This is a genomic window from Rathayibacter sp. CAU 1779, from assembly GCF_054551755.1.
Map to the genome: position 1 here is coordinate 515,248 of NZ_JBTOLK010000001.1, position 113,923 is coordinate 629,170.

Consider the following 113,923-nt stretch of genomic DNA (forward strand, 5'->3'; position numbering starts at 1 on the left):
ACTCTGTTGAGTGCCCGCGAACGAAGCGCGAGGACGTTCGGCACTTGCATCCGCTCGCCGTTCAGCTCGACCGTGCCGCCGACGACGGATCCAGCCGGCTGCAGCCCGCACACGGCGAGTCCCGTCATCGTCTTGCCGGATCCGGACTCTCCCGCCAGCCCCGTCACGTGCCCGGCCGGTACCTCGAGGTCGATCCCGCGGAGGATGGGCGTCTTCGCCTGCTTCGTCGCGATGGTCAGCGTCAGGCCGCGGATCGACAGGCCACGGGTCGACAGGTTCCCGGTCGACACGTCGCGTGCGGCATCCGTCCCGCTCACATCGACACCTCCGAGACCGCCTCAGCCGTGCGAGGATCCAGTGCGTCGCGCAGCGCATCGCCCACGAAGTTGAACGCCACGACCACGGTGAAGATGGCGAGGCCGGGGAACGCCGCCAGCCACCAGCTGCTGAACTGCTGCACGCCGTCGGCGACCATCGCACCCCATTCCGGCGTGGGCGGAACGGCCCCGAGGCCGAGGAACGACAGACCGGAGAGCAGGAGGATGGCGTTTCCGAAGTCGAGCGTGGCAAGCACGAAGACGGGCGCGGCGACATTCGGAAGCACGTCCCGCGAGAGGGACCGGAACGAACCGGCGCCGAGCAGCCGCCCGGCGACGACGTACTCCTGACGCCGTGCGGAGAGCACGAGCGACCGCATCACGCGCGCGTAGTTGGGCCACGAGACCACGAGCAGCGCGACGACGGCATTGAGCAGGCTGGGGCCGAGGGACGCCGCCACGATCATCGCCAGGATGATCGTCGGAAACGCGAACACGAGGTCGGCGATACGCATGATGACCTCGTCGACGACGCGTCCAAAGTACCCGGCGATGGCGCCCAGCACGGATCCGATGATCATCGACGAGACGACGAGGACCAGCGACAGCGGCAGCGAGACGCGAGCACCGTACAGCGTGCGGGAGAGCACGTCGCGACCGAGGACATCCGTTCCGAACCAATGCGCCGCGTTCGGCGGTGCGAGCCGCTGGAAGTCCTGTGCGAGCGGATCGTACGGCGCGATAAGCGGTGCGAAGATCGCGATCAGGAGCCAGAGGGCGATGACGGCGACGCCGACGATCGCCATGGGCCGCCGCCACTGCGGCGCCAGCAGCGGACGCCGCCGGCGCTTCCACGGAGGCGTCCGCATGATCCTGCGGCCCTCGGATCCGCCGTCCAGGACGCGCCCGTCCATCTCCGGCCCATCGGACGTCTGCCCAGCAGAGGCCTGCCAAGCGGATGCCTGTGCTCCGGCACTCATTGCACCCTCACTCTCGGGTCGATGAAGCCGTAGACCACATCGATGATGAAGTTGATCGCGATGTAGACGACGCCGACCACGATGCCCACGCCCATCACCGCTGGGAGGTCGAGCGTGGTCGCCGCCTTGTACGCGTACTGGCCGAGGCCGCCCCATCCGAAGACCTGCTCCGTGAGCACGGTGCCGGAGAGCAGCGACCCGAACGCGAGGCCGACGATCGTGAGGATCGGAAGCAGCGAGCCCCTCAGGATGTAGCGGAACACCACAGTGTGCGCCGCAAGGCCCTTCGCCCGCGCGGCCTTGACGTAGTCCTGGGACAGCACGTCGAGCACACCGGAGCGGGTGAAGCGCACGAGCAGTCCGACCGTGTACAGCGTGAGCACCAGTCCGGGCAGCACCAGGTGCGACAGTGCGTCCCCGAACGTGTCCCATTGGCCGGAGAGAAGGGCATCGACGGTGTACATGCCGGTGACGGTCGGAGGCGGGGTGGTCGCCGGGTCGAGTCGCCCCGTGCCAGGCGCCCAGCCCAGCTGGTAGAAGAACACGAAGAAGAGGGCCAGTGCCAGCCAGAAGGTCGGGATCGAGATCCCGATCAGGCTGAACACCCGGATGACCTGGTCGGAGAAGCGGTTGTGACGCAGCCCGGCGATGAGCCCGAGGCCGATGCCGATCACGATCGAGAAGACGATGACGAAGAGCGCGAGCTCGGCTGTGGCGGGAAAGGCCACGGCCAGGTCCTGGGTGACGGGGTTGTGGGTCTGAGTGGAGGTGCCGAGGTTTCCCTGAAGCACATGACCGAGGTAGATGAAGTACTGCACTACCACCGGCTTGTTCAGCCCCTGCGCCTCGCGGAACGCGGCGACAATCTTCGGATCCCCCGCCGCCCGCTCGCCGAGCGCCGCCTGCACCGGGTCGGCCGGCACCAGGTTGGTGAGCACGAACGTGACGATCGTCACCCCGATCACCAGCAGCAGGCTGATGCCGAAGCGGATCCCGATGTAGCGGAGCAGCGGATGCGGCAGGCGCCTGCCGACGCGGGGTGCGACGACCGACGCCTGCTCGACGTCGCTACTTGATGGCAGCGAGGTCAACGTTCCATACGGAGTTCAGCTTCAGCGAGGAGATGCTGGTCGACGTGGCCACGTACTGTCCTGGCTGCACCAGTGCCACGAAGGGCCCCGTCGCGTTCTCCGCCCTCTGCCAGTCACCGTACGCGGCGGCACGCTCGTCTCCGGTTGCCGCGATGGCCTTCTGCTGCGCGTCCGTCACGGCCTGATCGGCTCCGGTCTTCCAGCCGGCACGGAGGCCAAGGTCCTCACCCGGGTTGAAAACGAGGTAGTCGGACGGATCCGGGAAGTCCGGACCCCAATACATGATCCCGGACTGGAGCTTGCCTCCGCGATAGGCGTCGAGGAACGTCGAGATCGGCGACGGCGCCAGCGTGAGCTTCACCCCGATCGCAGCCAGCTGGGACTGGATCGCCTGTGCCAAGGTGTCCATCTGCAGGCCGTTGACGGTGATGTCGTTCGGATACGAGAACTTCACGTCCTGCCCGGCATAGCCACTCTTGGCCAGAGCCGCCTTCGCTGCTGCCGCATCGTAGGTGTCCGCGGCGTCCGGCTTGATCGCGCCGAGGAACTGCACGGGCACCATGCCTCCCGGCTGCTCCGAGCCAGAGCCCGCGATCGACAGGATCTTGTCGTAGTCGATGCCCTTGCGCATCGCGGTCAGGAAGTCCGCTTTGTCGGTCACGCCGCCCGAGTATGCGGAGTCCTGGTTGAACCACAGGTAGATGAGGTTCGGAGACACTGCCTTGATGATGTTGGTCTTGGCTGCGTCGAGACCCTCCACCTGGTCGGCCCCAAGGTCAAGGGCGACCTGGGACGATCCCGCCTGGATGTTGATCTTCTGCGTGGGCCCGGCGACGTTCTCGAGCACCACCTTGCTGTACGCGGGTTTGGTTCCCGTGTAGTGCGGATTGAGCGCGAACACCACCTTCGTGTTCACCCCGTACGACTGCAGCATGTACGGGCCGGATCCGGCCGAGGTCTTGTTGAGGAAGGACTCAGCCGAGTCCGATTTCGCGGTGGAACCGCCGTGCTTCTTCAGCAGTTTCGAGTTCACGATTCCGAGCGACGGGTTGGGCAGGATGAACGGCAGTGCCGGATTCGGATCCTTGCTGGTGAGCACGACCGTCTTGTCGTCCTTCTTGGTGACGGTCACTCCGTCGAGCAGGAACGACGGATTGCCGGCGATGCCCTGTACCCGTTTGAGCGAGAACACGACGTCGTCGACCGTCACCGGCGTTCCATCGGAGAAGGTGTGCTTTCCGTTCATCGTGAGCGTGAGGGTCTTCTGATCCGACGACTCCTTGTACGACATGAGGTCGGGCACCGGCTTCGTCACGTCGCTGCCGTTGAACGTCAGCACAGTGTCGTAGATGGCATGGTCGATGATCGATCCGGTGAGCTCGAAGGCGCGCGCGGGGTCGGAGGTCTTCAGATCGAACGAGTTGTCGACAACGAGGCTCTTGCCGCTAGAGCCTCCCGATCCGCCCCCGCTCGAGCATCCGGCCAGAATGACAGCTGCGGAAGCGCCGATGACGACGGCCGCTGCGAGGCGGCGGTGAGAGCGGATCATGTGTGTCTTCTCTCTTCGGGTTGGAGCTGCGGCGTCGGTCGGGCTGAGCACGATTGCCGCGCGCGGATTCCCCAACCGTAGAGGCGAACGGTTTCGCCGACGTTTCGGCTCGCCCGATTGGGCACTGGTTCGTTACAACGTGAGAGCCGGAGGGCCGGAGAACCGGCCGGATTCAAAGGCAGCATCCGTCTCCTCCAGCACGCGGAGGATGTTGCCCCCGGCGAGCATGGCCAGTTCCCCGCTGCTCCAACCGCGCCGGGCGAGCTCCTCGAGCAAGGCCGGATATCCATCGACGCCTTCGAGGCCGGGCGGGAAGACGTCCGTGCCGTCGAAGTCGCTGCCGAGTCCGATGTGGCGGACGCCGGCGACATCACGTGCGTGCTCCACGTGGTCGGCGACATCGGCGATCGTCACGCTCGGCATCCGTTTGCTGCGGTCGGACTCGTGCCATCGCGCGAAGTCCTCTCGCAGGAACTGCGGCACGAACGAGATCATGGCCACTCCGCCGTTGTCCGCGAGACGGGCCAGCACGTCGTCCGGAACGTTGCGGGGGTGGTCCGCGAGCGCCCGCACCGAGCTATGGCTGAAGACCACGGGAGCGGATGCCACGTCCAGCGCCGCGTGCATCGTCGCGGGCGCCACGTGCGAAAGGTCCACCAGCATGCCGATGCGATTCAGCTCCTTGATGTACGCCCTGCCGCGCTCGCTCAGGCCGCCATGCCGGGGTTCGTCGGTGGCGGAGTCCGCCCATCCGGACGTGCGGATGTGGGTCAGGGTGAGATAGCGCACGCCGAGCGCCGCGTACATGCGCAGCACGGCGGGTGAATCGTTCAGCTGGTGGCCGCCTTCCGCACCGAGCATGCACGCGATGCGTCCTCGGGATCGCGCGTGGGCGACATCCGCTGCGGATCTCGCGAGCTCGAAGTCGTCCGGATACCGGGCGACGAGCCGGTGCACCCAGTCGATCTGCTCCAGCGTGGCCTGCACAGCGGCGGCGCCGGAATCGTCGTCTTCGACCCACACCGACCAGAACTGGCCGCCGACACCGCCCCGACGCAGACGAGGGATGTCGGTGTCGGTGGGCAGAACGCGGTCGAGGCCCTCGACCGAGTACTCACGGTTCAGCCGGTTCTCATACGCCCAGTCGTTGTGGCCGTCGATCACCGGACACAGCTCGAGCGCTTCGGCTACCACGGAGGCCGGATCACGAGGAGTCATGCGTCGAACTTAGGGCCCATCGCTGTGCGAGCGTGTCCATGGCTGGTTGAACGTGCGGCCACGGCCGCCGGTCCCGGCGCGTCGCGCAGCGACGTGACGGCCGTGCACGCTGGGGAGCGAAGCAGCAGCGCATCGCTACGCGTCGGCTCAGATGCCCGGCGGCGTCTCCGTCAGAGCTTCGGTGACCACGGGTACGGATCGCCCGCTCTGCTTCACCCAGTCGCGGATCCCGATGAGCACCAGCACGAAGAAGATGCCGTACACGATCCCGGAGAAATACAACCCGGAGCTCACCGCGAGCGGCACACCGACGACGTCGACCGCGATCCAGACGAACCAGAACTCCACCAAGCGGCGTCCCTGGGCCACCATGGCGATGACCGTGCCGACGAAGATCCAGGCGTCGCAGGCCACGAGCCACCACGGTGCTCCCGGATAGAACGACAGGTCGGTCGCCTTGAGCAGCAGCGTGACGAGCGCCGTGCCGACCAGCATCGACGCGATGAGGACGGCCCGTGTGCGCCACGAGGCCCAGCGCACGTGCACCTCGCCCTGCTGCTGCTTGTTGCGGCCCCACATCGCCCAGCCCCAGCTGGCGACCACGATGATGATGACCTGGCGTCCCGCGTTGCCGAGCAGGTGCACGTTGATGCTTGCGATGAGCAGGAACACGGATCCGAGGATCTGCACCGGCCACGCCCAGACCCACCGCTTGAGTGCCAGCACCACCGTGGCGAGCGCCAGGATGTTGCCGATGAAGTCCGACCAGTAGACCGGCAGCCCGAAGAGGCTGAACTGGGTGTTCAGCCAGTCGAAGGCGGCGAGCCCGCTTGAAACCTGCGCGTGCATACGAAGGAACATTCTTGCCCATGCCCACCGCGACTGTTGACGGACCTCCGCGCGGATGCGCCCACCCGAGCCTGTCCTCGGATGCACCCACCCGGGTCCCCGCGCAGATACACCACAACGTTCCTGCCGGCCCATGCTGGACAGGAACGTTTGGGTGCATCCGATGGGAGTCGGGTCGGAACGTCAGTCCGGGTCGTCGAATGCTGCCGTCGGCACCATGACCGCTCGCCCCAGCGTGTGGAAGTGCAGGTTGAAGCCGAGCACGGCAGGCGTCGACTCGGGATCGAGGTCGAGCCGATCGACGTCCACCGCGTGCACGACGATGTAGTAGCGATGACGCCCTGTGCCATCCGGCGGCTCCGCACCCGTGAATCCCACCTCGCGGTACTCGTTCTTCAGCTGCACCGCCCCCGCGGGTACGGAGCCGCCCCCGCTGCCCGCGCCACGCTCGAATGACGTCACCGACGGCGGAATGTTGTACACGGCCCAGTGCCAGAAGCCGGAGCCGGTGGGGGCATCCGGATCGTGGATCGTCACTGCGAAGCTCTTCGTCTCCTCGGGGAAGCCGCTCCACGACAGCTGCGGTGATGTGTCGCCTTTGCTCGCGCGGTGAAGCGCGGCGATGGGATGTCCGTCCGCGACATCCTCGCTCGTCACGGTGAACTGCGGAACGGCTCCGAACCGCTCGTACGGGTCTTCGGCCACGATGCCTCCTGCGCCTTCGTAGGTACCGAAACCCTACGCCGACGCGCACAGACGGATGCGGCGAAAAGACTCGGGGCCGGTCACCATCGCCGGCCGCCGCCTCTTCAGCGGGTGCCGGCCGCAGCCGGCTCCTTGGTGACCGCACGGCGAATGCGCGCCGGGATCGAGCCGATCGCCCATCCGGTCACGCGGAGCATCGCCTCGAGCACGATCGCGCCCGACATCTTGGAGTCGCCGCGCTCGCGCTCCGGGAACGTGATCGGCACCTCTCGGATGCGCAGCTTCGCCACCTGCGCGTGCCAGAGCATGTCGATCTGGAAGCAGTAGCCCTGGCTGAGCACGGCGTCGAGGTCGATGCGCTGCAGCGCTTCGGCCGTGAAGGCCCGGTATCCGCCCGTCATGTCGCGCACCGGCACGCCCAGAGCGAAGCGTGCGTACGCACTGCCGCAGCGCGAGATCGCCTTGCGGTAGAACGGCCAGCCGATGACACCGCCGCCCGGCACCCACCGGGATCCCACGATGACGTCGGCCTTGCTCAGCGCGGCGAGCATCGCGGGGAGGTCTTCAGGACGGTGCGAGCCGTCGGCATCCATCTCGACGATGACGTCGTGACCGCGCCCGAGCGCCCACCTCATCCCTTCCCGGTACGCGGCGCCGAGCCCTTCTTTGCCTGCGCGATGCAGCACGTTGACGGCGGGATCCGCGGCGGCCAGGCCATCCGCGACATCCCCGGTTCCGTCAGGAGAGGAGTCGTCGACGATCAGCACGGATGCCCCCGGCACCGCGCTCCTCAGCCGGCCGACGATCCACGCGATGTTCTGCGCTTCGTTGTAGGTCGGGATGATGACGATTGCGTTCACGACCCTGTTCCTCTCGTAAAAAGGTAAACGACATCACGGTGCAAGGTGAACGTCTGGGTGACTTCGAATCCCTGAGCGCGCAGATCTGCGACGCGATCGCGCATACCCGTCGACGTGACAGCGCCCTCTCTGTCCGGCCCGCGGTACTCGATGAGCCAGACGCGTCCGTTCCCCGCGGAGAGCCGACCGGCCACCTCCGGAATGGTGTACGCCTTGTCCCACAGTGAGTCCCTGTCCACGTAGGGAATCTCGAGCGTGACGTCGACGACGTTCGCGAACTGCGCCGGATACAGGTGCATCGCCAGCCGCGGATTCCGCGACGGCCGCGTCGTCTCGTCGAACGCGATGTCGTCTCCCGGCTGCGAGTTCTGCTGGATGACGGCGGCCACCTCCGCCCAGTCGCTCCCGCCGTTCTTCGCGTACGGGCCGCGCTGCGCGAGGTATCCGGGGTAGGCGAGGACCGCCAGGAGCGCGACGGCGACAGCGATGGCGGCGGAGGATGCGCGCCACGTGTGCGGGCGCAGGGAGCCGGTGCGAGCATCCGCTCTCCCTCTGGCAGTCCATCGCGCCGTGACCCACTTCGCCGCGCCCTCGAGGGCGACCGCCAACAGGATGGCCAGCGCCGGCGTGGTGAAGGACATGTAGCGCACGGTGTATGCGGGCACGAACGAGTTCACGGCGAGCAGCGCGGCGGGCGGAAGCACGAAGCACGCCACGGCGAAGACGATCAGCACGCTGCGCGCGCCGGGCAGCATCCGGGCGGAAGACCCGCGGCGGCGACGCCACACGACGATCCCGGTGACGAGCAGCCCCAGCAGGACAGCCCACGCCACGATCGCGATCGCCCAGTCGTTGTCGAACCACTGGTTCACCGTGAAGGTGAGGAACGTCACGCCCGGATGCTTGCCGAGGAACGCGAGCTGGCCGTGCTCCTTGAGCGCGAATCCGATCACCGGCAGCGCGAGGATCGCACCGCCGATCGTGGCAGCGATCCAACGCACCCACACCGCTCGGTCGAGCGCGATCTCAGCGGATGCCGTCTGCCGCGGCTTCAGGACGGCCCGCGCGATCGCACTCCACCTTCCCCGCGTGACCCAGAGCAGCACCGCGGCGAAGGGCAGGGCGATCAGCGAGAGGTACAGGAAAAGGTAGATGCAGGCCGCGTACGCGACGCCGAACGCCACCCACGGCAGGATGCGCGTCGTGCGCTTGGTCACCAGCCGCAAGAACAGCACGGTCAACCAGACCGCGCAGGCCGTGCCGATCGCGTACGAGCGCACCTCGGTCGCCATATAGGTGGTGCGCGGCAGGATCGCGAAGATCACGGCGGACGTGGCGGCGAGCCGGAGGCCGCCGTACCGCTCGACCAGCACGACGATGCCGGCCGTAGCGAGGCCGACGGCGATCACGCTCGGCAGCCGGGTGGAGAGCTGGCCGGCTCCGAAGAAGTCGATCCACACGTGCAACATCGCGTAGTACGTGCCGTGCACGGCATCCACCCGGCCGAGTTCGGCCAGCAGGGACGTCCACGGCCGCTCTGCCGACATGATGCTGGCCGCCTCATCGCCCCAGAACGACGGGATCCACGATCCGATCCACGAGACCACGAACGCGAGGATGCCGAGCAGAGTGGCCACGACGGCGACGCGATGGCGACGGAGTCCCCGTGTCCCGGGATGCCGACGGCCCGGGACGCGCAGCGGTGCGGTCATCGCGGAAGAGTCCGCTGCCCGACTCAGACCACCGGCTGACTCGCCACGGGTTCCGGGCGCATGCGCACCCGCGACCGTTGCGTTGTAACGCCCCGATCGCCCGGCCCCCGCTCGTGCTGTCGTCACCGCCGCTCCCCGCGTCATCCATCGCGCCGACGCCGAGTGCGCGGCCACAGATCTAGGTCATCGCGGCGGCCTGGGCGTTCGCCTTCCCCCGGTCAGCAATGGAGTGAACTTCTTCTCAGAAGGGTGCTCTCTGTACGTTACCTCAGGGTGAAGACGAGTAGACAAGACCGGTATCTTTGGGCACCGACCGAGCCCCTGGCGTGGCGAGGACGCCCGCAATGAGCAGCCACCGGTGGATCGTCGGCTAGGCCTCGGCCGCCACCTCGGGAACCGGGCCGCCCGTCGCAAAGTGACCCCACGCGGCCACGACCAGCACGATCAGGGCGGAGACGAGCAGTCCGAGCGCCGGCTCGAGATGCACCGCCGCTGCGCCGACCACGGCGCCGAGGCCGATCAGCACGACGGCTCCTGCGCGGCGCGCCCACGGCTGCGACTTGCCGGCTCCGAAGACGGAGTCGGCTGCGAGACCAGCAAGCGTCGAGGTCACGACGACGGTCGTGACATCCTTCACGGCGATGTGCCTGGCGGTCGCGGCCTGCGCACCCATGGCGAGGCCGAGCATCCCGGTCACGGTCCACTGCAACGCCTGCTCCGGATGCCGCCCCGCGGCGAACAGCACCACCGCGGCCGCGAGCAGCACGACGCCGACCCCGGTGAACACCGTCGTCGAGAGTCGCGTCCAGCCCGCGTCGACGCGGCGCAGCATCCGCCCGCCGATCGCGGCGCCCGCCATGAAGCAGACGAGCGCGATGACCGGACCGATGATGGGAAGGTTGTCGGCGCCCAGCAGGGCCATGCCGAGGATGACGACGTTGCCCGTCATGTTGCCGGTGAACACGCGATCGAGACCGAGGTAGCCGACCGCATCCACCACACCGGTCGAGAACGTGAGCGCCAGCATCAATCCGAGGTGCGTGCGCTCGTGCAGTCCCCACTGTTTCGTCATCTGGTGCTCCCGTCGTCCGATCGATCTCACCACAGCGCAGCGCGGCGCCCGAACGTACGTGCTCTCGGCGCCGGCCGTCCGTCGCCGCGTACGGGTGGCGCCTCCTCGCGCTGACCCGCCGTGGGAGCGCTCTCAGGGCCGGTCGCGGACCCGGCAGAATAGAGGGGTGAGCATCCCCCTCTCCGGAACGTCCATCGACCTCGAACACGGCGACTACCGCGCCTCGATCGCCTCCGTCGGCGCATCGCTGCGCACGCTGACCCACGCCGACCGCGACCTCGTCGTGCCGTTCGGCGCAGACGAGGTGCGCCCCGCCTACCGTGGGGCGACCCTTGCTCCGTGGCCCAACCGCATCGTCGATGGCCGCTACACGTTCGCCGGCGTCGAGCAGCAGGTGCCCCTCACCGAGCCGCACCTGGCGAACGCGCTGCACGGGCTCGTGGTGTGGCAGGACTTCGATGTGCGCGACCGCGGCGACGACTTCGTGGAGCTGGCCACGACCGTCCAAGCGCAGCAGGGCTACTCCCACCGCATCGACCTCACCGTCGTCTTCCGCCTCAGCGACGACGGCCTGTTCTCGTCGGTGACCGCGAGGAACACCGGAGCGGATGCCGCTCCCTTCGGCACCGGCCCGCACCCGTACCTCGTTGCGGGGTCCGGCCATGTCGACGACTGGACGATGCTGCTGCCGGCATCCGAGATCCTCACGGTCACGCCGGACCGCCTCTCGCCCGTCGCACTGGCGGATGTCGCGACCGCCGTCGTCGGATCCGCGCGGCCGGGAGCATACGACTTCCGCACCCCCCGCGCGGTCGGCGATCTGTTCATCGACCACGCGTTCACCGCGCTGTCGCGGGATGCGGATGGTGTGGCATCCGTCGAGCTGATCGCGCCAGACGGGCACGGCGTCGCCATGCGCTGGGACACCGCATGTCCCTGGGTGCAGGTGCACACCGCCGACCAGGACAACCCGGCGACCAGCCGTCTCGGCATGGCCGTCGAACCCATGACGTGCCCGCCGGACGCCTTCAACTCCGGCACCGACCTCATCGTGCTCCAGCCCGATGAGTCGACGACCGCGGGATGGACCATCACCGCGCTCTGATCCGGGCAGAGCGCGGCACGACGAACGCGTTGCCGGACGACGCCGGCGATCCGTCACGCGTCGAGCTTCAGCACGCTCGTCACCATGAGCACGAGCGCGTCGAGGAATCGAGCGCGGTCGAGTTCCAGGGGCGCCGCACCCGTGGCATCCGTCATCGTCCAGTAGTGGCTCACGGCCGACACCATGACGGATGCCGTGGCCTCGACATCCGCGCGCGTCGCCGTCGACCGCGCCTTCAGCCAGGCGGCGAGTGCGGCTGTCACCCCGTCCACCTCGTACCGGCGAACCTCGGCGGCGAGGTCCGGGAACTCGCGCAGGTCGCGGAGCATGATCCGGCTGAGGTCGCGATCGTGGTCGAGGCGGGCGAGGCCGGCTTCTGCGATGGCACGAAGCTGGGTGCTCGGCGAGACATCGGTGCCGCCCTGCGCGGCGGCGAGAGCGTCGGCGACATCGTTGCGTCCGTCGAGCACGCGGCGCACGCCCTGCTCGAGCAGGTCGCGCTTGGACGCGACGTGACGATAGAGACCCCCTGATCCGGGGCGAAGTCCTGCCGCCGCCTCGATCTGGGCGACCGATGTCGCCGCGTATCCCTGCTCGCCGAAAAGCCGCATGGCCGCGTCGAGCACGCGGGACTTCGCCGTCGAGACGGCCGGGCCGGCCGGGCTGACTGCGCTGGCCGGGCTGGCGGGGCCGGCCGGAACGTGCGGACTGCCGGGTGCCGTGTCCACGTGCTCTTCCACCGTCATCCCACGATCCTCCCTTGCCTGCGCGGTCGGGGCGGCCGACGCAACGACGACCTAACGGGATGGCACGATCGCCCCTTGCGTTCTCATCTTATCCGATCTAAAAAGTAAGTACTTACTTTTGCTCCGTCGAGAGGGAACCATCATGCGCGTACTCATCGCGGGGGCCACCGGCGTCGCCGGCATCCCGCTCGTCACACAGCTCATCGCTGCAGGCCACGAGGTCGTCGGCATCGTGCGCAGTCAGGCCGGCATCGACACGCTCCGTGCGCTGGGAGCCTCGGCCGTCACGGCCGACGTGCTCGACCGCGACGCGCTGCTGCTCGCCACCGAGCAGGTCGAGGCGAACGCCGTGATCAGCGACCTCACCGCCCTCCGCAAGGCGCCGCTGCACCACTCCGACATGCGCGGCACGGACGTGCTGCGCACCGCAGGCACCGCGAATCTGCTGGATGTCTCCCGCCGGGTCGGCGCCACGCGCTTCCTCACCCAGTCCATGGTCTTCGGGTACGGCTACCGCGACCTCGGGCCCGCGCCCCTCACCGAGGATGCGCCCTTCGGGGTCCCGCAGCACGACGCGTTCGACGAGCACCTCCTCGCCATGGCATCCAATGAGCGCCAGGCGTTCTCGGCCCACGGCATCGACGGGATCGCCGTGCGCTACGGCCTGCTCTACGGAGCGGATCTCGCCACCATCGTGACCATGCTGCGTCACCGCACGATGCCGAGCGCCCGCACCGGCGGTCAGCTGGCCTGGGTGCACCACTCGGATGCGGCATCCGCCACCATCGCGGCGCTGGAGCGTGGAACGGACGGCGAGGCGTACAACGTCGTCGACGACACCAGCGTGACGTTCCGCGAGGTGCTCGACGAGATCGCGGCGGCGACGGGAGCTCCCCGTCCGTTCGTTCTCCCGGCCTGGGTGCTGCGGATGATGGCACCCTATGGCGCCGCCATGATGGACGGCGTCAGCATGCGGGTGTCCAACGAGAAGGCGCGACGCGAGCTCGGCTGGGCACCGGTGTATCCGTCGATCCGCGAGGGCGTTGCGGCGAGTGCCGCACAGTCGGCATCGCCTGCGCGGCGGTGACTGCGGCCGACGCGGCCGGCGATTCGGAGAGCACGAGCGATTTCGTCACCATGACTCCGCGCTGAGTGCGGCGTGGAGTGTCAGGCGGTCCGCCGAGCTGCACGCTTCGCCGACTTGCGCTCGATATGCAGATAGCGGATGCGTCTCGTCCACGCGCTCGAGCGTTCCGACGACAGCGCGAACAGCACCAGGATGTCCAGCGGCAGCCCCAACAGGTTGGCTCGCAGGCTCACCTGGGGTCCGCCGTTGAAGAAGTCGACGGCCGCAGCGATCACCGCGACCGCGCTGAGCGTCATGGACAGGATGCGCGCCCAGTTGCTGCCCCGGAAGATCAGCGTGATGAGCGCGAATTGCACGAGCAGTCCCGCAATGGTGACCGCCAGCGCGAACACCGCCACGAAGGCGACCACGCCGTTCAGCAGATCCTGCTGCACCCCCTCCACATCGATCGCGAGCGAACGCACGTAATCCGTCCAGTGGGTGGCGGTGATCACGACGAACACCACGCCGGCCACCGCGCGCAGCGCCAGCAGGGCAGCGCCGAGGGCGATCGAGACGGGACGCTTGTCGGCTGCCGCCTCCACGACATCCGTCTCGTTCCGGAACTCGGCGCGCGGACGGATGCCACGCAGATCCACCACGGGCAGGTCACCGTCCGTGATGATCGAGTCGCCGCCGCCGTTGCGAGCGTGGTAGCCCGTGGAGAAGTCGCGGATCACGCTCGGCCGCGCTCCGGCATCCGCCTGCTCGATGGACCGCACGACGTGGTCGCGCTCGATGTCGGTGTTCGCGTCGATCTTGTGCGTGATCTGGAGGGTGAACAGCGAGAAGCCGACGCGTCTGTCGAACGTGGCGGCGCCGAGCCACTCGGCCGGCTCGCCGCCGGGAAGCCGCCAGTTCTCCGGACACTTCCAGAAGCGCACGTGGTGCCGTTTCGCGGGGTTGCCGAGCACCTCCTGCTGGTAGGCGAGATCCTGCTGCCGCCCGAAGAGCAACAGGGGGCTCACCGGCGCCTCGTCGTAGCTGCGACGCAACAGCGTCGCGGTCACGATGCGCCAGCTCGTGCGCGCCGTCACGGGATCCGCACGCGTCCAGCCCGCCTCGGCCATCGCCGTCTCGAGCTGCGCCTGACTGCCTAGCACGGCGAGGTTGATCGGGTCGCCGAGGAGCCCGTCGCTCGTTCGCGCGCGGCCGATGAAGTAGTTCGGCACGTAGATGCGCGTCAGGATGCTGTGCAAGCGCGGCAGCACCAGGTACGCGAGCAGTGCCCAGAACAGCACGAAGAAGAGGATCAACCACCATCCCCAGCTGAAGCTCTCCACGGCCAACAGCCATGCCAGCCAGATGGCCGCGAGCGCCGCCACGAGGAAGTAGAGGTAGTCGATCGCGCTCGCCAGGCGCCAGCGGATGTTCCGTGCCGGCCTCTTGCGCGGCTCGCGCACGGCGGTGTCCCCCCGCGCCGCACCCCCGACCGACATGGGCCCATGCTATGGCCGCACGCCGTGAGCCTCACGTCAACCGCCGATAGAGCTGAGGCCCGGCCGCCGGTTCCGGCGCGGCGCACAGCGACGTGACGGCCGTGCGCGCTGGGGAGCGAAACTCATCGCGGGTTGCGCCTATCCAAACCCATCGCGGGTTGAGCCTGTCGAAACCCGTCCGCTGCGTGTGTCGGCGCAGAAACCGACGGGCTGGTTTCGACGAGCTCAACCAGCGGAAAGGACAAACCAACCGACGGAAAGGCCCGGTGTACTCCGGCCAGCGGGTCGATCCGCTTCCCTCCGACGGCCGATCCGAGACCGGATCCCTGGGAGACTCCAGACCAAACGGAATTCGGCCCTTTCGTCAGGAGTCGAAGGAAAGCGATCTCTACGAACCCGTGAGGGCGTCCGATGTCCCCCAGTCGGGTGGCGACCCGATTGTCCCGATGTGACATCCCAGACGGGGAGCGGGAAGAAGCCTCTTACTGACCTGTCTGTAAGTTACCCAACCGTTATCGGATTGTGGCCCTGAAGTGTGTCGGCGACGTAGGAAACAGTGCATGATCACCTATGCCGCATTCGGAAGTTGAACGCGGCAATCCCCGGAGGAGTCCGAGTCTCATCAAAGGAGAGAGACGTGAAGAAATCGTCAATGATTTCCCTCGCCGTTCTCGCCAGCGCGTCAGCACTTCTGCTGGCGGGCTGTTCGAGTGGAAGCGGCGGTAACAGCACTGACAACGCCAGCAAGACGCGCGCATGCGTGATTCTTCCCGACGCAGTGTCGTCGCCCCGTTGGGAGAACGGTGACCGCCCTGCACTGCAGAAGGCGATCACGGACGCCGGCTTCACCGCCGACATTCAGAACGCGCAGGGTGACACCAGCAAGTACGCCACCATCGCCGACCAGCAGCTCAACAAGGGCTGCGGTGTGATGCTTCTCGTCGACTACAACGGCGCGGGCGTCACGGTCGCCAAGAAGGCGAAGGCGCAGGGCATCCCGGTCATCGCCTACGACCGTCCGATCAAGGGCGCCGACTATTACGTGTCGTTCGACAACACGAAGGTCGGCGAGCTCGAGGGTCAGTCGATCGTCGACGGGCTGAAGGCCGAGGGCAAGGACCCGGCGACGGCCATCGTCGTCTACATGGGCGGCGACCCGACCGACGGCAACGCGAAGATGTTCCACGATGGCGCGGCGAAAGTCATGTCCGCTGCCGGCATCAAGCCGGCCGCCGAGCCGCCGGGGATCTGGGACGCTGACAAGTCGGCCACCAACTTCGAGCAGGCTCTCACCTCGCTCGGTGGCAAGGTCGACGCTGTCTGGGTCGCCAACGACACCAACGCGTCCGGCGTCATCTCGGTTCTGGACAAGAACGGTCTGAAGGTCCCGGTCTCCGGACAGGACGCCTCCACCGCCGGCCTCCAGAACGTGCTGCTCGGCAAGCAGACCGCAACGGTCTACAAGCCGTACCAGGACGAGGCGAAGGCCGCATCCGACCTGGCGATCACCCTGCTGAAGGGTAAGAAGCCCACCGGAATCACGCAGAAGGTGGACGGCGTGCCGTTCATCGCCGAGACGCCGCAGCTCATCACCGCCAAGGATGTCCAGAAGGTCATCGACGACGGAAACGCCAAGGCAAGCGACATCTGCACCGCCGCAGTGCAGGCTGCCTGCACGCAGTACGGCGTGAAGTAGCCGCATCGCTGATCCGAAGGGGCTTCGTGCTCGGACCGTCGGTCCGCCGCGGAGCCCCTTTGGGGTGTCGTCCGGCCGATCCGCCCTCATGCGGATGTCACGGGTGGACGACACCCCGCAGTCATGTCCCGCAGCGCTACGCCCCCGTGGCATGCGGACGAGAACCCTGACGTGAATCCGAACGAAAGGAACCCGACACATGGATGAGCCCCTCATCTCGTTGACGGGAGTCAAGAAGAGCTTCGGCCCGGTCGACGTGCTCCGCGGCGTCGACCTCAAGGCCTATCCAGGCAAGGTCACCGCACTGGTCGGCGACAACGGCGCGGGCAAGTCCACCCTCATCAAGGGCCTCGCCGGCGTGCAGCCTTACGACGACGGTGTCGTGACCTTCGACGGCGAACAGGTCAACCTGCACAACCCGCGCGAGGCGGCCGGGCTCGGTATCGAGGTCGTGTACCAGGACCTGGCGCTGGCGGACAACCTCGACATCGTGCAGAACATGTTCCTCGGCCGCGAAGAGACCCGCTGGGGCACTTTCGACGAAGGCCAGATGGAGCTGGAGACGAGCCGCGCGCTGCAGCAGCTGTCCGTGCGCACAGTGAAGTCGGTGCGGCAGAAGGTGTCGTCGCTCTCCGGAGGACAGCGGCAGTCCGTCGCAATCGCCCGATCCGTGATCAACAAGTCGCGGCTGGTCATCCTCGATGAGCCCACCGCCGCTCTCGGCGTCGCTCAGACCGAGCAGGTACTCAACCTGGTCTCCCGTCTGGCGGAGCAGAACGTGGCGATCATCATCATCAGCCACAACCTGGCCGACGTGTTCAAGGTCGCCGACTACATCAGCGTGCTCTACCTCGGTCGCATGGTGGCATCGGTGAAGACCAGCGAGACGACGTACGACGACGTCGTCGGCTACATCACCGGCAGCAAGACCTACACGGGAGAACCCGCATGAGCACCGACGCACGCGAAGCACAGACGACGGAGGCGCTGCCCGACCCGATGGTCGGCGACATCATCGGCAGCGGCGTCGAGGGCGGGATAGGCGATCAGGTCCGCGCCTACTTCCAGCGCCTGCGCGGCGGCGAGATGGGCGCGCTTCCCGCCATCGGCGGGCTCATCGTGCTCGCCATCCTGTTCTCGTTCCTCAGCCAGTACTTCCTCACGGAGCGCAACTTCGCCAACCTGCTGACGCAGTCCGCGACCCTGGTCATGCTGGGCATGGCGCTGGTGTTCGTCATCCTGCTCGGCGAGATCGACCTGTCGGCCGGCGTGACCGGCGGTGTCGCGATGTGCGCGTTCATCGTGCTCGTCGACGTGGCCAAGTGGAACACGTGGGTGGCGCTGGGCGTCGGATTCGTGATCGGCCTGGCAACGGGCGCGTTCATCGGATTCTTCGTGGCGCGGGTGGGCATCCCGTCATTCGTGGTGACCCTTGGTCTCTTCCTCGGATTCCAGGGCCTCGAGCTGATCATCATCGGCAACGGCGGACTGTACAACGTGCAGGACCCCGCGATCCTCGCCATCATGAACAACAACCTGCCCATCTGGGGCGGCTGGGTCATGCTCGCGGTGATGGTGCTCATCTCGATCGGCACCTCGTTCTGGGATCGCTCCCGGCGGAGCAGGGCAGGCGTGCCGAACCGTGCCGTCGTCCTCGTCTGGATCAAGGTGATCGTCATCGCCATCATCGGCGGCGTGGTGGTCGGCCTGCTCAGCCAGAACCGAGGCACCGGGTTCATCAAGGTGGAAGGCGTGCCGATCGTCGTGCCGATCACGCTGGCCATCCTCTGGATCGGTACGTTCGTGCTGGATCGCACCAAGTTCGGCCGCTACCTCTACGCGGTGGGCGGCAACGCGGAGGCGGCTCGGCGCGCCGGCGTCAAGGTGATCACGATCCGCTGGGTCGCGTTCGTGATCTGCTCGTTCCTGGCGGTCGTGTCCCAGTTGTTCAGCATCTCGAAGGTGGGATCCGTCGACCCTTCAGCCGGTGTCGCCATCGTGCTGAGCGGTGTCGCTGCGGCCGTCGTCGGCGGCGTCAGCCTGTTCGGCGGACGCGGCCGCCTCATGCACGCGGCCATCGGCGCCGTCGTGATCGCCATCATCACCAACGGCCTCGGCCTGCTCAACCTGCCGGCGGGCGTCAACTACGCCGTCACGGGCGGGGTGCTGATCCTGGCGGCGACCGTGGATGCCGTGTCTCGCGTTCGCGCGGGCGGGAGCCTCATCCGCAACTGACGCGGAGCATCCGCATCCATGGTGGGGCCAGACGAGCGATCGTCCGGCCCCACCGTCGTGTGGAACAGCATCGGCACGGAGGACAGCGGAATTCCGGGGCCCGCGGAGGCCGACGAGTAGGATTCGGAATGGTGGCGCCGCGTATCGCGCGGTGTCCAACCGGCCGGTGCGGGGGCATCCGGGACCGGCAGTTGACGAGGGGGAAGTCACATGAGCACAGCTGCACCCGCGAAACGACCAGGGGTCGTCACCGCGGCATACGTCATCTGGTTGATCGGCGCGATCGTCTCGCTCATCGGGTCGATCTTCGCGCTCATCGTCGGCATCATCGCGATCAGCGCCGGAGCGGCACTGGGCGGAGTGGCAGGGGCGGCGGCGGGATTCGTCGTGCTGATCTTCGCCATCTTCGTGTTCATCATCGCCATCATCGAGCTGGTCATCGTGAACCGCATGAGGGACGGCCGCAACTGGGCGCGCATCGTGCTGACCGTGCTGGGCATCCTGTCGCTCATCGGATCGATCGCGCCGTGGTTCTCCGGCGGCTGGAACTCGACCTCCACGTGGTCCGTGGTGCAGATCGTCGTGCTCATCATCGCGATCGTGCTGATGTACCTGCCCACCGCCAACGTCTACTTCGCGGCAGGCGGCATCGCCGCCCCCGGACCGGACCTCGCCGCCGGTGCGAACGCCTACTCGAACGCGGGTTCCCCCGCACCGTCGGCATATTCGGCACCCGCTGCCCCGCCCACCACCGCGATGCCTTCGGCGCCGGCAGCCCCGCAGGCTCCGGTCGCTCCTCCGGCTCCCGCCGTACCGCCCGCGCCGGCGGCTCCGCCTGCCGCGGCTCCCGCCGAGCCCGCAGCACCGTCCGTGCCGCCCGCACCACCCGCTCCCCCTGCGCCTGGCGAGCAGCAGGGTGACAGGCGTCCGCCGCTGACCTGAGACCTTGACGCACGGATGCCGGGACGTCCGGGCTCCTGACCACCTGAACGCCGGCATCCGCTCGCCCTTTGGTGCTGACTCGCCCCTCCGCCTCGCGACAGAGGGGCGAGTCAGTGCCACGGGGACGAGTCGGCGTCGCAGAGCGGGTCGGTGAACACAGTCGCGGCCGCGGAGGAACCGGCCTCGAACGACGGCCGACCCGCACGAGAGTGCGCCGCCCTAGGCTGAGGGAATGTCGTTCCGCGCCCTCTACGTCGACCAGCAGCTCGAGAACGGCGCCATCACGGCGCACTCCGCCAAGCTCCTGTCGCTCGACGACGACGTGCTCGAGCCGGATGCCGTCACCGTCGACATCGACTACTCCGGTCTGAACTACAAGGACGGCCTCGCCCTCGCCGGACGTCCGGGCGTGCTGAGGCGCACACCCCTCATCCCGGGGATCGACCTCGTGGGACGCGTCCGCTCCTCGACCGATGCCCGGTTCCGGCCCGGTGACCGCGTCGTGCTCAACGGCGACGGGATCGGGGAGTCCCGCAACGGCGGTCTCGCCGAGCTGGCCGTCGTGCGCTGCCAGGGACTGGTCCACGTTCCGGATGCCGTCAGCCAGCTGCACGCCGCCGCCATCGGCACAGCAGGATTCACGGCCATGCTCGCCGTGCTCGCGCTGGAGCGCGGCGGTGTGACACCGGAATCCGGCGACGTGCTGGTGACCGGAGCGGCGGGCGGCGTCGGATCCGTCGCCATCGCGGTGCTCGCACGACTCGGATACTCCGTCACGGCGTCCACGGGCCGCGGGGAGACGGAGGCGGACTACCTGCGCGAGCTCGGGGCATCCGCCATCCTCAACCGTGCGGACTTCGCCGAGCCGGGACGCCCGTTGCAGAAGGCCCGCTTCGCCGGCGCTGTCGACACCGTCGGAAGCGTCACGCTCGCCAACGTGCTCGCGCAGACCTCGTACGGCGGTGTGGTCGCGGCCTGCGGACTCGCGGGGGGCGCCGACCTTCCGACCACGGTGATGCCGTTCATCCTGCGCGGAGTGACGCTGGCGGGCATCAACTCCGTCGAGGCGCCGCGCGCGTTGCGTGAGGAGGCGTGGTCGCGGCTGGCGAGCGACCTCGACGCACACCTGCTCGACGCCATGACCGAGACGATCGGACTGGCGGATGCGATCGGTGCGGCAGAGCGCATCCTGGCCGGGCAGATCCGCGGTCGCACCGTGGTCGACGTGCGTCGCTGACCGAGTTCCCGATGTCGCTGCGCGCCCGCTGGCCGAGTTCCCGAGTCGCTGCGCGGCCGCTGACCGTGTTCCCGATGTCGCTGCGCGCCCGCTGATCTGTCCCTGCCGCCCGCTGGCCTGTCGCCGCGTGTCCACTGGCCGCCGTCACGTCGAGCGGCACGTGTGTTCCTGCGGCATCTCCGGCCGACACGCTGCGGATGACCCGGGGCGCGCCGACGCGGTGGCGCCGGTTCCGCTGGAGCGCACACCCCCGGTCCTAGGCTGGCGGCATGATCGTGATCGCGACGCTGGTCGTCGCCCTGGCTGCCGTGCTCCACGTGCTGATCTTCGCGATGGAGAGCGTGTTCTGGGCGAGGCCGAGCGTGTGGAAACGGTTCGCGGTGCCCGACCAGGCGACCGCCGACGCGACAAGGCCGATGGCGTACAACCAGGGCTTCTACAACCTGTTCCTCGCGATCGGCGCGCTGGTGGGCATCATCGCGTACGGCGTCGGACAGCACGTCGTTGGACTGACGCTCGTGTTCTTCACGCTGACGTGCATGGTGCTGGCCGCCGTCGTGCTGGTGACCACGGGCGCGCGGTACATCCGCGCGGCGATCATCCAGGGCATCCTGCCTCTCGCCGGCATCGTGCTCATCTTCCTGAGCGATCCGATCACGACCTGACGCGGCCCATCGACCCAACGCCGTTCCACCACGGCCCCCACGGCCCCCATGGTCGGTCCCGCCCGCTCCCCATCACGTCCCCCACCACCGCCGTGGTCGTGCTGCCCGATCCGCGCCGGCTTTTCACCCTCGCGCCAGAATTCCTGGCGCATTAGCCGAAAGCCGGCGCGACCGTGGACCGCGACCGTGGAAAGCGATCGCGGGCTGGGCCGGGGCGGTGGTACGCGCGACCCTCAGCGGAACGGGCGCGTCGTCGCTCCGCGCACCTGGCGTGAGACGTGCTCGGGGCGGATGCCACGCCCGACGACCCGCGCGGCGACCCGTTGCACGATGGGCATCACCGCCGACAGCACGATGCGCTGCGGCTCCTGGATCGGATTCGGCAGCAGCGTCGCTCCCGTCCCGTTGATCACCTGGTGCGCCATGAGCTGCACGGCCTGCATGGCGCGAACGGGCGGCATCCGCCGGCGTTGCACCCACTCGCCCGCGGCATCCAGAGCGGATGCCCGTGCCCCGGCTGCCGAGCCGGCCCCGCGCAGCAGCGGCGCCAGTCTGTTCGCGGAGGCCACGGCATCCTGAATGGCGAAGTTCACACCCACTCCGAACGCCGGCGACATGGCGTGCGCCGCGTCGCCGATGCACAACAGGCCAGGGCGCGACCACGTGTCCAGTCGGTTGATCTGAACCGACAGCAGCTTGAGCTTCTTGAACGACGTCAGCTCGCCGATCACCGGCTCGAGGAACTCAGCGGTCTCCGTGACAGCCGAGCGCACGGCATCCAGGCCCTGTTTGCGCAGATCCTCGAAGCTCCCCTTCGGGATGATGAGGCCCACCTGGTAGTAGTCCTCACGAGGAATCGTGATGATGAGGCGGTGCTGGTCAAGGTATCCGAGCGTGTCCGGCGGGCGGGTCTCTGGATACGGCAGGCGGAACCACACCACATCGATGGGCGCACCGAAATCCGTCGCCGGAAGACCGGATGCCGCGCGCACCACCGAATCCCGCCCATCCGCCGCGACCGTGATCGCCGCCCGCACCTCGACGGGTCCGTCGGGTCCCGTCGCGCGCACCCCGACCACCCGACCGCTGCCTGGCACCCCGTCCCGATCGCCCTCGGTGACCAGCTCGGTCGCCTCGGTGTTCAGGTGCAGCCGGAATCCGGGATACGCAGCCGCGTGCTCCGCCAGGAAGTCGAGGAAGTCCCATTGCGGCATGAGGACGAGGAAGTCGTTCCTACCGCCCAGCGTGTCGAAGTCGATGGGAGTCAGGCGCGTGCCGTCGACGACCGCGTCGAACGACGACACGGTGGTGTGCGGAAGCGTGAGGAACGCGTCGCGCAGCCCCAGCTCGTCCAGCACCTGGATGGTCGACGGGTGGATCGTGTCGCCCCTGAAGTCCCGCAGGAAGTCGCCGTGCTTCTCGAGCACCGCAACGTTCACGCCCGCGCGAGCCAGCAGCATCCCGAGCATGATGCCCGCGGGGCCACCACCGACAACACAGCAGTCCGCCTCGACGATTCGCGGCTGAGCGTCGTGTCTCTTGACTCGCGGCGCGCGCCCACGACGGCCGCGGGCAGCGCCCGATCCCCCATCGCGCGGCTCCGGCATCGTCAGCCGATCACCTTGTCGATGGGAGCGTCGGAGCCGGGACGGATGTCGCGCAGCGCCTCGACCAGCTTCGATGCGTGCTGCGTCGAGACGATGACCCGGGAGAAGCCGTCGGCGACGATGCGGCGCCCGTTCGCTGCGAGATCGCCATCTGCGCCGTCGCCGGGGGCTGCGGCAGCGGCATCCGCTGCGCGTTCGCCCTTGGATCCCGCCTTGGATCCGGCCTTCGTCTTGCCCGACTTGCCCTTCTTCGTCGCGCTGGAAGCGCGATCCGTCTGTGCGGCATCCGTCTGCACGGCATCCGTCTCGTCGGGGTCCGGCTGCTCGATGTCGATGACGACGGCCGAGCGCTGCTTGCCCTTGAGCACCAGGAAGTCCATGCCGCCATGGAACTTCCACGTGCCGACCGCGAGCGTCAGCGGAATGCTGTTGCCGGGCGCGCGGACCCCGCGGATCCAGATCCACGGGTCGGCGGTGATGGCCACCGAGCGGATGCTCTCCCGCGGCACCACGAGGTCGTCGCGTCGCAGCGACAGCATCTTCTCCGCACGGGTGAGGCGGATCTCGAGACGATCGCGGTACACGTGGAAGTCGGCCATAGGCCTAGTCTGCCGGGTCGGCTTCACCCGGTCAGGCATGCGGCCGCACGGGCGCGAGACGTTACAGAACTGAGGCCTCGAGGTGCGGCGTGTCGCACGGGGAGATGAGGCCGACTCGCCGGGGCGCCACTCGACGCCGGCACCGTCGGCACCGCGAGCGGGACGCTCGACACCCGTCCTCACGATTCAGGACAGGTGTCGACTCGGACACACATCGGACTCGGTCGGGTGCACGTCCTGAACCGTGGCGTGGACGACGGTACGGCGCGCCGCAACGCGAAGAGATCTGCGACTTCTCCCTTATTCCACCGAGCCTCCATCGCGTATCGTGTACCCGTGCAAGCCCAACGTCGGACGCCTGGGTCGCAGACTTCACTACGTGAAGCCAATCGCGGCCGCATCGTCGACGCCGTCAAGATGTACGGCGGGCTGAGCCAGATCGAGCTCGCGGGACTCACCGGACTCTCGCCCGCGACCGTCTCCAACATCGTCAAGGAGCTCACCGGCGCCGGTGTGCTCAACACCGCGCCGGGTACGCGAAGCGGACGCCGCGCGCAGCACGTGACTCTCGCCCACGCGCTCGGGCTCGTCGCCGGTGTGCACGTCTCGACGCGCCATCTGCGGATCGCCATCTCCGACGTCGCCTACACGGTGGTCGCCGACACGCACATGCCGCTCGCCAAGGATCACCGCGCCGACAACGAGCTCGACCGCATCATGCTGCTGCTGGCCGACATGCTCGAGTCCGCCGGCGCGGGCATGCTCGACCTGCTGGCCGTCGGCGTGGCGCTTCCCGCCCCGATCGACAAGCGCACCGGGCGGATCGCGCGGCGCGGCATCCTTCGGGGATGGGACGGTGTCGAGGTCGCCGACGTGCTGCAGCAGCGGCTGCAGCGCCCGGTGTTCGTGGACACGGATGCCAACGCCGCCGCCCTGGGCGAGCTGCGACTGGGCGCGGCCCGTGGCAAGGATGACGCGATCTTCGTCGACGCCGGCGACCGGATCGGCGCCGGCCTCGTGCTGGGCGGACGCGTCTACGCCGGACACGCCGGCATGGCAGGCGAGCTCGGGCACACGGTGATCCAGGAGGACGGCCCGCTGTGCGAGTGCGGCAACCGCGGCTGCGTGCAGGCGATCGCCGGCGGCGACGCCCTGATCGAACGGCTGCAGTCCGGGCACAGGGGCATCAAGCTGCAGGACCTGATCGTGCGCGCGATGTCCGGGGAGTCCGAGGCCATCCGCGCCATCGCCGATGCCGGAACCGCGATAGGCGTGGCCACAGCGAACCTGTGCAACCTGCTCGATCCGGAGCGGATCGTCGTCGGCGGGGACCTCGGGCGTGCCGGCGAGCTGCTGCTCGGTCCGATGCGCCGCGAGGTGGAACGCGCGGTGCTCGCAGGAACGCAGTTCGCCCCCGAGATCGTGCAGAGCCAGCTCGGTGTGAATGCGGCGCCGATGGGCGCTGTTGCGATGGCCGTCGACCGCGTCTCGATCAAGCCCGACGAATCCGGGCAGACGGAGGAAGCCGCGGAATGAAGGCGATCCGAGCGGGTGCCCTGCTCGCCGCCGTCGCCTGCGTGCTGGCCCTCGTCGGGTGTGCGAACGCGGTGGCGCCCGGTGACACGTCGCATCCGGCAGTCGATCCGCAGCACGCCACCATCGGGCTCCTGCTGCCGGACTCCACCAACACCCGGTACGAGTCGGCCGACCGCCCGGCGTTCGAGGCGCGCATCCACACGAAATGCCCTGGCTGCACTGTCGCGTACCAGAATGCGTCGGCCGACGCCGCGCGGCAGCAGCAGCAGGCGGAGTCCATGCTCGCACAGGGCGTCGCCGTGCTGGTGCTGGATGCCGTGGACGGACAGGCTGCGGCATCCATCGTCAACGAGGCGGCAGCCAAGGGCGTGCCGGTCATCGCGTACGACCGCATCATCAACAGCCCCGATCTGTCGTTCTTCGTCTCGGCGGACAACGATCAGGTGGGCGTTCTCCAAGCGCAGTCCCTCGTCGCGAGGCTGCACGAGCTCGGCGTGCCGGAGGGGGGCGGCATCCTCATGGTCAACGGATCGCCCACCGACAACAACGCCGTCCTGTACAAGAAGGCTGCGCTCTCGGTGCTGGACAAGTCGGGCTACACGGTGCTCGCGAAGTACGACACTCCCGACTGGGCCGGATCCGAGGCGCAGACCTGGGTCGCGGGCCAGATCACACAGTTCGGCACCCGGATCGCCGGCGTGTACGCCGCGAACGACGGGCTGGCGGAAGGCGCGATTGCTGCGCTTCAGGCGGCGGGGATGAACCCGGTGCCCCCGACGACAGGGCAGGATGCGGAGGTGGCCGCCGTGCAGCGCATCCTCGCGGGAACCCAGTACATGACCGTGTACAAGCCGATCCGGCGTCAGGCGACGATCGCCGCGGATGCTGCGCTCACCCTCGTGAACGGTGGCACGCCGACCGGAACGGGCACCACGAAGGTCGGAGGCAAGACCGTGCCGAGCGTGACCCTGACGCCGGTTGCGGTGACCGTGCAGAACGTGAAGAAGGTGGTCATCGACAGCGGCTTCCACACGGTCGCCCAGATCTGCACGCCCGCATACGCCTCGTACTGCAAGGAGCACGGCATCACATGACGGGCTTCGAGACGGGAATCGGCGAGGGCGGAACGGCGGATGCCGGGCTGAGCCCCATCGTCAGCATGCGCGGCATCTCCAAGTCGTTCGGGCACATCCAGGCCCTGCGGAACGTGGATCTCGACCTCTACCGCGGCGAAGTCGTCGCGCTCGTCGGCGACAACGGTGCCGGCAAGTCGACGCTGGTGAAGATCCTCGCCGGCGTGCATCCGGCCGACGCGGGATCCATCTCCTACGGCGGCAGGACGGTCTCGATCCCGTCGCCGGCGGCGTCGCGCGAGCTCGGCATCGCGACCGTGTTCCAGGACCTCGCGCTCTGCGACAACCTCGACGTCGTCGCGAACCTGTTCCTGGGTCGCGAGCTCGGTCGTGGGCCGCTCGACGAGGAGGCGATGGAGCAGCGCTCGTGGGAGCTGCTGCGGCAGCTCTCCGCGCGCATCCCGTCCGTGCGGATGCCCGTCGCCACGCTCTCCGGCGGCCAGCGGCAGACCGTCGCCATCGCCCGCTCGCTGATCGGCGAACCGGATGTCGTCATCCTCGACGAGCCGACGGCCGCGCTCGGCGTCGCCCAGACGGCTGAGGTGCTCAACCTCATCGAGCTGCTTCGGGATCGCGGCCACTGCGTCGTGCTGATCAGCCACAACATGGCCGACGTGCAGGCGGTGGCCGACCGGGTGATCGTGCTCCGGCTCGGCCGGGTCAACGGCCGGTTCCGGGCCCCGAACCTGAGCTACGAGAACATCATCGCGTCCATCACCGGCGTGCTGAACCTCGAGGAGGGCACCCCGGAGGACGACCCGAGGGAACGAGGCGGCGAGCGGAACGGATACTGGCCGGGAGCATCCGGTGCGGACGATGGGCTTCCGCCGGGAGGCCGCCGATGACCGCCGACCGCGAACGTGCGGCGCGGAATGCTGCGAACGGAGCCGCGAAGAGCGGCGTGCTCCCCTCGTCGCGGCTCGACACCGGCGGCGTGCGCACGCTGCGCGACGTGTCGGCCGGATTCGTCTCCCGGCTGCGCGACGGTGAGCTCGGATCCGCTCCGATCGCTGTCGGCCTCATCGTGATCGCCGTGCTCTTCCAGTCGCTGAATCCGCGGTTCCTCGCACCGGGCAACCTGGTCAACCTCACCCTGCAGGCGGCGCCACTTGGCGTCATCGCGCTCGGCACCGTCGTCGTGCTGCTCGTGGCGCAGATCGACCTGTCGGTGGGATCCGTGAGCGGGCTGGCAAGTGCCGTGGTCGGCGTCTGCGCCATGCGACTGCAGTGGCCGATGCTCGTCGGCGTCGTCGCGGCGATCGCAGCGGGCGCCGTCATCGGCGTGTTCTACGGATTCCTGCAGACGCGTTTCGGCGTGCCCAGCTTCCTCATCACGCTCGCCGGGCTGCTGGCGTTCCTCGGCGTGCAGCTGGCGCTGCTGGGACCGACCGGATCCATCAACATCCCGTTCTCCGATCCGCTCGTGCAGTTCGCCAACACCTGGTTCCTGCCACCGTGGGCCGCGTATGTGATCGCCGGGCTCGCGGCACTCGCGGTACTGGGAACGGGGCTGGCTCGCAGGCGGCGTCGGATGCGTGCGCAACTTCCGGCGGAGCATCCGTCGGTCCCGATCGTTCGCGCGGTGGCGCTGGCCGTCGGTCTCGGCATCGCCGTGTGGTACCTCTCGCTCGACCGCGGGACCGCCGTCATGCCCGTGCTGTTCCTGTTGCTCGTCGTGTTCATGTCGTACCTGCTGCGCCGCACCAGGTGGGGTCGCTCGGTGTTCGCTGTCGGAGGCAACGTGGATGCCGCGCGCCGGGCGGGTCTCCCCGTCACCCGCACCCTGGTCACCGCGTTCGTCATCTGCTCGTCGTTCGCGGCGCTCGGCGGCGTACTGGCAGCCGCGCGGCTGGGTTCGGCGACCACGCTCACCGGATCCGCCGACACCAACCTCAACGCCATCGCCGCCGCGATCATCGGCGGAACGAGCCTGTTCGGCGGTCGCGGCAGCGCATGGTCGGCCGTGCTCGGCGTGCTCGTCATCTCGGCCATCTCGAGCGGCCTGACGCTGCTCAACCTCGACGCGTCGGTGCGGTACATGATCACCGGCGCCGTCCTCCTGCTCGCTGTGATCGTGGATTCACTTTCCAGACGGTCCCGCGCGAGCCACGGGCGCGCTTAGCCCCGTAATTCCGCGGCGCACGGATCCACGCGCGCTCACTTCTGCGCACGTCCGCGCGCTCATCCGCGCGCTTGAATTCAACACCTGAACGCAATTGTGTTACGGTTTCGTCCGTTGTCCGAAAGGACGCAGCCGAGCGGCCATGGGCCGCTTTCCACGGGACGAAGGCGTCGTCACGCACCACCCGCAGGGCTCTCACCCTGGCCGAACGGATGCCTCGCCCCGCACAGCGAGAGGATCATCCGTGGCGAACGCCCCCATTCTGGAAATGCGCGACATCACCAAGCGCTTCCCCGGCGTGGTCGCACTCTCCGACGTGACGATGACCGTGGCGCGTGGCGAGATCCACGCGATCTGCGGAGAGAACGGCGCAGGCAAGTCCACCCTCATGAAGGTGCTGTCCGGCGTCTATCCGTACGGCACGTACGAGGGCGACATCATCTTCGAGGGCGACGAGATGCGCTTCTCGAACACCAAGCAGAGCGAGACCGCCGGCATCGCGATCATCCACCAGGAGCTCGCCCTCATCCCCGAGCTCTCGATCACCGAGAACATCTTCCTCGGCAACGAGCCGGCCAAGGGCGGCGTCATCGACTGGGTGTACGCGCAGAACCGCGTGCGCGACCTGCTCGAGCGCGTGGGTCTGCCAGACGACCCCGACACGCCGATCAAAGCACTGGGCGTCGGCAAGCAGCAGCTCGTGGAGATCGCGAAGGCGCTCAACAAAGAGGTGAAGCTGCTCATCCTCGACGAGCCGACCGCCGCCCTCAACGAGTCGGAATCGCAGCACCTGCTCGACCTGATCGTCGATCTGCGCGAGAAGGGCGTGACGTCGATCATGATCTCGCACAAGCTGAACGAGATCGAGCGCGTCGCCGACTCCATCACCATCATCCGCGACGGCAAGACGATCGAGACGCTGGACGTCTCGGCCGGCGGCGTTGACGAAGACCGGATCATCCGGGGCATGGTCGGTCGATCGCTGGAGAACCGCTTCCCGGAGCGCACGCCGAGCATCGGCGAGACGTTCTTCGAGGTGCGGGGCTGGACGGTGCAGCATCCGACGGATCCCGACCGGCTTGTGTGCAAGGACGAGAACTTCTTCGTGCGCCGCGGCGAGATCGTAGGCTTCGCCGGCCTCATGGGTGCAGGGCGCACCGAGCTCGCGATGAGCATCTTCGGCCGCAGCTACGGCACCTACCTCTCCGGTGAGATCGTCAAGGACGGTCGCGAGATCAAGGTGAACACCGTCCACCAGGCCATCGAGCAGGGCATCGGCTACGTGAGCGAAGACCGCAAGGTGCTCGGCCTCAACCTCCTGGACAGCATCAAGCGCGCAACGGTCTCCGCCCGGCTGTCGAAGATCTCCAGCCGCTTCGGGGTGGTGGACGACATCCAGGAGTACGAGGTCGCCGACGAGTATCGCAAGACGCTGCGGACCAAGGCCCCCTCGGTCGACGAGAACGTCGGGCAGCTCTCCGGCGGCAACCAGCAGAAGGTCGTGCTGGCGAAGTGGATGTTCGCAGACCCCGACCTGCTCATCCTCGATGAGCCCACCCGCGGCATCGACGTCGGTGCCAAGTACGAGATCTACGGCATCATCAACGCCCTCGCCGCACAGGGCAAGGGCATCGTGCTCATCTCGTCCGAGCTGCCCGAGCTGCTCGGGATGTCCGATCGCATCTACACGATCTTCGAGGGGCAGATCACCAACGTGCTGCCCGCCGAGAAGGCGAACCCCGAATCCCTCATGGTCTCCATGACCTCCACCCGAAAGACCGGTTCCGCGGAATGAGCAAATTCACGCAGTCCATGCGCACCCTGACGGGGGGCCGTGGCATCAGCCAGTACAGCATGATCATCGCGCTCGTCGTGATCATCATCTTCTTCGAGATCTTCACCGGCGGCCTCACGCTCGACCCCACGAACGTGATCAACGTCGTTCAGCAGTACTCGTACATCCTGATCCTCGCCATCGGCATGGTCATGGTGATCATCGCCGGCCACATCGACCTGTCGGTCGGTTCGGTCGCCGCGTTCGTGGGCATCATCGTCGCCCAGTCCATGGCCGTGTGGCACTTCCCGGCGTGGCTCGCGATGATCTTGGGACTCGTCACCGGCGCCGTCGTCGGCGCCTGGCAGGGCTTCTGGGTGGCATACATGCGAGTGCCGGCGTTCATCGTCACGCTCGCGGGCCAGCTCATCTTCCGCGGTGCGAACCAGCTCATCGGCAGCTCGACGGCCGTGCCGACGCCCGACTCGTACAACTGGATCGGTGCCGGCTTCCTGCCCGACTTCGGTCCTGACTTCGGCTACAGCAACCCGACTCTGCTGATCGGTCTCATCGTCGTGGTCGCCCTGATCTGGCTCGAAGTCGCCGCCCGACGCCGCCGCATGAAGATGCACGCCAAGCAGCAGCCGCTCTGGGCCAGCATCGTCAAGCTCGTCGTCGTCTGCGGCATCACCATCTACGTGACGTTCCTGTTCGCCGGCGGCCGCGCGGGAACCAGCTTCCCGGTCGCGGGCATCATCGCGGGCATCCTGATCATCGCCTACAGCTTCGTCACCGCCCGCACCGTGTTCGGCCGCCGCATCTATGCAGTGGGCGGCAATGCCAACGCGGCAGTGCTCTCCGGCGTCAACTCCAAGCGGATCAACTTCTTCGTGATGATGAACATGTCGATCCTGGCGGCCGTGGCCGGCATGGTCTTCGTGGGCAACGCGAACGCATCCGGTCCGTCGGACGGCACCGGATGGGAGCTGGATGCCATCGCCGCGGTCTTCGTCGGCGGCGCGGCCATCTTCGGTGGCGTCGGTACCGTCGCCGGATCCATCATCGGTGCGCTGGTGATGGCCTTCCTCTCCAACGGCCTGTCGCTGCTGGGCATCGACACGAACTGGGTGGCGATCATCCGCGGTCTCGTGCTGCTCGCCGCCGTCGCCTTCGATGTCTACAACAAGACGCAGGGCAAGCCGTCGTTCACCGGCTTCCTCCTCGGCGGGTTGCGCCGCGGCAAGAAGTCGACGGTCACCGAAGAGGCTCTCGAGGCTCAGCCGCAGTCCATCGACCAGCCCGTCGGCGATCAGGTCACCAAGACCCCTGTGTCCTGACCCTCGGGGCACCCCGGACGGGCGCGTTCCTCGCGACGCGCCCACACACCAAGAAGAAAGAACAGCTCATGCGCAAAAAGATCCTCATCGGCGCCGCTGCCGTCACGATCGCGGCCCTGGCTCTGACCGGCTGCTCGCAGCGCGGAAACGGCTCGTCGACCGACGACGCCATCAAAAAGGGCGACACCGTCGGCGTCGCCCTGCCTGCAAAGACGTCGCAGAACTGGGTGCTCGCGAAGCAGGCCTTCGTCGACGCCCTCGACAAGGCGGGCTTCAAGGCCGACGTGCAGTACGCATCCGCCACCAACACGGTGCCGGACCAGCAGAACGAGATCCAGTCCATGGTCACCAAGGGCGACAAGGTGATCATCGTTGCTGCTCAGGACGGCAGCCAGCTCGGCACCCAGGTGGCTCAGGCCAAGAAGAACGGTGCCACCGTCATCGCGTGGGACCGCAACCTGCTGAACACGAAGAATGTCGACTACTACGTGGCGTTCAACAACTACAAGGTCGGACAGCTCCAGGCCCAGGCACTGCTCGACGGCATGAAGAAGAAGAAGAAGGCCAGCGGCCCGTACAACATCGAGCTGTTCGCCGGTGCGTCCACGGACGCCAACGCCACGGTCTTCTTCAACGGTGCGATGAGCGTGCTCCAGCCGAAGATCGACAGCGGTGACCTCGTCGTGTCGTCCGGCCAGACCACCTTCAAGCAGGTGAACACGGATGGCTGGCTCGCGCAGAACGCGCAGACCCGCATGACCAACATCATCACCAGCACGTACGCCGGTGGCAAGGCGCTTGACGGCGTGCTGTCACCCAACGACACGCTCGGCCGCGCCATCCTCACCGCGACCAAGCAGGCCGGCCTGCCGAACCCGATCGTCACCGGTCAGGACTCGGAGACCGCGTCGATCCCGCTCATCATGAACGGCACGCAGTACTCGACCATCTACAAGAACACCGACGAGGAGGCCCAGGCCGCCGTCAAGCTCGTCAGCGAGCTCGCCGCGGGCAAGAAGCCGACCGGTGTGGACTACAGCGACAAGACGAACGCCGGCAACGGTTCCAAGACCGTTCCCTACGTCGCGCTGACGCCGATCCTGGTCACCAAGGACAACGCCGTCAAGGCGTACTCCAACAACCCGACCCTCGAGAAGCTGGCCAAGGACAACCAGCAGTAGTCTCGACCGTCACGAAGGGGCCGTCCGCGAAAGCGGGCGGCCCCTCTGCGTCTGTGGGTGCGTGCCCGCCGCCCGCCGAGCGCCGCCCGGCGCCCCGGCGCAAGGGCGGATGGGATGCGCGCGCTATGCGTGCTTCCGTGCGCGGCGGATCCGGACGAGGACGATGGATGCAGCGCCCGCCAGAACGAGTGCCGCAGCCCAGAGCACGACGGGCGCCTGATCGGATCCCGTGGCCGCGAGCTCGCCGCCATCGGAGACCGCCGATGCCGGGTCGGCGGCCGTCTGCGTGGCCGACGCCGCGTCCGAGGAGCCCGTGGTGGATGCGCCGGTTGCCGGCGGATCGCTGGGTGCGGATCCCCCAGACGACGCGGGCACGACGTCGATGGCCGCGTCGGTCTGCGTCATCGGAATGGCGAACAGAGAGGGACCGCCGTACGAGTAGTACACATGGTGAACGCCGAGCGGGCTCGGTCCGGAGTCCCCGAGCTGAGCCATCGTGGCCGTGGCCAGACCGCTGACCGTGATCGTATCGCCGGGCTGAGGATCATCCAATTGGCATCCGATGCCCTTCGTCGACGCGGTGACCTGACATGACGAGGCGCCGGTGAACGAGGTGAGCGCGAAACTCAGGGAGCTTGCCGTGGAGTACGGGTCGGTCTCCGCGATGAAGCTGACGTACGAGGGGAGATAGTCGCTCGGCGTACCGGGCGCGATCACGAATGTCGCCGTCACCGACACGGTGTCTCCGATGGAGGCGGTGGGTGCCGACACTGTGACATTCGCCGTCACCGGATGCTCGATCACCGTCATGTCCAGGCTTCCGGCGAGAGCCTGCGTCCCGTCGCTCATGGTCTGCGAGAACGTGAGGTGCTGCAGGCCCGTCGCCCTGGCCATCCCCGTCTCGTGCACCGAGATGACGGCGGTATCGCCGGCCGCCGCCGTCGCCCAGGAGCACGACCCGCTCGTTCCGTCGGATGAGACAGAGCAGCTGTCGAGGTTGTCCGTCGTCGAGGTGATGGCGAGGGACAGTGCGCTCGGATCGGCGCCGGCATCGGGTGAAACCGAGAACGACACAGCGGTGGGAAGGTCCTCCGTGTCGTCGTCGAACGGAATTTGGTACGTGATTTGCGCATCGGTTTGGTCTCCGACGAAAACGAGAGACGGCGATGTGCTGTAGGCGTCGGCGGCAGAGGCTCGCGCGGGAGCGGTGCCGAGAGCCGTTGCGGCGGCGATTGTGCTGAGAGAGACCGCGCAGAGCGCGAGAACTCGGTAACGAGACAACGGTGTCCAGTCTGTGTGGGGGCGAGTGGTAGCGAAACCCTAGACCCTGGTATGGATCCGCTCCAATTCCGCCATGAAAGCGCCATCATGCGGCGTGCTATCCGGTCTCGATCGCCCCGGCGCGCCGGGCGCCCCGGCGCCTCGTGTCGTCCGGCTCCCGACGCCCAGCCCCCGCTCCCCGCTCCGCGCCGCAAGACTACGAATTCTGGACGCGACTATGCGCCACGGTCGTAGTCACGTCCAGAATTCGTAGTCTTGCGGGCGATGCGGGGCGGGTGCGCGGCGGCAGCCGCGACACGTGACGACCCGCGCGACACGCGGTGACTAGGCGGGGCGAGCGGATGCCGCGGCGCGCGCGGCCGCGGGGAGGGCATCCAGAACCCGGTTCACTGCCGAGTCGTCGTGCGCCGCCGTGACGAACCACGCCTCGAACACGCTCGGTGGCAGCGAGACGCCCTGCTCGAGCATGGCGTGGAAGAAGGCCCCGTAGCGGAAGGCATCCTGCGCCTGCACGCCGGCGTAGTCGAGCGCGGGCGTCTCGCGGAACTGGATGCTGAAGAGGTTGCCGGCTCGCGAGATGAAATGCGGAACGCCGGATTCGGTCAGCGCGTCATCGACGGCATCCGAGATCACCGCAGCCGTGTGGTCGAGCGCGGCATAGACATCCGCATCGGCCAGTCGAAGCGTGGCAAGGCCGGCCGCGACCGCGACGGGGTTTCCGGACAGCGTGCCCGCCTGGTACACCGGCCCGACCGGTGCGAGCTGCTCCATGAGCTCGCGGCGGCCACCGAGCGCGGCCAGCGGCATGCCGCCGCCGATGACCTTGCCGTACGTGACCAGGTCGGGCAGGTAAGTGGGCGAGACGAGGTGGCGGGATCCGTCGTCCTCCTCGCGGATGGCGAAGGCGTCGAGCGCCCAGAACCCTGCAGGCAAGACGCGGAATCCGGTGAGCACCTCGTCGAGGATGAGCAGCGCGCCGTTGTCATGCGCCGTCTCGGCGAGGAACGCGTTGAAGCCCGGCCACGGCGGGACGACGCCCATGTTGGCCGGCGCCGCCTCGGTGATAATCGCCGCGATGTTCTCGCCGTGCTCGGCGAACACTGCACGCACGGCGTCTCGATCGTTGTAGGGGATGACGATCGTCTGGCCCGCGATGGCGGCGGGCACCCCGGCCGAGGCGGGCAGCGCGAGCGTGGCGAGGCCGCTGCCGGCATCCGCCAGAAGTCCGTCGGAGTGGCCGTGGTACAGACCGGAGAACTTGACGACGAGGTCCCGTCCGGTGGCGCCGCGTGCCAACCGGATGGCCGTCATCGTGGCCTCGGTGCCCGTGGAGACCAGGCGCAGTTCGTCGATCAGTCGGGTTGCGACAAGCGACGCGCCAGGCAGGTGGTGTGCTCCGGGCGTCACGGCGAGACGGTCGACGACAAGCTCGGCCAGCTCGGTCTCGGCAGGGGTCGATGCGCCGAAGCTCAGGCCGCGGGAGGCGGCATCCTGCACGGCGGCGACGACCTCCGGATGCGCGTGCCCCAGAATCGCCGGACCCCACGACGCCACGAGGTCGACGTATTCACGACCCTCGACGTCTGTGACATATGGCCCGCGCGCCGACACCAGAAAGCGCGGTGTCCCGCCGACAGAACGGAACGCCCGCACCGGCGAGTTCACGCCGCCGGGGATGACCCGTCGCGCGCGGTCGAAGGCCGCGTCGTTCGTCGAGCCGATCGTGGTCACTTCAGCCACCCCGCGACTTCGGTCGCCCAGTAGGTGAGCACGGCGTCTGCGCCGGCTCGACGGATGCTCGTCAACGTCTCGAGCACAGCCCGATCTCGGTCGATCCAGCCGTTCGCGGCGGCAGCCTCGATCATCGAGTACTCGCCGCTCACCTGATATGCCCAGACCGGAATATCACTGATCTCCGCTACGTCGCTCAGCACGTCGAGATACGACATCGCCGGCTTCACCATGAGGATGTCTGCGTCCTCTTCGAGGTCGAGCCGCGCCTCGCGCAGACCTTCGCGCCTGTTCGCCGGGTCCTGCTGGTAGCTGCGGCGGTCGCCCTGCAGCTGCGAGTCGACGGCCTCGCGGAACGGGCCGTAGAAACCGGACGCATACTTCGCGGCGTATGCAAGTACGGCGGTGTCGGTGAATCCTTCGTCGTCGAGCGCATCGCGCACCGCGGCGACCTGGCCGTCCATCATGCCGCTGAGGCCGAGGATCGCGGATCCCGCCTCGGTCTGGGCGAGCGCCATGTCGCGGTAGCGCACGAGGGTGGCGTCGTTGTCGACGCGGCCGGCGGCATCCAGGACTCCGCAGTGGCCGTGATCCGTGAACTCGTCGAGGCAGAGATCGGTCTGCACCACCAGCGCGTCTCCCGCCTCGGCGACGGCGACTCGGGTGGCGACATTGAGGATGCCGTCGGGATCCGTCGCACCGCTGCCGACGGCGTCCCGCACCTCGGGAACGCCGAACAGCATGACACCACCGATACCGGCCTCTGCCGCCTCGTTCACGGCCGCCTTCAGGCTGTCGATCGTGTGCTGCACGACGCCCGGCATGGATGCGATCGGCTGCGGCTCGCGGATGCCCTCACGCACGAACACCGGCAGGATCAGCTCCGCCGGATGCAGGCGGGTCTCCGCCGTGAGTCGTCGCATCGCGGGGGTGGTGCGGAGGCGGCGGGGGCGAACAGTCGGGTGGAGGGCGTCGTTCACGGCTCCAGCGTAATCGGCACGCCCTGAGGGATCCCCGCGTGCGCAGGGTGCGAGGGCGACGTGGTGCTCGCGATGTGGGTCCCGGCGCAGCAGGCCATCTTGGCTGGACGCTGCACAGGGGCGTTCCCTGAGTACATGTCCGCTGGGGATGCCAGAGTTAGAGGATGGGCATTCTGAAGGCGTGGGGCGACGAGAGCATGCGCACCTCCGACGTGCCCGAACCCGCTTATCTACTTGGCGCCGTCATCGCCGGCGCCCACATGCGCGACCTTCACACGAGGGGCCCGAAGCTGCATTGGCACAACCTCGACGCGCGCCAGCGGCGTAAGGTCGTCGCCGCCGTCGCGGACTTCAACGCCTGCCATATCGTCGTTGTCGGCACGCAGTTGGATCCAAGACGACAGGAGCGCGCCAGAGCGCTGTGCCTAGAAAGGATCGCGTGGGAACTGGGCGACTACGACGTCAGCAACCTCGTCCTGGAAGCCCGGACCGAGTCCCTGAACCGACGCGACAGGCAACTCGTCGATGCGCTCCGTGGCCGTAAAGCATTGCCTCCTGGACTTCGCATCGACCACGAGCTTCCAAGTCAGGAGCCGATGCTGTGGATCGCGGACCAGGTCCTCGGCGCGGTGGGCGAGTCGTTGACCGGTCGGTCACAGTGGTACGAGGCACTCAAGCATGCCGTGACGATCATCAACATCGACCTGTAGAAGCGCGAAAGCCGGGTCCCGTCAATAGCGGGAGTCCCGGCTTTTACTTTCCGATCTCCCAGCGGGAGCGGACGCCAAAAGTCTAACTGTGAGGGTCACACTCCCGCTCCCACGTCCCAGGATTCCGCGCACAGCGCGCCGGTGAGCGGATCCGTCTGCGGGCATGAGGTTGCATCGGATCTGCTCGTTGAGACGCCCCGGTGAGTGTCAGCGATTGGCTCCGTCAAAGGTCATTGTCTGGGTGTGTTCGGTTCCGTTTTCGTACCAGACGAACTCCGCTTCGGTGAGTAGTTCACTTGGGCGCGACTTGACGTCTCGCGAGTTCTTCTCGTACGCCAATTGCCAGTCGTCGGCGCTCAGGGCGTTGCAGTAGATGAGCGACATATGGAAGATCCATTGGTCCAGGGGTAGTTCGCCTATGCGTTGGAAGTCCGTCGCATCCAACGACGAGCTGAGTCGTGCGTACGCGTCGACAAGGGGCGCGGACCTGTGAAGCCGGGCGATAAGAATCTGGAACGGCGTCGGGAACCCATCAACCGCGTCGACCTGCAACTCGAGCGGTTCTTGCTGCGTTGCCCATGTCGCAAGCGCGTCCCTCAGCTCTTGGACTCGTGTCGGTTCGTAGAAACCACGTAGCGTCACGTGTCCAGTGCGTGGGTGGGAGATCGATTCGGGCAGCACCGCTTTCAACGCCGCTTGCTCGGCGTCATAGAACTCAGCCACTGGTCCGGTCGGCCTCAGCACGAGATACTGCTGGCCATCGAGAGATGCCAGCAACCCCGGGTCGGTCATGAATGCTCGCACCAACTGGACCTCCCACTTCTCGGTTGGTCGACCTTACCGGGCGCGCAGAGGCCAGACGCGCGATGTTACGACGTCACACCCGCACGCGACGCGAGGCCCCCGCCCGTCATCCGCGCGGCTGCAGCTCCGCGATCGCGGCCCAGTCGTCATCGGCGCGTCCCTCGCGGATCGCCTGATCGAAGATGTTTCCGAGCAGCTCCCCCGTCGGCAGCGGGATCCCGGCCTCGGCCGCAGCATCGAGTGCGAGCCGGACGTCCTTGCGGCCCAGCACGACAGAGAACCCCGCGGGCTGGTAGCGGCGCTCGGCGATCATGGTTCCGTAGCCGGAGTACACCGGCCCGGGGAACAGGGTGGCGGCCATCAGCTGCACGAAGACACCGGGATCGACATCCGCTTCCTCGCCAAGGCTCACGGCCTCGCCGAGCGCCTGGATGGCACACGCGATCAGGTAGTTGCCGAGGATCTTCGTCGTGTTCGCCTGGGCGGGGTCGGATCCCATGCGCCACGTGCGAGCGCCGATGACGTCGAAGTACTGCTGCATCCGGTCGAGATCCGCGTCGCTCCCGGCCGCCACGACGTTGAGGTTGCCAGCCTCGGCGACGGCGACACGGCCGAACACCGGAGCCGCGACGTAGCCGACAGCATGGTCGGCATGCTGCTGAGCCGCTCGACGCGCCAGCGCCGGACTCACCGTGGAGAGATTGGCGTGAACTCCGCCCGCCGGCAGGTGGCTCACCGCGCCCGAGGTCAGGAACACGTCGTCGAACGCGGCGTCGTCCGCGAGCACCGAGAGCACGACGGGTGATGCGAGCGCGTCCGCGAGATCGGCTGCGGGCCTGGCGCCGGCCGCGGCGAGCTCGTCGACCGGGCCTGGCGAGCGATTCCACACCGTGACCTCGTGGCCTGTGCGCACGAGAGTGCGTGCGATCGCACGCCCCATGCCGCCCAATCCGATGACCGCCACCTGACCCATGCCGCCTCCAAGAACCATCCGAGTAGGTTCAGTTGTAGCACCGACCCTGACAGTTCTGAACCGTCTATGCTGGTTCGGGTTGCGTCCCGCCTCGACAGGGCGCCCGCTCCCGAAAGGATCCCCAGGTGACGGCATCCGCTCCGTTCCGGCTCGACAACGAGGTTCTCGCATTCCGTTTCACGGCGACCGTGAGCGATCGCGCGAGCGCCGCGCCGCGCGAACGGCTCACGGATCCTGACCGACTCGCGCTGTGGCTGCGCCTCAACGGGTTCGACGTCGCCGCGGTCTCCCGGGCCGAGTTCGGGGCATCCCTCGCCCTCCGCGAGACGATCTACCGCGTCGGTGCGGCCAGGGCGGCGTCAAGGACCGCGGATGCTGTGGACATCGCGGCTCTCAATCGCGCGGCCGCACTCGGGCGGGGATCCCGCTCGCTCAACGACGGCGCGGACGGTGCATCGTGGAACCTCAGCGCCGGTCGCGAGGTGCGCGATGCGCTCGGGATCCTGTCGGACGACGCCATCCGCATCCTGAGCTCGTCGCAGCCCGGCAGGATCAAGGCGTGCGAGGGCCCCGGATGCCAGGGCCTCTTCCTCGACACGAGTCACGGCGGCAACCGCCGCTGGTGCTCCATGAACACGTGTGGCAACAAGATCAAGAAGGCCCGACTCGCCGATCGCTGAGCGGCCGCGACCTGCGCCCCCATTACCGGGCCTTCGCACCCACGACGCGCGCGTCACTACGATCGAGACCGTGGAAATCAGCGGATCGTGAGCGACGGGACTCCCGCACAACCGGCATCCGGTCCGCAACACCCCCGCACCGGCCTCGCGGTCGCCAGCCTCAGCCTGGGCACGGCGCTCAACCCTCTGAACTCGTCGATGATCGCGGTCGCGCTCGTCGACCTGCAGAAGACCTTCGTGCTCGGCATCGCCGAGGCGACGTGGGTGATCACGGCGTTCTATCTGGCATCCGCTGCCGGGCAGCCGCTCATGGGCCGCCTCGGCGACCGGTTCGGTCCGCGACGGCTGTTCATGTTCGGAATGGGCGTCGTGATCGTCGTCGCGGTGCTCACACCGTTCGCACCGTCGTTCGCGTGGGTGTGCGTCGGACGCGTGGGACTCGCGATCGGCACGGCGACGGCGTTCCCGTCCGCCGTCGCGATGGTGCGGCCGTTGAGCAAGGCGGGCGGGGTGTCGACGCCGCGGCTGCTGGGGCGCATCCAGATCGCCAACACCGCAGGTGCCGCCGTCGGTCCGGTGGTCGGCGGCCTGCTGGTGAGCACGCTCGGATGGCCGGCGATCTTCGCGATCAACCTGCCGCTGGCGGTACTCGCCATGATCGGGGTCGGCCTGTTCGCCCCCAAGGATGCCGCGCGTCGCGCCGAGCGGGTGCGCACGCTCGTGGTGCAGTCCGACATCCCCGGTATCGCTCTGTTCATCGGCACGCTCGTCGCTCTGCTGATCTTCGTGCTCAGGCTGGAGTCGACACCCGTGTGGTGGTTGCTCGCGGCCGCGGTGGTTGCCGGCGGGCTGTTCGTGTGGCGCGAGCTGGCGGCATCCGTCCCGTTCATCGACTTGCGACTGCTGGCCGCCAACCGGTCGCTGATGATGGTGTACCTGTGCTTCGCGGTCTTCAATCTCGTGTACTACACGGCGTTCTTCGGCCTGCCGCAGCTGCTGCAGGAGCACGGCGGATACAACGCAGGGGTCACCGGCCTGCTGATGTTCCCGCTGGCCGCGGTGACGATCGGTCTCACGCCGCTCGGTGCCCGCCTGATCGAGCGCCGTGGGCTGCGCTTCACGCTGATCGTCGGCGGACTCGGGCTCATCGTCGGGGCCGCGCTCCTCACGGTCGCAGCGGTGACCGTGAACCCGATCGCGATCCTGCTCATCACGGCCGCGATGGGTGCGCCGTACTGCATCGTGAGCATCGCCATGAGCCAGGCGCTCTACGCCTCAGCACGGCCGCAGGATGCCGGCGTCGCGGCGGGGATCTTCCAGACCTCCCGCTATGTGGGCGCGATCGCCGCGACCACGGTGCTCGGCGTCGTGTTCACGTCCGGGTCCGGCCCGGATGCCCCTACGCAGTGGATCGTGGTGATCGGCATCGCGACCGGGCTGGCGATCGTGCATGCGCTGCTGCTGGGGTCGTGGCATCCGCGCGAGTACGTGGAGCGGGACACGGCGGGCAACCCGACGGTGCGGTGAGGCGGCGCCGTGGTCCGGCGAGCCGGCTCAGCGTCGAGTGACGGCGTCCGCGAACCAGGACGTGATCGTCGCGGGGTGCGTGATGGCCGTACCGACGACGACCGTGTCCGCCCCGGCATCCAGTGCAGCACGTGCTTGCTGCGGAGTGTGGATGCGACCCTCCGCGAACAGTGGAGCGCTTGTCGCGGCGGAGACCAGTGAGATCAGCTCCAGGTCCGGGCCGTCCGTCGCCGGCCGCTCCCCGGTGTAACCGGCGAGGGTGGTTCCGAGGATGTCGGCACCCGCCTCCTGCGCCGCGATCGCGTCGTCGAGACTTCCGCAGTCGGCCATCACGACCGCGCCCGCCTCGTCGTGCAGCGCTCGCACGACGTCGACGAGGGTGCGTCCGTCGGGTCGCGCACGCCGCGTGCCGTCGATCGCCACGATGTCGGCACCCGCACGAGCGACGGCCAGCGCATCGTCGAGCGTCGGCGTGATGAACACGTCGGCGCCCGACACCTTCACGAGGCCGATCAACGGCAGGCCAACGCGTTCGTGGATCAGGCGGATGTCGGCCAACCCCTGTGCCCGGATCCCGGCAGCGCCCCCGCGCTCCGCCGACAGGGCCATGCCGAGCATCGCCTCCGGGCTCCGCAGCGGCTCCCCCGGATAGGCCTGACACGAGACCACGAGCCGTCCGCGGAGGCGTTCGATGAGCGCGGATCCGTGCGCTGGATGCTCCTGTGCGCCGACCGGACCGTCCGAAGTGCCGACGGCCGTCTCGTTCGTCTCCCCGTTCGGCCCCCCGCTCACCGAACCGCCTCCACGAGCGCGACGTGCGCCGCGCCGATGAGCGCGGCATCCGCTCCGAGCTCAGCCGGCACGATGGGCGTCTCGGCGAGCGCGGGCATCGCCGCCAGCCGAACGGCGTCCGACATCGGCCGCCACCAGGCGTCTCCCGCGTGCTGCATTCCACCGCCGATCACGACCACGTGAGGGTCGACGGTGTCGACCAGCCCTCCGATCACCGTTCCGAGCGCTCCTCCCGCTTCGGCGAGCGCGGCGGCCGCGAGTTCGTCCGTCGCCGCGCGGTCGGCGATCTCTTTCGCCGAGACCACCGCCGGATCCCCTCCGAGCCGACGGTACAGCGCGTGCACACCGGGTCCTGAGGCGAGCGGTTCGAGATGTCCGTCGCGTCCGCAGCTGCACGTCAGGCCGACGGCTGCTGCCGACGGCACGTGCCCGAGGTGGCCGGCCGCGCCGTGGGCGCCGAGGAGCGGCATCCCGCCGACCACCACCGCGCCGCCGATGCCCGTTCCCACCGCGACGACGAGGACCGTGCCCTTGCCGCGTCCTGCGCCGGCGACGGCTTCGCCGACCGCGTGGGCGTGGGCGTCGTTGCGCACCGACACCGGCACGTCGAACGCTTCGCGGAAGGCGCCGGAGACATCCGCGCCGGTCCAGTCTGTGAGGATGCCCGTCGCCGCCGAGACCCGTCCGTCGGCGCCCACCACTCCCGCCGTCCCGACGCCGACGGCGACCGGCTCACGACCGCGCGCCACGTGTCGCCCGATCCTGATCGCCTCGGCGAGGATGCGCTCCGCTCCCTCCGCTGCCGGGGTCGGCGTTTCGACGCGCTCGAGGATGTCGCCGGACGCGGTGACGATCCCGGCAGCGATCTTCGTGCCCCCGATGTCGACCGCGAGCGCGATCCGATCCTCTCCGCCGCCCGGCGATCGGGACGCTGCCTGAACAGACGCTGCCACGCCCGAGGCGACCCAACCGGACGCCGCCGGTGTCACGAGCCGACCGCGGCGGGCAGCAGCCCGGCGTTCGCGAGATAACTGCGGATGGTCTCGACCTCGGTGTCGTCGAGCGGAACCTGCGGATCGGCGGTGCGCGCGCAGTCGATCACGCCGAGGAGCTGCATACCGGCCTTGAAGGCCCCGATGGCCGAGGAGTTGCCGCTCATCGGCCTGGCACGCGTACCGACCTCCACGAACTCGAAGAGCCGGAACAGGCGTTCCTGCTCGGTGCGGGCCGCCTCCCAGTCGCCGTCGCGGGCAGCCCGGTAGATGCGCACGTATCCTGCGGGATCCACGTTGCCGAGGCCGGGGACCACGCCGTCGGCGCCCATCCAGAGCGCGGTGTCGACGAGGAGCTCGCTGCCGGTCAGCACGCTGAAATCGCGGTAGCGGTCGTCGCCCGCGACCGCGAGCACGAGGGCTCGAAAGTTCGAGTCATCGCCCGACGAATCCTTGAGACCCGCGATCACGCCGTCGGCGGCGAGACCGAGAACGAGGTCCTTCGGCAGCTTGGTGTGCACGCACACTGGGATGTCGTACGCCCACAAGGGTGTCGTCGTCGCCTCGTGGATGAGCCGGAAGTGCCTGTCGATCTCGACCGGATGCGTCCGCGTGTAGAACGGCGCCGTGGCGACGACGGCATCCGCTCCCAGCTCGTCCGCGACGCGAACGTGTTCGAGCACACGCGGGGTCGTCGTGTCGATGACCCCGGCCATGACGGGCACCCGGCCGGCCACGTGCTTGACGGCGGTCTGCAGCACAGTGCGACGCTGCGCATCCGTGAGGTACACCACTTCGGAACTCGACCCGAGCACGAACAGGCCGTCGACGCCGGCATCGATCAGGTGGTCGAGCAGCCGTCGGTACGACGCGACGTCGACCTCGCCGGAGGCGGTCAGCGGTGTGCAGACCGGGGGGATGACGCCGGTGAGTTTGGACATGGTTTCTCCTGTGTGGTGCAGCGGTGTTGACGTGGTGGATGCGACGAGATCACGCGTGCAGGAGGCTCGGCGCGGCGCCGAGCAGCTTCTGCGTGTACGGATGCGTCGGATGGTCGAAGATCTGCTCGGCGTCTCCGCGCTCGACGATGACCCCGTCGTGCATGACGCAGATCGTGTCCGAGACGTGCCGAACGGTCTGGATGTCGTGCGAGATGAAGACCATGCCGAGCCCGAGCTCGCGTTTGAGAGTGCCGAGCAGGTTGAGGATCTGCGCACGCACGGAGACGTCGAGCGCGCTGGTCGGTTCATCGGCGACCATGACCTGCGGATCGAGCGCGAGCGCACGCGCGATCGCGACGCGTTGCCGCTGTCCGCCCGAGATCTGCGCCGGTACGACTCCCGCGGCGCTCGACGGCAGTCCGACGACGTCGAGCAGCTCGTACGCTCGCACCTCGCGACTGCGCCGGTTGCCGATGCCGTGCACCTGCATCGGGTCGAGCAGGGCGTTCAGCACGGTCATCCGCGGGTTCAGCGCCGTCGCCGGGTCCTGGAAGACGACGCTGACGGAGCGGCCGAACGCGGTGCGCGACGCTCGCGAGTTCACCGGCTTGCCTCGGAACAGCACCTGTCCGGACGTCGGAGGTTGCAGGCCGACGATCACCTTGGCGAGCGTTGACTTGCCGCATCCGGACTCGCCCACGATGCCGACCGTGCGGCCGACTGCGATGTCGAGGTCGACCCCGCGCACGGCATCCACGGTTCCGCGCTTGAAGATCGTGCCGCCGGTGCGGGTCTTGTACGTGACGTGCACGTCACGCAGTTCGACGATCGGTGCGTTCATCGCCTTCCTCCGTTCGCCGGCGCGGTGCGCGCCTCGTCCTCTTCTTGCTCCGCGACGAGAGCCGCCTGCGGCGTCGGGATCACCCGCGCCGCGAACAGGTGCTCCTCGGAACCGGGGATGGCCGCGAGCTCCGGCCGGATGTTCGGGTCGGCGTTGGGGTCCAGCGAGCGCGGTGCGAAGCGATCGCCGGACGGGAAGTCGCCTGGCGAAGGCACGGTTCCCGGGATCTGGTGCAGGATGTCCGCCTGGTCCTCGATGGACAGCACCGCGCCGAGCAGGCCGCGCGTGTACTCGTGCCGGGGATCCAGCAGCAGGCTGCGCGTCGGCGCCGTCTCCACGACCTGTCCCGCGTACATCACCGTGACCCGGTGGGCGAGGGATGCCACCAGCGCAAGATCGTGGCTCACGAATACCATCGCGAATCCGAGGTCTTCACGCAGCCGGTCCAGCAGCTCCACCACCTGCTTCTGCACGGTGACATCCAGTGCGGTCGTCGGCTCGTCGGCGACGATCAGCTTCGGATCCCTGGTCAGCGCCATCGCGATCAGAACGCGCTGCCGCTGCCCACCCGAGAGCTCGTGCGGATAGCTGCTCAGCGTGCGCTGCGGATCCAGCCCCACCATGGTGAGCAGCTCCTCGGCGGTGCGGGTCCCTCCGCGCTTCGTCAGCTGCTTCAGCTGCGCGCGGATCTTCATCGACGGGTTCAGCGAGCTGAGCGCATCCTGGTAGATCATCGACATCTCGTGGCCCCGCAGGGCATTGCGCTGCTTGGGTGAGAGCGTCAGCAGGTCGACCCCGTTGAACAGAATCTGCCCGTCCACCTTTGCCGACCGTGGCAGCAGACCCATGATCGCCAGGCTCGTGATCGACTTTCCGCAGCCGGACTCGCCGACGAGCGCCATCGTCTCCCCCGGTCGCACGGTGAAGCTCACGTCGTCGACGATCGGGATGTCGCCGTACCGTTCCGGGAAGCGGATGCTGAGGTTCCGCACCTCGAGCAGCGGCGCCTCCTTCGCTGTGTAGGTCTTGCGCGGGGCGCGGGCCAGCTCGACTTCGCGCAGCTGTTCGAGGTGCTCGTCGAGCGTCAGCGCCCGGACCGGCTCTTCGCCGGAGGCCGCGCCGGTGGTCACTGCGGCACCTGCGTCGGCGTGCTCCGTCTTCTCGGCGTCGCCCGCGATCGCGAGCTCCGCCTCCTTGATGAGTTGTGCCGTGCGCTGCGGCGTGATGACGGGTGCGTCCTTGCGCTTCTTGACGCGGCGCAGCGCGGGGTTGGCCATGGCATCCGTCACGCGCTCCGCGATGATGTTCAGGCAGATCACGGTGAGCAGGATGAACAGACCGGGGAACACGGTGGCCCACCAGCCGCCGGTGAACATCATCGCCCGGCCGTCCTGGATCACGTTGCCCCAGCTGGGCGTCGGCGGGCGGATGCCGGCGCCCACGAACGACAGGCTCGCCTCGAACACGATCGAGTCGGCAACGAGCAGCGTCGCGAACACCAGCACGGGGGCCGCGCAGTTGACGATCACGTGCTTGGTGACGATCCACCAGGTTCGGGCGCCGATCACCTTCTCGAACGCGACGTAGTCCTCGCTGTACTGCTCGAGGACGTTGGCCCGCACCACCCTGGCGACCATCGGCATGTAGACGAATCCGATGGCGAGGATGAGCGACGGGATGCTGCCCCCGAAGATCGTGACGAACAGGGCGGCGAGCGCGATGCCCGGGAACGCCATGATCACGTCGAGGATCCGCATGACGAGCCCGCCGCCCCACTTCGGCAGGGTCGCAGCCGCCGCGCCGACGATGGCACCCGCGACGAGCGCGATCGCGGCGGCACCGAGGCCGATCGAGAGGGAGATCCGTCCGCCGTACAGAATGCGGGAGAAGATGTCCCGCCCCTGCAGGTCCTGTCCGAACCAGTGCTGCAGGCTGGGCGCGGCGGATGCCGTCCCGTGCTGCAGCTGCTCGGTCGCCAGCGGATCCTGCGCGATGAGCGGAGCCAGGATGCAGGCCAGCGCGAGCAGCACGATGAAGCCGAGGGAGATCCATCCGGACAGGCTCATGCCGCGCAGTCGCAGCCCCGGCCGGCTCAGCCGCTCGGTGGTCTTCTTGCGGAGAATCATGCTGCGGCGCTCCTCAGTCGTGGGTTGACGGCGAGGTAGAGGATGTCGACCACCATGTTCACGACGACGAATCCGATGGCGATCACGATGACGACGCCCTGCACGACGAACGGATCGGAGTTGATGACGGAGTTGATCATCGTCTGGCCCATGCCGGGCAGGGCGAACGTGGTCTCGATGATCACCGCACCGCCGATCAGGTAGCCGATCTGCAGGCCGAGCACCGTCAGCGGGTTGATGAGCGCGTTGCGCAGCACGTTCCGTCCCACGACGACGATGCGCGGAAGCCCGTTGCCCATCGCGGTGCGCACGTAGTCCCTGTCCAGCTCCTCGACCATGGAGGTGCGCACGATACGAGCCAGGGCGCCTGCGATCGGCAGGGCGAGCGAGATCATCGGCAGCACCATGTAGAAGAGGAACTGGCCGAAGTCCTGCTGCGGGTTCACGTATCCGCTCGGCGGGAAGATCTTGAGGTCCACCGAGAACCACTGCACGAGCAGCAGCGCGACCCAGAACGACGGTGCGGCGACGAACGCGAGCGTCACGACGCGGATCGCCTTGTCCGGCCATCTGTCGCGGAACAACGCGCCCGTGATGCCCAGCAGAAGAGCGAGCACCACGGCCACGACGATGCCGAGCCCGGTCAGCTGCAGGGTCAGCGGCAGTGCCGTTGCGATGATCTGCGTGACCGGCTGGTGGTTGAGCAGGCTGTAGCCGAGGTTGCCGCGGAAGACGTCGCCGACGAAGTAGACGTACTGCACGATCAGCGGCTGATCGAGCCCGTTGTCGTGCCGGAACTGCTCGATCTGCTGCGGCGTCGGATTGCCGCCCTGCCCGGCCAGCGCCGCGATCGCCGGATCTGCCCCGGAGAAGCGCATGACGATGAAGACGAACAGGATGACGCCCAGCAGCAGCGGTATCAGCAGCAGGATGCGCTGGATGATGAGGCGAGTGAAGAGGGCCACGAGGATCAGGCGACCAGCTTGGCCTCGCGCAGGTCGATTCCGGGGATCGGCAGCGCTGGCACGCCGGTCACCTTCTTCGGATACCACGCGGTCAACATGTCGACGAAGACCACCGGATACAGCACCGCGTTCTTCGCGATCGTGTCGAGGTTCGCCTGGATCTGCGCGTTGCGCTTGGTCTGGTCAGCCTCCTTGGCCGCCTTGTTCATGGCGGCGAAGAGCGCGGTCGCCTCTGGCGACGAGTCCCACTTGGTGTACTTCATCCAGAGGCCGCCCTTCGTGTAGTTGTAGCGCATCAGCAGATCCGGATCCGTGCCGAACTGTTCCGGGTTCGACGAGGCGATCACCACCTGGTACGAGGCGTCCTGGTCCATCTTCGTGAACAGTGCCGCTGTGGCTTGCGGCTCCTGCGTCACGGTGAAGCCGAGCGCTTCCCAGCCCTCCTGGATGACGTTCAGCGAGTTGACAACGTAGGACGTGTTCGTGGCGAGGATGTTGATCTTCAGGCCGGAGTCGACGCCGGCATCCTTGAGCAGCTGCTTGGCCTTGGACAGGTTGTGCTTGTACACCGTGCTGGCCGGCTTGAACCCGGACTGCTCGGGCAGGAAGCTCTGCGGCTGGTCGCCGTATCCGTTCAGGCCGACCTTGATCAGCTTCTGCACGTCGATCGCGTAGAACAGCGCCTGGCGAACGCGCACGTCGTCGAACGGCTTCTGGCCGGTGTTGAACATCATGAAGATGTTGTCCATGCCCTTGGCCTCGCCCACCTTCATGCCTGCTCCGCTGATCGATGACACGTTGTTCGTCGGCACGTTGTCGGTGACGATGGCGGCCCCGCTGAGCACCTTGGCAATCAGGGCGTTCGGATCCGTGATGGAGAACCAGTTCATGGTCGAGAAGTTCGGCTTGAGCGAGCCGTTGTAGTCGGTGAACGCGGCGAACTGGGTGTTCGTGCCGAGGTTGTTCTGCGTCACCTTGTACGGGCCGGATCCGATGATCTGGCCGGTTCCCGTCGCCACGGCCGTCCAGTCCGTGTAGGCGTGCTTCGGCATGATCTTCGCAAGCTCCAGACGCTGCACCCCGAGTGGGAACGGGTAGTTCAGCTTGAGCTCGACTGTCGAGTCGTCCACCTTGTCGACGGATGCCAGCCATCCCGCGAAGAACTCGTTCATCAGCGTGCTGGGATCGAGCACGCGCTCGAAGCTGAAGACCACGTCGTCGGCCGTGACGTCGGTTCCGTCGTGGAACTTGGCGCCCTTGCGCAGCGAGAACTTCCAGGTCGTGGCGCCGGTGTCCGACGGCAGCGCGGTGCCCAGCGCGGGGCTCGCCTTGCCCGTGACGAGGTCGGTCGTGACAAGACCCTCGTAGATGTGTCTGTTGGCAGCCATCGTGAAAGCGGATGCCGTCTGCGACGGATCCCATGACTGATTGTTGCCGTAGCCGACGACGGCGGTGATGTCGCCACTCGGTCCTGAGTACGCGGCACCGGATGCCGTCTTGGTCGCCCCGGATCCGGCCGTGGAGGCAGGTCCGGTGCAGGCGGCGAGGGTCGTGCCGATGGTCGCCGCCGCGGCGACGGCCCCCGACCAGCGCAACAGGGTTCGTCGGCTGAATTCGGGTGATTCGGGCGTTCCGAAGGGGTTCGACATGGTGTCTCTCCTTGCTCGACATTGAACATCGGCGCGACGGGGTCGTGACGCCGGAGCACTCTGGGTGATGTGAACTGCTGATCGAACTATAGATAGGACATCGGTTGTTGGACAACCGATGTCGTGTTACGTTAGTGCCCACGATCCGATACGTCAACGACGCCGAGGGTCCTGATCCACGATCGATCTTGAGCTGTGACGTATCGGAGGGAGGGCGCCGCCATGGCGAAACCGGTGTCACTCGCGCGAACGAGCCTCGTGACAGAGGTGCAGGACGCCATCAAGGACCTCATCTACGAGCGCAAGCTCAAGCCGGGCGATCCGCTTCCGACCGAGCACGAGCTCGCCGAAGACCTCGGTGTCAGCCGCAACTCGCTGCGCGAGGCTCTCAAGGTGCTCGAGGCGACCGGTGTCGTCGTGATCCGCCGCGGATACGGCATGGCCGTCGGCGAGATGAGCCTGCGTTCGCTCATCTCCGAACTGGTCTTCCATGCCCGCCTCTCCGCCCAGGAAGGGACCAAGGAGCTGCGCGACCTGATGGATCTGCGCGCAGCCCTGGAGACGTCGCTCATCGTGCGGGCGTGCACGGCGATGCGTCCAGCCGACCTGGAGAACATCAACCGCGCGGTCGAGGCCATGGAGGCCGCGGCGGCCGATGGCCAGTTCTCGCCGGAGGACGATCGCGTCTTCCACGACCAGCTCTACCGTCCTCTCGACAACCCGTTCATCTCGCAGCTGCTCGCCGCGTTCTGGGATGTCTTCAACCTGCTCCAGGATCACCTCCCGACCAGTGCGGAGACGCCCGCCGAGATCGCCCTGCACCACCGGCAGATCTACGACGCGCTCGTCGCAGGCGACGCCACGCGCGCGGTCGCCGCGCTCGAGCGGCACTTCGACGGGATCGAGCGGCGCCTCGACGCGGAGCCCGCTGCACCGGCGAAGAGGCCTGCGGCAGCATCCGCCTGACCCCCGACGGTGCGCTGATCCTGTGCCGGCGCAAACGCCGTGGTCCGGCGAAACCAGACGTACGCGCCGACGCTAGCGCCCACACGTCTAGCCCCGGCGCGTACGTCTAGTCTCGCCGGGTTCAGCCCGCGGGGGGCGTTGGCTAGGCTCGGCCGCGGTTGCGGCGCCGGATCGGGCGCGGTGCGCGTCCGCCGACGAACGAGCGCCCCGGATCCACGAGGAAGCCGCCCTGGCGAAGCGCCTGCCTGCCGACGAGCATCCGGAAGCCCATCTGGTCGCGATTGGTGAGCGTCGTCTCCGCCTTCACCGTGCGTCCGTGCAGCTCGAGTTCGAGCAGCACGACGTAGCGACGCTGGGTGTGGCCCGACGAGCTGCGCACCATCCGTCTGTCGTGCACGGGGCACTCGACGACGACCGCGTCGCGGTTCGAGTCCTGCCACGGCCGCACGCGAAAACGCACGCGCGCACCGCCGTCGAGCTCTTCGATGTCGAAGGCGTGCAACGCGGAACTGCGGGCGCCGGTGTCGATCTTGGCCTTCACCCATGGCACGCCGATGCGCGGAAGAGTGACCCATTCGCGCCAGCCGACGACGGTGCTTGAATGGACTGATCCCGTCGAACCCCCCGCATTCGTCGGGCGTGCACGGTGAGTCGCCGCACGCGCCGTCGATTCACCCGCTTGTCCCATTCCCCCCATCTTTCCAGGAGCCCACGTTGAAGTTGGCGATTCTCTCGCGCGCACCGCAGTCGTACTCCACCCAGCGTCTCCGCAACGCCGCGGCGGATCGCGGTCACCGGGTGAAGGTGCTGGACACGCTGCGGTTCTCGATCGACCTCTCCGGGGAGGAGCCCGATCTCCAGTACCGCGGCAAGCTCCTGTCGGATTACGACGCGATCCTTCCGCGCATCGGCAACTCGATCACGTACTTCGGCACGGCCGTTGTTCGCCAGTTCGAGCAGATGGACGTGTACACCCCCAACACGGCCAACGGCATCACGAACTCGCGCGACAAGCTGCGTGCGAACCAGATCCTGTCCCGCCACAACATCGGCATGCCGGCGACCGCGTTCGTGCACAGCCGAGCGGATGTGCGCACGGCGATCGAATCCGTCGGCGGTGCGCCGGTGGTGATCAAACTCCTGGAGGGCACCCAGGGGATCGGCGTCATCCTGGCGCCCGAGGCGAAGATCGCGGAGGCGATCATCGAGACACTGCACTCGACGAAGCAGAACGTGCTGGTGCAGTCGTTCATCTCGGAGAGTAGGGGACGCGACATCCGCGCGCTCGTGGTCGGCGACCGCGTCGTGGCCGCGATGCGCCGCGTGGCGAGCGGCGACGAGTTCCGGTCGAACGTGCACCGTGGCGGATCCGTCGAGCGCGTGACCCTCGAGCCTGCGTACGAACAGGCGGCGGTGCGTTCCGCCCAGATCATGGGCCTGCGCGTCGCAGGCGTGGACATGCTGGAGGGCAACGAGGGTCCACTGGTCATGGAGGTCAACTCATCGCCCGGGCTGCAGGGCATCGAGGCCGCGACCGGCCTTGACGTCGCCGGCGCGATCGTGGACCACATCGACAACCAGGTGGCCTTCCCCGAGATCGACGTGCGCCAGCGGCTCAGCGTCTCGACGGGATACGGCGTCGCAGAACTCGCGGTCGGCGTCGGAGCGGATCTCATCGGCACGAGGCTCCGTGACTCCGGACTGGACGAACGGGACATCACGGTGCTGACACTGCACCGCGGCGCGACGGTCATCCCCAATCCGCGCGGCAACACCGAGCTGGAGGCCGGCGACCGGCTGCTGTGCTTCGGCCGGCTCGAGGAGATGCGGTCGATGATCCCCGCGCGGCGGCTGCGTCGCGCGAAGGTCCGCAAGCTGCCGAAGGACGCGTTCTCCACCGAGGCGTGACGGCGGCGCTGTCCGCTCCGTATTCCCTATTGCCGATTGCCTATTGCCTATTCCGTAGTCTGTGGTCCGCGGTCCGTGGTCCGCGCGATCCGTGTTCCGTATTCAGGACATATGACGACTCGAGCGCATATAGGGCCCCACTCTCCCGGTGTCCTGAATACGGAACGGAGTCGTGTCCTGAATACGGGAACGGAACCGGCTCGCCGCGCTGACGTAGCCCTGGTAGAGGCCCGCCGCGCCGTCGGCGACGACGGCCGGAGAGGGCTTCTGCAGTCATGGTTTCGCTCCGTCCAACCCGTATGCGATGAGCAGGACGGTCGCCAGAAAGCCGCAGAGGTAGTTCGCGACCAGAAACCAGCGCCATCCATGGTGTGCGCGCACCGAGTCGGCATCGGAGATCGTCACGTACGGAACGCTGAATCCGATGTACGGCACCACCAGCGTCGAGGCGAGCGGACCAGGCCACGCGGTGAACAGCATCAGGATGCCGGCCGCTGCCCAGCACCCGATGGCGAAGCGCACCGTCCATGCCGCTCCCATGACCGTCGCGACGGACGCGATCCCGGCAGCGCGGTCCGGTTCGATGTCCTGCACCGCGCCGAACGCGTGCGACGCCACGCCCCAGAGGAAGAAGGCGAGAAGGAGCACCGCGAGCTGCGGGGTGATCACCGCGCCCGCCAGCACGAGCCCGTAGACCGCGGGCGAGACGAAATGGATGCTCGAGGTGACCGAGTCGAGGAACGGCACCTCCTTGAAGCGCAGCCCGGGAACCGAGTACGCGGCGACGGCGAACAGGCTGACCGCGAGCACGATCCACGACGAAGGATCGCCGAGCGCCACCAGCGCCGCGACGAACGGCAGGCACAGAGCGATGGACACGATGAGCGTTGTGCCGTGCAGTCGCCGATCGAGGAGTGCTCCTTCGACGCCGCCCTTGCGCGGATTGGCGGCATCCGATTCGAAGTCGAAGACGTCGTTGATGCCATACATCGCCAGGTTGTACGGCACCAGGAAGAAGACCGTTCCCACGAAGAACGCCACGTCGACGGCGCCTGCGGCGAGGAGGTAGGCGGCAGCGAAGGGATATGCGGTATTGATCCAACTCACCGGGCGGGATGCCACGAACAGGCGGTGCGCCACGCCACGCGGAGACATCACGATCGTCATCGGCCCCGTCCTTCCTCGCTCATCGGTGCGACAGGTTCAGGAGTCTGCTCGGCGCAAGCTGCACCACTCGCCGACGGCTCGCCGATCGGCGGCCGCGCTCGGCGCGCCCCACCGACGAGCGACCACAGCGACGGAACCAACAGGATCGCCGCCAGGGGATAGGCGACGTCCTCGACCGGTGCCAATCCGAGACGAATACCCGAGAGGAATCCGTCGTCGTACCGAATGACGTCCGCGGCGATCAGCAGCGAATCGAACACGGCGGTCAACAGGACGACGGCGACCGACGAGAGCAGGGTCGGCGCCCACCACCGGCGAAGAGCCTCACGGCGCCCCCGGCGGTGCAGCACCACGGCCGTTGCGGCGACGACCGCCGCGGCGACCAAGAAGCCGAGGGCGAGGAGCGGGTAGGCGTCCGATCGGAGCATCCCGGGTCCGGTCAGAACCATTCTGAAGAGTTCCGCACCACCGACGCCGGACGTGCTCATCGCTCCGGTCCTTCCGGCGAGCGGAGCGTGTCGAGCAGCCGACGTGCGCCGAACAGCAGGACGGCGACGAGGTACACCAGAAAGGCGAGGAACACAGGCTCCTCGACCGGAAGCTGCGGAGCCAGCTGCACACCTGTGGTGAAGGGCGAGTCTCCGCGAAGGAAGATGCCGGCGGCGATTCCCGCGGCATCCCACAGCAGGAGGAAGACCATCGCCGTCGCGGTGACCACCGCAGCGCGGACGGGGGCACGCCAGAAGAACAGTCGCCAGCGCGCGTCGAGCAGGCACAGGCATCCGGATGCCCCGAGCAACGCCGCGAGATAGACGAACCTCATTCGCGCACCATCTCCCCGGCGGGCACCGGCTCGGGCGACGGGGACGCGGTCCGGTCGCCACGCAATCGCTTGAGCACGAGCTCAGCGCTGATCAGGCACATTGGCAGGCCGATGCCGGGAACAGTCGATCCGCCGGCGTAATACAAGCCTGCGACCCGCTTCGAAGCGTTCCCGGCACGGAGGAATGCACTCTGGCGAAGCGTGTGCGCCGGTCCGAGGGCCGTTCCCTTCCAGGCGTGCAGATCGAGTTCGAAGTCGCCCGGCCCGAGCGTACGGCGCACGACGATGCGGTCGGCGAGATCGGGGATGCCGGCCCACGTCGCGATCTGCGCGATCGCGGCATCAGCCGCGGCCTCCACCGTCGGCGATCCGGTGCCGTCGACGCCGCCGATCCCGATCGACGGATCGGCAGGTACCGGAATCAGCACGAACAGGTTGTCGTGACCCTCTGGCGCGACTGACGCGTCGCTCGCGCTCGGCCGGCAGACGTAGATCGACGCGGGGTCGGGCACGTGCGTCGGCTCCTGGAAGATCGCGCGGAAGTTCGCTTGCCACTCCCGGGTGAAGAACAGGGTGTGGTGCGCGAGCCGGGGCAAGCTCCCCCTCACTCCGGCCATGAGAAGCACCGCGCCGGGGCCTGCGACCCGACGCTCCCACCATGACTCGGGGTAGGTCTGCAGATGTTCCGGCAGCAGCGACGTCTCGGTGTGATGGAGGTCGGCGGCGCTCACGACCACATCGGCGTGCACGACGCGATCCGCTCCGTCACGGCGGTAGAGCACGCCTCTCGCAACCGCGCGCTGTCTGCGCCCGGTCACTCCGTCCTCGCGAGTCAGGATTCGGGTGACTCTGGCGTCGCGGATGATCGCGACGCCGGCGGACTCGGCCAGGCGCTCCAGTCCGTCGATGATCGACCGGAAACCGCCACGCGGATAGAGCACACCGGCATCCAGGTCGAGGTGACTCATCAGGTGGTACAGCGCCGGTGTCATGGCGGGCGATGAGCCAAGAAACACCGCGGGATACTCCAGCAGCTGCCGAAGACGGGGATCGCTGAACGAGCGCGCCGCGTGCTCGTCGAGGGATCGCAGCACCATCCGTGTGAGGCGGGGCGCCCGAGCGAGCAGGTCCGAGGAGAGAAGCGAGCGCTTCGACTCGAATGAGGTGTAGAGAAAGCGGTGGAGCGCGAGGTCGTAGGCATCCGCCGCCGAGTCGAGGTAGGCATCCAGTGCCGGTCCGCTGCCCCTCTCGATCCGCTCGAACAGCTCACGGACTCGCTCTCTCCCCTTCGGCACGTCGACCGGCTCGGGCTGCCCCTCGTAGTAGACGCGGTATCCGGGATCGAGGTCCACGAGATCGAGCTCGGAGCGCACGTCGGTTCCGAGCATCCGGTAGAAGTGCTCGAAGACCTCTGGAATCAGATACCAGGAGGGACCGGTGTCGAAGCGGAATCCGCCGCTCGACCACGTTCCGACACGACCGCCGAGAGTCGGGGATGCCTCGAGCAGCGTCACCGAGTCGCCCTCGCGCGCCAGCAACGCCGCTGTTGCGAGCCCCGCTATGCCGCCACCGATGACGATCGTGCGTCTGGCTGTTCCGTGCTCGTCGAGGTCCCCTGGCCGCCCTCGCCTGACATTCATCGTGCGATCCTCGGTGCCGGACGCCATGGCACGGGAGGGCGGCCGTTGCGACTGCTGATCGTGCGGAGCAGAATGACGAGCTTCTGCACATCGGGCACTCGCACGCGAGTGCGCATCAACTCGTCCGCGGGCGTGCGGTCGATGCGACGGCCCAGCGCGGCGAATAGGTCGTGTGCGACGCCGACAGCGGTGCGGCATCCTGCAGGAAGGTCAGGGATGACCAGGGCGGCAGCCCTCAGATCATCGTCGATCTCCGCGATGAGCTCGTGCTTGAGCTCCTCGGTGATCCCGCCGTCCGCCGTATCACCGAAGTACTCGCGGCCGCGATCCCCGATGTCACTGCCCAGATCGCGCAGGAAGTTCACCTTCTGAAATGCGGCACCGAGGCGTCGAGCCCCGTCGGTCAGTCGCTCGCAAGTGGCTGGATCCGGTCGTTCCCCTGTCGGCGTCGCGGCGAGGAACACCCGCAGGCACATCAGGCCGACGACCTCCGCGGAGCCGTAAACGTACTCGCCGAGCTCTGCGCTCGTGTAGTGCGTGCTCCCGAGATCCGATCGCATCGAGGCGAAGAACGGGGCGGTCAGATCGCGCCCGATGCCCGCTTTCGTCGCGGTGTGCGCAAACGCGTGCACGACGAGATTCGGGCTGAAGCCGCACCTCATCGCGTGTTCGGTCTCCGCTTCCAACTCGTCGAGGGCCGCACGTTGTGCCTCCTGCAGAAGCCCGGCCTGTTCCGCTGCCCCGTCGACGAGCTCATCCGCGACGCGCACCAGTGCGTAGACGGATGTCACCCCCGTTCGGTACTCCGGTGCGAGGAGTCGCACCGCTGCGCCGAAGGAGGTCGAGTATCGGCGGATGACCGTCGCCGCGCTTTCCTCGGCGGTACGGGTGTACAGCTCGAGGTCGGTCGTCGTGCGACCGTCGTGGTGGGGGCTCTTCTCGCCGGCAACGGCGCCCGCGGCGCCCTCCGGCGCGTCAGACCATCCCGCCCTGCGGACCGACACCGTCACGAGTGGCGCTCCGTCGCACGTCGCACGCACTCCTCGAGCACCGAGCGCAGTCGGTCGGGAACGATCGATTCGAACGCGAGCCGCAGGGCGGCATCCCGATTCCTCACGATCAGCCGCTCGGCCAGGTCGCGAGGCTGCGCATCGACCGGGTAGCGGACATCACTCACGCCCTCGGACATCGCCGTCAGGACGGTGACCTTTCCGTTGCGCCGGTCGCTTGCCACGCTCTTGCCGAGCACACGTTCATCGCCGAACGTGCCGAGCACGTCGTCGCGGAGCTGGAATGCCACGCCGACCGCCCTTCCGAACTCCCCGAGGAGGGACACCAGCTCGTCGCTCGCACCCGCGAGCAACGCCCCGGCCCGGAGCGGATCGCCGAACGAGTAGTGCGCGGTCTTGTCCTCCGTCATTGCAAGAACGTTCGCCAGGCTGGGTGTCGTGATCGAGCAGGAGAGCGCGATGTCGCTCTGCTCCCCCGCCGCCGTGCGGAAGATGGCGTCATCGAGCACGTCCTGGACCCGCCCTCGCAGCGGGTCTGGGAGCGCGGCACCGTCGATCAGCGTGTGCGCGCCGTGGATGAGCAGGTCCCCGGCGAGGATCGCGGATGCCTCGCCCCATCCTCGTGCCCGATCGGCGTCGACGCCGCGACGTTCCGCATCCGCGGCGAGCGCGCCGATAAGGTTGGCGCGACCGCGGCGCATCATGTCGCCGTCCAGCACGTCATCGTGCAGCAGGAACGCGGTGTGCAGCAGCTCGAAAGCCGCTGCGACGTCGACCGCCGCCGCCGGGAGAACACGCGTGCCCTCGTGAAGCGCAGTGTACGTCTCGACGACGAGTGCCGGCCGCAGCTTCTTTCCGCCGCGAGCGCTCTGTCTCATGGCGTTCCAGAGCTCGATGTAACGGCTGCCGAGCTGTGTGGCCCTGGCTTCCTGCTCGTCGAAGTATCGCTCGAGGCGATCCTCGACCTCGCCGACCGTCGCCGGCGAGCCGGTGGCGAGTGGAGTCAGTACGCTCATTTCGTCAGCCCGTCCTCACCCCTAATAGCTAGTCTGTCTAGATACTAGTAAGGCTAGCGAAATTCAGCAAGGCTCTCCACGATGAATGCTCAGGATCCCCCGGCCACTGGCGACGATGGAGGACGCCCGGATCCGTTCATCGACCCGCGGACCCTGGATCCAGAACGCGCCGTCGTCGACACTTCGGACCTCGCCGACGACGAGGTCGATCAGATCGTGCGGGTGCTCGCCGCGCTCCGTCGCTGGCGCGAGTCCGAGGAGGCGTCGCTCGACGAGTCCAGACGGACGATGCAACTCGGGCCGACCGACATGCGGGCCATGCGCTACCTGGTGGTTCTGAAGGGTCGAGGAGAACTGGCCACACCGAGCGGACTCGCGACCCATCTGGGCATCTCCACGGCGTCGGTCACGAAACTCCTCGATCGGCTCGAGGCGGCCGGCCACATCCAACGCCAACGACATCCGACGGACCGGCGAGGCGTCGTGATCATGCTCGCGCCCGACTCCCACCTCCGCGTCCGCGAGGTGATCGGCCGACGACACGGACGACGTTTCGAGCTCGCGAAGCAGTTGCGGCCCGACGAGCGCGAGACGGTCATCCGCTTTCTGAACGGGCTCAGCGAGACCTGAGCCGACCACATCGCGCCCGGAACCATCCGCGCACTTCGGTCTCGGGTACACCCCGGAACCGCAGAACGCCGGATTCCGATCCCTTCGCCTGAATTGCACGGGTGGCGAGGAGGGGATCGTCCCGGCAAAAGCGAAAGACTCGCGGTACGGGCCGGCTCTGCCGACTCGTACGTCGCTCGGGGCAGAATGGCCGGATGCCCTCGCCATCAGCCCGGATGCCCACGCCACCGGCATCGAGCGGGATCGACCTCTCCCTCGCCTATTGCGACGAGGTCGTCCGCCCGCTGCTCGCTGACCGCTTTCCCGGCATCCCGATCGCCGCCGGACGCCTCGGCACCGGATCCGACGTGCTCGGCCTCGACGACGCCACGTCGCGCGACCACGACTGGGGGCTGCGCCTGACCCTGTTCGTACCCGACGGCGACGTCGTCCCGGTCGACACGACTCTCGAGCGGATGCTCCCGCCCACGTTCCATGAGCTGCCCACCCGCTTCGCCTTCACCGGCGAATCCGTTGAGCGCCACCACATCGAGGTCACCACCGTCGCCGGTTTCCTGGATGCTCGACTCGGCTTCGACCCGCGCGCGGGCGTCACAGTCGAGGACTGGCTCTCGCTCACCGGGCAGGCGGCGCTCGAGGTCGTCGCCGGACCAGTCTTCGCCGACGACGACGGCGACCTCACGGCGGCGCGCGCCGCGCTGGAGTGGTATCCGGATGACGTGTGGCGCTACGTCCTCGCCTGCGACTGGACGCGACTGGCGCAGGAACTCCCCCTGATGAGTCGGGCAGGCGACACCGGCGACGACCGCGGATCCCGCATCATCGCCGCCCGCCTCGCCCACGTCGTGATGCATCTCGCATTCCTGCTCGAGCGCAGCTGGCCGCCGTACGCGAAGTGGTTCGGCACGCTGTTCGGCAGGCTGTCCTGCGCGGACGAGGTCGGCGCATCCGTCGATCACGTGCTGCGGGCGGATGCCTGGCAGGACCGCCAGCTCGGCCTCGCCGACGCGATGCGCACGCTGGCGACCGTGCAGAACGCGCTCGGGCTGACCGACGTGCCGAACGCCGCGATCCCGTTCTGGGACCGGCCGTACGTGCATCCGGATCCGGAGATCGAGCGGCAGCTGCTCGAGGGCATCCGGGACCCGAACGTACGGGCACTGCCTCGCGGACGCGGATCCGTCGAGCAGCGCACGGACAATGTGGACGTCCTCGTGGATCCGGTCGCGCGACGCGCGGCCGTCCACCTCGTCCCCTGACGCGCCCGCGTCCCTCTCGTCCCCCGACCCCACCCTCGTCCGGCTCATCCCCCGACCCATCCGTTCCGTGTTCAGGCGCACAGCCGTCTCGACCACATATGGACGCCGAAACGTCCCTCATCCTGAAGACGGAACAGGGAGGGGCGCCCGCGACGGACCAGCACAGGCAGGGTCGGCGGAGCGGAGCGACAGGGCGGAGCGACGGGACCGGCGGGGACCGGCGGAAGCTTCACCCGTTCCGTGTTCAGGCGCACAGCCGTCTCGACCGCATATGGACGTCGAAGCGTCCCTCATCCTGAAGACGGAACAGGGAGGGGCGCCGGGATGGGCGCCCCGGTGGGGCGGCGAAGCGGCGGGAGAGTCCCTGCGCATGTGGCGGGAAGAGCGGACGGCACAGGCGCGGGACCCGGCGGAAGCGTCCCTCTGCGTGGACGGGGAGGAGCGGTCAGGCCAGGCGACGGGCGGATCCCTTACGCGTAGAGCGGCAGCAGCTTCGCCTGCTCGACGAGCCACGGGCTGAACGCCCAGGGCGTGCTGCGCAGTGCCGCCGCGAGATCGGCCGGCGCCACTGCCGCATATTCGGCCACCTCGTCCGGGTTCGGCACCGGATCACCGACGGCCCGCGCGACGAAGACCGGGCAGAGCTCGTACTCGACGACCCCGTTCGAATCCACCGCCCGGTACCGGAAGTCCGGCAGCGCGAGTTCGAGCTCCTCGAGACGGATGCCCAGCTCGTGGCGCGCGTGCCGTCGCGCGGCATCCGCGAACTCCTCGCCGGGCGCCGGATGCCCGCAGAATGCGTTGGTCCACACCCCCGCGAACGTGCGCTTCGACAGCGCTCGTCTGGTGACGAGCAGGCGACCGTCCTCGAGCAGTACGTGGCACGAAAAGCCCAGATGAAGCGGTGTTTCCGCACTATGGATGGATGCCTTCTCGGCCGTCCCGATCGGGGATCCCGCTTCATCGATCAGCACGACACGGGTGGGATCGATGGCGCGTGCCGACGCTTCGGCCGGATGATCGCTCATCGGTCCTCGACTCGTTCCGTGAACTCGACCATCCAGATCGAGATCACGAGGCGGCGCGCCGCTCCGCGGCTCGCGCGACCGTGTCCACGAGCGACTCGGCTGTGCGATCCGTGGCGACGGCGTCCACGCGGAGGCCGATGGCCCGGGCGTCGCGGGCGGTACGGGGTCCGATCGCGGCGACGAGTGTGGCATCCGGGACAGGTCCGAGCTGCAGCTGCACCTGTTCCGCAACGCTGCCCGAGGTGACGAGGATGGCGCTGATGCGTCCGGAGGCGACATCCGCGACCACGTTCTCCGCCACCGGGATGCCGATCGTGCGATAGGCGACAACGGACTGCACGTCGTGGCCGAGCGCGGAGAGCCCGTCGGTCAGCGTGGTCTTCGCGATCTCACTGCGCAGCGTCAGAACGCGCAGCGGCACGAGTCCACGCGTGGCCTGCGGCCACTCGTCGAGCAGACCCGTCGCGGAGCTGTCGTCGGCCGGAACGAAGTCGGCACGGAAGCCTGCGGCGAGCAGCGCCGCTGCGGTCGTCTCGCCGACGGCGGCGATGTGCGTGTGCGCCGGGATGCGCGCCTGATGCGCCGACAACACGTCGACGGTGGTGGCGCTGGTGATGGTCACCCAGTCGAACTCGCCGGCGGCGAGCGCCCGAAGCGCCCGCACCAGGGTCTCCTCGTCGGAGGTCGGCGCGAAGTTGATCATGGGCGCGACGACGGGCGATCCGCCGTAGGCGCGGATGTCCGCGGCGACGGAGTCCCCCCACGGACCGCCGCGAGGCACGAGCACGCGCCATCCGGCGAGCGGTTTCGGACCCTGCGTCGGGATCGGACCCGTCGAGCCGGCGGTCATCGGGATCCTCCGAGCGGTGCGAGGTCGGCGGCGCCCGCGGCGAGGAGTTCCTCGACGACGCGCTTCGCGGCATCCTCAGCGGCCTCGAGCAGGGCAGCCTGCCCGTTGCCCTCGAGACTTGCGGCGTGCGACGAGGTGAGTCGCTCGGATCCGTCCGGCTTGTAGACCGTCGCCGTCAGGAACAGCAGACCGTCCTCGACGAGCGCGGTGGCCGCGAGCGGCGCTGCGCAGCCGGCTTCGAGTCCGGCGAGCACCGCGCGCTCCGCCGCGACGTTGCCGTGGGTCGTCACGTTGTTCACGACGCCGAGCGCCTTCGCGAGCGCTCGTCCGGCCGCCGAGGTGTCCTTCTCGGCGCGGGTTTCCAGTGCCAACGCTCCCTGTCCGGGTGCGGTCGGCCAGTCGGAGAGGTCGAAGTGCTGGGTGGCGGCATCCGCTCGTCCCAGGCGTGCGAGACCGGCAGCGGCGAGGATGATCGCGTCGAGCCTGCGGTCGTCCTCGGCATCGCCGAACACGCGTGAAAGCCGGGTGTCGATGTTGCCGCGGATGTCCACGACCTCCACGTCCGGACGCGCCGCCTTGAGCTGCGCGACGCGCCGAGGCGATCCGGTGCCGATCCGCGCCCCCTCGGGCAGCGTCTCCAGCGTCAGGCCGTCACGCGCGCACAACACGTCGCGGGCGTCGGCGCGCTTGGGCACAGCAGCGAGCACGATCTGCGGATGCGGCGCCGTCGGCAGATCCTTCAGCGAGTGCACCGCCACGTCGATCTCGCCGTTCACCAGCGCGTCCCGCAGTGCGGACGTGAAAACGCCGGTTCCGCCCAGCTGCGAGAGTGACTCGGTCGCCGTGTCGCCGTGGGTGGTGATCGTCTTCAGCTCGATCTCGAGACCGGATGCCTTACCCAGCAGGTCGGCCACCTGGCGCGTCTGCGCCAGGGCCAGGGCACTGCCGCGAGTGCCGATGCGCACCTTTCCGACCTGGGCCGTCATCACGCGTCGACCTTCTCCGCGCGCGCACCGACCGGTTCATGGTCGGGCCACGGGCCGAGATCGGTCAGGTGCGGACGCTGCTGAAGCGGCACGTCGTTCAGACGCTCTTCGATGAGGTCGACGAGTCCCGCGACAAAGGCCGGGTGCGTGCCTGGCGTCGGAACGCGCACAGAGCGCAGTCCGTTCTCGGCCGCGGTGGTGGTGGCCTCGTTGTCGAGGTCCCAGACCACCTCCATGTGGTCGCTGACGAATCCGAACGGCACGATGATCACGGCCTTGGTGAGTCCGGCGGCGGCCAGGTCTGCGATGGCGTCGTTGATGTCCGGCTCCAACCACGGCGTGCGCGGGTCGCCGGAGCGCGACTGGTAAACGAGGGACCAGGGGATGCCGGCTGCCGCCTGCTCCGAGATCGCGTGCGCGACAGCGCAGTGCTGCGCGACATAGGCGCCGCCCTTGCCGAACTGCGGACCGGATGCCTCTGCCGCGGAGCTCGGGATGGAGTGCGTCACGAACAGAACGTGGATGTCGTCGCGGGCGACGGCATCCGCTGCTCCCTCGCCCGACTCAGACGTCAACTCGGCGACCGCCGCCTCGACGCCTTCGATCAGCGGGGTGACGAATCCTGGGTGGTCGAAGTACTCGCGGATGCGGTCGATCGACACTTGGTCGGCGAGTCCCGTGTCGGCGAGCGCCTTCTCGAAGTCTTCGCGGTACTGCCCGACGCCGGAGTACGACGTGTATGCGCTGGTGACCAGTGCGAGCAGGCGGTCGTGACCTGCCTCGTGGGCCTCGCGCACGGCATCCGCGAAGTACGGATCCCAGTTGCGGTTGCCCCAGTGGATGGGAAGACGGATGTCACGCCTCGCCAGCTCCGCCTCGAGCGCCGCCTTCAGCCGACGGTTCTGCTCGTTGATGGGGCTCACACCGCCGTGTGCGCGGTAGTGGTGCGCGACCTCTTCGAGTCGCTCGTCCGGGATTCCCCTCCCCCGCGTCACGTTGCGCAGAAAGGGGATGACGTCGTCCTGGCCTTCCGGCCCGCCGAAGCTGGAGAGCAGGATCGCGTCGTATGTCGTCATTGCAAGACCTCGGGTATGTCTGTCACAGGTATGCGCCGACCCGTGTAGAAGGGGACCTCCTCGCGCACGTGCCTGCGGGCATCCGTGGCGCGAAGGTCGCGCATCATGTCGACGAGATCGACGAGATTGTCTGACTCCATCGGCAGCAGCCACTCGTAGTCGCCGAGGGCGAACGCGGCGACGGTGTTGGCCAGCACCGAGCGGAACGCCGCACCCTTTCGCCCGTGGTCGGCGAGCATACGGCTGCGCTCGGCATCGGGGAGAAGATACCACTCGTAACTGCGCACGAACGGGTAGACGGTGAGCCACTGCCGCGGCTCGAGTCCGCGGAGGAAGGCGGGCACGTGCGCCTTGTTGAACTCGGCAGCGCGGTGCACGCCCATGGCGTTCCAGGTGGGCAGCAGGTCGCGCAGCAGAGCGGTGCGACGGATGCGACGCAGTGCGCTCTGCACGTCCTCTGGCACCGGCCCGTGCAGCCAGACCATGAGGTCGGCGTCGGACTTCAGCCCCGAAACGTCGTAGAAGCCGCGGATCGTGACACCGGTCGCCTCCACGTCGGAGACGGCCGAGGCGAGTTCGGCGGTGGCTGCGTCGAGTTCGGAAGAGTCACGAGAAAGGAGGCGGGACGGATCCCGGCGCAGCACGGCCCACAGGGTGAAGCCGTCGGGCTGGTCGGCTGCTGATCCGGGCTCGCCGGATGCCTCGGGTGACGGGTGAGAAGCGGGGGAAACGGATGCCGCATCGGCGGCCGCCGGGTGAGTCATGGCATCCAGTCTCCCCCGTTCTCCCCGGTCGGGCAAAAGCAGCGGTGCCCGTGCCACCGGTCTCGCCGGACGGTCAACCCCTTGGCCTGAGCGCGTGTTTGAACGCATGCTGAACAAATGGCAGGAATCTCCTGCGATGAACCGAATAAATCCGGGCTTCGTGGTGTTGATAGATGCAAATGTCTGAATCGTTGAAGAACTCCAGCCGTGTCGTGGAGCAGTCCTCTGCGAGCACGACCACGCGGCGCAAGCGTCCCAGCCGCGCCAAGGCCAAGCCGATCATGGATGCCCGTGCGAAGGTGATCTCCGCCTTCCCGTGGGCGCAGAACCTGTCGTATACCGAGCAGCAGCAGTTTGCGGAGGAGCTCGCGCACCACCCGCGCGACCTCCCGAACGGCCAGCTCGAGGCCTTGATCGTCTCCTGGAAGCAACGCGCCCGCCGAGCGGCATAGGAATCCGCCCGGTCACACCAACCGAACAACCACCACCAGGCCGACCGACGTCGACGCCCGCGGGGCGCGGCGACGGGCGGCCTTTTCATGTGCGGATGCCGTGCGTCGCCTCGTTCACGGCGGCCTCCGCGCGCCGATCGGTGCCGATCGACTCACAGTGGACTGATGCTGCCGCACGCTAGCGTCCCGTTCCATGGGATCCGTCCGCACTGTCGTCCGCGTCAGCACGTTGCTACTGGTCGGTGCCGCAGTGCTCGGCGCGGTCGCCGGATGCTCGGCCGCAGGATCCGTACCGACCAAGGCGCCGACATCCGTCACCACGACGACGCCCGCATCGACACCGACGCCCAGCGCGGCCGCCACCGCCGGCCCGTCGACCGTCGCCTTCGCCTCGCTCGCCATCGGCGACTGCCTCACGCTGCCCGCCGGATCCGACCAGGAAGCACCCGCAACGGCACCCGTCGTGCCGTGCGCGCAGGCGCACTCGTCTGAGGTGTACGCGCTGCCTGGCCTGCAAGGCTCCGCGTTCCCCGGTGACGACACGGTGACGGCGCAGGCCGACGACGCCTGCCAGAGCGCCTTCGCCGGATACGTCGGTGTCGACGTCTACGACACCCAGCTCAACTTCAGCACCTTCACGCCGAGCCAGGCCGACTGGAACGCCGGCCTCACCCACGCCACCTGCGTCGTGTTCTCCACACAGGGCGACACGACGGGCAGCGTGAGGGGCATCGGGAGCGGGATGCCGCCGGTTGCTGGGTGAGGGGGGCGCCGCCCCACCGCAGCGCCCCCGTCACCCCTTGAGGTTGAGGTGCACGAGCACGCGCACCGGTTCCGCCTCCGTCGCACCCGTGACCGAGAGCCGGAGCCAGTTGCCGAAAACGGTCGCGGTCAGTTCGACGACCGACTCGTCGCGCGCGAGGGCGACAGCGGGTTCGCGGCGGATCCAATGGATCCCGTCTGGCGACACCTCGACGGCAACGGCCAGTTCCGGATGCTCGCCCTCGGTCTGGAGGAAGAACACCGCCTCGGTCGCCCAGCCGGCTTCGTACGGGAGCGTGGAGTGGTCATCCGCGATCCAGGTGCGTCGTTCCAGGACGGTGGTGTAGGTCGTCTGCACGGTTCAGGCTTTCTCGCAGGGCGGTCGGCGGAACGGTCGGCGGATCATTCGGTCGAGTAGACGACCGAGTCCAGGAACAGGTGCACGGATCGATCGGTGTCCGTTTCGACGAAGAAGACCGGATTGATCAGGTTGTCGATCGACTTGTAGCCGGGTGTCAGGGTCGGAGCGAGCCCTCTCATGTCGAACACCCTGTCCATGGACTGAAGCTCGATGTACTCTCGCCGCTTCACGTCGACGGTGAGACGGAGGTAGAGCCAGTTCAGCTTGTCGGGGCTCTCGTTGTAGAGCAGATCCTGTTCGCCGTCCGGCAGCCACTGGAATCCGTCCGCAGACCCGTCCTCATGGCGACGTCCGTACCACTGGGCGTCGACACCGGGGACGGCCCAGCCGTTCTCCACCCCGAAGTTCCAGTCGGCACGCGTGACGCCGTCAGCGACGTGGTAGTACTGCCAGCGCTTGACGGGCTTCCCGCCAAGCGCATTCACGTAGCGCACGCCTGGCATGTAGCGGAACTCCGGATCCTGCACGTCGAAGAAGAAGCCGAAGGCTCGCATGTCCTCTTCGCCGAGCCCCACGCGATCCTGCGCGGGCGTGTAGGCGTACCAGGTCTCGATCTGGATGGTCGACGGATCTCCGAACCGGCTCAGTCGCTTGATCGCGTGACCCATGCTTCCCGGATGCGGCGGATCCGTGTGCGGCCCGCCGGTCGGCGCCGTCGTGAGCTTGAGCGAGTACGTTCCCTCCATCGATCCGTGCGAGGCGGCGAACCGCATCGACGCCGAGCTGAGCATGGTCGGTGCCCAGCTGGAGAGGTCGACGACCGAGGGAAACGACTCGTAGTCGTCGTACACGTAGTTCGGCGTGAGGTCGAGCCATCCGTTGAACCCGTGGTCGAAGTCGTCGTACGTGATCACACGCTCGAGTGGATTGAACCGCTCGAGACCGCGCTCATAGCTGAGGAACTTCTGCACTGCGTCTCCCTTGTGGATCCGTCTCGGGCGCGGCGGCGTACGCGGGCGCCACGTTGTCGTGGTCGACGATCGCGCCCTGCTCGATGAGGGCACGTCGAAGTGCGGCGAAGTCCATGTGCGACATGCTGTGGCCGTCGCGCGCGCTGAGCGCTGCCGCTGTCCCAGCTCCCTGACCCATCGCCATGCACGTGGCCATCACCCGCACGGATCCGAATCCGGGACCGTCGGCGCTGAGACAGCGGCCGGCGGTCACCAGGTTGACGCTCCCCTTCGGCACGAGGCAGCGGAACGGAACGTTGTAGCTCTTGCGCGGAACGACGAAGTCGTTCTGCTCGTTGCTGTCGACCGAGTGGATGTCGATCACGTGAGCACCCTTGGCGATCGTGTCAGGGAACGCCTTCGGGTTCAGGACGTCGTCGCGCGTCAGTTGGTACAGCCCGACGATGTGATAGGTCTCGCGCACGCCCGTCTGGATGCCGGATTTCGCGAGCCAGGCATCCTTGAACTCCGGGAAGTTCTCGCGCAGCACGTCGACGATGAGGTGGAGGTTCTCGCGCAGACTGCACTCCGTGCGCGTGAAACGCTCGGGATCGCTGGCGTCTGTCGCCTCGCGCAGCAGGTTGATGCTGACCATGCCGTCGTGGAAGAACTCGCTGATCCACGGGCCGCCGAAGATGGGGATGTCGCCGGCGCGATTGAGCTCGCCGAGCCGGTCGCGGATGGTGTCCGAGACCGGCAGCACACCGCCGACGGCGTCGCCGAAGAGCCCGGCGAGCGCATCGGTGTCGACGCCGCCGAGCTGGAACCAGAGCGTCGCAGGCTGAAGGACGTCGCCCTTCACGACCTCGAATCCCGCAGACCGCACGAGATCGGCATCCCCTGTGCAGTCGACGAAGACCGAGCCCTCGTACGCGACGCGGCCCGCTTTGTTCTGCAGGATGACGTGGGTCACCCGTCCGTCGGCCGTCACGCACTCCGAGAACCAGGAGTGGTACAGCAGCGTGACGCCGCTGTCGAGAAGGAGTCGTTGTGCCGCGAGCTTCAGGATCTCGTCGTTGACCGGATAATTGCCGCTCTCCATCGTCACGTCCGCCCCGCCGAGCGCGGCGGCATCGGTGAGCAGCTCGAACGGGATGCCGGCGATGTGCTGCTCGCCGTTCACCCGGAACTCGCTGACGGGAGTGACGAGCGCGCTGGTCGCCATGCCGCCGACGAAGCCGTAGCGCTCGACCAGGAGCGTCTTCGCGCCGTTGCGTGCAGCGGCGACGGCGGCGATCACGCCGGCCGGACCGCCACCGCAGACGATGACGTCGTAGCTGCCGACGACGGGGACGTCGCGGCTCGGCTCGCTGATGCGCCCGAGAACGGATGCATCAGATTCGATGGCGGACACTGGGCCATTCCTCCCGGTCGGGATGATCGCGCGAGAGCGACGCGTCGGCGCCGCTCTCGCGCGCTGGATGAGGTCGGTGCTACTTGGTGAGGTAGGCCGAACTCCAGTCGATGAACTCCGTCGGAGGGATCTTCACGCCCTTGACGGTGTCCAGGTAGGCCAGGTTCGACTTGGTCTGGAACAACGGGATGGCCGGCGCATCCTTCGCCATGATGTCCACGGCCTGCTTGTACAGCGTCTTGCGCTGCGCGGCGTCCGTCGACTGCTGCGCCTGGGTGAGGATCTTGTCCAGATCGGGATTGCAGTATCCGAGCCGCTTGGCTGCACAGCTGTACAGGCGGTTCAGCGTGTAGTCGGCGTCACCGGTGACCGTCTGGTTCGGCTGCACGTCCATGTCCCACTTCAAGGCGCTGAAGTCGGCCAGCCAGCTCGCTCCGTCCTCCGCTCGCGGCGTCACGGTGATCCCGATGGACTTCCATGCGGAGATCATGGCCTTGGTGAGGTTGTCGAGTCCGGAGTTGGCCGTGCTGTAGATGATGTCCACGGTGAATCCGTTCGGGTATCCGGCGTCGGCCAGCAGCTTCTTAGCGTCCGCGATGTTGTGCTTGGGCATCCCCGATGCCGCGACGCAGCCGAAGGCCGCCGATGGGCAGAACGAGTCCATCGTGGATGCCGTGCTGCCGTAGAGCGTCTTCACGATCGTCGACAGGTCGAGCGCTTCCCACATGGCCGTTCGCACGCGCACATCGGTGAGCGGCGAGTGCTGGTTCTCGAACCAGAGGAAGTAGTACGTCAGGCTGGGCGCCTGCGTGAGCTTCACATTCGACATCGACTTGATGGTCGGAATCTGGTCGTTGGTCACGTCGTCGAGCACCTGCGCCTGACCGTTCGAGAGCGCTGTGATCTTCGCGTTGGTGTCGGTGATCAGCTTGAAGGTGACGGTCTTGAGCTTCGCCTTCTTGCCCCAGTAGTCGTTGTTCCTGGTCAGCGTCACGTGGTCGTTCGGCACGTAATCGGTGAGCACGAACGGACCCGTGCCGAGTGGTTTGCTCCACCAGGCGTCGTCCGTCGCGTGGGACCCCTCGCCGATGTATACGAGCGAGAGGATGCCGACCAGCGTTCCGGTCGGGGCGCTGGTGTGGATGGTGAAGGTGTCGGGCGTGTCGGCACTGGTCGACGTGATGATGGCCAGGGATGCGGCGAGCGCCTGCTTCTGCGCGATGTACCTTTCGAGCGATCCCTTCACGTCGGCGGAGGTGAACTCCTGCCCGTCGCTGAACGTGACGCCCTTGCGGAGCTGGAAGACGAGGGTGGTCGGATCCGTCCATTTCCAGGACGTCGCCAGCTGCGGCTGCGGCACGGACTTGCTGTCCAGTTTCACCAGAGCCTGCATGACGTTGGTGAGCACCTGGTTGGTTCCCATCTCCAGCGGCGCCTTCGTCGGATCGACGCTGGGCACGGCGTAGTTGGGAACGTACGTGAGGTTCTGCTGCGAATCGGGGAGCGGCGTGGCTGAGGAGCCGGAGCCGCTCGAGTCTCCGGCTGTGCAGCCGGTGAGGGCAAGGACGATGGCGGCGGCCGCTGCGGCCACCCCCAACGCGGCCTTGCGGCGGAGGGATGTCATTGCGATCTCCTTTGATTCATTGACACGTGGCGCTGGTGGGGTTCACCGATCGGCGGGCATCCGTTGAACGCCTGTGGACGATGTCCGGGAGGAATCGGTGGACGGGATGACGGGGCGGAGCGGATCGCATCATGGCGCCGGCTCCAACCATGGGCGCACGACGGGAACAGCCTTCAGCAGGGCCTTGGTGTAGGCATCCTGCGGCTGCTCGAAGAGCTGTCGTGCCGTTCCCTCCTCGACGACCACGCCCTTGTTGAGCACGAGAACGCGGTCGCAGATGTGCTCGATGACCGAGAGGTCATGCGAGATGAACAGGTAGGAGAGGCCGAGCTCCGCCTGCAGGTCTTCGAGCAGGTTGAGCACCTGGGCCTGTACCGAGACGTCGAGCGCCGACACGGCCTCGTCGCAGATGATCAGCTTGGGCTTCAAGGCGAGGGCCCTCGCCACACCGATGCGCTGGCGCTGACCCCCCGAGAACTGGTGCGGATAGCGGTCGGAGTAGTCGGGGTTGAGACCGACGCGTTCCATGAGTGTCTTCGCCTGCTCGGTCCACTCGCGACGTGCGACGACTCCCGGATGCACGCGCCACGCCTCCGCGATGAGGTCGCGCACCGTGAGCCGCGGGTTGAGCGACGCGAACGGATCCTGGAAGACCATCTGCATGTCGCGGCGAACGCCTTTGAGCCGGCGGGGCGACAGATGGGCGATGTCCCGTCCCTCGAACCGGATCGTGCCGCCGTCCGGCTCGACCAGGCCGATGATCGTGCGCGCGATGGTCGACTTGCCCGACCCGGACTCCCCGACCAGCCCGACCGTCTGCCCGCGATCGATGTCGAAACTCACGTCGCTGACGGCGAGGTTCTCGCCGACCTTCCGAAGGAGAACGGACGACCGGATCGGATACGCCACTCTGAGCCGCTGCACGCTGAGCAGCGGGGTTGCTACGGCCTCAGCCATGGCTCAGCACCTCCTCGGTTCGGTGACAGGCAGCCTCGTGTCCGGCGTTCCAGCCCTCCGGCTGCCGCAGCTCGGGGACGATCGTTCGGCAGGTCGCCGTCGCGAACGGACAGCGCGGGTGGAACGCGCATCCGCTGGGCACGGCGAGCAGATTGGGCGGCGCGCCCACGATGGGCGTGAGCCGCTCACCGGCCATCACGTTGCTGGGGATGGAGTTCAGCAGCCCGACGGTGTACGGGTGCGCCGGCCGGTCGTAGACCTCGCGGATCCGCCCGGTCTCCACGATGCGGCCCGCGTACATGATGGCGGCGCGCTCGGCGACGTCCGCCACCACTCCGAGATCGTGGCTGATCAGGATCATCCCCATGCCGGTCTCCGCCTGGAGATCGGCCAGCAACGACATGATCTGCTTCTGAACGGTCACGTCGAGAGCCGTGGTCGGCTCATCGGCGATCAGCAGCCGGGGCTGGAGGGCGATCGCCATCGCGATCATGATGCGCTGCCGCTGACCGCCCGAGAACTGGTGCGGATAGTCGCGGATGCGCCGCACGGCATCCGGGATGCCCACCCGCTCGAGCAGATCGAGTGCCTTGCCCCACGCGGCGCGCTTGCTCATCCCGAGGCGCCGACGGAACGGCTCAGCGACCTGGTAGCCGACACGGAACACCGGGTTCAGGGAGCTCAGCGGGTCCTGGAAGATCATCGCGATCTCGGTCGCGCAGAGAGCTCGTACCTTCTTGACCGGTGCGGAGGCCAGGTCCGTTCCCTTGTAGAGGATCTGCCCTCCGGTGATCGATCCGGCAGGCTTCGGGAGGAGCGCCATGATCGCCTGGGCGGTGACCGACTTGCCCGAACCGGACTCTCCCAGGATGGCCAGGGTCTCGCCCTCGTGCACGTCGAAGCTCACACCGTCGAGCGCGTGGACCGCTCCGCCGGAAGTCGAGAAGTCGACCTTCAGGTCCTGCACGCTCAGCAGCGATCCGCTGTCCGCCGCGGTCGCGGCCTTCGTGCCCTGGGTCATCGTCATCATGCGCTCCGCAGCCTGGGATCGAACCGGTCCCGTAGCGCGTCACCGAGCACGCCGGTCGCGAGTACCAGGATGGCGAGCGCGATGCCGGGCAGGGTCGAGATCCACCACGCGATGGTCAGGTACTGCGTGCCGTTCGCGATCGTGCTGCCCAGGCTGGGAGTGCCGACCGGAACACCGACACCCAGGAACGACAGGGCTGCCTCGGCGAGGATGACCTGTCCGAACTCGACGGTCGCGACGACCAACACCGGTGCCATGCTTCCCGGCAGCAGCGTGCGGAAGATGAGATGACCGTGGCCGGCGCCCAGCGTGCGTGCCGCCTCGACGTACTCTCGACCCTTCAGCGCCAACGCCTGACTGCGGGCGACGCGCGCGAACACGACCCAGTTGGCGATGGACAGCACGATGATCACGTTCAGCACGCCCTGGCCGAGCACGGAGGCGATGAGGATCGCCAGCAGGATCGAGGGGAATGCGAGCTGGATGTCCGCGAGCCGCATGAGCGCCGTGTCCGACCAGCCGCCGAAGTATCCGGCGAGCATTCCGAGCAGCACGCCGACGACCCCCGCGACGAGCAGGGTCGCGGCGCCGACGACGAGCGAGACGCGGACGCCGTCCATCATCTCCGCGAAGAGGTCGGAGCCGACCTGATCCGTGCCGAGGATGGCGACGGATCCGTCGGACAGCACGGTCCCCGGCGGCTTGAGCCGGTTCAGCAGATCGGTGTGCAACGGGTCGTAGTGGTACAGGATCGGCACGACGATCGCACCGATCACCATGAGACCGATGACGACGAGGGGGATCACGATCCGAGCGGTGACGGCGCCGCGTGGACGGCGGGCGCTCTGCGCGGTCTGCACGACGAGCGTGCGCGGCATAGTCGTCACTTCGCGAGCCTCACTCTCGGGTCGAGGTACGCGTACAGCAGGTCGACGATCAGGTTGATGATCACGAATCCGGCCGCGATGACGAGCACGCAGGCCTGGGCGACGTTGTAGTCGCGCACCTGGATCGACGAGACCAGCAGCCTCCCGATGCCGGGGAACGAGAAGACGGTCTCGGTGATGACGGCGCCGCCGAGGAGGGTGCCGAACTCGAGCCCGATGACCGTGACGATCGGGATGAGCGCGTTGCGCACGGCGTGCGGGAAGATCACGGTGTGCTCGGCCAGTCCTTTCGCGCGCGCGGTCTGGATGTAGCCCTCGCCGATCACTTCGAGCAGACCGCTCCTGGTGAGGCGCGTCAGGATGGCGATGAAGGGGAGCGCCAGCACGATCGTCGGCAGGATGAGGCTCTGCAGGCTCACCAGGCCGGCGCTGGGCAGCCATTTCAACGTGCGGGAGAACACGAGCAGGAGCACGACGCCGACCCAGAACCCCGGCAGCGACTGCAGGATGAGGGAACCGATGCTGACGATGCGGTCACCGGCGCGGTTGACCTGGAGCGCCGCCAGAAGCCCGAGGGGGAAGCTGACGATCAGAGCCAGCGCGCAGGCCAGCACCGCGAGGAGCGCCGTGTTCGGCAGCACCTGCGCGATGAGCTGCGAGGCCGGAATGCCCTGCGTGTACGAGTTGCCGAGATGTCCGGTGAGCAGATTGCCCAGGTACTGCACGTACTGCACGAACATCGGCTGATCGAGACCCATCTGGTGTCGAAGTGCGGCCAGCTGCGCCGGTGTCGCGGTCTCACCCGCGATCATCAGCGCCGGATCCGCCGGCACGATCCGCACGATCACGAAGACGACCGAGGCGACACCCCACAACACGAAGACGGCCAGCAGCAGTCGGCGAACGATGTAGCCGAGCATTCTCACCTCCGTCGGTGATGCTGCTGGCTCCGACGTGGGAGCCACCGTCGCAACATTATCGTTCATGAACAATGGACCCTCGGGATATGCCTTGTCAACCGTTCCCAGATCCTTGTTTTTCCGCGGGTCGTGACCGGATGCTTCAACCAACCCTTGACTGCAGGGGTGCCCTTTGACATCAATTTTCGGTAACGCTAATGTTGCGGTCACCATCGCAGGGAAGCGATCCCGCTCACCGCGAGGCACGGGCGAGGAGTGACTGTGACAGATCCTGGAACCGCGAGCATCGCTGCGGAGCTACGGGAGGCCATCCGCAGCAGCGACCCGCGCCTGTCGAAGTACTCCCCGCTGAGACGCATCCTCGCCGTCGACGATTTCAACGACGGCCTGCACGGATGGGTCGAGCTCGGCGGCAACTACAACGGTCGCGGCGACCTTGAATCGCTCGATCACCACTTCAGGGACTTCCGTCCGCCGCAGCTCTCGAACGCGAACTTCTTCGACGTGGGAACCCACGGGGGAATGACCGGCACCTATTCGATGAAGCTTGCGACGCGAGCGCACAGGGGGCACACGGCCACGAGCATCCGCCGACTCACGATGAGCGGCCGTGGCCTGCTGCAGATCGAGGCCTACCTGACGTGGAAGACGGAGGCGAACCTGTCAGGGAGCGAGGCGGAGGCGAACACCTATGGGGACATCACGTGGGACGCCAACGCCCACCCGTCGGAGGCGCAGTTCGGTGCTTTCACCGTCGCCACCGACCTCTGCGGGGAGGGCGTGCGCTATCACAACGTGATGCGCTTCGTGAATTCCGACTGGGATGGCCACCTCGTCCAGCGCTGGGCGTATCCCGTCGTTCCGGAACCGACGCCCCACGAACGATGGGCGGGCGAACACGACTACGGATACGCCGCGGACTTCACGGCTCCGAACCCCGACGACTGGCGCTTCGTCAACGATGACAGGGTCGAGAGCTGCTACAACGAGGTCCCCACGAAGATCAACTGGCACTACCTGCGCTTCGTCGTGGACACCAGCACGCGTCGCAACGTGGAGTTGCAGTTCAACGACACGGTCATCGACCTCACCGACGTGCCGGTGCCGGCATACGCCGACAAGTATGAATCGCTGGAGAACCTCCTCAACTTCTACTTCTCGGTGCGCACGCTGAGCGGTGTGCGCAACTTCCTCTTCCTGGACTCCGTCGTCATCTCGGCAGATTGGTGAGAAGCACCATGCGTCAGTCGCAAAGCGCCGTGCTGGAGCGGGGATTCGAGCTCACCGGCATCCACACCACCGAACCGTTCGAAGTGGCCTGGGCCGGCGAGGCCAGATGGTTCGTGCAATTCCTCCGAGAGGCGCCGGGCACGTCGGTAAGATTCCACGTGCAGATCTCGCCGGACGGCATCGACTGGCTCGATCACGAGTCGTCGGCCGGAGTCGAGACGGCGGCGGTCGGCATGGTGTCCATTCCCGTCGAGAGTTTCGGTCACTGGCTCCGGCTGCGCACGGAATCCGTCTCCGGTGACGACGCACCCCTCGTGCGCATCTACCTCGAACTGAAGGAGTGACCGGGGCGTGTCATGACCAGGATGACGATGGGACCGAAGCGACAGACCCTGCAGGATGTCGCCCAGGCGGTCGGCCTGTCCGTGAACACCGTCTCGCGGGCTCTCAACGACATGCCCGGAGTGAGCGACGCCACGCGAGCGCGCATCAAGCTCGAGGCGGAGCGGATCGGATACGTGCCCAACGCGCACGCGCGATCCCTCGTTCTCGGCTCACGCAAGACCATCGGAGTCGTCGTGACGGATCTCGCGAATCCGTTCTTCAACGACCTGGTCAGCGAGATCGAAGAACAGGCGATCAGCGCCGGCTACACACTTCTGCTCCTTCTTTCGGATGAGGATCCCGAGCGTGAGCAGGTCGCCGTCGAGACGGCGCTGCGGTCGGGAGTCGACGGACTCATCGGCGTTCCCGTGCAGGGCCGGACCAACCCGTGGTCCGCCGTCACGCGAGCCGGCATCCCTCTCGTTCTCACGGCACGCGAGCTTCCCGACCTCGGCGTCGACTTCTACTCGAACGACAACGAGGCCGGCCGCCGCATGACCACCGAGGTGGTCATCGAGCGCGGCGCGACAGACATCATGGTCATCGAGGAAGACCTGCACATCTCGACGGTCGAGCATCGCATCGCGGGGTTCCGCACCGCGCTCGAGGCGAAGGGGATCCCGTTCGACTCGAAGAGGCTGGCGTTCGTACCCTCCCGTCGCACCATGCGGGGCTCGTCGCTGTGGCGTGGCGAAGACGCGTACCGAGTGGTGAGCGATCTGCTCGAGACCGGCCGCGTTCCGGACGCCTTCCTGGTCGGGAACGACTACTTCGCACTCGGGCTGTACACGGCGCTGCGCGAGCGCAGAATCCGGATTCCGGAGGACGTGCTCGTCATCGGATGGGGGGACTACCCGTTCTCCCGCTTCCTCGACCCGCCGCTGTCCACCCTGCGGCTGCCGTCCGCCGAGGTCGCCAGGCGATCCACCTCCCGCCTGCTCGCGTTGCTCGACGGAACGGCGGAGCCGGGACCTGTCGTCGAATACACGCAGCCGGAACTCGTGCTGCGTGCCTCCACCAACCGCTGACCGACCACGAAGGGTGAGTGATGTCCAACTTCGCCGCCGTCATGCCAGAACTCGGGAGCATCGAGATCCGGGATCGTGGCGAACCGGAGCTCGGTGACCGTGACGCCCTCGTGCGCATCGAGGCCGTCGGCGTCTGCGGATCGGACGTCGCGTACTTCACCGTGGGACGCATCGGCGAGTGGGTCGTCGACGGCCCGATCATCCTGGGTCACGAAGCCGCCGGCCAGGTCGTCGCTGTCGGCCCGCGCGTGACACAGGTTGCCGTCGGCGACCGTGTCGCGATCGAGCCGGGCAAGCCCTGTCGCGACTGCCGTGACTGCATGGCCGGACGCTATCACCTCTGTGCCGAGCTCCAGTTCCTTGCAACGCCTCCCTACGACGGCGCTCTCGTCCAGCGGATGGCGATCGATGAGCGCCAGCTCTTCCGTGTGCCCGACTCGATGTCGTACGAGGAGGCGGCGCTGTGCGAGCCGCTGTCCGTCGGCATCTGGGCGTGCCACCGAGCCGGCCTGGAACCCGGAGACCGTGTGCTCGTGACGGGAGCCGGTCCCGTCGGGATCCTCGCGGCGCAGACCGCACGTGCGTTCGGCGCCGCATCCGTGACGCTGACGGATGTCTCCGACTTCCGTCTCGACTTCGCACGCAGTCTCGACTTCGAGGTCGAGCGCGCCGGCGAGGGAGGACCGAACGACTTCGACGTGCTTCTCGAATGCTCCGGGGCGCCGAGCGCACTCGCAGACGGATTGTGGCGGCTTCGCACCAACGGCCGGGCAGCCATGGTGGGCATGCCCAAGCAGGATGTCCTCCTGCCCCTGTCCAAGCTCAACGTGCGCGAGCTCTCCATCGGCCTCGTCAATCGATACGCCCACACCTGGCCGACGGCGATCTCGCTGGTCTCCGGCGGTCACGTAGACGTCGCGTCGCTCGTCACCCACCGTTTCGGACTGAACCGCTCCATCGACGCGATCACGCTGGCGGGCCGCGTGCCGGACTCGATGAAGGCGATCGTCATGCCGCAGACCCTCGAGGGATGACCGCGTTCCGGCGCATTGCCAGTGCAGCGCCATCTGCGCACTATCGCGCCACTCCGGCTGGCGCGGTAGTGCGCAGATGGCGCTGTCGGTCCCGCTGGTCCTGGGACTCGATCAGCCGATCGTGTACGACTTGACGTTGGCGTACGGCTCCATGCCGCTCTCGCCGAGCTCGCGTCCGACGCCGGACGACTTCGTGCCGCCGAAGGGCACCTCGATCGGTGCACCGAAGTAGGTGTTGATGCCGATTCCGCCCGAATCGATGGCCTCTGCCACACGCGTCGCCTCGTCGAGGTCCTCACCGTAGACCGTTCCGGTCAGGCCGTACTTGGTGTCGTTGGCGAGGGCGACCGCGGCATCCGCGTTCGGAACGACGTAGATCATGCCGAGCGGACCGAACGCCTCTTCCGAGTAGATGCGCATGTCGGGGGTGATGCCTGTGACGACGGCGGGGGTGAAGAAGGCGCCGGGTCCGTCGACCCGGCCGCCGGGCACGACCACCTTCGCACCCTTGTCGAGAGCGTCCTGGTACTGCTCCTGGAGCAGGTCCGCAGCGGCGATGGTGGAGAGCGGACCGACGGTCGTCGTAGGGTCGAACGGGTCACCGACCTTCTGCGCCGAGAACACGGCCGAATACGTAGCGATGAACTCGTCGGCGACCTTCTCGGTGACGATGACACGCTTCGGCGAGACGCAGATCTGGCCGGCGTTCATGAGCCGCGCACCGGCGGCCAGTCGAGCGGCCTTCTGCACATCGGCCGAGTCGAGCACCACGAACGGATCGGATCCGCCGAGCTCCAGCACGACGGGCTTGATGTGTTCGCCCGCCTGCTTCGCGATGATCGACCCGGTGCGATCCGACCCCGTGAACGTCACGGATCGCACGCGCTTGTCGGCGATGTACGCGGACACCTGATCGTTTGTGAGCAGCGCCGTCTGGTAGACGCCCTCCGGGAATCCCGCCTCGCGGAACCAGTCGTCGAACAGCATGCTCGAGTTCACCGTGACGGGCGACGGCTTCATCAGAATGGTGTTGCCGAGCATGAGGTTCGGCACCGCGGCGCGCATCGCCTGGTACACGGCCACGTTCCACGGTTCGATCGCCAGCGTGACTCCGGTCGGCGCCAGCTTCGTGTACGCCCGGCGGGCTCCCGCGACCTGCGCCTCCTTCGCCGCGAGGAACTTCGGGCCGTTGTCGGCGAAGTAGGCGAACATCCGCTGCGGGATCGCCACCTCCCCGGTCGCCGCCGCCAGGGGCTTGCCCATCTCCTCGGCGTCGAGCCGACCGTAGTCCTCCGCGTGCGCGCCGATGACGTCGACCATGCGTCGGAACAGCGCGACACGTTCCTCGACCGGCGTGGTGCGCCAGGTCTGGTATGCCTCGTGCGCTCGGGCCAGCGCGGCGTCCGCTTCGTCGTCCGTCCACGCGTCCCGCTTGTTGACCACGTCACCGGTGGCTGGATTCACAGTCCAATAGAGCGATGCAGGCGCCGTTTCGACCACTGTGCTCATGTCACGTCCCCTCTGACGGATGAGTGGGAACCCGCGCAGATCGGGAGGCGCATCCTTGTGCTTCTCGGCGGTCACTCAATGTGTACCGACACTAGGACGCCACCCCACGAGGGACAAGCCCGCACGGGGATTCCGCGGCGAACTCCCGTCGTGAACACTCGCTCGTGTATACACGAGCGGCCGAACCGCTGACTATTTGCGGCGCAGCATCCAGACCGTCAGCCACACCGCGCCCGCGATCGCGGCCACGACCCCGAGCGTCACCGCACCGAGCCCGATCGGGTTCTCCTCGGCGGCGATGCGGATGCGCTTGGGCACGTTGAGCTTGTCCTGGAGCGCATCGAGGGTGGCGGCGAGCTCGGCACGCGCCGCGGCGACGTCGGCCACCGGATCGGATCCCTTGCCTTTCGCCGCGCCGACCGCGGCATCCCGCTTCGCTCCACGTGATGCGTCGGGCGCGCCGTGCACCGACCCGGGTGTCCTCGGGTCGGTGTTCCTCGGGTCGGTGTTCCTCGGATCGGTGTTCCTCGGTTCAGCGGTCATAGTCGCCCAGCCCCTTCACCGCGTTGACGTCTTGTTTGACGCTCTCGATCGTCTCCGTCGGCGCGGGCGGCATCCCGCGTTTGAGCACGGCCACTCCGACGAGGATCAGCACCGCCGCTATCACGAGCAGACCACCGGCGACGATCAGCGCAGCCAGCCAGGCGGGCAGCGCAACGGCGATCCCGAGGATCGCGGCGGCCACGAGCGTGCCGAGCATGAAGAACAGCACGGCACCGGCGACGAGGAACAGGCCGATTCCGATGCCCGCGCTGATCGCCTTGCGGATGAGCTCAGCCTTGAGCTGCGCCAGCTCCGCCTTGAGCAGCGCGACCACCAGGCCGGGCAGCTCCTTCAGCAACTGGATGAGCGAGCGCCTGTCGCGCGATCCCGAACCGGCCGGCCGAGTGCTCTCGGACATCAGGACGCCTGCCCGTCCGATCCGCTCGAGCCGCTGCCGGATCCACCGGACTTCGACGCCGACCCTCCGCCCGACTTGCCGCCGGAGGCCTTTCCACCGGAACCCTTGGATCCGCTGGAACGGGATCCGCTGGAAGCGGATCCACTCGAGCCGGATCCACTCGAACGGGTTCCGCTCGCCTTGGCGGTACTCGACTTCGCACCCGACGACCCGGAATGCGTCGTCCCCGACCTCGAGCCCGACGCGGACGACTTCGCCGCTCCGCTCCTGGATCCGCCCGAATTGGTCACGGCCCGCTTGAGGCCGTCCGTCACGACGGTGCCGAGGTCGCCGATGCGATCGGCCGCGTAGCCCTGAACCGTGTGCACCTGCTTCTGCACGGCAGGCGATTCCCACACCCGCTGCGCAGCGGACTTGATCTGCTCATACCGCTGTCGTCCGGCGCGGGTGCCGAGAACGTACCCGACCCCCAGTCCGACGACGAAGAGAACCTTGCCCTTCATGGTGCCCCCACCCTTGCCGCGTTCGCCCTTGTGTCGGTTCGGGCCCACGCGGTCAGTTCTTGTCGGTTGCGTCTGCGCTGGCCCCGTCTACACCAGGCCCGTCTGCGTCGGTCCCGGCTGTGTCGGTCAGCGTCTTCCAGCGTAGTGCGCGGATGTGCTCGGCTGCCTTGCGCGCGTCCGGAACCACCGAGGCGAGCCCGGTTCCGGTCAGCCAGGAGCCGGTCACTTCGAGTCCGTTCACGCGTTCGACCGCATCGCGCACCGCACCGATGCGCTCCCGCTCCCCCTCTGCGGCGACCGGGAGTGCGTTGGTCCAGCGCACTACGTCCGATGCGACGACAGTAGATTCCGCTAGCGGAATATTCAAGAGGGTTGACGCATCGGCGATTGCCTGCAAGCGCACAGAGCCACCGTCGAGACCCTCCAGCGGGCTGGGCGATCCGGCCCGTCCGTACGAGAGCCGGAGCACATGCCGACCGGCGGGGAGCTGCTGCGCCACCCACGGCCACTTCGCGGTGACGTGCGTCAGCGCCTTGGCGGAGACTTCGGATGCCGGCACGGTCTCGGCCACGAGCATCCCTGTGCCGCGCGGCGCGGCATCGAGACGCGCGTCGTCGATCACGAGCGTGACGATGTCCACGGTCGACGCGGCGGGCCAGCCGAGACCGGCGAGCGGCTCCAAGGTTTCGGATGCCTGCCCCAGCAACCGCAGAGCGGCATCCGATGGCACGGCGAGCAGCACCGCGTCGGCGTCGATCGTCTCGCCGTCGGCGAGCGTCACGCGCCAGCGGGCGGGACGCGCGGAATCCTCGTCCGAGCGGACCGACTGCGCGCTGCCGTCGGTCATCGTGTCGTCGGGCCGCACGTCTCCGAACACCGCGTCGACGGATGCGGCGAGCGCGTCATCCGCTGCAGTGTCCTGCACCCCGCCGTCCTGCACCGCGCCGTCCTGCGTCGCGCCATCCTGCGCCGCACCGTCCTTCACCGCACGGTTCCCGGCGGCACCGCCTCTGACCGCCGATTCCCCCGCGCCCGCGCCGGCCGGTCGGTCGGCGGGCGCCAACCCGAGCACGTCGGCGTCGGTGCGGAGGCGGGCACCGCGGGCCGTGGCATCCGTTGCGAGCACGTCGATCAAGCGGGCCATGCCGCCGATCAGTCCGCCGACGGCGGAGCCCGCCTTGGCGGACTCGCGCAGCTCCGCCACGCCGCCGGACAGCGAGCCCGTACGGGTCAGGGCTTGGTTCAAGCCGGGCGCGGCGACGGTCACGTCGAGATCGTACGGCGACGCCGAGTACACGCCCGTCGTCACGGGGGCCACGAGGTTGTCGAGCACGGCCGCGCCCATGCGGCGACGCACGAGCCGGCCGAGGTTGCGCTCTTCGCCGATCTTCAGCACGGGCATGAGCCGGTCCAGGTACGCGCGCAGCGCCCCGCCCCAGCCGATGGCCGCGATCACGTCGGACGCGAGCGGCGAGCTCGGGATGCCGAGCATCCCCGCCTTGGGCGTCGGCACGGCGCGCCCCGGCAGCTGCAGCCAGGCGCCGGCCGCGAGCGGGGTCACGACCTCCGCGGTCAGTCCCAGGTCGTCGATGAGGGAGGCGACGTGTCCGCCGCGGGTGGCGAAGCTCTCCGCCCCGGCGTCGAGCGTGATGCCTGCGACCTCGTGCCGGGCGACGCTTCCGCCGAGCGTCGGCCGCGCTTCGAGCACCATGACATCGAATCCGGGACGCGCGATCTCCCTCGCGGCGACGAGCCCTGCCGCGCCGCCGCCGATGACGACGACGCGCGTCGGCGCATCCGTGATGGCATGCTCGAACGCGTCGCGTGCCGCCTCGCGCGCGGCGTCTCCTTTGGTGTCGCTCATTCTCCGAGCCCGTGCACGAGCTCGACGATCCGCGTGAGCACCGTGGGATCCGTCTCCGGCGGAACGCCGTGGCCCAGGTTCAGCACGTGCGAGGGTGCGCTGCGACCGCGCTGCACGACATCGCGCACGTGCGCCTCCAGGACCGGCCACGGGGCATCCAGGTAGGCGGGGTCGATGTTGCCCTGCAGCGGAACGATGTTGCCGAGCCTGCGGCTGGCCTCGTCCAGCGGCACCCGGTAGTCGACACCGATCACGTCGGTGCCGATGTCGTGCATGGCGCGCAGCAGCTCGCTCGTGCCGACACCGAAGTGCACGATCGGCACGTTCCGCTCCACGGCGTGCGCCGACACCGCATCCGCGGCCCGTTCCGGGTCGGGATACGACAGGTCGCGCACGAACGACAGCGCGCGAGCGGATGCCGGTGCCACGTGGCGCGTGTAATCCTCCAGCGACAGCGCGCCCGCCCACGAGTCGAAAAGCTGCGCGGCGCTCGCGCCGGCGAGCACCTGGGCGCGCAGGAACGTCCCCGTGATGTCGGCTGCCCACGCCATGAGTGCCTGCCAGGTGTCCGGATCCGAGTGCATGAGTGTGCGGGCGCGGATGTGATCCTTCGACGGGCCGCCCTCCACGAGATACGCGGCGAGGGTGAACGGCGCCCCGCCGAAGCCGATCAGCGGGATGTCACCCAGTTCGGCGAGGCCGGCCACTGTCGCACGCACGCCGTCCGCGACGGGGGTGAGGGCATCCGGATCCAGCGTCGGCAGTGCCGCAACCTCGTCGGCCGTGCGGACGGGCTTGCCGAGCACCGGACCCTTGCCGGACACGATGTCGATGTCGACGCCCGCGAGCTTCAGCGGCACCACGATGTCGCTGTAGAAGATGCCCGCGTCGACCTTGTGTCTACGAACGGGCTGCAGCGTGATCTCGCTGGCCATGGCGGGATCGAGGCAGGAGTCGAGCATGCCGATGCCGGCCCGCAACTCGCGATATTCGGGCAGCGACCGCCCTGCCTGACGCATGAACCACACGGGAAGCACGTCAGGGCGCTTGCCGGCATAGGCGGTGATGAGCGGCGACCGCGACGTGCGACCGGAGACGAGCGGATGCTCCGCCGAGAGTGCGCCCGACGGCTCACGTCCCTGGGCGGTGCGGTCGGTCGCGGCACCGTCTGTTCCGGTGCCGGCGATCTCCGTGCGGTCGATTCCGGGCTGCGCGTCGGCGAAAGTCACGTACTCGATTCTCACACCCGCACCTGGATGACCGGCACGGCCGATGCGCGGCGTCACGGCGGTCAGACGCACAGCTTTCGCGGCGTACCATCTAACCCGTGCTTCTCTGCTTCACCGCGAGCCACCGCACGGCCGACTTCGAGCTCCTCGAACGGCTCGAACGGCACGCGGGTGACGTCGACGCTGCACTGCGAGCGCGCACGGATGCCTTCGCGGGCTCCGTCGTGCTGGCCACCTGCAACCGCTTCGAGGCCTATCTCGAGGTGACGGATGCCACCGCAGCGGATGCCGCCGCCCTCGCCCTCGCCGCCGTCAGCGACGCCACAGGCGTCGCGCCCGATGAGCTGCGGGCCTCAACGGCCGTCGTGCATCACCGTGCCGTCGCCGACCACCTCTTCTCCGTCGCGAGTGGCCTCGAGTCTCTCGTCGTCGGGGAGGGCGAGATCGCCGGACAGGTGCGCCGTGCCCTGGAGAACGCGCGCCATCACGGCAGTGCGACCCGGGAGCTCGAGCGCCTGTTCCAGAACGCTTCGCGCGTCTCGCGCGACGTGAAGAACGGCACGAAGGTCGGGTCGGCGGGACGGTCGATCGTCCGCCTCGCCCTCGAGCTGGCCGAGAGCCGTATCGCGGACTGGTCCAGCGCTCGCATCCTGCTCGTCGGAACGGGCAACTACGCGGCAGCCAGCCTCAAGGCGCTGCGCGATCGCGGCGCCGAGGACGTGCGCGTGTGGTCGCGCACCGGACGTGCGCAGGCGTTCGCCCTGAAGCACGGCATCGCCGCGGTGGGTCGCGAAGGACTCGTCGAGGCTGTCGCGGCATCCGACCTCGTCGTCACCTGCAGTGTCGCGCCGACCGTGCTGCTCGACCGCGACCTCGTGGAGAAAGCCAGCCACCTGCCGGATGCCGTCGTGCACCGGCTCATCGTCGACCTCGGCCTTCCCCGCAACGTCGATCGCGACGTCGCGTGGGTCTCCGGCACCGAACTGCTTGACCTCGAGACCATCGGACTGCACGCCCCCCTCGAGGACTTCACCGCCACGGACCGCGCGCGCGGGATCGTGAGCGACGCGGCCGCGGAATTCGCCGCCAAGGGCGACGAGTTCGCGGCCGAGCCCGCCATCGTCGCGCTGCGATCCCACGTTTTCGCGCTGCTCGACGCCGAGATCGAGCGCGCCAAGCGCCGTGGCGACCCCGACGGTCAGGCGGAGGCAGCACTCCGCCACCTCGTCGGAGTGCTGCTGCACACGCCGTCCTCCCGCGCCAGGGAGCTCGCACGGGACGGCGACGCCGAGTCGTTCATCGCCGGCGTGAATGCCGTGTTCGGCCTCGATTCGGAAGCACGGCCCACCCTGCGTATCGTTGCTGACGAAGGCACGGCATCCTGATCGGGCGGATGCCGCAGAAGCTTCCCGACGACGTGCGAGCGACACTGCGCGACCCGTCGGGAGCATCCACGAGGGGACGGACCAGACCATGACATCCGAGACGACGATCGGGGCCGGATTGCTGGCACTGCCCTTCGAGACTCGCGAGATCGCCACGGAACGGCTGCGGCTGCGTCCGCTCACGAAAGCGGATCTCGAGCACCGCAGCGAGAACTACCAGAAGCGCACGGATGTCGTGCGCTACCTCCGCTGGGAGGCCCACGACCACGACGAGCCGGCCAAGAACCTCGAGAAGCGCATCGCGCTGGAGCGCCTGTCGCGCGACGGTGACGGCCTCATCTTCGCGGTCGAGCTCTGCGCCACCGACGGATCGACCGACCACCGCGTGATCGGTGACGTGAGCATCTCCGTGAAGAGCTCGAAGGACGCCCAGGTGGAGATCGGATGGGTGTTCCATCCGGCCGTCCACGGTCGCGGTTTCGCCACCGAGGCAGCCACCGCTCTGCTCGGGATCGCGTTCGGCGAACTCGGGGCGCACCGGGTCTACGCCGAACTGGATGCCGCGAACGAGGCATCCGCTCGCCTGTGCGAGATCCTCGGCATGACGCGCGAGGCTTTGCTGCGGGAGCGCGACAACATCGAGGGCGAGTGGCACGACGTGGCCATCTTCGGCCTTCTCGAATCGGAGTTCGCTGCCGCGCGACAGTAGTTCGAGGAACCGTCGGGCTCAGCCGGCGGTGCTGCGATGAGGGCTCGACCAGCGGTCGGGCGGTGGGGCTCGCCGCGCTTGGCCGGCTGCGAATGCGCCGCGCGTGTCCGAGGCGACGCCGGCCGGCGGCCCGCCGACTTCGGTATCGCCTGTGAGCCAGCGGGGCGATTCGCCCGGACTGTGCAACGGATCCGGTGCACGATGGGGCAATGAGCGATGAGCAGGGATTCCCCGAACCGCTCGGCGACGGGGGCGGCACCGGCGGTGACGGCGGATCGGGCGGACCGGAGGATCCGGGAGATCCGGACAAGGCGCGCAAGGGCATCCGCGGTCGCACGATCGCGATCATCGTGCTGGCCGTCGTCGTCGTGGCCTTGCTCGTGCTGATCGCGGTGATGGCATTCGCGAACGGGGGCAAGGGCTCGCCGACGGCGAGTCCGACGGTCACGCCGACGGCGAGTCCGACGCGGACGAGCACCGGCACGGCGACGCCGACCTCCACGGCCACCTCCGGTGCGACGCCCACGTGCTCGGTTGACGACCTGTCGATCACCCTCGGCACGCCGAGCGGCGCGGCGGGCAGCGAGTACCTGCCGATCGACTTCACGAACACGTCGTCGAAGGCGTGCGAGCTGCACGGGTTCCCCGGCGTCTCGTTCGTGGGCAACGGGAACGGCACGCAACTCGGCGCACCGGCCGACTGGGACACATCGCAGACCATCGTGCAGAACACGCTCCAGCCGGGATCCGCCGTGGTGTCGAACCTCAAGATCGCCCAGGCACGCAACTACGACTCGAGCGAATGCCAGCCGCTGAAGGCCGACGGCCTGCGCATCTACCCGCCGCACTCCACGAAGTCGGCTTTCGTGCAGGCCTCCAACCTGACCGCCTGTCAGAATGCGAACGTGCACCTGCTGACCGTCATCTCACCGGTCGGTCCTCCGCAGTAGACGCAGCGCCGAAGCAATCGCCGGTCGAGCCTGGCCCCGGCCGCCGATTCCGTCGCATCGCGGAGCGATGTGACGGCCGTGCGCGCTGGGGAGCGGAATCGTAAGACGCCGGCCGACCTCGGCGTTCCCGCATCATCCCGCCGCGGCTACCGTTGTCGTATGGCGGGCGGGGTCAAGACGGCGTTCATCATCGGCGGCACCGGACAGATCGGTGTCGCGACGGCACGCCATCTCGCCGAACGCGGCTGGTCGGTGATGATCGCGCATCGCGGCGCGCACGAGGGCGATCCGATGCTGATCGACCTCGATGTCACAACGGTGCGCCTCGACCGCGACGACACGGAGACGCTGATCCCTCTCGCCGACGGACACGACCTGGTGCTGGATGCCGTCGCCTACGAACCGCGACACGCGCAGCAGCTCGCGCAGCTGGCCGGCCTCGTCGGATCCGTCGTCGTCATCTCGACGGGAGCGGTCTACCAGGATGCCGACGGCCGCAGCCTCGACACGGCGACGAGCGAGGATGCCATGCCCCGCTTCCCCGACCCCATCGACGAGTCGCAGCCCACCGTCACCGAAGGGGCGCCGACGTACGGGGTGCTGAAGGCAGGGCTGGAGCGAGCGCTCCTCGACGCGGACGAGCTGCCGGTGAGCATCCTGCGTCCGGGTGCGGTGCACGGACCGTTCAGCGTGGCGCTGCGCGAGTGGTACTTCGTGAAGCGTGTGCTCGATCACCGCGAACACGCCGTGCTCGCATACGACGGCGCCAGCCGGTTCAGCCCCACCTCGACAGAGGCGATCGCGGAGCTGTCCAGGCTGTGCGCGGAGGCACCGGCCAAGCGCGTGCTCAACGTGGCAGACGACGACGTGACGGTGACGGACATCGCGAACGCCGTGTTCGATGCGATGGGCCACAGCGTCGAGCTCGTCCCGGTTCCCGGTGCTCCGGCGCGCGGCGTCGGGAGCACACCGTGGTCGACGCCGACTCCGATCGTGCTCAGCACGCGCCGCGCCGAGGACGAGCTTGGGTTCACGGTGCCCGCGCCTTACCGCACCGCGGTGCACGACGACATCGAATGGATCGTCGACGTCGTCAACGGGGCGAAGTGGCGACAGACATCCTGGCGTGCGCTCTTCCCGCACCTCGTGCGGCGATACGGAGCGGATGCCTGGTTCGACTACGAAGCGGAAGACGAGTTCCTCGCGCATCGCGCCGCCGCCGGCTGAGCCCCCACCGCCGGTTGAGTCCCGGACCCAACCAGCGGTGCTCGACAAGCTCAACCAGCGACGCCTGGCGTCACGCGACGCCCAGGTACGCCTCCTTGATGGCGGTGTTCGCCAGCAGCTCCCGGCCCGTCCCGCTGTGCGTGATCGTTCCGGTCTCCAGCACGAAGGCGCGGTCCGCACGCGCGAGCGCCTGATTCGCGTTCTGCTCGACGAGCAGGATCGTGGTCCCCTGCTCGTTGATCTCGGAGATGATGCGGAAGATCTGCTTGATGAACTGCGGTGCGAGTCCCATCGACGGTTCGTCCAACAGCAGCAGACGAGGCCGGCCCATGAGCGCCCGCCCGATCGCGAGCATCTGCTGCTCGCCGCCGGACATCGTGCCGCCGAGCTGCGACTTGCGCTCCAGAAGTCGCGGGAACAGACCGAACACGCGGTCGAGATCCTCCTTGACGCCCGTGCGATCCTTGCGCCCGTACGTGCCCATGTCCAGGTTCTCGAGCACCGTCATGCCGGGGAAGATGCCACGTCCCTCCGGTGCCTGCGAGATGCCCTTCACGACGCGTACGTGCGCCTTCATCTTGCTGATGTCCTGACCGTCGAACGTGATCGAGCCCTTGGTCAGGTTGAGGAGACCCGAGATCGCCTTCATCGTCGTGGTCTTGCCCGCGCCGTTCGCACCGATCAGCGAGACGATCTCGCCCTCCTGAACGGTGAACGACAGACCGTGCAACGCCTCGATCCGGCCGTAGCCGACGACGACATCCTTCAGTTCAAGCAGCGTCGTCATCGGGCTCTCCCAGGTAGGCGGAGATCACACGAGGGTCGTTGCGCACCTCGGCGGGGGATCCGTCCGCGATCTTCTTTCCGAACTCCAGCACGACGATCCTGTCGCACACGCCCATCACGAGCCTCATGTCGTGCTCGATGAGCAGCACGGTGTAGCCGTCGGCGCGGATCGTGCGGATGAGGTCCATCAACTGGTCCTTCTCCGCGGGGTTGAATCCGGCCGCCGGTTCGTCGAGGCAGAGCACCTTCGGATCCGTCGCCAGCGCCCGCGCGATCTCGAGACGACGCTGGCTGCCGTAGGGCAGGTGCCTGGACAGCGTGTCCGCGGAGTCCGCGATGCCCACGAACTCCAACAGCGCCATGCCGCGCTCGATCGAGGACTTCTCCTCCCGGTAGTGCCGGGGACTGCGCACCAGCGCGCCGGGCACGCTCGTCTTGTGGCGGGCATCCAGGCCGACGACGACATTCTCGAGCGCCGTCATCTCGCCGAAGAGGCGGATGTTCTGGAACGTACGCGCGAGACCGGCCCTGGTGATCTTGTGCTGCTTCTTGCCCTTGATCGAGGAGCCCTCCATGAGCACGTCGCCGCTGGTGGGCCGATAGACGCCGGTCATCGCGTTGAACGCGGTCGTCTTGCCTGCACCGTTCGGACCGATCAGGCCGAGGATCTCGCCTCGGTTGATGTGGAACGTCACGTCGTCGAGCGCCGTGAGGCCGCCGAACTTCACCGTGACGGCCTTCACCTCGACGAGCTTCTCGCCCACCTCGACGGCGATCTCGCGCTCGGATGCCGCCGCTTCGGCGAGCTCCTCATCGACGCCGGCCTCGGCGAGCGTCGCCGCATTCTCGGCTTCGTCGGGCACGTCGGCGTCGGCAGTCTCCGACGGATCCGGCCCGATGTCAGTGAGGTCGACGTTCTCCGGACCCTGGTTCGGGACCGGCTCGGGGATGGCGCCGACGTTCGGGTCGTTCTCGGCAGGCACCCGCTCCGGACGTTCGTCCTCGGGGATGCCGTCGCGCGGCTCGCTCATTCTGTGCCTCCCTTCGCGCCGTCGATCGTTTCTCCGGTCGTGTCACCACTCGTGTCGTCGACGGCGGCGGTGTTCGGGACTCCGCCGTTCACGGCGCTGCAGGTTCCGCCGCCTTCGAGGCCGCTTGCGCTGTCATCCGCCGCGACGGATGCCGCCGCACCGGCAGGCACGGGATCGCCCGGTTTCGCTCGCGCGGCTCTCAGCTCCGCGATCTTGTCGCCTACCACTCGCGAGTACGTCAGCAGGTGGGCCTTCGCCGCGATCAGGCCCTGTGGGCGGAAGATCATCAGCACGATCAGGATGACGCCGAAGATCAGATACTTGTAGTCCGCGATCGCCGTGAATCGCAGCGGGATGTACGCCACGATCGCACCACCGAGGATGGCACCGACCTTGTTGCCTGACCCGCCGAGCACGACGGCCGCGACGAACAGCATCGAGGTCGCGACGTCGAACTTCTGGTTGTTCACGAATCCGACCTGGCCGGCGAACAGTGCGCCGGAGAGGCCGCCGATGCCGGCGCCGATCGCGAACGCCCACAGCTTGAACTTGAACGTCGGAACACCCATGATCTCGGCGGCATCCTCGTCCTCGCGGATCGCGATCCAGGCGCGTCCCACACGGCTGCGCTCGAGGTTGCCGACGAGCAGCAGGATCAGCACGACGACCGTCACGGCCAGCCAGTACCAGGGAGTGCCGTTCGAGACGGAGAAGATCGGGTGACCCTGGGCATCCGTCCCCGGCGGATGCCCGACCTCCTTGAACCCGACCTGGCCGCGTGCCGCTGGGATGATCGTGGCCAGGATGCGGATGATCTCACCGAAGCCGAGCGTGACGATCGCCAGATAGTCGCCGCGGAGGCGGAGGGTCGGGAGTCCGAGCGCCACGCCGAACACCATCGCGATGCCGAGCGCCAGGGGCAGGGTCCACAGGTAGGGCAGATGGATGAGCGACGAGTCCGGCGAGGTGAAGAACGCCGCCGTGTACGAGCCGATCGCGAAGAACGCGATGTATCCCAAGTCGAGCAGGCCCGCGAATCCGACCACGACGTTCAGGCCGACCGCGACGAGCGCGTAGACCGCCATCTGGAAGCACGCGATCGGGAAGTCGTTGCCCGGCTCTGTGGTGATCAGCCACGGGTTGGCGATCGGCAGGTAGTAGACCGCTGCCAGCACGATGAGCAGGAACAGCCACTGCTGCCACCGCGCCATGCGGTTCCAGCGCCTGCGCCATCCGCCGAGGAACTGCTTGCGGCCGCCGACCGCCTCGTGCTGATCCAGCAGCTGCGTTGCGCGGGCACTGGGGATGGGGGTGCCGCCTCCGATGGCGCTCATGCGCGGCTCCTTCCGAGGGTCTGTCCGAGCAATCCGGACGGCCGGACCAGCAGCACCAGCACCAGCACGATGAACGCGACGACGTCTGTCCACTGCGAGTCGCCGAGCAGCAGCTGACCGTAGTTGCCGATGACGCCGATGAGCAGACCGCCGAGCAGAGCGCCCCGCACGTTGCCGATCCCGCCGAGCACGGCTGCGGCGAACGCCTTGATGCCGAGCACGAATCCGCCGTTGTAGATGACGCCGCTCGGCACCTTCATCACGTAGAACAGAGCGGCGGCACCCGCGAGGATGCCGCCGATGACGAACGTGGTGACGATGATCCGGTCCTTGTTCACGCCCATGAGCGTGGCCGTGTCGGGATCCTGGGCGACGGCACGGATGCCGCGTCCCACACGAGTGCGGCGGATGTACTGATCCGTCAGCACCATCAGGACGACGGCCGCGATCACGATGGTGAGCTGCTGGCTGTCGATGATCGCGCCGAACACCTGGAACACCGGGGTCGGGATGAACATCGTCACCGCCGGTTCGGCGTTCGAGCCGCGCGTCAGGAAGATCAGGTACTGGATGGAGAACGAGGCGCCGATCGCCGTGATGAGGAACGCCAGACGGGAGGCTCCACGACGCCGAAGCGGACGGTAGGCCACCCTCTCGACGATGAACGCCGTGACGACGGAGAAGACCATGCCGACGATCATCGCCAGCACGAGGTTCATGATGATCGCCCAGATGGACAGGTTCGGCGGGTTGGGTCCGAAACCGAGGGTGGTCAGCGTGAACACCACGCCGTAGCACCCCATGATGAAGACCTCGGAGTGCGCGAAGTTGATGAGGTTGAGCACGCCGTAGACGAGCGTGTAGCCGAGGGCGATGAGCGCGTAGATGGCGCCGAACGTGAGCCCGTCGAAGGTGGCCGGCCAGAAGTTCTGAACCAGAGAGTTGACGTCGAAGCTGATCCAGCCGTTGTCGGTGGGGACGGATGCCGGCAGCGCGGCCGGTAGGGAGAGCAGTGTTACGAGCATGTGGGTCTTCCGGTGCCGCGTCGATCCCCGACTACGTCGTCGGGTTCCGACTGATTCGGGTCAAGCATGGCCGCGCCGTGAGGCTCGATGTCGTCGCCCCACGGCGCGGCCCGAAATTGCCGCTTGAGCTTTGGCGCTCCTAGCTAGCCGATCGCACCCACTGACACGATCTTGCCGCTGTCGACCTTGTAGCCGTACACGGTCGACTTCGCGAGCTCACCGACGGAGTTCCACTGGTAGTGCTTGCTCAGGCCGTCTGCGTTGTAGTTCTTGACCCAGTCCTTGAGCTTGGCACGGTCGGTGTTGCCCTTGTCGATGCCGGCAAGGAGGATGGTCGCCGAGTCGTAACCTTCGATCGAGTAGGTACCGGGAGCCGCGTTGAACGCCGCCTGGTACTGGTCGGAGAAGGTCTTGATCAGCTCGCCGGGGATGCAGGGGCAGGTGAAGTACGCGTTGTCGGATGCGTTGCCGGCAAGCTTGATGAACTGGTCGTCCTTCACGCCGTCAGGGCCGACGAACACGCCCTTGTAGCCCTTGTTGACAAGCTGCTGGTCGAACGGCGCACCCTCCGCGTAGTAGCCGGAGTAGAACACCGCGTCGGGCTTCGCGTTGATGATCTTGGAGACCGTCGCGGAGAAGTCCTTCTGACCCGTCGTCACCTTGTCGGTGCCGACGACCTTCGAGCCGAGCGCCTTCTGGATCGCCGTGGAGAGGCCGATGCCGTAGTCCGAGTCGTCCTGGACGACGTAGACCTTCGGAAGCTTCAACTCCTTGGTGATGAACGTGGCTGCCGCCGGGCCCTGCACGTTGTCGTTGCCCAGTGCGCGGAAGAACGTCGTCCAACCGTTCTTCGTCAGGCCCGGGTTGGTCGCCGACGCCGTGATGTGCACGAGGTCCGCCTGCTCGAAGATTCCGCCCGTCGCCTGCGACTCACCGGAGAACGGAAGGCCGACGACGCCGATGATGTCGGACTCGTTGACCGCCTGCGTCACCGGACCGGTCGCCTTGGTCGGGTCGCCCTCGGTGTCGAACTTCTTGAACTGCACCTGGCAGCCCGGGTTGGCCTTGTTGTGCTGGTCGATCGCGAGCTGCACGCCGTTGTAGATGTTGATGCCCAGCTGAGCGTTCGGGCCCGTCTCCGCTCCGATGTAGGCGAGCGTGAGATTGCTGTCGCAGGTCGCCTTTCCGTCACCGGCGGGCAGCACGGCGTCTTTCGGCACGTCGATCGACGTCTGGACCGGAAGGTCGACTTTGCTCGTTGCGGAGGTCGAGCCCCCCGTCGACGCCTGGTTGACACAACCAGCCGTCAGGAGCGCTACCGCTGCTGCGGCGGCGAGCGCTCCGATGATCCTCTTGGATGCCATGAAAATGCCTTTCACGCGTCTGTGCCGGGGTGTCGGGCCCCGTATTACACGGTTGCAATGTTCAAGAACCGTAGACGAGTGTTCTCACGCGCCGCAACGGATGGGCCGGGCATTGTGCCAAATCTTTACAAAGTGATTACACGGCGTCGCGGCCAGGTTCCGCACAGATCCGGCCGTCTTCGCTCGACACGTGCTGACTCCGAGTCAGTAGATGGCAAGCGGGATCCGGGGGCCTCGTGCCGTCATTGGATCCGGAGCGATCCGAGCGTCTGAGCGCCCGCAGAACGGCCCCTGTCGTCCTCGACTGCATCGCGCGTCGTCGGAGGGGACGCAGAGCATTCCGCCGCGGGCATATGCCGGCACAGGGGCGTCGAGCGCGGGCGTTGGGTGCGGGACGTCGAACATGGGCGTCACCAGTCGTGGCTGCGCCACCCGACTGACTCCATCGGCTCCGCCGATCGAGCCGGCCAGCATGGCTATCGCCTCAGTCGTCAGTGCACGTAGTCGAGCAGGTCGCGGCCGACCGCGCGCATCCCGTCGAGGACGCCGAGGCGCGTGGACAGATCCCCGTCGTCGAACGCCGTGCACACCGTGTATGCCACGCCTGCGCGTGGACCTCTGAGCACCCCGACCTCACCCCGCACGCCGGAGTCGGTGCCGGTCTTGTTGACGAGCAGGAGACCGTGATCCGGGGCGCGGTGGGCGAGCGGATCCAGTCCGAACGCGCTGGCCACCATGGAGAGGTCGTGGCCGAGCGAGAGCCAGCCGATGACCCGCTTGCTGGTGCCCGCGTCGACGACCTCGCCCCTGGCGAGCGCGGAGAACAGCCAGGTGAGCTCCTTGGCGCTGCCGACGGAGAGCTGTGGAGCGTCATCCGGCCCGCGGTGGTCGCGCACGAGATCGAGCATGGCCGTGTGTTTCAGGCCGAGCGTCTCGGTGCGAACCCGCACGGCGTCGAGCCCGATGCGACGCAGCAGCACGTTGGTGGCGAGGTTGTCGCTCGTCGCGCCGACCAGCGCGGCGAGGTCGGCGAGTGGCAGGGAGGGAGCAGCGAGGTGCTGCCAGATGCCGGAGTCGGCCACAGCATCCGGCTGGGTGCGATCCACCAGGCTGAGGGAGCTCGTCTCTCGGGACTCCAGTCGTGCCGCCAGCTCGATGAGCAACAGGACCTTGCCGATCGACGCCGTCGGCATGACGACGTGATCGTCGACCGAGAAGAGCACGGCGCCCGTGGCCAGGTCGACGGCACGCGCGGACACCTGCACTCCGGCCAGGGCCAGTTCGCCGAGCGCGGCGAATCCACGGCTGAAGCTCTCGGCCGGCTCGTGTCCGCGATGCTTTCCGCGGCGACCCCCGTTGTGCCTGGCTCGACGTTCCGAACCCTGGACGGGAGCGCTCACGATCTGGTCATTCCTCATCGACGTGCGGACGTAAGACGGATGCTGCTCCCCCGTCGCGGCATCTGGTTCCCTCCATCAAACCACGACGACCGACCGCACGAACGTGTCATCGCACACGCGGCCCGAGGGCTCAATCGGGCCGGCCCCACGAGCCAGCTCGTGCTTCCCACCCTCAATCGCCCCTGCCGGGGTCGATCGTCGAAGCCGAATCACCAGATGCGTACGCGCTCCTCGGGATCGAGCCACGCGGCATCCGTCTTCCGCACATCGAACGCGTCGTAGAAGGCGTCGATGTTGCGCACGATCTGGTTGCAGCGGAACTCGTTCGGCGAGTGCGGATCGATCGCCAGCAGGCGGATGACCTCCGCGTCGCGACCCTTCTGCTGCCAGGCCTGTGCCCAGGAGAGGAAGAACCGTTCGGCACCGGTCAGCCCGTCGATCACAGCAGGCTCCTCGCCGTGCAGCGAGAGGAGATACGCCTTCCACGCGATGCCGAGTCCGCCGAGATCGCCGATGTTCTCGCCGATCGTGAGCGCGCCGTTGACGTGCTTGTCCGGCACCTGCGCGGGGGCGAGCGCGTCGTACTGCGCGATCAGCGCGTGGGTGCGCTTCTCGAACGCTGCGCGGTCCGCTCCCGTCCACCAGTCCTCGAGCTTGCCGTCACCGTCGAACTTGGAGCCCTGGTCGTCGAAGCCGTGCCCGATCTCGTGCCCGATGACCGCGCCGATCGCGCCGTAGTTGGCCGCGTCATCCCGGTTCGGGTCGAAGAACGGGAACTGCAGGATGGCCGCCGGGAACACGATCTCGTTGAACCCGGGGTTGTAGTACGCGTTGATGGTCTGCGGCGTCATGAACCACTCGTCGCGGTCGAGCGGCTTGCCGATCTTGCCCAGCTCACGGTTGAACTCGAACTCGGCCGAGCGGCGCACATTGCCGATCAGGTCGGTGGGGTCGACGAGCAGGCTCGAGTAATCGCGCCACTTCACCGGGTACCCGATCTTCGGCGTGAACTTGGCGAGCTTGTCGAGCGCGCGATTGCGGGTGTCCTCGCCCATCCATTCCAGCGTGCGGATCGACTTCTCGTACGCGGTGATGAGGTTGCCGACCAGGATGTCCATGCGCCGCTTCGACTCCGGCGGGAAGTGCTCCTCGACGTAGACGCGTCCGACGGCCTCGCCCATCGCGCCCTCGACGAGCGAGACGCCGCGCTTCCATCGCTCGCGGATCTGCGGAGTGCCGGTGAGCGTGCGCCCGTAGAAGTCGAAGTTCGCATCGACGAAGTCGCCGCTGAGGTAGGGCGCTGCGTCGTGCAGCACACGCCAGCTCAGCCAGTCCGTCCACTGCGTGAGACGGTCCGCGGTGAGGAGCGAGGCGAGACCGGTCGTGAAGCTCGGCTGACGCAGCACGAGCTCGTCCAGGGACCCGTCGGGTGCGCCGAGCGCGTCTCGCCACACGCCGAGGGCGACGTCGGGGGCGAGGGATGCGGCATCCGTCCAGCTGTAGAGGTTGTAGGTCTTCTCGCTGTCGCGGCTGGCGACGTTGTCCCAGTGGTGCTTCGCGATGGCCGTCTCGAGGTCGAAGACGTTCTGGGCGCGGCGCGGGGCGTCCTGGGATCCGGCGAGCTCGAACATGCGCTGCACGTGCGCGACGAACGCCGCACGGATGGGCGCGAACTGCTCCTCGCGGTAGTAGCTCTCGTCGGGCAACGAGATGCCGCCCTGCTCGACGAACACGAGATAGCGCTCGGGATTGCCCGGATCGTTGTCGACGAACAACTGGTAGAAGCCGCTCAGCCCGCTCTTCTCCAGGTGTCCGATGGTCTCCAGCAGGGTGTCGACGGAGTCGACGTTGCCCGCGAGAGCGAGGCGGGACTCCACAGGAGATACGCCGAGCTGCTCGATGCGATCGGTGTCCATGAAGCTGCCGTAGAGGTCGCCGAACTTGCGTGCCTCCGTGCCCTCCTGCGCATCCTGGGCGGCATCGATGATCTCACGAACGGCCTTCTCCGACTCCTCCGCAAGGATCATGAACGACCCCCACCTGGCCTTGTCGGCGGGGATCTCGGTGCGGTTGATCCACTTGCCGTTCACGTGCCGGAAGAGGTCGTCCTGGGGGCGGATGCCCGGGTCGAGTTCCTCGAGCAGGATCCCCGATTCGAGCACGGATGCCGCACCCTCTTCGCCCACGCCTGCTGGCTTCTGCGCCGCTTCAGTCATGGGCTCAAGCCTAGGGTCTGTCGTCGTCCGGCGACTGAGGCGACTATGGCGACGGAGAGGACTGTGGCGACGGAGAGGAGCCGGACGAAAGATCGTGCCGCCCGCGACGCTGCGCATCCCACTCCCGAAGAAGCTCAGGCAGCCTGCTCCTGATGAACCGGAAGAAGCCGAGCATTTCGTCGAGGCGCGCCCCGACAGGCGTCTGCGTTCCTCCTGTGGCGGGCATGACGGCCTCGGTCAGGCTGATCATGGCGTCGAAGATGCGGGTCTCGGACATGCTCGCGGCGTACCAGGTGTTGTTCGGGAGGTCGTAGACATCCCGACGACTTCCCGGTTTCGAGACGCGTCGCACCATGGCCAGCGTCTGCAGGTACCGAACGGCGCCGGACACAGCGGCCGCGCTGATGTCGAGCCGCTCCGCGATCTCCGCCGCCGTGAGGCCGCTGTCGGCAACGCTGAGCGCGAGGAGCACCCTGGCGGGCATGCGCGGAAAACCGGCGGCGTTGAGCACGGCAGCAGCGTGCTCGGCGTACTCCCGAAGCTTCTCATCGTCGTGTGCCACGACACCTCCCCCATAGATTCTGCCGGTCGGTGACACGGTGGTCCGCCACCTCGACGGACCACCGTGCCGTGATCATCCCCGGCACCGCACGGACCCGGCGCCCGGTCCGGCCCGGCCGCGCGTCAGCCGTGCGACACGAGATCCCGCCTCGTGAAGACGATGCCCGCGAGGACGAAGGCGACAACGGCGATCCCGACGAGCCACCAGGTTCCGCTCCAGTCGGCCGACGACATGGGCGGAACGGCCGTGTGTGCCGTCGGCGCCACCTGTCGCACCCAGTCCGGCAGGTTCAGCAGGCTGCCGAATTCGCCGAGCACGACGCCGACTCCGAACACGATCCATCCGGCGGCGATGGTGAGCCTCGGGATGACCGCGAACACCAGTGCCGTCACGCCCATGTAGACCGCAACGGCCGGCAGCTGGGCGATCGACAGCAGAATGGTCTGGCCGACGAGGTTCTGGTCGATGCTGGCCAGCGCGCTCCCCGCGACGATCCCGGCGAGCGCGAGGATGACGGCGGATGCCACCAGCCCGACGACCACGTATGACACGAACCAGCGCAGTCGCGAGACCGGCGTTGCCAGCACCAGCTCGGCCGTCGTCGCAGCCTCCTCCTGACGCATCCGCATCGCGGTCTGGATGGCCGCGCCGGCCACGACGAGTCCGATCAGCGCGATCATCACGCCGATGAACACCTCGAACACCGTGCCGTTTCCCGAGCCCATCTCCTCGATGGCCTTCGACAGATCCTTGTTCTGGCTGATGCTGTCATTCAGCGTCTTGCCGAGGCCGCCGATCGCGGCACCGCCGAGCACGGCGCCGATGCCCCAGCCGATGATCGATCCGCGCTGCAGCCGCCATGCCAGCCCGATCGGACCCCGCAGCACAGCGGATGCCGTGCCTCGCCCGAGCCGAGCCGCGACGAGTCCTGCTCCCGTGTCGCGCACACCCTGCAAGAGCACGGACACGACGATGAGCACGGCGGCGAGCGCCAGGCTCAGGAGTCCCGGCCACCAGAGGTTCTGTGTGTACGGGAGGGTGCGCAGACCCCATCCGATGGGCGTGAACCAGATGGCGGCGCCGGGGGTGACGTGCAATCCGTCACTGGACACCTTGCCGGCAGCGTTCCCGGCGGCGGCCACGACCCAGAAGAGCCCGACGGCCGCCGATCCCCATCCGTTCGCCGCTCGCGACGTGGAGAAGATCTGCCCGAACAGGAGCCCGATGCCGAAGAACGCGAGGCCCGTCGTGGCGAGCGCCCAGCCGAGCACGATGGAGCCCGGGCCGTCGTATCCGGTCGCCATCGCGGCGAGCGCGCCGAACAGTCCGACGCCCACGTTCGCGATCACCGCGAGCACCAAGGTGGAGGCGGTCATCGACGGACGGGACGCCCTGGTCGCGAGAACGAGCTCGGCGCGTCCGGCCTGCTCATCCGCGCGCGTGTGCCGCACGGCGAGGAACGTGTTCATGAAGCCGACGAGGATGAGGAGGTAGGCGCCGATCTCCATCACGAAGAACGAGCCTGCCGATGGGCCGTCGGGATCCCCGCGCAGCGCAAGCAGAGTCGGGTCGACAGCGGCCAGCCGGATGACGGCCACGCGCAGCGACTCCGTGTTGTACGTGGACGCGAGCGCCGCGGCGACGAACAGCACGCTGAACGCCATCACGACGATCCAGACCGGGACGACTATTCGGTCGCGGCGCAACCGGAATCGGAGGAGTACGGCTGTGGCGCTCATCACGAGACCCGTTCCAGCGAGTTGTCCGCCGCCGTGATCTCGTCGCCATAGTGCCGCAGGAAGAGCTCTTCCAGCGAAGGCGGTGTCACGGTGAGGGCCTGCACGTTCAGCGCGCCGAGCCCGGGGAGGGTGGAGGCGACATCCGAACTGTCCACGGTGAAGTGGACGCGGTCGGACTCGACCGTCACGTCGTGCGCCCCGGGGATGGCCTCGACCGAGGCGAGATCGACGCCTTCGGCGAGGAACGACACCTCTGTGCGCGTCAGGTGGCGCAGGTCCGCGAGGCTTCCCGACTCGACAGCGGTGCCCGCGCGGATGATGGTCACCCGATCGCAGAGCGCCTCCACCTCCGAGAGAATGTGGCTGGAGAGCAGGATGCTCGCACCATCGTTCTTCTTGATGCTCTCGACCTCCTCGGAGAACACGGCCTCCATCACGGGGTCGAGGCCGCTCGTGGGTTCGTCGAGGATGTACAGGCTCGCCGGCACGGCGAACGCGGCGATGAGCGACACCTTCTGTCTGTTGCCCTTGGAATAGGTGCCCGCCTTCTTGCGCGGATCGAACTGGAATGCGTCGACGAGCCGTGCGCGGCGCTGCTTGTACTCGTTTGAGCGCGTGTCCGCGCCGCGCAGTCGCGCCATGAAGTCGATGGTCTCGCCGCCGCTCAGGTTGGGCCAGAGCGCGACATCGCCCGGGACGTACGCGATCTGCTCGTGCAGGCGGCTCGCCTTGCCCCACGGATCTTCGCCGAAGACCTTCGCGTCACCGCCCGATGGCCGAATCAGCCCGAGCAGTACTCGGATGGTGGTGGACTTGCCTGCGCCGTTCGGTCCAAGGAAGCCGTGTACTTCGCCTTCCCCCACCGTGAGGTCGAGTCCGTCGAGAGCGTGGACCCGACCGAACCGCTTCTGCAGTCCACGGGTCTCTATCACTGAGGTCATGGGCGTGACACTACGCGCGTTTCACAAAATTGTGAAACTTCCTAACGGAACGCTAACGGCCTCAGCCGAACGCCGATGTTCCTCCTCCTCGCCGTCGTCCGCAATGCCCCGCCCCGATGCTGCGCAACCCCTCCCGAAAGTGCCCGTTCCCCCTCCCGAAAGTGCGCCTTCCTCCTCCCGAAAGTGCCCGTTCCCCCTCCCGAGGGTGCGCCTTCCTCCTCCCGAGGGTGCCCGTTCCCCCTCCCGAAAGTGCACTACGGCGCTCGCGGCGATTCGTCTCGTCCGCGAGACGCCTGCACGCTCGGCCGCGGATACAGTCGAGGGATGCCCCGCCGCGCCATCGACCGCGAGATCATGCGGCTGGCGATCCCGGCATTCGGCGCACTGGTGGCGGAACCGCTCTTCCTGCTCGCCGACTCGGCCATGGTCGGCCACCTCGGATCCGCACCGCTCGCCGCGCTCGGCATCGCTGGCGCCATCCTGCAGACGATCGTCGGGCTCATGGTGTTCCTGGCGTACGGGACGACGCCGGCCGTTGCGCGGCGCCTCGGCGCCGGCAGCGAGCGCGAGGCGGTCGAGGCTGGGGTCGACGGCATGTGGCTCGCGACCGGCATCGGAGTCGTGCTCGCCGTGGTCGGCGCGGTGCTTGCTCCGACTCTGGTGGGACTGTTCGGTGCGCAGGCGGATGTCGCGGGTCCGGCATCCGCCTATCTCGCGGTGTCCATGGCCGGGCTGCCCGCGATGCTCATCGTGTATGCCGCGGCGGGCCTGCTGCGCGGCTTGCAGGACACGCGCACGCCGCTGTGGGTGTCATCCGGCGGGTTCGCGGCGAACATCGCGCTGAACGGTCTCTTCATCTACGGCGTCGGCCTCGGCGTGGAGGGGTCGGCGGTCGGAACGGTGATCGCGCAGTGGGGCATGGCCGCCGTCTACCTCGTGGTCACCGTGCGGCACGCGCGGCGCGCCGGGGCGTCGCTGCGGGTGCGGATGGCCGGGATCCGCGGGTTGTCCGGCACGGGCTGGTGGCTGTTCCTGCGCACGGCGAGCTTGCGCGCCGCGATCGTGCTCGCCGTCTTCCTGGCCACGGACATCTCCTCGGACGCCCTCGCCGCCTGGCAGGTGACCATGGCCGTCTACAACGCGGTCGCGCTGGCACTCGATGCGCTGGCGATCGCGGCACAGGCGCTGATCGGACGGGATCTCGGCCGCGGCGACCTCGAATCCGCGCGCGCGGTGCTCCGGCGCTGTCTGTGGTGGGGCGTGGGCGGCGGCACCGTCGTCGGCGTGCTGCTGATCGCCGTGAGTCCGGTGTTCGGATGGGTCTTCACGACCGACCCGAGCGTGCTCGCGCTGCTTCCCGTTCCGCTGGCGATCCTCGGTGTCACGACGCCGCTCGGCGGCTACGTGTTCGTGCTCGACGGTGTGCTGATCGGTGCCGGGGATGCCCGCTACCTCGCTGCGACGGGGCTCGCGAATCTCGCGGTGTTCGTCCCGCTGGCGTGGCTGGCCGTCGCGTTCGGCGGGAGCGCCGCGCAGTCCTGGCTCACGCTGGCGTTCGCGGTCGGATACCTCGGCGCGCGGGCCGTGACCCTCGGCGTGCGCGCCCACGGCGACCGCTGGATGGTCACGGGCGCAGTACGCCCCTGAGCGCGTCCGAATGCGCACTTTCGGGAGGAGACTCGCACACTCTCGCGAGGAGATTCGTGCACCTTCGCGGGGAGATACGCGCACCTTCGCGAGGAGATACGCGCACCCTCGGGAGGGGGAACGCGCACCTTCGGGAGGGCGCGACGCGCCCCGGGGAGGGGCGGGCCGTCAGTGGTGGGCGGTCCGCGGTGGCGGCGCCGTCGTGTTGCCGACGCGGAGCACGCTCGTGAACGCGACGGGCTCCGCCTCGCCGCCCCCGAGCATCCGCACGATCGCGCGTCCTGCAGCGCGGCCCTTCTCGTAGGCCGGCTGCTCGAGCGTGGTGAGCTCGTACGGCCACAGGCCGTCGACGCGCACGCCGTCGAAGCCGATCACGCTGAGCTCGTCCGGGATCGAGATGCCCAGCTCCTCCGCTGCGCGGATCACCCCGACGGCGAGCAGGTCGCTCTGAGCGATGATCGCCGTCGGCCGGTCCTCAGGCGGCACGGAGAGGATCTCGCGCGCGGCCCGACGTCCCTCGTCGACGTAACTGCCGGCGGCGGCGTAGGCAGGAGCATCCGGGAACACCTCGCGCGCACCCTCGAGCCGCTGCAGCGCGGTGGCAGACGAGCTGATGGCGAGCAGCTCGTCGGTGACCAGGCCGCGGTGGTGGAAGAGATCCAGCGGAAGCGTGATGATCGCGACCCGCTCGTGGCCCAGCTGCTTCAGGTGCCTTGCGCCGCGCTCGGTCGCATCCTTGTTGTCTTGCTCGATCACCAGGATGCCCTCGGCCGGGTATCCCTCGATCGCCACGACCGGCAGACCCCGGTTGCGCAGAACGGAGATGCTGTCTGCGAGGCGAGGCGAACATCCCATCAACACGGCGGCATCGATCGGGGCGTCCTCGACGGTGACCGGATGCGTCGACTGCGACGGCATCGCCTTCACGCCGGCGAGCGGCTGGCCCGGCCCGGCGGCGGCGAGGATCAGCAGCGCAGCGTCGATGTGGCCGATCTCCTCGGAGAGGCCGTCGAACTGGGCGATGGCGATCGGATCCCGGAACGCCTCGCGAACCCGTTCCTCGATGACGACGCCGATGATCCCGGAGCGCCCGCGGCGCAGCGACCTGGCCCGCGGATCGGGTCCGGCGTAGTGCAGATCCTTCGCGGCCTGGAGCACGCGCTCCCTGGTGGACTCGGCGACCGGACCGGATCCGCTGAACGCCAGCGACGCGGTCGACGCCGAGACGCCGGCCTTCGCGGCGACGTCGGCGAGGGTCGGGCGGCTGGAATCGTGATCGGGCATCCGACTCCCTTCGTGCGGCCGATCCGCGGGTGCGCGTGACCGGCCGGATGCATGGATGCCGCCATAGGACGGCACGTACGGTCGCGCGCCGGGCTGCGCACGAGCCGCGGATGCCTGTCGCCTTGACGGTCGGCATCCGATTCGCTAGCTTAGGCGAAAGACGCGGTCGAATCGATTCGAGAATACTGAACCGCTCGCCTCGATCCCTGAGACTCATCCTCCGGTGAGTTGCGGATACCGCGTCCGTGAACCGCAACGGTGGGGGCGCCGTAGCGGTCACAGTCCGCAACCCCGTCTCGGACGGCCGCCCGGGTTCCGACGGTCGTCCGGGTCGCGGGCGGAGCCGATCCCCCTCGTCTTCCCCCGCGCACAACCCCTCAACCTCACCATCACCGCCGACCGGCGCCGTCACGATCGAATCCCATGGCACGTACCGACACCACTGCTCCCCGCGCCCGCGTCGCACCGGAGCTGCGCCGCTGGCGCAACGCGCTCTTCGTCATCTTCATCGTGAGCGGGCTGTTCCTCTCCAGCTGGGTGTCCCGCGTTCCCGGTGTGCGCGACTCGCTGAAGCTGCCGACCGACGTGGTGGGGCTCATCCTGCTCGGCGTCTCGATCGGGGCGATCGTCGGTCTCGTGGTGGCTCCGCCGCTGCAGGCCCGCGTCGGCACCAGGCGCGGCATCGCGATCGTCGCCGTCACGGCGGCGCTCGGCCTTGCCGTGGTCGGCTTCGGCGCAACGGTCGTCGTATCCTTCCCGATCGTGGTCGTGGGACTCGCGCTGCTCGGTCTGGGCAACGGTGCGATCGACGTCATGATGAACGTCTCGGCCGCGGCCGTCGAGAAGCGGATCGGCCGCACGATCATGCCGCTGATGCACGCCTGCTTCAGCATCGGAACCGTGGTCGGGGCCGGGATCGGCGCCGCCTGCGCGGCGCTCGGGATCTCCATCTTCTGGCACTTCTCCGTGATGGCCGTCATCACGATCGCCGCAGCGGTCTACGTCGTGCGGTACGTGCCCAACACCCAGGACGTGCTCGACAAGGAAGCCGCCGGCGGCCTCGACTCCTTCGATGACCCGGCCATGGCCGTCGCTCCGCGCCGCCGCTCGTTCGGCGAGACCATCAAGTCCCAGCTCACGGTCTGGGCCGACTGGCGCCTCGTGTTGATCGGTGTCGTCATGCTGGGCATGGCGTTCGCGGAAGGATCCGCCAACGACTGGATCGCCCTGGCCTCCGTCGACGGCCACGGCCTCACGAACGCCGGCGGTGCGCTCGTACTCGATGTCTTCGTCGCCGCGATGACCGTGGGTCGCGTCGTCGGCGGTCCCGCCGTCGATCGGATCGGTCGTGTGTGGTCCATCCGTCTCACGGCGGGGCTCGGCGTGATCGGACTGCTGGCGTTCATCCTGCTGCCGCAGCCGGGGGCGTACATCACAGGCGTCGTGCTCTGGGGTCTCGGCGCCTCGCTCGGATTCCCGCTCGGCATGTCCGCCGCGGCCGACGACGAGCAGAACGCCACGGCCCGAGTCTCCGCGGTCGCCATGATCGGCTACCTCGCGTTCCTCGCCGGCCCGCCGGTCATCGGCTTCCTCGGTCAGCAGTTCGGCATCCTCAACGCCCTCTACGTAGTGCTGGTGCTCCTCGTCGCCGCGTTCGTCTGCGCTCCGGCACTCCGGCACCGCGAGCACCCAGCGGGCGAGCGGATGCCGCAGCCCGACCCCCAGCGCAACGCCGCCTGACCGTACGCCCGGCGCCCGGGCGCCGCACCCGTCTCCGAGTCGCACCTGCCTCCGCGATCACGCCAGCTCTTGGCTTCTGCGCCAGGAATGCTGGCGCGATCACGGAGACCTGGCGCTGTCGGCGGAGATGCGGTGCTGGGTCGAGGTGCAGCGCGAGCAGACGCACGAACGTCGGCGCGCATCCGTTAGCCTCGACGGGTGCGTTTGGTTGTTGCTCGCTGCTCCGTCGACTACGCGGGACGCCTGAGCGCCCACCTCCCGCTCGCGACCCGTCTGCTGGTGCTCAAGGCGGACGGTAGCCTGCTCGTGCACTCCGACGGCGGTTCGTACAAGCCGCTGAACTGGATGAGCCCTCCCTGCACCCTCACGGTCTCGGACCCCGACGCCGACCAGGCGGATGCCGGTGCCACCGAGATCTGGACCGTCACCAACTCCAAGACCTCCGACCGCCTCATCGTGAGCGTGCACGAGGTGCTGCACGACTCGAGCCACGAGCTCGGCATCGATCCCGGACTCCAGAAGGATGGAGTCGAGGCACACCTGCAGAAGCTTCTCGCCGAACAGATCCATCTTCTGGGCGACGGACACACCCTCGTGCGACGTGAATACATGACGGCCATCGGCCCGGTGGACATCCTCGCCAGGGATTCCGAAGGCCACTCGGTCGCCGTCGAGCTCAAACGCAGGGGCGATATCGACGGCGTCGAACAGCTCACGCGCTACCTCGAGCTGATGAACCGGGATCCGCTTCTCGCGCCGGTCGCGGGTGTCTTCGCGGCGCAGGAGATCAAGCCGCAGGCACGCACCCTGGCTGAGGATCGCGGGATCCGCTGTCTCGTTCTCGACTACGACGAGATGCGTGGAATCGACGACTCATTGAGTCGTTTGTTCTGATACACCGGCAATGGGCGGCATCGGCCACAATACAACAGCAGTTCCGAAGGATAATCGCACGCAGCGCTCATCGACCGCCGTGTACGCATATCCTTCGGAACTGCTGAGGCCGAACCCGATTCGCTCGGTTTCAGGCGTTGGCGCGGTACTCGTCCAGAAGCGCCGCCGGAATGCGCCCGCGGTCGGAGACGGTGTGTCCGTGCGCCCGCAGCCATTCGCGAACCGCACCGAGGTCTTCCTTCGAGCGGGCTGACCGGCCGACCGTCACCGAACGCGTGCCGCGTGCGGTGCGACGCCCGGCATCCACGAATTCCTGCAGTGCGTCACGCAGTCTGCTTGCATTCGTCGTGCTCAGATCAATCTCATACGAGACACCATCGAGGGCGAAGTAGACGGTCTCGCCCTTTCCGTTCTCGATTTCGTCGCCGTCGATATCGTCGACAAGAATCACAGTGGTTTTCTTCGCCATGCGATAAGCCTACGGAAAACACTGTGTCTCGGAAATATCGACACGAATATCCGTCGGCAACAAGCGCCTCCTTTGTGGTTCTTCAATTGCCTTCCATCTGCGGGAAGGCGATTCAGGTCCGGATGCGCAGAGCATCCGCGACGCTCTCCGGCGGCGGGTAGCGTGGTGCGGGTGAAACCGAGGCCGCCCTTTCCGAAGACCTACGAGAACACCGCTGTTCGACGCGCCTTGGAATCTCTTGCGGCGTCGCCGAGCCTGGAAGGTCTCGAGGAGTTGATGGCGGCATCCGTCAAGGGAGCGCTCGTCGTCGACGTGACCGGCTCGACGCAGGAGAGCGGCACCCGTGTGCGCACCATCGAGTCCACCGACGGTCGCCTGGTTCTTCCCCTTTTCACGTCGATGCGCGAACTCGAGACCGCTGTCGGAGAGACGGATGCCGGAACCGCCGTGCAGGCGATCGTCATTCCCGCGCGCGAGGCTCTGGCGCTCATCACCACGGCGGACTTCGCCGCCGTGCAGTTCAATCCGGGATCGCATGGCCAGGTCGTTGCCCGCGAGCACGTGGAGGCGGTGCTCGACAAAAAGTCGTAGCATGGCCCGGCCATGACTATCCCGACTTCGATCATGAGCGAACAGTCCCCCCAGACCACCCGTACCTGGTCCGCTGTGCTGTTCGATCTCGACGGCACCCTGACCGACTCCGCCCCCGGCATCACCGAATCGCTGGCCGCCGCGCTGGAGGAGGTGGGCCACCCGGTCGCCGACCCCGACTCCCTGACCGTGCACGTGGGCCCACCGCTGCACGAGACTCTCGCGTCCTTCGGTCTGACGGATGACGAGGTGGAAGCCGCCGTCGCCGCCTATCGTTCGCGCGCCGACTTCACCGACCTGCACGGCAACGCCGTGTTCCCCGGCATGCTCGGCCTGCTGCATTCGCTGCGCGAGGCCGGCGTCCCGATCGCGCTGGCCACGAGCAAGCCGACGAAGCGCGCGACGCGCATCCTCGAGCACTTCGGCCTCCTGCCCTATTTCGATGTGGTCGGCGGTTCGCCGGAATCCGGCCACAACACGACCAAGGCGGATGTCATCCGCTGGGTGAGCGAGCAGCTCGACGAGCGCGGCGTTGACACCTCGCAGCTCGTGATGGTGGGCGACCGCGGACATGACGTGCTCGGCGCCGAGGCCAACGACGTCCCGTCGATCGTCGTCGAATGGGGATACGGGTCCCCGGTCGAGGCCGTCGGCGCGATGGCCGTCGTGCACTCTGTGGATCAGCTGCGCAACCTCCTGATCGGCTGACGCCGCCGAGCTCCGCACCACACCACCGACACCCGCGGTGCCCAACCGCCCGCCCTCCATCTCTATTGCGCCATTTGCGCACTATTGCGCCAGCCCCGTTGGCGCAATAGTGCGCAAATGGCCCGGTTACAGGGACGCGGGACACGAACCCTGGCTCTGGGTTACGAAGGGCGGACTCAAGAGGGCCAAAGAGGGCAAGGGACCCCAGGTCACCGAGCCAGGCGCTCGACGATCCCGCCGTACGTGCCAGGCAGCAAGACCGCTGCAGGCACGATCGCACCGCGCAGCGGCGATCGTGCTGCCGTAACCAGCCGCGCCGTCAGCCTGCGGAAGTCGCGAGTGAGCGACGTCCACTCCCGCTCATAGCGATGCGGCTCCCCCGCGCACACGGCATCCACGGCGGCACGCGCCTGCGCGAATCCGACCCGCAGTCCCTCGCCGGTGAGCGCGTCGACGTAACCGGCCGCGTCTCCGACCAGCAGAACGCGACCGGCGTTGCGTGCGATGGTCCGCTGCAGCAGCGGGCCGGCGCCACGTGTCGATCCGACCTGCGTGTCGGACTCTCCGTTGGCATCGGCTCCGAGCAGCGCGCGCAACTCGGGCTCCGCTGCGAGCGCGTCCGCGAAGTCGACGCCGCGTGGGCCGAGCAGCGCGACCCCGACGACCTCCGGACCGAGCGGTGTCACGTACAGTTCGACCTGCGGAGTCCAGCGCACCTCGACGAGGTCGCTCCACGGCTTCAGCGCGTAGTGCCTGCGAAGCCCGTAGCGGCGATGGGATGCTCGTTGCGGCTCCCCCGCGAGCCCGACGAGTCCGCGCACGGCCGAGTGCAGGCCGTCGGCTCCGATGACGTATCCGGCCGTGAGCGTCTCCAGACCGGGACCGGAGAGCGTCACGCCCGTGTCGTGCTGTTTCACGGCATCCACCCGGCCGGGCACGATGGGGATGCCACGCTCCGCAACACGCGCCGCGATCGTGCCGTGCAGCGCCGTGCGTGCGACCCCTCGCCCGATCTCTTGCGCGAACGGATGCTCGGCCCGCCTCGCCCCCTGCACATAGGCGATCCCGCGCAGATCGGCCCCTGGCGGATCGAGGTCGAGCTCACGCAGCAGCCGCAGTGCGCCCGGCATCAGTCCCTCGCCGCAGGCCTTGTCGATCGGCGTCCGCCGCGGCTCGATGACGACCGGCTCGAGCCCACGATCCGCCGCGAGCAGGGCGGTCACGAGCCCGACGGGTCCGCCGCCGACGATCGCAAGCGGCGTGTCGGTTCTCACCCCGCGCTCTCCGGGGTCGCGGGGCCGGACACCGCTCGGTCCGCCGCTGCGCCAGCGGGCGCCGCGTCGTCCGCGTCGGGACCATTCGTCCCCCGGATGTCGAGCTCCTCCAGAGCGCGGTCCTCGGCCGGGATGCGGAATCCGAGCAGGAACACCGCGTTCAGCACTGTGAACGCGATCGCGGTGATCCATCCGGTGAAGACGAGCGGCAGGGCAGCGCCCTCGATCGCGACCGCGAGATAGTTCGGGTGTGCGATCACCCGGTAGGGCCCTCTGCGCACGGGGCTCAGACCTGGCACGACGATCACCCGAGTGCACCACTGCCTCCCGAGCGTGCCCACGCACCACCAGCGCAGCACGTTCGCGAGAACGACGATCGCGAGCATCGGCCAGCCCAGCCATGGCAGGAACGTGCCGGCGAGCCACCACTCGAGAAGACAACCGAGCAGCAGTGCGACATGCAAGGCGATCATCCACGGCACCTGCCGTGCGGCATACTCGCGCCCTCCGCGGGCCGACGACCAGCGAAGGTTGCTCGCTGAAACCACGAGTTCGGCGATGCGCTCGCACGCGATCACGGCGATCAGCGCGACGCCCCAGATCATGCGGCAGACCCGGCCGGGGCGGCAGGAGCAGCGAACTCGGCCGGCATGGGAAGCTCAGCGGAGTCGGCAGACGCAACAGGCTCGACAGAACCGGCGGGGACAGAAGTCTCGGCAGACAGGGCTGCGCCTTCTTCGCACGCGGCAGCGTCCGCCCAGCGCAGCAGCACCAGTTCGGCTGCTACTCCGGGTCCGAGCGCGAAGAGGAGCCCGCTCTCTCGCGGTGCCTGCGTGCGCAGCGTCTCGGCGAGGATGCCGAGCACGGCCGCCGACGACTGGTTGCCCGCCGCGGCGAGCGCGCGCCAGCTCGACGCGAGCGCGGCATCCTCCAGTCCCAGTGCCTGCGCGAACGCCTCGAGCACTTTGGGGCCTCCCGGATGCGCGAGCCACGTCCCGATGTCGGCCACCGTGAGGCCGTGAGCGTCGAGCAGGGAGTGCACGTCGCGGGCGAAGTGGCGTCCGATCACGTCGGGCACACCGGCGCTGAGCACGATGCGGAAGCCGCTGCCGCCGATGTCCCAGCCGATGACGTTCTCGGTCTCCGGGTACAGGCTGCTGCGCGTGTCGACCACGTCTGGCCCGATCAGCCCACGTTCGTGAGCCACGGCATCGCCCACCACGACCACCGCCGCAGCTCCGTCGCCGAACAGTCCGCTGGCCACGATGTTGGCCATGGAGTCGTCGCCGCGCTGAACGGTGAGCGAGCACAGCTCCACGGAGACGAGCACGGCCACGTCGTGCGGATGCCCGACAAGGTAGTCGTGGACGCGCGCGAGTCCCGAGGCGCCCGCGACGCATCCGAGTCCGAACGACGGCAGCCGCTTGACGTCAGGGCGCATGCCCACCCGTTTCGCAAGCTGCGCGTCGATGGACGGCGCCGCAACACCGGTCACCGACGTGAAGAGAACGAAGTCCACCTCGTCCGGACGGATGCCGGCGGCATCCAGCGCATCCCGCGTCGCCCGTTCCGCGAGGTCCGCTCCGGCGGCGATGAACAGGTCGTTCGCCTCGTGGAAGGAATCGAGGGTCGCGTACCGATCGAGCTCCATCACCAGGTTCCGCGTCTCGACGCCCGCCGACGCGTGGATTCGGCGCAACAAGGCAGCCCGAGCCGGGTCGTGGGTGAGCAGCGGTTCGAGCGCCGTGGTGATCTCCGCCTGCGAATAGCGGAACGCGGGGACGGCCGGTGCGGCCGCCACGATACGGGACACAGGGGCAAGCTATCACCGGACCGCGGGCCGGGCGTCGCTCCGTCGGACACTCATGCCGGCTTCACGGGTGCGGCCACGTCGATCGGGGCACCTCGACGCCGGCTGAGGCGTGCTACTTCGTCCAGACGGGCATCTGCTGCAGCGTCCATCGGTTGCCGTCGGGGTCGCTGAAGGTGACGAAGCGTCCCCATGGCTGTTCGTCCACCTCGCTCGGCTCGACGCCGCCGTCGATCAGCAGCTGACGAGCGGCATCCGCGTCCTCGATCACGAGCTGCACGCTGCGCTGACTGCCGACCGGCATGTCGATGAGGCCCTTGCCGAAGGCGATGGAGCACGCCGATCCGGGAGGGGTGATCTGCACGAAGCGCACCTCGTCGCTGACCGTCTGGTCGTAGTCGACGTTCCAGCCGAGCTGATCGCCGTAGAAGTGCTTGGCGCGGTCGACGTCGGAGACGGGTACGAACACGAGCTCGATCTTGAAGTCCATCACTGTTCCTTTCGCATCGGCGGCGGTGCCGGTCGGTCCGCCGTGATGCCTCGACGATAGGTGGGCATCCGGTCAGATTCTGTCCTGATTGAGACGAAGATGAAGACATGGCCGCCACCGCCTCCCGCGTTCTCGAACTGCTCTCTCTGTTGCAGACCCATCGCCAGTGGCCCGGTCCGGAGCTCGCGGAGCGCCTCGAGATCACCGAGCGCACGCTGCGCCGCGACGTCGAGCGGCTCCGTGAGCTCGGCTACCGCATCGACTCCGTGCGAGGATCGGCCGGCGGCTACCGGCTCGAGGCCGGTGCGCACCTCCCGCCGCTGCTGCTCAGCGAAGAGGAAGCAGTGACGGTGGCGGTGGGGCTGCGCTCCGCGGTCGCACAAGGCCTCGTCGACGGCGAGCGCACCACGCTGAGCGCGCTCGCGAAGTTCGAACAGCTGCTGCCGCCCGCACTGCGCGCCAGAACGGATGCCCTGGCCGCCGCCCTGCACACCTCGCCGTCGGGCGGCGTGCCCGTCGGCGCCGAACTGATCGGGGTGCTCGCGCTCACGTGCCGCGACCACGAGCGGATCCGGTTCCGCTACCGCACGGCCGACGGTACCGAGTCGCAACGCAGTGTCGAGCCGCACGCGCTGGTGTCGCAGGGACGCAGCTGGTTCCTCCTCGCCTGGGACCGCGACCGCGACGGATGGCGCACCTTCCGTATCGACCGCATCGCCGACGTGTTCGGAACCCGGGTGCGGTTCGAGCCGCGAGAGATTCCAGGGGGTGACGCCGCGGGATACGTGCGCACGAGCATCCGCTCGCTGCGGGCGCCGTTGCGCGTCGACGTCGTGCTGCACATGCCTGTGGACGAGATGCGCTCGCGGATGGGCGGATGGGGTGCCGCGATCGTCGCGGCCGGCGACGATCGCTGTGTCTGGCCCGTGGCCGGCGAGACGGTCGCGCACCTCGTCTCCGCTCTCGCCTGGATTCCCGGCGACGTCGGTTACGAGCTTCGTGCGGATCGCCGGCTCCTGGCGGAGATCGCCGGCGCAGCCAGACGGCCGGCCGCGGCCGCCAGGGCCGCTGCTCACTGAACGATTCGATCATCGGGATGCGAGAGTCCGCACGGATACCGGGACGCACCGCCGGCGCCTCTGTATAGTGCGAACCATGAGCGAGGCAGCAGGTTCGCAGAGTGGCGGCGCGGCATCCGCCCAGCCCGTGATCGTCGGCGTCGTCGCCGACGTCCCCGACGTCGTCATCACCGAGGCTGCGTCCCTTGCGCAGCAGCTCGGCGCATCAGTGGTCTTCGCAACCGTCGAGCCGTTGCGGTATTCGATCAGCACGCTTCCGGACGGGTCGGTGCTCTCGATGCCGCTCGATCCCGACACATCCGACGCCCAGGAGGAGCGGTTCGATCCGGAGCTGGCCGGACGCATCCGCGGTCTGCTCGCGAATGTCCCCGATATTCCGGATGCCTCTGCCCGGTTCGTCGCGCGCGCCGGCGATCCGGCAATCGAACTGGCCCGGCTCGCCGACGAACTGGACGCACGCGCCATCGCCGTCGGCACCCGCAAACCGGGCTTCCGGGCCAGCCTCGAGGAGTTCCTCGCCGGATCCATCGCCGTGGCACTCGCCCACAACCAGGCGCGTCCCGTGATCGTCATCCCCGTCGCGCACACGGTCGAGGGAGCGGATCCGGCGCGTCGAGGCGACGACGCCTCCTGATTCGCTGACACCCGAAATCCCTGAGCGCGCGACCGCCGTCTCGGCGGTCGGGTCCCGGTCCCGCTACGCTCGCGTGACGGCCTTGTCGGTGCGCACGCTCCAGCGGCCTTCCACTCGCGTGATCGTCAGCGGGTAGTCAAGGGCCTCGCTGACCAGGGATCCGGTGAGCACGGCATCCGCCTCTCCCTGCGCCAGCACGAGGCCGTCGCGCAGCAGCATGGCGTGCGTGGTCGACGCCGGCAACTCCTCGAGATGGTGGGTGACGAGCACACTGGCCAGATCCGGATGCCGCTCCCGCAGCTCGTCCACCCGGTCGAGCAGGTGCTCGCGGGCGGCGATGTCGAGACCCGTCGTCGGCTCGTCGAGCAGCAGCAGGTGCGGATCCGGCATCAGCGCCCTGGCGATCAACGTGCGGCCACGCTCGCCCTGTGACAAGTTCGGCCAGAGGGCGTCCCGCCTCGCCGTCATGCCCATGAGCTCGATGAGCTCGTCGATCCTGATGCGATCCTGCGCGGTCGGCTCCCACCGCATCATGAGCTCCTGGGTGCCGGTGGCACCGGTGGCGACGACCTCGCGCACGGTGAGCG

General features: G+C 68.0%; 108 protein-coding genes (2 of these 108 running past the window's edge). 39 read left to right on the plus strand and 69 right to left on the minus strand.

Annotated elements, in window-relative coordinates; all coding sequences use genetic code 11:
• From ACX9R5_RS02200 to ACX9R5_RS02245, 10 genes are all read right to left on the minus strand, one after another.
• On the minus strand, positions 1-317 hold the 5' portion of the coding sequence (locus ACX9R5_RS02200; RefSeq protein ID WP_459407376.1) for an ABC transporter ATP-binding protein. Its footprint begins 571 nt before the window's first position; the window shows 317 of its 888 coding nt (coding positions 1-317); it begins with the start codon at positions 315-317; its stop codon lies beyond the left edge, outside the window.
• Positions 314-1,297, minus strand: coding sequence for an ABC transporter permease (locus tag ACX9R5_RS02205; protein WP_459407377.1), 984 nt, complete (start codon positions 1,295-1,297; stop codon positions 314-316). Before ACX9R5_RS02205 ends, ACX9R5_RS02200 begins: the two co-directional genes overlap by 4 nt.
• Complete coding sequence (locus ACX9R5_RS02210; RefSeq protein WP_459407378.1) at positions 1,294-2,388, minus strand: ABC transporter permease; 1,095 nt, start codon at positions 2,386-2,388, stop codon at positions 1,294-1,296. Before ACX9R5_RS02210 ends, ACX9R5_RS02205 begins: the two co-directional genes overlap by 4 nt.
• Positions 2,366-3,937, minus strand: a complete 1,572-nt coding sequence (locus tag ACX9R5_RS02215) for an ABC transporter substrate-binding protein (RefSeq protein WP_459407379.1) — start codon at positions 3,935-3,937, stop codon at positions 2,366-2,368. Before ACX9R5_RS02215 ends, ACX9R5_RS02210 begins: the two co-directional genes overlap by 23 nt.
• Positions 3,938-4,069: 132 nt before the next feature.
• The gene (locus ACX9R5_RS02220; RefSeq protein ID WP_459407380.1) at positions 4,070-5,155 is read right to left on the minus strand and encodes a dipeptidase; all 1,086 of its coding nucleotides are present in this window, start codon (positions 5,153-5,155) and stop codon (positions 4,070-4,072) included.
• A 147-nt stretch (positions 5,156-5,302) separates the two neighbouring features.
• On the minus strand, positions 5,303-6,004 hold the full coding sequence (locus ACX9R5_RS02225) for a nicotinamide mononucleotide transporter family protein (RefSeq protein WP_459407381.1): 702 nt from the start codon (positions 6,002-6,004) through the stop codon (positions 5,303-5,305).
• 183 nt (positions 6,005-6,187) lie between these two features.
• Entirely contained in the window at positions 6,188-6,709 is a 522-nt protein-coding gene (locus ACX9R5_RS02230; protein ID WP_459407382.1) for a YbhB/YbcL family Raf kinase inhibitor-like protein, read from the minus strand.
• Between the two features lie 104 nt (positions 6,710-6,813).
• Complete coding sequence (locus ACX9R5_RS02235) at positions 6,814-7,569, minus strand: polyprenol monophosphomannose synthase (RefSeq protein WP_459407383.1); 756 nt, start codon at positions 7,567-7,569, stop codon at positions 6,814-6,816.
• Entirely contained in the window at positions 7,566-9,206 is a 1,641-nt protein-coding gene (locus ACX9R5_RS02240) for a glycosyltransferase family 39 protein (RefSeq protein WP_459407384.1), read from the minus strand. Before ACX9R5_RS02240 ends, ACX9R5_RS02235 begins: the two co-directional genes overlap by 4 nt.
• Before the next feature lie 445 nt (positions 9,207-9,651).
• Positions 9,652-10,353 (minus strand): YoaK family protein, encoded by a 702-nt coding sequence (locus tag ACX9R5_RS02245; RefSeq protein ID WP_459407385.1) that lies wholly within the window; start codon positions 10,351-10,353, stop codon positions 9,652-9,654.
• A 166-nt stretch (positions 10,354-10,519) separates the two neighbouring features.
• On the opposite strand from ACX9R5_RS02245, the gene ACX9R5_RS02250 reads away from it, so the two are divergent.
• Complete coding sequence (locus ACX9R5_RS02250) at positions 10,520-11,458, plus strand: aldose 1-epimerase family protein (protein ID WP_459407386.1); 939 nt, start codon at positions 10,520-10,522, stop codon at positions 11,456-11,458.
• A gap of 53 nt (positions 11,459-11,511) precedes the next feature.
• On the opposite strand, the gene ACX9R5_RS02255 is transcribed toward ACX9R5_RS02250, so the two are convergent.
• Positions 11,512-12,204, minus strand: a complete 693-nt coding sequence (locus ACX9R5_RS02255; protein ID WP_459407387.1) for a TetR/AcrR family transcriptional regulator — start codon at positions 12,202-12,204, stop codon at positions 11,512-11,514.
• A 142-nt stretch (positions 12,205-12,346) separates the two neighbouring features.
• Here ACX9R5_RS02255 and ACX9R5_RS02260 point away from each other — a divergent pair, with 142 nt between their 5' ends.
• Complete coding sequence (locus ACX9R5_RS02260) at positions 12,347-13,291, plus strand: NAD-dependent epimerase/dehydratase family protein (protein ID WP_459407388.1); 945 nt, start codon at positions 12,347-12,349, stop codon at positions 13,289-13,291.
• An 80-nt stretch (positions 13,292-13,371) separates the two neighbouring features.
• Here the strand turns inward: ACX9R5_RS02260 and ACX9R5_RS02265 are convergent, their stop codons facing one another.
• Positions 13,372-14,769 carry an LssY C-terminal domain-containing protein gene (locus ACX9R5_RS02265; protein WP_459407389.1) on the minus strand — a complete coding sequence of 466 codons (1,398 nt, stop codon included), beginning with the start codon at positions 14,767-14,769 and terminating at the stop codon, positions 13,372-13,374.
• A gap of 760 nt (positions 14,770-15,529) precedes the next feature.
• Between ACX9R5_RS02265 and ACX9R5_RS02270 the strand changes: the two genes are divergently transcribed.
• From ACX9R5_RS02270 to ACX9R5_RS02295, 6 genes are all read left to right on the plus strand, one after another.
• The gene (locus ACX9R5_RS02270; protein ID WP_459407390.1) at positions 15,530-16,465 is read left to right on the plus strand and encodes a sugar ABC transporter substrate-binding protein; all 936 of its coding nucleotides are present in this window, start codon (positions 15,530-15,532) and stop codon (positions 16,463-16,465) included.
• A 199-nt stretch (positions 16,466-16,664) separates the two neighbouring features.
• Positions 16,665-17,417, plus strand: a complete 753-nt coding sequence (locus ACX9R5_RS02275; RefSeq protein ID WP_459407391.1) for an ATP-binding cassette domain-containing protein — start codon at positions 16,665-16,667, stop codon at positions 17,415-17,417.
• On the plus strand, positions 17,414-18,700 hold the full coding sequence (locus ACX9R5_RS02280; protein ID WP_459407392.1) for a sugar ABC transporter permease: 1,287 nt from the start codon (positions 17,414-17,416) through the stop codon (positions 18,698-18,700). The genes ACX9R5_RS02275 and ACX9R5_RS02280 overlap by 4 nt, the downstream gene beginning before the upstream one ends.
• Positions 18,701-18,910: 210 nt before the next feature.
• A complete protein-coding gene (locus ACX9R5_RS02285; protein WP_459407393.1) occupies positions 18,911-19,642 on the plus strand; it encodes a hypothetical protein in 732 nt (243 codons plus the stop codon).
• 232 nt (positions 19,643-19,874) lie between these two features.
• Positions 19,875-20,879, plus strand: coding sequence for an MDR family oxidoreductase (locus tag ACX9R5_RS02290; protein WP_459407394.1), 1,005 nt, complete (start codon positions 19,875-19,877; stop codon positions 20,877-20,879).
• A 269-nt stretch (positions 20,880-21,148) separates the two neighbouring features.
• Complete coding sequence (locus ACX9R5_RS02295; protein ID WP_459407395.1) at positions 21,149-21,544, plus strand: DUF1304 domain-containing protein; 396 nt, start codon at positions 21,149-21,151, stop codon at positions 21,542-21,544.
• A gap of 233 nt (positions 21,545-21,777) precedes the next feature.
• Here the strand turns inward: ACX9R5_RS02295 and ACX9R5_RS02300 are convergent, their stop codons facing one another.
• Entirely contained in the window at positions 21,778-23,061 is a 1,284-nt protein-coding gene (locus tag ACX9R5_RS02300) for an FAD-dependent oxidoreductase (protein WP_459409012.1), read from the minus strand.
• 92 nt (positions 23,062-23,153) lie between these two features.
• Positions 23,154-23,750: a hypothetical protein gene (locus tag ACX9R5_RS02305; RefSeq protein ID WP_459407396.1), complete on the minus strand. Its 597-nt coding sequence runs from the start codon at positions 23,748-23,750 to the stop codon at positions 23,154-23,156.
• 336 nt (positions 23,751-24,086) lie between these two features.
• On the opposite strand from ACX9R5_RS02305, the gene ACX9R5_RS02310 reads away from it, so the two are divergent.
• The 7 genes from ACX9R5_RS02310 (at position 24,087) to ACX9R5_RS02340 (ending at position 32,833) form a co-directional block, all read left to right on the plus strand.
• Complete coding sequence (locus tag ACX9R5_RS02310; RefSeq protein WP_459407397.1) at positions 24,087-25,286, plus strand: ROK family transcriptional regulator; 1,200 nt, start codon at positions 24,087-24,089, stop codon at positions 25,284-25,286.
• Entirely contained in the window at positions 25,283-26,380 is a 1,098-nt protein-coding gene (locus ACX9R5_RS02315) for a substrate-binding domain-containing protein (protein ID WP_459407398.1), read from the plus strand. Before ACX9R5_RS02310 ends, ACX9R5_RS02315 begins: the two co-directional genes overlap by 4 nt.
• Complete coding sequence (locus ACX9R5_RS02320; RefSeq protein ID WP_459407399.1) at positions 26,377-27,264, plus strand: ATP-binding cassette domain-containing protein; 888 nt, start codon at positions 26,377-26,379, stop codon at positions 27,262-27,264. The genes ACX9R5_RS02315 and ACX9R5_RS02320 overlap by 4 nt, the downstream gene beginning before the upstream one ends.
• Positions 27,261-28,541 carry a sugar ABC transporter permease gene (locus tag ACX9R5_RS02325; protein ID WP_459407400.1) on the plus strand — a complete coding sequence of 427 codons (1,281 nt, stop codon included), beginning with the start codon at positions 27,261-27,263 and terminating at the stop codon, positions 28,539-28,541. The genes ACX9R5_RS02320 and ACX9R5_RS02325 overlap by 4 nt, the downstream gene beginning before the upstream one ends.
• Before the next feature lie 268 nt (positions 28,542-28,809).
• A complete protein-coding gene (gene mmsA, locus ACX9R5_RS02330; protein ID WP_459409013.1) occupies positions 28,810-30,336 on the plus strand; it encodes a multiple monosaccharide ABC transporter ATP-binding protein in 1,527 nt (508 codons plus the stop codon).
• A complete protein-coding gene (gene mmsB / locus ACX9R5_RS02335) occupies positions 30,333-31,652 on the plus strand; it encodes a multiple monosaccharide ABC transporter permease (protein WP_459407401.1) in 1,320 nt (439 codons plus the stop codon). Before mmsA ends, mmsB begins: the two co-directional genes overlap by 4 nt.
• Positions 31,653-31,720: 68 nt before the next feature.
• The gene (locus tag ACX9R5_RS02340) at positions 31,721-32,833 is read left to right on the plus strand and encodes a substrate-binding domain-containing protein (protein ID WP_459407402.1); all 1,113 of its coding nucleotides are present in this window, start codon (positions 31,721-31,723) and stop codon (positions 32,831-32,833) included.
• Positions 32,834-32,956: 123 nt separating this feature from the next.
• Here the strand turns inward: ACX9R5_RS02340 and ACX9R5_RS02345 are convergent, their stop codons facing one another.
• The 3 genes from ACX9R5_RS02345 to hemB form a co-directional block, all read right to left on the minus strand.
• Positions 32,957-33,907 (minus strand): LPXTG cell wall anchor domain-containing protein, encoded by a 951-nt coding sequence (locus ACX9R5_RS02345; protein WP_459407403.1) that lies wholly within the window; start codon positions 33,905-33,907, stop codon positions 32,957-32,959.
• Between the two features lie 531 nt (positions 33,908-34,438).
• The gene (gene hemL, locus ACX9R5_RS02350; RefSeq protein WP_459407404.1) at positions 34,439-35,854 is read right to left on the minus strand and encodes a glutamate-1-semialdehyde 2,1-aminomutase; all 1,416 of its coding nucleotides are present in this window, start codon (positions 35,852-35,854) and stop codon (positions 34,439-34,441) included.
• Entirely contained in the window at positions 35,842-36,768 is a 927-nt protein-coding gene (gene hemB / locus ACX9R5_RS02355) for a porphobilinogen synthase (RefSeq protein ID WP_459409014.1), read from the minus strand. Before hemB ends, hemL begins: the two co-directional genes overlap by 13 nt.
• A 221-nt stretch (positions 36,769-36,989) precedes the next feature.
• Between hemB and ACX9R5_RS02360 the strand changes: the two genes are divergently transcribed.
• On the plus strand, positions 36,990-37,535 hold the full coding sequence (locus tag ACX9R5_RS02360; RefSeq protein ID WP_459407405.1) for a hypothetical protein: 546 nt from the start codon (positions 36,990-36,992) through the stop codon (positions 37,533-37,535).
• Between the two features lie 207 nt (positions 37,536-37,742).
• On the opposite strand, the gene ACX9R5_RS02365 is transcribed toward ACX9R5_RS02360, so the two are convergent.
• Positions 37,743-38,327 (minus strand): 2'-5' RNA ligase family protein, encoded by a 585-nt coding sequence (locus ACX9R5_RS02365; RefSeq protein ID WP_459407406.1) that lies wholly within the window; start codon positions 38,325-38,327, stop codon positions 37,743-37,745.
• Positions 38,328-38,445: 118 nt separating this feature from the next.
• Positions 38,446-39,330 (minus strand): NAD(P)-dependent oxidoreductase, encoded by an 885-nt coding sequence (locus ACX9R5_RS02370; RefSeq protein WP_459407407.1) that lies wholly within the window; start codon positions 39,328-39,330, stop codon positions 38,446-38,448.
• Positions 39,331-39,437: 107 nt separating this feature from the next.
• Here ACX9R5_RS02370 and ACX9R5_RS02375 point away from each other — a divergent pair, with 107 nt between their 5' ends.
• Together ACX9R5_RS02375 and ACX9R5_RS02380 are read left to right on the plus strand one after the other, a co-directional pair.
• Entirely contained in the window at positions 39,438-39,992 is a 555-nt protein-coding gene (locus ACX9R5_RS02375) for a CGNR zinc finger domain-containing protein (protein WP_459407408.1), read from the plus strand.
• Positions 39,993-40,079: 87 nt separating this feature from the next.
• Positions 40,080-41,519, plus strand: a complete 1,440-nt coding sequence (locus ACX9R5_RS02380) for an MFS transporter (protein ID WP_459407409.1) — start codon at positions 40,080-40,082, stop codon at positions 41,517-41,519.
• Positions 41,520-41,546: 27 nt separating this feature from the next.
• Here the strand turns inward: ACX9R5_RS02380 and ACX9R5_RS02385 are convergent, their stop codons facing one another.
• The 7 genes from ACX9R5_RS02385 to ACX9R5_RS02415 all read right to left on the minus strand — a co-directional run bounded on the left by ACX9R5_RS02385 (position 41,547) and on the right by ACX9R5_RS02415 (position 49,825).
• Positions 41,547-42,212: an N-acetylmannosamine-6-phosphate 2-epimerase gene (locus tag ACX9R5_RS02385; RefSeq protein ID WP_459409015.1), complete on the minus strand. Its 666-nt coding sequence runs from the start codon at positions 42,210-42,212 to the stop codon at positions 41,547-41,549.
• Positions 42,213-42,307: 95 nt separating this feature from the next.
• Positions 42,308-43,264: an ROK family protein gene (locus ACX9R5_RS02390; protein WP_459407410.1), complete on the minus strand. Its 957-nt coding sequence runs from the start codon at positions 43,262-43,264 to the stop codon at positions 42,308-42,310.
• Positions 43,265-43,296: 32 nt separating this feature from the next.
• Positions 43,297-44,244: a dihydrodipicolinate synthase family protein gene (locus ACX9R5_RS02395; RefSeq protein WP_459407411.1), complete on the minus strand. Its 948-nt coding sequence runs from the start codon at positions 44,242-44,244 to the stop codon at positions 43,297-43,299.
• 49 nt (positions 44,245-44,293) lie between these two features.
• A complete protein-coding gene (locus ACX9R5_RS02400; RefSeq protein WP_459407412.1) occupies positions 44,294-45,085 on the minus strand; it encodes an ABC transporter ATP-binding protein in 792 nt (263 codons plus the stop codon).
• Positions 45,082-47,211, minus strand: coding sequence for a dipeptide/oligopeptide/nickel ABC transporter permease/ATP-binding protein (locus ACX9R5_RS02405; protein ID WP_459407413.1), 2,130 nt, complete (start codon positions 47,209-47,211; stop codon positions 45,082-45,084). The genes ACX9R5_RS02400 and ACX9R5_RS02405 overlap by 4 nt, the downstream gene beginning before the upstream one ends.
• Positions 47,208-48,176, minus strand: coding sequence for an ABC transporter permease (locus ACX9R5_RS02410; RefSeq protein WP_459407414.1), 969 nt, complete (start codon positions 48,174-48,176; stop codon positions 47,208-47,210). Before ACX9R5_RS02410 ends, ACX9R5_RS02405 begins: the two co-directional genes overlap by 4 nt.
• Positions 48,177-48,181: 5 nt before the next feature.
• The gene (locus ACX9R5_RS02415; RefSeq protein ID WP_459407415.1) at positions 48,182-49,825 is read right to left on the minus strand and encodes an ABC transporter substrate-binding protein; all 1,644 of its coding nucleotides are present in this window, start codon (positions 49,823-49,825) and stop codon (positions 48,182-48,184) included.
• Between the two features lie 258 nt (positions 49,826-50,083).
• Here ACX9R5_RS02415 and ACX9R5_RS02420 point away from each other — a divergent pair, with 258 nt between their 5' ends.
• Positions 50,084-50,791, plus strand: a complete 708-nt coding sequence (locus ACX9R5_RS02420) for a FadR/GntR family transcriptional regulator (protein ID WP_459407416.1) — start codon at positions 50,084-50,086, stop codon at positions 50,789-50,791.
• Between the two features lie 142 nt (positions 50,792-50,933).
• Here the strand turns inward: ACX9R5_RS02420 and ACX9R5_RS02425 are convergent, their stop codons facing one another.
• Complete coding sequence (locus ACX9R5_RS02425; protein WP_459407417.1) at positions 50,934-51,479, minus strand: ATP-dependent zinc protease family protein; 546 nt, start codon at positions 51,477-51,479, stop codon at positions 50,934-50,936.
• 26 nt (positions 51,480-51,505) lie between these two features.
• Here ACX9R5_RS02425 and ACX9R5_RS02430 point away from each other — a divergent pair, with 26 nt between their 5' ends.
• The gene (locus tag ACX9R5_RS02430) at positions 51,506-52,699 is read left to right on the plus strand and encodes a RimK family alpha-L-glutamate ligase (RefSeq protein WP_459407418.1); all 1,194 of its coding nucleotides are present in this window, start codon (positions 51,506-51,508) and stop codon (positions 52,697-52,699) included.
• Positions 52,700-52,972: 273 nt separating this feature from the next.
• Here the strand turns inward: ACX9R5_RS02430 and ACX9R5_RS02435 are convergent, their stop codons facing one another.
• From ACX9R5_RS02435 to ACX9R5_RS02460, 6 genes are read right to left on the minus strand one after another with little or no spacing between them, the layout of a single operon-like run.
• On the minus strand, positions 52,973-53,866 hold the full coding sequence (locus ACX9R5_RS02435; RefSeq protein WP_459407419.1) for a prenyltransferase: 894 nt from the start codon (positions 53,864-53,866) through the stop codon (positions 52,973-52,975).
• Positions 53,863-54,354 (minus strand): lycopene cyclase domain-containing protein, encoded by a 492-nt coding sequence (locus ACX9R5_RS02440; protein ID WP_459407420.1) that lies wholly within the window; start codon positions 54,352-54,354, stop codon positions 53,863-53,865. Before ACX9R5_RS02440 ends, ACX9R5_RS02435 begins: the two co-directional genes overlap by 4 nt.
• On the minus strand, positions 54,351-54,689 hold the full coding sequence (locus tag ACX9R5_RS02445; protein WP_459407421.1) for a lycopene cyclase domain-containing protein: 339 nt from the start codon (positions 54,687-54,689) through the stop codon (positions 54,351-54,353). Before ACX9R5_RS02445 ends, ACX9R5_RS02440 begins: the two co-directional genes overlap by 4 nt.
• A complete protein-coding gene (gene crtI / locus ACX9R5_RS02450) occupies positions 54,686-56,329 on the minus strand; it encodes a phytoene desaturase family protein (RefSeq protein ID WP_459407422.1) in 1,644 nt (547 codons plus the stop codon). Before crtI ends, ACX9R5_RS02445 begins: the two co-directional genes overlap by 4 nt.
• Positions 56,326-57,339 (minus strand): phytoene/squalene synthase family protein, encoded by a 1,014-nt coding sequence (locus ACX9R5_RS02455; RefSeq protein WP_459407423.1) that lies wholly within the window; start codon positions 57,337-57,339, stop codon positions 56,326-56,328. Before ACX9R5_RS02455 ends, crtI begins: the two co-directional genes overlap by 4 nt.
• The gene (locus ACX9R5_RS02460) at positions 57,336-58,355 is read right to left on the minus strand and encodes a polyprenyl synthetase family protein (RefSeq protein ID WP_459407424.1); all 1,020 of its coding nucleotides are present in this window, start codon (positions 58,353-58,355) and stop codon (positions 57,336-57,338) included. The genes ACX9R5_RS02455 and ACX9R5_RS02460 overlap by 4 nt, the downstream gene beginning before the upstream one ends.
• Positions 58,356-58,436: 81 nt before the next feature.
• Here ACX9R5_RS02460 and ACX9R5_RS02465 point away from each other — a divergent pair, with 81 nt between their 5' ends.
• Entirely contained in the window at positions 58,437-58,985 is a 549-nt protein-coding gene (locus ACX9R5_RS02465; protein ID WP_459407425.1) for a MarR family winged helix-turn-helix transcriptional regulator, read from the plus strand.
• A gap of 194 nt (positions 58,986-59,179) precedes the next feature.
• The gene (locus tag ACX9R5_RS02470; protein WP_459407426.1) at positions 59,180-60,244 is read left to right on the plus strand and encodes a DUF4037 domain-containing protein; all 1,065 of its coding nucleotides are present in this window, start codon (positions 59,180-59,182) and stop codon (positions 60,242-60,244) included.
• A gap of 470 nt (positions 60,245-60,714) precedes the next feature.
• On the opposite strand, the gene idi is transcribed toward ACX9R5_RS02470, so the two are convergent.
• From idi to hemQ, 5 genes are read right to left on the minus strand one after another with little or no spacing between them, the layout of a single operon-like run.
• Positions 60,715-61,272, minus strand: coding sequence for an isopentenyl-diphosphate Delta-isomerase (gene idi / locus ACX9R5_RS02475; protein ID WP_459407427.1), 558 nt, complete (start codon positions 61,270-61,272; stop codon positions 60,715-60,717).
• 43 nt (positions 61,273-61,315) lie between these two features.
• A complete protein-coding gene (locus ACX9R5_RS02480) occupies positions 61,316-62,122 on the minus strand; it encodes a uroporphyrinogen-III synthase (protein WP_459407428.1) in 807 nt (268 codons plus the stop codon).
• On the minus strand, positions 62,119-63,108 hold the full coding sequence (gene hemC / locus ACX9R5_RS02485) for a hydroxymethylbilane synthase (protein WP_459407429.1): 990 nt from the start codon (positions 63,106-63,108) through the stop codon (positions 62,119-62,121). Before hemC ends, ACX9R5_RS02480 begins: the two co-directional genes overlap by 4 nt.
• Positions 63,108-64,184 (minus strand): ferrochelatase, encoded by a 1,077-nt coding sequence (locus ACX9R5_RS02490; RefSeq protein ID WP_459407430.1) that lies wholly within the window; start codon positions 64,182-64,184, stop codon positions 63,108-63,110. The genes hemC and ACX9R5_RS02490 overlap by 1 nt, the downstream gene beginning before the upstream one ends.
• Complete coding sequence (gene hemQ, locus ACX9R5_RS02495) at positions 64,181-64,948, minus strand: hydrogen peroxide-dependent heme synthase (RefSeq protein WP_459407431.1); 768 nt, start codon at positions 64,946-64,948, stop codon at positions 64,181-64,183. The genes ACX9R5_RS02490 and hemQ overlap by 4 nt, the downstream gene beginning before the upstream one ends.
• Before the next feature lie 179 nt (positions 64,949-65,127).
• Here hemQ and ACX9R5_RS02500 point away from each other — a divergent pair, with 179 nt between their 5' ends.
• Together ACX9R5_RS02500 and ACX9R5_RS02505 are read left to right on the plus strand one after the other, a co-directional pair.
• A complete protein-coding gene (locus ACX9R5_RS02500) occupies positions 65,128-65,400 on the plus strand; it encodes a hypothetical protein (RefSeq protein ID WP_459407432.1) in 273 nt (90 codons plus the stop codon).
• Positions 65,401-65,593: 193 nt separating this feature from the next.
• Positions 65,594-66,163, plus strand: coding sequence for a septum formation family protein (locus ACX9R5_RS02505; protein WP_459407433.1), 570 nt, complete (start codon positions 65,594-65,596; stop codon positions 66,161-66,163).
• Positions 66,164-66,193: 30 nt separating this feature from the next.
• Here ACX9R5_RS02505 and ACX9R5_RS02510 read toward each other — a convergent pair whose 3' ends face one another.
• From ACX9R5_RS02510 to ACX9R5_RS02545, 8 genes are all read right to left on the minus strand, one after another.
• Positions 66,194-66,520, minus strand: coding sequence for a DUF6385 domain-containing protein (locus ACX9R5_RS02510; protein ID WP_459407434.1), 327 nt, complete (start codon positions 66,518-66,520; stop codon positions 66,194-66,196).
• Between the two features lie 44 nt (positions 66,521-66,564).
• Positions 66,565-67,494, minus strand: a complete 930-nt coding sequence (locus ACX9R5_RS02515) for a DUF6772 family protein (RefSeq protein WP_459407435.1) — start codon at positions 67,492-67,494, stop codon at positions 66,565-66,567.
• Positions 67,472-68,887, minus strand: coding sequence for an FAD-dependent oxidoreductase (locus ACX9R5_RS02520; RefSeq protein ID WP_459407436.1), 1,416 nt, complete (start codon positions 68,885-68,887; stop codon positions 67,472-67,474). Before ACX9R5_RS02520 ends, ACX9R5_RS02515 begins: the two co-directional genes overlap by 23 nt.
• A gap of 79 nt (positions 68,888-68,966) precedes the next feature.
• Positions 68,967-70,511, minus strand: a complete 1,545-nt coding sequence (locus tag ACX9R5_RS02525) for an ABC transporter substrate-binding protein (protein ID WP_459407437.1) — start codon at positions 70,509-70,511, stop codon at positions 68,967-68,969.
• A gap of 129 nt (positions 70,512-70,640) precedes the next feature.
• Positions 70,641-71,468 (minus strand): ABC transporter ATP-binding protein, encoded by an 828-nt coding sequence (locus tag ACX9R5_RS02530; RefSeq protein WP_459407438.1) that lies wholly within the window; start codon positions 71,466-71,468, stop codon positions 70,641-70,643.
• The gene (locus ACX9R5_RS02535; protein ID WP_459407439.1) at positions 71,461-72,495 is read right to left on the minus strand and encodes an ABC transporter ATP-binding protein; all 1,035 of its coding nucleotides are present in this window, start codon (positions 72,493-72,495) and stop codon (positions 71,461-71,463) included. The genes ACX9R5_RS02530 and ACX9R5_RS02535 overlap by 8 nt, the downstream gene beginning before the upstream one ends.
• Entirely contained in the window at positions 72,495-73,376 is an 882-nt protein-coding gene (locus tag ACX9R5_RS02540; protein WP_459409016.1) for an ABC transporter permease, read from the minus strand. The genes ACX9R5_RS02535 and ACX9R5_RS02540 overlap by 1 nt, the downstream gene beginning before the upstream one ends.
• A 5-nt stretch (positions 73,377-73,381) precedes the next feature.
• Positions 73,382-74,305, minus strand: coding sequence for an ABC transporter permease (locus tag ACX9R5_RS02545; protein ID WP_459407440.1), 924 nt, complete (start codon positions 74,303-74,305; stop codon positions 73,382-73,384).
• 261 nt (positions 74,306-74,566) lie between these two features.
• Between ACX9R5_RS02545 and ACX9R5_RS02550 the strand changes: the two genes are divergently transcribed.
• Genes ACX9R5_RS02550 through ACX9R5_RS02565 form a run of 4 tightly spaced genes read left to right on the plus strand, consistent with a single transcriptional unit; the run spans position 74,567 to position 77,981 of the window.
• Positions 74,567-75,535 carry a DUF6772 family protein gene (locus ACX9R5_RS02550; protein WP_459407441.1) on the plus strand — a complete coding sequence of 323 codons (969 nt, stop codon included), beginning with the start codon at positions 74,567-74,569 and terminating at the stop codon, positions 75,533-75,535.
• An 8-nt stretch (positions 75,536-75,543) separates the two neighbouring features.
• On the plus strand, positions 75,544-75,879 hold the full coding sequence (locus ACX9R5_RS02555; protein WP_459407442.1) for a DUF6385 domain-containing protein: 336 nt from the start codon (positions 75,544-75,546) through the stop codon (positions 75,877-75,879).
• Positions 75,880-75,906: 27 nt separating this feature from the next.
• Positions 75,907-76,947 carry a LacI family DNA-binding transcriptional regulator gene (locus tag ACX9R5_RS02560; protein ID WP_459407443.1) on the plus strand — a complete coding sequence of 347 codons (1,041 nt, stop codon included), beginning with the start codon at positions 75,907-75,909 and terminating at the stop codon, positions 76,945-76,947.
• A 20-nt stretch (positions 76,948-76,967) separates the two neighbouring features.
• On the plus strand, positions 76,968-77,981 hold the full coding sequence (locus ACX9R5_RS02565; protein ID WP_459407444.1) for an NAD(P)-dependent alcohol dehydrogenase: 1,014 nt from the start codon (positions 76,968-76,970) through the stop codon (positions 77,979-77,981).
• A gap of 111 nt (positions 77,982-78,092) precedes the next feature.
• Here the strand turns inward: ACX9R5_RS02565 and ACX9R5_RS02570 are convergent, their stop codons facing one another.
• The 6 genes from ACX9R5_RS02570 to hemE all read right to left on the minus strand — a co-directional run bounded on the left by ACX9R5_RS02570 (position 78,093) and on the right by hemE (position 84,005).
• Positions 78,093-79,490 (minus strand): aldehyde dehydrogenase family protein, encoded by a 1,398-nt coding sequence (locus ACX9R5_RS02570; RefSeq protein ID WP_459407445.1) that lies wholly within the window; start codon positions 79,488-79,490, stop codon positions 78,093-78,095.
• Between the two features lie 192 nt (positions 79,491-79,682).
• Positions 79,683-80,033, minus strand: a complete 351-nt coding sequence (locus ACX9R5_RS02575; RefSeq protein ID WP_459407446.1) for a DUF3618 domain-containing protein — start codon at positions 80,031-80,033, stop codon at positions 79,683-79,685.
• Positions 80,023-80,451, minus strand: coding sequence for a phage holin family protein (locus ACX9R5_RS02580; protein WP_459407447.1), 429 nt, complete (start codon positions 80,449-80,451; stop codon positions 80,023-80,025). Before ACX9R5_RS02580 ends, ACX9R5_RS02575 begins: the two co-directional genes overlap by 11 nt.
• A complete protein-coding gene (locus ACX9R5_RS02585) occupies positions 80,451-81,002 on the minus strand; it encodes a hypothetical protein (protein ID WP_459407448.1) in 552 nt (183 codons plus the stop codon). The genes ACX9R5_RS02580 and ACX9R5_RS02585 overlap by 1 nt, the downstream gene beginning before the upstream one ends.
• A gap of 4 nt (positions 81,003-81,006) precedes the next feature.
• On the minus strand, positions 81,007-82,818 hold the full coding sequence (locus ACX9R5_RS02590) for a protoporphyrinogen/coproporphyrinogen oxidase (protein WP_459407449.1): 1,812 nt from the start codon (positions 82,816-82,818) through the stop codon (positions 81,007-81,009).
• A complete protein-coding gene (gene hemE, locus ACX9R5_RS02595) occupies positions 82,815-84,005 on the minus strand; it encodes a uroporphyrinogen decarboxylase (RefSeq protein ID WP_459409017.1) in 1,191 nt (396 codons plus the stop codon). Before hemE ends, ACX9R5_RS02590 begins: the two co-directional genes overlap by 4 nt.
• A 140-nt stretch (positions 84,006-84,145) precedes the next feature.
• On the opposite strand from hemE, the gene ACX9R5_RS02600 reads away from it, so the two are divergent.
• From ACX9R5_RS02600 to ACX9R5_RS02615, 4 genes are all read left to right on the plus strand, one after another.
• The gene (locus ACX9R5_RS02600) at positions 84,146-85,432 is read left to right on the plus strand and encodes a glutamyl-tRNA reductase (RefSeq protein ID WP_459407450.1); all 1,287 of its coding nucleotides are present in this window, start codon (positions 84,146-84,148) and stop codon (positions 85,430-85,432) included.
• A gap of 88 nt (positions 85,433-85,520) precedes the next feature.
• Positions 85,521-86,141: a GNAT family N-acetyltransferase gene (locus tag ACX9R5_RS02605; RefSeq protein WP_459407451.1), complete on the plus strand. Its 621-nt coding sequence runs from the start codon at positions 85,521-85,523 to the stop codon at positions 86,139-86,141.
• A 209-nt stretch (positions 86,142-86,350) separates the two neighbouring features.
• A complete protein-coding gene (locus ACX9R5_RS02610) occupies positions 86,351-87,091 on the plus strand; it encodes a DUF4232 domain-containing protein (protein ID WP_459407452.1) in 741 nt (246 codons plus the stop codon).
• A 159-nt stretch (positions 87,092-87,250) separates the two neighbouring features.
• Positions 87,251-88,318, plus strand: a complete 1,068-nt coding sequence (locus ACX9R5_RS02615; protein ID WP_459407453.1) for an NAD-dependent epimerase/dehydratase family protein — start codon at positions 87,251-87,253, stop codon at positions 88,316-88,318.
• Positions 88,319-88,388: 70 nt separating this feature from the next.
• On the opposite strand, the gene ACX9R5_RS02620 is transcribed toward ACX9R5_RS02615, so the two are convergent.
• The 10 genes from ACX9R5_RS02620 to ACX9R5_RS02665 all read right to left on the minus strand — a co-directional run bounded on the left by ACX9R5_RS02620 (position 88,389) and on the right by ACX9R5_RS02665 (position 100,716).
• Positions 88,389-89,105, minus strand: a complete 717-nt coding sequence (locus ACX9R5_RS02620; protein ID WP_459407454.1) for an ABC transporter ATP-binding protein — start codon at positions 89,103-89,105, stop codon at positions 88,389-88,391.
• A complete protein-coding gene (locus ACX9R5_RS02625) occupies positions 89,089-89,880 on the minus strand; it encodes an ABC transporter ATP-binding protein (RefSeq protein ID WP_459409018.1) in 792 nt (263 codons plus the stop codon). The genes ACX9R5_RS02620 and ACX9R5_RS02625 overlap by 17 nt, the downstream gene beginning before the upstream one ends.
• Before the next feature lie 251 nt (positions 89,881-90,131).
• Entirely contained in the window at positions 90,132-91,469 is a 1,338-nt protein-coding gene (locus ACX9R5_RS02630; RefSeq protein WP_459407455.1) for a branched-chain amino acid ABC transporter permease, read from the minus strand.
• Entirely contained in the window at positions 91,466-92,494 is a 1,029-nt protein-coding gene (locus tag ACX9R5_RS02635) for a branched-chain amino acid ABC transporter permease (RefSeq protein WP_459407456.1), read from the minus strand. Before ACX9R5_RS02635 ends, ACX9R5_RS02630 begins: the two co-directional genes overlap by 4 nt.
• A 143-nt stretch (positions 92,495-92,637) precedes the next feature.
• Positions 92,638-93,858, minus strand: coding sequence for a branched-chain amino acid ABC transporter substrate-binding protein (locus tag ACX9R5_RS02640; protein WP_459407457.1), 1,221 nt, complete (start codon positions 93,856-93,858; stop codon positions 92,638-92,640).
• A gap of 491 nt (positions 93,859-94,349) precedes the next feature.
• A complete protein-coding gene (locus tag ACX9R5_RS02645; protein WP_459407458.1) occupies positions 94,350-95,258 on the minus strand; it encodes a serine hydrolase in 909 nt (302 codons plus the stop codon).
• Between the two features lie 209 nt (positions 95,259-95,467).
• Positions 95,468-97,474, minus strand: a complete 2,007-nt coding sequence (locus ACX9R5_RS02650; protein WP_459407459.1) for a M13 family metallopeptidase — start codon at positions 97,472-97,474, stop codon at positions 95,468-95,470.
• A 43-nt stretch (positions 97,475-97,517) separates the two neighbouring features.
• Positions 97,518-98,036 carry a GbsR/MarR family transcriptional regulator gene (locus ACX9R5_RS02655; RefSeq protein ID WP_459407460.1) on the minus strand — a complete coding sequence of 173 codons (519 nt, stop codon included), beginning with the start codon at positions 98,034-98,036 and terminating at the stop codon, positions 97,518-97,520.
• A 122-nt stretch (positions 98,037-98,158) separates the two neighbouring features.
• Complete coding sequence (locus tag ACX9R5_RS02660; protein ID WP_459407461.1) at positions 98,159-99,775, minus strand: ABC transporter permease; 1,617 nt, start codon at positions 99,773-99,775, stop codon at positions 98,159-98,161.
• The gene (locus tag ACX9R5_RS02665) at positions 99,775-100,716 is read right to left on the minus strand and encodes an ABC transporter ATP-binding protein (protein ID WP_459407462.1); all 942 of its coding nucleotides are present in this window, start codon (positions 100,714-100,716) and stop codon (positions 99,775-99,777) included. The genes ACX9R5_RS02660 and ACX9R5_RS02665 overlap by 1 nt, the downstream gene beginning before the upstream one ends.
• A gap of 324 nt (positions 100,717-101,040) precedes the next feature.
• Between ACX9R5_RS02665 and ACX9R5_RS02670 the strand changes: the two genes are divergently transcribed.
• Positions 101,041-102,363 (plus strand): MATE family efflux transporter, encoded by a 1,323-nt coding sequence (locus ACX9R5_RS02670; protein WP_459407463.1) that lies wholly within the window; start codon positions 101,041-101,043, stop codon positions 102,361-102,363.
• Between the two features lie 168 nt (positions 102,364-102,531).
• On the opposite strand, the gene ACX9R5_RS02675 is transcribed toward ACX9R5_RS02670, so the two are convergent.
• A complete protein-coding gene (locus ACX9R5_RS02675; protein WP_459407464.1) occupies positions 102,532-103,647 on the minus strand; it encodes a LacI family DNA-binding transcriptional regulator in 1,116 nt (371 codons plus the stop codon).
• Between the two features lie 423 nt (positions 103,648-104,070).
• Between ACX9R5_RS02675 and ACX9R5_RS02680 the strand changes: the two genes are divergently transcribed.
• The gene (locus ACX9R5_RS02680) at positions 104,071-105,387 is read left to right on the plus strand and encodes an MFS transporter (protein WP_459407465.1); all 1,317 of its coding nucleotides are present in this window, start codon (positions 104,071-104,073) and stop codon (positions 105,385-105,387) included.
• Positions 105,388-105,585: 198 nt separating this feature from the next.
• Positions 105,586-106,281: an endonuclease NucS gene (gene nucS / locus ACX9R5_RS02685; protein WP_459407466.1), complete on the plus strand. Its 696-nt coding sequence runs from the start codon at positions 105,586-105,588 to the stop codon at positions 106,279-106,281.
• 130 nt (positions 106,282-106,411) lie between these two features.
• On the opposite strand, the gene ACX9R5_RS02690 is transcribed toward nucS, so the two are convergent.
• Positions 106,412-106,750 (minus strand): histone-like nucleoid-structuring protein Lsr2, encoded by a 339-nt coding sequence (locus ACX9R5_RS02690; RefSeq protein ID WP_459407467.1) that lies wholly within the window; start codon positions 106,748-106,750, stop codon positions 106,412-106,414.
• A gap of 171 nt (positions 106,751-106,921) precedes the next feature.
• Here ACX9R5_RS02690 and ACX9R5_RS02695 point away from each other — a divergent pair, with 171 nt between their 5' ends.
• Entirely contained in the window at positions 106,922-107,341 is a 420-nt protein-coding gene (locus ACX9R5_RS02695) for an SseB family protein (RefSeq protein WP_459407468.1), read from the plus strand.
• Between the two features lie 33 nt (positions 107,342-107,374).
• Complete coding sequence (locus ACX9R5_RS02700) at positions 107,375-108,049, plus strand: HAD hydrolase-like protein (protein WP_459407469.1); 675 nt, start codon at positions 107,375-107,377, stop codon at positions 108,047-108,049.
• 209 nt (positions 108,050-108,258) lie between these two features.
• Here ACX9R5_RS02700 and ACX9R5_RS02705 read toward each other — a convergent pair whose 3' ends face one another.
• From ACX9R5_RS02705 to ACX9R5_RS02720, 4 genes are all read right to left on the minus strand, one after another.
• A complete protein-coding gene (locus ACX9R5_RS02705) occupies positions 108,259-109,323 on the minus strand; it encodes an NAD(P)/FAD-dependent oxidoreductase (protein WP_459407470.1) in 1,065 nt (354 codons plus the stop codon).
• Complete coding sequence (locus tag ACX9R5_RS02710; RefSeq protein ID WP_459407471.1) at positions 109,320-109,928, minus strand: isoprenylcysteine carboxyl methyltransferase family protein; 609 nt, start codon at positions 109,926-109,928, stop codon at positions 109,320-109,322. Before ACX9R5_RS02710 ends, ACX9R5_RS02705 begins: the two co-directional genes overlap by 4 nt.
• Positions 109,925-111,136, minus strand: coding sequence for a type III polyketide synthase (locus ACX9R5_RS02715; protein WP_459407472.1), 1,212 nt, complete (start codon positions 111,134-111,136; stop codon positions 109,925-109,927). Before ACX9R5_RS02715 ends, ACX9R5_RS02710 begins: the two co-directional genes overlap by 4 nt.
• Before the next feature lie 112 nt (positions 111,137-111,248).
• Positions 111,249-111,623 (minus strand): VOC family protein, encoded by a 375-nt coding sequence (locus ACX9R5_RS02720; RefSeq protein ID WP_459407473.1) that lies wholly within the window; start codon positions 111,621-111,623, stop codon positions 111,249-111,251.
• A 107-nt stretch (positions 111,624-111,730) separates the two neighbouring features.
• Here ACX9R5_RS02720 and ACX9R5_RS02725 point away from each other — a divergent pair, with 107 nt between their 5' ends.
• Positions 111,731-112,702 (plus strand): helix-turn-helix transcriptional regulator, encoded by a 972-nt coding sequence (locus tag ACX9R5_RS02725; protein ID WP_459407474.1) that lies wholly within the window; start codon positions 111,731-111,733, stop codon positions 112,700-112,702.
• Between the two features lie 76 nt (positions 112,703-112,778).
• Positions 112,779-113,336, plus strand: coding sequence for a universal stress protein (locus ACX9R5_RS02730; RefSeq protein WP_459407475.1), 558 nt, complete (start codon positions 112,779-112,781; stop codon positions 113,334-113,336).
• 63 nt (positions 113,337-113,399) lie between these two features.
• On the opposite strand, the gene ACX9R5_RS02735 is transcribed toward ACX9R5_RS02730, so the two are convergent.
• Positions 113,400-113,923 carry the 3' portion of an ABC transporter ATP-binding protein gene (locus ACX9R5_RS02735; RefSeq protein WP_459407476.1) on the minus strand. The gene runs 277 nt beyond the window's last position, so only the last 524 of its 801 coding nucleotides appear in the window; the start codon falls outside the window, past its right edge — the gene reads right to left on this strand; its stop codon occupies positions 113,400-113,402.

Bases quoted from the DNA above. Each gene is read 5' to 3' on its own strand.
- ACX9R5_RS02205 (WP_459407377.1), bottom strand. From the start codon at position 1,297: ATGAGTGCCGGAGCACAGGCATCCGCTTGGCAGGCCTCTGCTGGGCAG.
- ACX9R5_RS02215 (WP_459407379.1), bottom strand. From the start codon at position 3,937: ATGATCCGCTCTCACCGCCGCCTCGCAGCGGCCGTCGTCATCGGCGCT.
- ACX9R5_RS02220 (WP_459407380.1), bottom strand. From the start codon at position 5,155: ATGACTCCTCGTGATCCGGCCTCCGTGGTAGCCGAAGCGCTCGAGCTG.
- ACX9R5_RS02225 (WP_459407381.1), bottom strand. From the start codon at position 6,004: ATGCACGCGCAGGTTTCAAGCGGGCTCGCCGCCTTCGACTGGCTGAAC.
- ACX9R5_RS02245 (WP_459407385.1), bottom strand. From the start codon at position 10,353: ATGACGAAACAGTGGGGACTGCACGAGCGCACGCACCTCGGATTGATG.
- ACX9R5_RS02255 (WP_459407387.1), bottom strand. From the start codon at position 12,204: ATGACGGTGGAAGAGCACGTGGACACGGCACCCGGCAGTCCGCACGTT.
- ACX9R5_RS02260 (WP_459407388.1), top strand. From the start codon at position 12,347: ATGCGCGTACTCATCGCGGGGGCCACCGGCGTCGCCGGCATCCCGCTC.
- ACX9R5_RS02265 (WP_459407389.1), bottom strand. From the start codon at position 14,769: ATGTCGGTCGGGGGTGCGGCGCGGGGGGACACCGCCGTGCGCGAGCCG.
- ACX9R5_RS02275 (WP_459407391.1), top strand. From the start codon at position 16,665: ATGGATGAGCCCCTCATCTCGTTGACGGGAGTCAAGAAGAGCTTCGGC.
- ACX9R5_RS02280 (WP_459407392.1), top strand. From the start codon at position 17,414: ATGAGCACCGACGCACGCGAAGCACAGACGACGGAGGCGCTGCCCGAC.
- ACX9R5_RS02285 (WP_459407393.1), top strand. From the start codon at position 18,911: ATGAGCACAGCTGCACCCGCGAAACGACCAGGGGTCGTCACCGCGGCA.
- ACX9R5_RS02290 (WP_459407394.1), top strand. From the start codon at position 19,875: ATGTCGTTCCGCGCCCTCTACGTCGACCAGCAGCTCGAGAACGGCGCC.
- ACX9R5_RS02295 (WP_459407395.1), top strand. From the start codon at position 21,149: ATGATCGTGATCGCGACGCTGGTCGTCGCCCTGGCTGCCGTGCTCCAC.
- ACX9R5_RS02305 (WP_459407396.1), bottom strand. From the start codon at position 23,750: ATGGCCGACTTCCACGTGTACCGCGATCGTCTCGAGATCCGCCTCACC.
- ACX9R5_RS02315 (WP_459407398.1), top strand. From the start codon at position 25,283: ATGAAGGCGATCCGAGCGGGTGCCCTGCTCGCCGCCGTCGCCTGCGTG.
- ACX9R5_RS02320 (WP_459407399.1), top strand. From the start codon at position 26,377: ATGACGGGCTTCGAGACGGGAATCGGCGAGGGCGGAACGGCGGATGCC.
- ACX9R5_RS02325 (WP_459407400.1), top strand. From the start codon at position 27,261: ATGACCGCCGACCGCGAACGTGCGGCGCGGAATGCTGCGAACGGAGCC.
- mmsA (WP_459409013.1), top strand. From the start codon at position 28,810: ATGCGCGACATCACCAAGCGCTTCCCCGGCGTGGTCGCACTCTCCGAC.
- mmsB (WP_459407401.1), top strand. From the start codon at position 30,333: ATGAGCAAATTCACGCAGTCCATGCGCACCCTGACGGGGGGCCGTGGC.
- ACX9R5_RS02340 (WP_459407402.1), top strand. From the start codon at position 31,721: ATGCGCAAAAAGATCCTCATCGGCGCCGCTGCCGTCACGATCGCGGCC.
- hemB (WP_459409014.1), bottom strand. From the start codon at position 36,768: ATGCGACGACTCACGGCGGAGACCCGCCTGCATCCGGCGGAGCTGATC.
- ACX9R5_RS02360 (WP_459407405.1), top strand. From the start codon at position 36,990: ATGGGCATTCTGAAGGCGTGGGGCGACGAGAGCATGCGCACCTCCGAC.
- ACX9R5_RS02365 (WP_459407406.1), bottom strand. From the start codon at position 38,327: ATGACCGACCCGGGGTTGCTGGCATCTCTCGATGGCCAGCAGTATCTC.
- ACX9R5_RS02370 (WP_459407407.1), bottom strand. From the start codon at position 39,330: ATGGTTCTTGGAGGCGGCATGGGTCAGGTGGCGGTCATCGGATTGGGC.
- ACX9R5_RS02395 (WP_459407411.1), bottom strand. From the start codon at position 44,244: ATGTCCAAACTCACCGGCGTCATCCCCCCGGTCTGCACACCGCTGACC.
- ACX9R5_RS02400 (WP_459407412.1), bottom strand. From the start codon at position 45,085: ATGAACGCACCGATCGTCGAACTGCGTGACGTGCACGTCACGTACAAG.
- ACX9R5_RS02405 (WP_459407413.1), bottom strand. From the start codon at position 47,211: ATGATTCTCCGCAAGAAGACCACCGAGCGGCTGAGCCGGCCGGGGCTG.
- ACX9R5_RS02415 (WP_459407415.1), bottom strand. From the start codon at position 49,825: ATGTCGAACCCCTTCGGAACGCCCGAATCACCCGAATTCAGCCGACGA.
- ACX9R5_RS02425 (WP_459407417.1), bottom strand. From the start codon at position 51,479: ATGGGACAAGCGGGTGAATCGACGGCGCGTGCGGCGACTCACCGTGCA.
- ACX9R5_RS02435 (WP_459407419.1), bottom strand. From the start codon at position 53,866: ATGACGATCGTGATGTCTCCGCGTGGCGTGGCGCACCGCCTGTTCGTG.
- ACX9R5_RS02440 (WP_459407420.1), bottom strand. From the start codon at position 54,354: ATGAGCACGTCCGGCGTCGGTGGTGCGGAACTCTTCAGAATGGTTCTG.
- ACX9R5_RS02445 (WP_459407421.1), bottom strand. From the start codon at position 54,689: ATGAGGTTCGTCTATCTCGCGGCGTTGCTCGGGGCATCCGGATGCCTG.
- crtI (WP_459407422.1), bottom strand. From the start codon at position 56,329: ATGAATGTCAGGCGAGGGCGGCCAGGGGACCTCGACGAGCACGGAACA.
- ACX9R5_RS02460 (WP_459407424.1), bottom strand. From the start codon at position 58,355: ATGAGCGTACTGACTCCACTCGCCACCGGCTCGCCGGCGACGGTCGGC.
- ACX9R5_RS02465 (WP_459407425.1), top strand. From the start codon at position 58,437: ATGAATGCTCAGGATCCCCCGGCCACTGGCGACGATGGAGGACGCCCG.
- ACX9R5_RS02470 (WP_459407426.1), top strand. From the start codon at position 59,180: ATGCCCTCGCCATCAGCCCGGATGCCCACGCCACCGGCATCGAGCGGG.
- idi (WP_459407427.1), bottom strand. From the start codon at position 61,272: ATGAGCGATCATCCGGCCGAAGCGTCGGCACGCGCCATCGATCCCACC.
- ACX9R5_RS02480 (WP_459407428.1), bottom strand. From the start codon at position 62,122: ATGACCGCCGGCTCGACGGGTCCGATCCCGACGCAGGGTCCGAAACCG.
- hemC (WP_459407429.1), bottom strand. From the start codon at position 63,108: ATGACGGCCCAGGTCGGAAAGGTGCGCATCGGCACTCGCGGCAGTGCC.
- ACX9R5_RS02490 (WP_459407430.1), bottom strand. From the start codon at position 64,184: ATGACGACATACGACGCGATCCTGCTCTCCAGCTTCGGCGGGCCGGAA.
- hemQ (WP_459407431.1), bottom strand. From the start codon at position 64,948: ATGACTCACCCGGCGGCCGCCGATGCGGCATCCGTTTCCCCCGCTTCT.
- ACX9R5_RS02500 (WP_459407432.1), top strand. From the start codon at position 65,128: ATGTCTGAATCGTTGAAGAACTCCAGCCGTGTCGTGGAGCAGTCCTCT.
- ACX9R5_RS02505 (WP_459407433.1), top strand. From the start codon at position 65,594: ATGGGATCCGTCCGCACTGTCGTCCGCGTCAGCACGTTGCTACTGGTC.
- ACX9R5_RS02525 (WP_459407437.1), bottom strand. From the start codon at position 70,511: ATGACATCCCTCCGCCGCAAGGCCGCGTTGGGGGTGGCCGCAGCGGCC.
- ACX9R5_RS02530 (WP_459407438.1), bottom strand. From the start codon at position 71,468: ATGGCTGAGGCCGTAGCAACCCCGCTGCTCAGCGTGCAGCGGCTCAGA.
- ACX9R5_RS02535 (WP_459407439.1), bottom strand. From the start codon at position 72,495: ATGACGATGACCCAGGGCACGAAGGCCGCGACCGCGGCGGACAGCGGA.
- ACX9R5_RS02540 (WP_459409016.1), bottom strand. From the start codon at position 73,376: ATGCCGCGCACGCTCGTCGTGCAGACCGCGCAGAGCGCCCGCCGTCCA.
- ACX9R5_RS02545 (WP_459407440.1), bottom strand. From the start codon at position 74,305: ATGCTCGGCTACATCGTTCGCCGACTGCTGCTGGCCGTCTTCGTGTTG.
- ACX9R5_RS02555 (WP_459407442.1), top strand. From the start codon at position 75,544: ATGCGTCAGTCGCAAAGCGCCGTGCTGGAGCGGGGATTCGAGCTCACC.
- ACX9R5_RS02560 (WP_459407443.1), top strand. From the start codon at position 75,907: ATGGGACCGAAGCGACAGACCCTGCAGGATGTCGCCCAGGCGGTCGGC.
- ACX9R5_RS02565 (WP_459407444.1), top strand. From the start codon at position 76,968: ATGTCCAACTTCGCCGCCGTCATGCCAGAACTCGGGAGCATCGAGATC.
- ACX9R5_RS02570 (WP_459407445.1), bottom strand. From the start codon at position 79,490: ATGAGCACAGTGGTCGAAACGGCGCCTGCATCGCTCTATTGGACTGTG.
- ACX9R5_RS02575 (WP_459407446.1), bottom strand. From the start codon at position 80,033: ATGACCGCTGAACCGAGGAACACCGATCCGAGGAACACCGACCCGAGG.
- ACX9R5_RS02580 (WP_459407447.1), bottom strand. From the start codon at position 80,451: ATGTCCGAGAGCACTCGGCCGGCCGGTTCGGGATCGCGCGACAGGCGC.
- ACX9R5_RS02590 (WP_459407449.1), bottom strand. From the start codon at position 82,818: ATGAGCGACACCAAAGGAGACGCCGCGCGCGAGGCGGCACGCGACGCG.
- ACX9R5_RS02605 (WP_459407451.1), top strand. From the start codon at position 85,521: ATGACATCCGAGACGACGATCGGGGCCGGATTGCTGGCACTGCCCTTC.
- ACX9R5_RS02610 (WP_459407452.1), top strand. From the start codon at position 86,351: ATGAGCGATGAGCAGGGATTCCCCGAACCGCTCGGCGACGGGGGCGGC.
- ACX9R5_RS02615 (WP_459407453.1), top strand. From the start codon at position 87,251: ATGGCGGGCGGGGTCAAGACGGCGTTCATCATCGGCGGCACCGGACAG.
- ACX9R5_RS02620 (WP_459407454.1), bottom strand. From the start codon at position 89,105: ATGACGACGCTGCTTGAACTGAAGGATGTCGTCGTCGGCTACGGCCGG.
- ACX9R5_RS02630 (WP_459407455.1), bottom strand. From the start codon at position 91,469: ATGAGCGCCATCGGAGGCGGCACCCCCATCCCCAGTGCCCGCGCAACG.
- ACX9R5_RS02635 (WP_459407456.1), bottom strand. From the start codon at position 92,494: ATGCTCGTAACACTGCTCTCCCTACCGGCCGCGCTGCCGGCATCCGTC.
- ACX9R5_RS02640 (WP_459407457.1), bottom strand. From the start codon at position 93,858: ATGGCATCCAAGAGGATCATCGGAGCGCTCGCCGCCGCAGCAGCGGTA.
- ACX9R5_RS02650 (WP_459407459.1), bottom strand. From the start codon at position 97,474: ATGACTGAAGCGGCGCAGAAGCCAGCAGGCGTGGGCGAAGAGGGTGCG.
- ACX9R5_RS02660 (WP_459407461.1), bottom strand. From the start codon at position 99,775: ATGAGCGCCACAGCCGTACTCCTCCGATTCCGGTTGCGCCGCGACCGA.
- ACX9R5_RS02665 (WP_459407462.1), bottom strand. From the start codon at position 100,716: ATGACCTCAGTGATAGAGACCCGTGGACTGCAGAAGCGGTTCGGTCGG.
- ACX9R5_RS02670 (WP_459407463.1), top strand. From the start codon at position 101,041: ATGCCCCGCCGCGCCATCGACCGCGAGATCATGCGGCTGGCGATCCCG.
- ACX9R5_RS02675 (WP_459407464.1), bottom strand. From the start codon at position 103,647: ATGCCCGATCACGATTCCAGCCGCCCGACCCTCGCCGACGTCGCCGCG.
- ACX9R5_RS02680 (WP_459407465.1), top strand. From the start codon at position 104,071: ATGGCACGTACCGACACCACTGCTCCCCGCGCCCGCGTCGCACCGGAG.
- ACX9R5_RS02690 (WP_459407467.1), bottom strand. From the start codon at position 106,750: ATGGCGAAGAAAACCACTGTGATTCTTGTCGACGATATCGACGGCGAC.
- ACX9R5_RS02700 (WP_459407469.1), top strand. From the start codon at position 107,375: ATGAGCGAACAGTCCCCCCAGACCACCCGTACCTGGTCCGCTGTGCTG.
- ACX9R5_RS02710 (WP_459407471.1), bottom strand. From the start codon at position 109,928: ATGATCTGGGGCGTCGCGCTGATCGCCGTGATCGCGTGCGAGCGCATC.
- ACX9R5_RS02720 (WP_459407473.1), bottom strand. From the start codon at position 111,623: ATGGACTTCAAGATCGAGCTCGTGTTCGTACCCGTCTCCGACGTCGAC.
- ACX9R5_RS02725 (WP_459407474.1), top strand. From the start codon at position 111,731: ATGGCCGCCACCGCCTCCCGCGTTCTCGAACTGCTCTCTCTGTTGCAG.
- ACX9R5_RS02730 (WP_459407475.1), top strand. From the start codon at position 112,779: ATGAGCGAGGCAGCAGGTTCGCAGAGTGGCGGCGCGGCATCCGCCCAG.